This window comes from Alsobacter sp. SYSU BS001988 (assembly GCF_054796215.1).
This window is the reverse complement of sequence record NZ_JBTAMK010000018.1, coordinates 1-107,005: the sequence shown is the minus strand read 5'-3', so window position 1 is coordinate 107,005 and position 107,005 is coordinate 1. Positions and strand designations below refer to the sequence as shown.

The following is a 107,005-nucleotide window of genomic DNA, read 5'->3' as shown; positions in this document are numbered from 1 at the left end:
AGCGTCCCCCCTTGGCGATGCGTCTCGAAGGACGAGGGGCTCCAGGGCGCACGGCCGTTGCAACCTCCTGGAGCCCTCGTCCTTCGAGACGCGATGCTGCGCATGGCTCCTCAGGATGAGGGGGTGGTGGGCCGGGAAGGAGGGTGACGCCGTTCTCCTCTCCCGCCCGCCGCCGTCATCCCCGGCGGCGCGCAGCGCCGGGAAGGGGATCCAGAGAGGGTTAGCGAGGGGCGCCTCTCGCCCAACCTTTCTGGATCCCCTTCCCGCGCCTGCGGCGCGCCGGGGATGACGGGGTGGTTTCATGCTCGCTCCCTCATCCTGAGGAGCATCGCCCCTCGGCGATGCGTCTCGAAGGACGAGGGCTCCAGGGCGCGCGATCGTTGCAGCCTCCTGGGGAGGGCGGGGCTGGACGGTGGGGAAGGGCCGCCGCCGGCTCCCTCGCCCCGGAACGGGGAGAGGGCCGGGGCGAGGGGCCGGGAGGCCGGACGCGTGGTCGCAGGGGCGGAACGGGGCCGGGCAGGGGGCCGTTGGGCGGCGCAATCGCCGCAACGCCAGGGAGGTCGCGATGGAGAAGGCGCAGCCGGAGGTCGAGGAGGAATTCCGCCGGGTGGTCAACATGGCCCCGGCCGAGCTGGAGCGCTGGCTCAAGAGCGAACCTTCGCGCGAGGTCGGCTGGGCCGACGGCCACCCCAAGGCGAAGCCGGGCGGGCCGGAATCGGTCGGCCACCATTCGGGCCGCCGCATCGTGGAGATCCTGCGCACCCGCGGCCGACCTCGACGACGACGACCGCGCCCATATGCGCAAGGTGGTGGGCTACGTCCACCGCCACCTCGCCCAGCGCCCCGCCGGCGACGTCTCCGGCACGCGCTGGCGCTACTCGCTGATGAACTGGGGCCACGACCCCCTGAAGGACTGACGCGCTCCGGAGAGGCGTAAGGGCCCGGGTTCGTCCTTCTTAAGGCTGGTTGGATCAGGAGGCGGTGCTGCTCAACCGATTGCATTATGTCACGGACTCGGAGTCACCTCAGTCTCCGATGATTTTTTGCCTTCCAAGAAACGGAAGAACTTTTCAACAAATGGATTGGGGTGAGCTGCATCCTTTCCATCACCATCCATCTTTTCCGCCGGATTAAAGGAAAGTTGCGCGAATGAATAAGCGGCTAATTCTTGCTTGTGATCGGGAGACTGACGTTGAAAGCCTTCTACCGATGTTGCAATCGAGTATTTGTATGCATAGTGCTCACGTAGGCGAAATAATCTATCATATCGTCTGCCAGTGGTTCGGACTAGCCAGATTCCCGGAATAAGTATCAGAAATCGTGTTGCGATCGACAACGCCACTTCCAAATCAGGACGCTTTGAATGGATATCGATCACTGCGTTATACGCTTTCAGGCCGATATGTTCCAATAGGGTAGGCGGGATTACGTGAGCAAGAATTGGAATGCCTAAGACAGTTAGAACAACAATGCTGGCATAGAAAGATAATTCCGCCTTGATGAGCTCTTTGGAAATTTCACGTTCCCGGATACTAAACGCACCTGCAAGACCAGCATTCGTCGCGCCCGAAAGCATGTCAGATGCAGCTTTATTAATCCGATCAATTTCAGCTATTTGTTTTGAATATTTATCAGATTGTGTTTTTAAATTCTTTTCGATTTCGCTGACGATCTTCGTGCGTTCTGAGAAAAAATTATCGAATGATTCCACTCTCGGAGAAATAGATTCAATTCTAATTTGTAGTTGCTCGAGTTGAGTTAATATTTCTTTCGAACGGGCGGACGCTTGGCTGATATCGTTAAGAGATGCGGTTGCGCTCTCTGTGAAGCTATCGATCCGCGATTTTTGATCAGCAATGCGTTTTGCTTCGGACTCTGAATACAAGGTGGCTGACTTAAGCCGTTCTCCGCTTGAAACTATATCGGAGAGTGCATCTGTAGCTTGCGCCCTCAGTCGTTCGAGGGTGACCAAGCTTTGCGCAGCGCGTCGTCCGAGATCGTCTATTTCGGACGGAGATGGACGGACCTCTATGTATTGCGCTGCCGAATTAATGATGAGTGCATCTAAGTGGCGCGAAAAATTCTGAACGTGTCTCAGGAGTGTATAGTTCGTCCCATTTTTTCCCTGGAAAGCTATATGGGATATATGATTGAAATGATGGATACCCTGGCTTTCAGTTGTAAACTGTAACACTACTTGTAATTCAGCCTCTGCGCTGGCAAGCTGCGTGTCGATTCGTTCTTTTGCGAAGCCTACGTCGAGAATAGGCGCTTTTTGTAATCGCTGAAGCACTGTAATTGAGTTCTGGCGTAGCTCGCTCCATGATGGCCCGAAATCCAAAGACTGGCCGGGATCAAAGTTAGGTGCCTGCTCCGAGCTGCTCAATAGAAAATCATTCAGTTCGTCGAGCTTTTGACGAACGGCGGCGGCCAGCAAAAATTGCTTGGCGAAACGAGTCTCGCTCAAATTTGTCTCCATGAAAACAGAAGGGCGGCTGGTAAAGCTCCAGCCGCCCTAATCCCCTCAGCTACATCCCGTCGTCCCGCCACACGTATCGCACTTCAAGCACGTCCCGTTCCGGACCAGCGTGAAGTTGCCGCACTCGCCGCAGGCGTCGCCCTGGTAGCCCTTCATCAGGGCTTCGGCGCGCTTGGAGGGGCCTTGCTCGCGGGGGGAGGGGGGCGCGAAGGCGAGGTTGCCGAGGCCGCCTTCGTCGATGACGCGTTCGACCTCCTGGGCGACGTCCTCCTTCAGGGCCTCCTGCTGCTTCAGCGCCGTGGCGCCCTGGGTGACGTAGCCGCCGGCCGAGGCCGTGGCGGGCGTGCTGCGGGGTTCGGCGGCGCCGCCCTGGATGGCCAGGAGGCTCGTCGACTTGCCGCGGATCAGGCCCTTGGAGACCACCCGCGAGGCGTGGCCGGCCGGGGCGCGGCCCTCGTCCTCGCCCTTGCCGAGCGCGTCGAACACGGTCGCCTCGGGCGGCACATGGGCGAGGTCGTGCCGGCCCAGATAGGAGATGGCGAGCTCGCGGAACACGTAGTCGAGCAGCGAGGTGGCGTTCTTGATGGCGTCGTTGCCCTGCACGAAGCCGGCCGGCTCGAAGCGCGTGAAGGTGAAGGCGTCGACATACTCCTCCAGCGGCACGCCATATTGCAGGCCGAGCGAGATCGCGATGGCGAAGTTGTTCATCAGGCTGCGGAAGGCGGCGCCCTCCTTGTGCATGTCGATGAAGATCTCGCCGAGGCGCCCGTCCTCGTACTCGCCGGTGCGCAGATAGACCTTGTGGCCGCCGACGCTGGCCTTCTGGGTGTAGCCCTTGCGCCGGTCGGGCAGCTTCTCGCGTTCGCGCATGCGCTCGATGCGCTCCACCACCCGCTCGACGATCTTCTCGGAGAGCGCCGCCGCCCGGGCCGAGGCCGGCTGGGCGATGAGGGCCTCCACCTCGTCCTCCTCGTCCTCGTCGGCGATGAGCTGCGAGTTCAGGGGCTGGGAGAGCTTGGAGCCGTCGCGGTAGAGGGCGTTCGCCTTGAGGGCGAGGCGCCAGGACAGCATGTAGGCGTTCTTGCAGTCCTCCACGGTGGCGTCGTTGGCCATGTTGATGGTCTTGGAGATGGCGCCCGAGATGAAGGGCTGCGCCGCCGCCATCATGCGGATGTGGCTCTCCACCGAGAGGTAGCGCTTGCCGATGCGCCCGCACGGATTGGCGCAGTCGAAGACCGGGTAGTGCTCACGCCTGAGATGCGGCGCCCCTTCCAGCGTCATCGCCCCGCAGACATGGATGTTCGCGCCCTCGATCTCACCCTTGGTGAAGCCGAGATAGGCGAGGAGCTCGAAGGAGGGGTCCGCCAACTTCTCGGCCGGAACCTTGAGGGTCCCCGCCAGGAAGTCCTCCCCGAGCGTCCACTTGTTGAAGACGAACTTGACGTCGAAGGCCGACGCCAGGTTCTTCTCCACCGCCGCGATCTTATCGTCGGTGAAGCCTTTCGCCTTCAGCGTGGTGTGGTTCACACCGGGCGCCTGGGCGAGGGAGGCGTGGCCGACCGCATAGGCCTCGATCTCGGCGATCTGCGCCTCCCCGTAGCCCAGCGTGCGCAGGGCTTCGGGGACGGCCTGGTTGATGATCTTGAAGTAGCCGCCGCCGGCGAGCTTCTTGAACTTCACGAGCGCGAAATCGGGCTCGATGCCGGTCGTGTCGCAGTCCATCACCAGCCCGATCGTGCCGGTGGGGGCGATGACGGTGGACTGCGCGTTGCGGAAGCCGTTCTTCTCGCCGAGCGCCAGCGCGTCGTCCCAGGCCTTGCGGGCGTGGTGGACGAGCCGCCCATCCGGGCAGGAGGCGTGGTCGAGCGGCACCGGGGCGATGCGCAGCCCCTCATAGCCGGAGGTCTCGCCATGGGCGGCGCGGCGATGGTTGCGGATGACGCGCAGCATGTGCTGGGCGTTGTCCTTGTAGCCCGGGAAGGGGCCGAGCTCGCCGGCCATCTCGGCCGAGGTCCTGTAGGCGACGCCGGTCATGATCGCGGTCAGCGCGCCGCAGATCGCCCGGCCCTGGGCCGAGTCGTAGGGGATGCCGGAGGTCATCAGCAGGCCGCCGATATTGGCGTAGCCGAGGCCCAGCGTCCGGTAGCGGTAGCTGAGCTCCGCGATCTCCTTGGACGGGAACTGCGCCATCATGACCGAGATCTCGAGCACGATGGTCCACAGGCGCGTGGCGTGCTCGTAGCTCTCCACGTCGAAGGAGCCGTCCGCCTTGCGGAACTGCAGCAGGTTGGCGGAGGCGAGGTTGCAGGCCGTGTCGTCCAGGAACATGTATTCCGAGCACGGGTTGGACGCGCGGATCTCGCCCGAGGCCGGGCAGGTGTGCCAGTCGTTGATGGTGGTGTGGAACTGGATGCCGGGATCCGCCGACGCCCAGGCGGCGTGGCCGATCTTCTCCCACAGGTCGCGCGCCTTCAGCGTCTTGATCGGCTTGCCGGTGATGCGCGCCTTCAGCCGCCAGTCGCCGTCGCTCTCCACCGCGCCGAGGAACTCGTCGGTGACGCGCACGGAGTTGTTGGAGTTCTGGCCCGAGACGGTGAGATAGGCCTCGCTGTCCCAGTCGGTGTCGTAGGTGTCGAAGGCGATCTCCGTATAGCCCTGGCGGGCGAACTGGATGACGCGCTTGATGTAGTTGTCCGGGATCATCGACCGGCGGGCGAGCTTGATCTCGCGCTTCAGGGCCGGGTTCTTCTCCGGGTCGAAGCAGGCGTCGTCGGGCCCGTCGCAATTGACGCAGGCCTTCATGATGGCCTTGAGGTGCTTCTGGCAGAGCTTGGAGCCGGTGACCAGGGCGGCGACCTTCTGCTCCTCCTTCACCTTCCAGTCGATATAGGCCTCGATGTCGGGATGGTCGGCGTCGACCACCACCATCTTGGCGGCGCGGCGCGTGGTGCCGCCCGACTTGATGGCGCCGGCGGCGCGGTCGCCGATCTTCAGGAAGCTCATGAGGCCGGAGGAGCGCCCGCCGCCGGCGAGCTTCTCGCCCTCGCCGCGCAGCGCCGAGAAGTTGGAGCCGGTGCCCGAGCCGTATTTGAAGAGGCGCGCCTCGCGCACCCACAGGTCCATGATGCCGCCCTCGTTGACGAGGTCGTCGGCGACCGACTGGATGAAGCAGGCGTGCGGCTGGGGATGCTCGTAGGCGGATTTCGAGCGGGTCAGCTTGCCGGTCTTGTGGTCGACATAGAAGTGGCCCTGGGCCGGGCCGTCGACGCCATAGGCCCAATGCAGGCCGGTGTTGAACCACTGCGGCGAGTTCGGGGCCACCATCTGCATGGCCAGCATGTAGCGGTGCTCGTCGAAGAAGGCCTGCGCGTCCTCCTCGGCGGTGAAGTAGCCGCCCTTCCAGCCCCAATAGGTCCAGCAGCCCGCGAGGCGGTCGAACACCTGCTGGGCGGTCATCTCCGAGCCGGTGCGCTCGGCCTCGGGCAGGGCGGCCAGCGCCGCCTCGTCGGGCACGGAGCGCCACAGCCAGGACGGGACGTCGTTCTCCTCGACCTTCTTCAGGCGGGTGGGGACGCCGGCCTTGCGGAAATATTTCTGGGCCAGCACGTCGGCCGCCACCTGGCTCCACTGGCGCGGAACCTCGATTCCCTCCAGCCGGAACACGACCGAGCCGTCCGGGTTGCGGATCTCGCTGGTGGCGGAGCGGAACGGAATGTCCGCGTAGGGCGACTGTCCGGTCTTGGTGTAGCGACGTTCGATCCGCATCGTGGTCCCCTATAGGGCGGACGCGCATGTCCGCCGAGCCGGTTCAATGTCCAGCCCCTGGCCATAATCTGTCTGCTGCCCCTGCGGGCCCGGACGGCTTCTTCAGGCCCTCCGTCGCCCTCGCGCCGCACCCGCCCCGCGGGAGACGGAAGCAGGGCGGCGCCAGCCTGCGGCGTCCCTGTCCCGCCCCGCCCGACGCCGCCCGGAAGGGGCCGCGACGGCTGTGCTGCACGGTCATGAAATTAGGGCGGCGCCCCTCCAGACGTCAAGGACTAGTGTATTCGCGAACCCGTACGCCCAAGATGTTGTGACGCGGGTGTGAAGAGTGGGGAGAATGCAACGGCGTTTCGTAAGCCTCGGATTCTTCTACAAGAATCGTTCGAGTTTGAATCGATTCACCCTGATCGCAGGGAAGCGGCGACGTCGCGGCGGGGGATGACGGCCCGACACGCCCGCGTTCACGCTTGACTCGGCGGGCGTTTGCGGAATGGAGGCGAAGACGTGGCGAAAGTGAGGCAGGCGCTCGCCTGCAAGCGGAATCGCCGGCGCGCGGGTCCAGGGTGCGCGCGTCCCGCGGTCCGGCCGAATCGGGAATCGCGGCGCCGCCCCCTCCTTGGACGCTTGGCGCACTGGACAGGACGGCGTTCGCCCGTATAGTCCGCGCCGAAACGCCTGGGGCCGCCCTGGATGGGCGGAGTCGAGGCCCTCCACAGGCCCGTGATCCACAAAGGCCCGCGATGAAGACCTTCCTGCTGCAATTCTTCACCTGGTGGAGCGGCCAGACGATCGGCACGCGCTTCCACACCTGGCGCTTCGGCGAACTGGTCGGCACGGACGAGTTCGGCAACACCTATTACCAGACGATCGGCGGCAAGGTGGATCCGCAGATCGGCGTCGTGCGCCGCTGGGTCATCTACAAGGACCGCACCGAGGCGACGCTGACGCCGCCGGGCTGGGTGGGCTGGCTGCGCAACACGTCGCCGCTGCCCCCGACCCAGGACGGCTATCAGCCGCGCGAGTGGGAGAAGCCGCACGTCCCCAACATGACCGGGACCCCCTTCGCCTACCGGCCGCAGGGGTCGATCCTGTCAACGGGCGAGCGCCCGGCCGCCACGGGCGACTACGAGGCGTGGTCGCCGACCGGCCAGCCCGCCGCCGCGCGCCCGACCGAGGGCGAGATCTCCCGCGGCTGAGCGCGCCCGCTCCCGTCTCCTGCGTCTTGAGGCGCCGCCCTTTTCGGGCGGCGTTTTCGCGCGCCCGGCGTTATGGTCGGGGCAGGAGGCGCCCGCCATGCGCGAACACCGCTACCGCACGACCACCGTCTGGACCGGCAGCCTCGGCGTCGGCACGACCGACTACCGCAGCTACAGCCGCGAGCATGTGGTGCGGGTGGTCGGCAAGCCGGACATCGCCGGATCGTCCGACCCGGCCTTCCGGGGCGATCCGGCCCGGCACAACCCCGAGGACCTGTTCGTCGCGTCGCTCTCGGCCTGCCACATGCTCTGGTACCTGCACCTCGCGGCGGTCTCGGACGTGGTCGTGACGGCCTATGAGGACGACGCGGAGGGCGTCCTCTCCGAGGGGCCCGACGGCGCGGGACGGTTCACCGCGGTGGTGCTGCGCCCCAGGGTCACGATCGCGCCCGAGAGCGACGCCGGGAAGGCGCGCGAGCTGCACGATCAGGCGCACCGCTTCTGCTTCATCGCCAATTCTGTGAGCTGCCCCGTCTCGTGCGAGCCCGAGATCGCGCAAGGCTGAGTGCATCTTTGATTGATAACAATCAGTGGTAGAATCCGCCAGAATCATCTGGTGGACGACGCCGTGCAGCCCAGCCCCACACCGCTTCAGGAGCGCCCGCCCGGGCGCCTCGACGTCGAGCGCCTCGTGGCCCTCGCCGATCGCGAGCAGGCGCAGGCCCGCTTCCCCATGGCCATCGCCCTCTACAGGCTGGCGCTGGAGGCCGACCCCCACCATCTCGGCGCGGCGTCGCGCCTGTCGCGCGCGCTGTTTTGCGCCGAGCGCTGGTCGGAAGCGTGGCCGGCCTACGAGGTGCGCTTCAGGCTGATGGCCGAGGCGCCCACCGTCACGCGCCGCGGCGCGGACGGGCGGCGCGAGCCGGTGCGCCGCTGGACGGGAGGACCGGCGCCGAGGAGCCTGCTCGTGCTGGCCGAGCAGGGGCTGGGCGACACGCTGCAATTCTGCCGCTTCCTGCCGCGGCTGGCGCAGGCCGGCGTCAAGGCCAGCCTGGTCGCGCCCGCCAGGCTGCTGCCGCTGCTGTCCAGTCTCGACGGGCCGGTGGAGCTGCGGCCGCTCGAGGCGGCCGGCTCGGTTCCCGGCATCGACGCCTGGGCCACGCTGCTCGACCTGCCGCGCGCGATGGGGCTGGCCCCGGCCGACTACGGCGCGCCCGCGCCCTATCTGCGCGCCGACCGGGCGCGCGTGGCGGCGTGGCGCGACCGCCTGGCCGCCGAACGCGCCAAGGGCGCGACGCTGCTGGTCGGGATCGCCTGGCGGGGCAACCGGTCCGCGCCGGGGGATGCGCGCCGCTCGGCGGCGCTGGAGGACTTCGCCCCGCTCGCCGCCGTCCCGGGGGCGCGGCTCGTCTGCCTGCAGAAGGACGCGGAGCCCGGGGAGATCGCCGGATGCTCCTTTCCGTCGTCGATCTTCCATCCCGGTCCGGACTTCGACGCCGGGGAGGGCGCCTTCGCGGACACGGCCGCCATTATGGCCAGCCTCGACCGCATCGTCTGCGTCGACACGGCCGTGGCGCATCTGGCGGGGGCGCTCGGGCGGCCGACCGACCTTCTGCTCCAGCCCGACTGGGCCGACTGGCGATGGCTGGGCCGGGCCCTCGACACGATCTGGTATCCGACCATGCGGCTGCGCCGGCGCGCCCGGGGGGAGACTTTCGCCGACGCCGCCGCGCAGGCGGCGGCCGACCTCGCCGGGAGCGCCGCGCCGGGCGCCGCCGCCCGCGGCGCGCTGACGGCGCCGCTCTCGGCCGGCGAGCTGCTGGACCGGATCTCGATCCTGGACCTCAAGGCCGAGCGCATCCCGGACGCCTCCAAGCGGGCGCATGTGCGCGCCGAGCGGTCGCAGCTGCTGGCGGTGAGGGACGCGGCCGGGCTCCCGGGGCGGGCGCTGGCGGCGCTCGAGGAGGAGCTGCGGCGGGTGAACGGCGAGCTCTGGGACGTGGAGGACCGGCTGAGGGCCTGCGAGGCGGGGGGCGACTTCGGCCCGCGCTTCGTGGCGCTGGCGCGGTCGGTCTATCTCGCCAATGACAGGCGGGCGGCGCTGAAGCGCGAGATCAGCCGTCGGGCCGGCTCGCCGATCCTGGAGGAGAAGTCCTACGGGTGAGGCTCCAGGCGCGCCCGCCCTTTCTCCGCCCTCATTGCCATGTTAATCACCCGGCCCGGATGACGACCGCGGCGCCGAGTCGCGGCGCGACAACGAACGCGTGCTGATGCTCTTGCTCCGAAACGCTTCTCCCGCCCGTGGGTCCCATTCCGTCGCGGCTCGCGCGGCTTGCGCGCTCATGGCGGCCTGCGCCGTGGCGGCCGCGCCAGGCCCGGCCCGCGCCGACAAGATCAAGAACCCGACCGCGATCTTCGCCGGGCTCGACAAAATCACGGGCAGAATCATATCCTTCGAGGCGGCCGTTGATGAAACGGTTCAATTCGGCGCGCTGCAGATCACGCCCCGCGTCTGCTATACGCGCCCGGCCACCGAGCCGCAGAACACGACGGCCTTCATCGAGGTGGACGAGGTCACGTTCAGCAACGAGGCGCGCCGGATCTTCGGCGGCTGGATCTTCGCCTCGAGCCCGGGGCTGCACGGCATCGAGCACCCCATCTACGACGTCTGGCTGACGACCTGCAAAGGCGGCAAGGACGTGATCCCGGACCCGGTGGATCCGGACAAGTTCGACCCGCTGAAGCCGACGCAGCCCGATCCGAAGGTGTCGCAGCAGCGCCGGCAGACGCCGCCGGCGGGCGTCACCGCCTCCGCGCCGAGGACGCAGCCGGGCGCTCCCTCCGGCGCCGTGCCGCCCGCGCCGGTGGCGGGCGGGCAGATCGGCGTCGCCGCGCCTCAGGGCGTGCCGGTGGCCCCGCGCCAGCCGACGCAGCGCTTCTTCCCGACGAACCAGCGGACGCTGACGGAACGCGACGGCGGCGGGAACCGCTGAGCGGCTTCGTCCCGCTCCGAGCGGGGCGTCCCGGGCGGGAGGATCACTCCGCCGCGACCGCGCCCTCCGCCACGGGGTCCTGCCGGGCCGGGAGCCCGGAGAGCAGGCCCAGCAGCGCCCGGTCGTGCAGCACGACCATGGCCTCCTTGGGATGCAGCCACTCCAGCGCGTCCTCGAGCGATTCCGCGTCCAGGAGCTTGGCCTCCGCGACGGCGCGCTCGCGGTCGATTTCGCCGCGCTTGCGGCGCGGGGCGGAGGGCAGCATCGTCTCGTGGCGCGAGCGGAACAGCGGATCGTCGTGCACGGCGCGGATGGCCGAGGCCTCGTCGATTCCGGAGGCGGCGAGCTCGGCCATCAGGGCGTTGGCGCGGGTCGCGATCGGCGGCGGCGAGCTCTCTTCGGGCGTCAGCAGGAGGCCCGCGCCTTTCAGCGCCAGGCCCATGGACAGCATGCCGGAGGCCGCCGAGATCGGGATCGCCAGCACCAGCCCGAGGATGGTGGGCGACATCCAGCCGAACAGGGACGGGGCGATCATGAAGGCGGAGACGCCGGTGACCACGCCCAGCAGCATCTGCAGGCGGTGGCGGCGCACGATGTCGCGGAACGGGATCGAGCCGTCGTCGCGCCGCTGCGGGTTCCAGCCCGTGTCGCGCCCGGCGATGATCTGGAACACCGCGCCCGACTGGATGACCATCAGGATCGGCGCCAGCAGGGCCGACATGATCACCTCGATCAGGGCCGAGACGACCAGCCGGAAGCCGCCGCCGCTGGCCCGGCGGATGGACCCGCGCACCAGCGCCAGGATCAGCCCGAACAGCTTCGGGGCCAGCAGGATCGCCATGGTGATGCCGAAGAGCTGCAGCGCGCGCTCGGCGTCGAAGCGGGGCCAGGCCGGGAAAAGCGAGAACTCCTTGGTGAAATATTCCGGCCGCACATAGCGCGTCTGCAGCACCAGCACGATGCCGACCATGAGCTGCATCAGCCAGAGCGGCGAGGCGAGATACGAGAAGATGCCGGTCGCGAAATGCTGGCGCGTCGGCCAGGTGAGGCCGGCGGCGCCGATCACGCGCGAGTGCTGCAGGTTGCCCTGGCACCAGCGCCGGTCGCGCGTGGCGAGGTCGATCAGCGACGGCGGGCTCTCCTCGTAGCTGCCGTCCAGCTCGGGCAGCATGTAGACGGTCCAGCCGGCGCGGCGGATCAGGGCCGCCTCGACGAAGTCATGGCTGAGGATGTGCCCGCCGAAGGGCGGCTTGCCGGAGAGATGCGGCAGCCCGCAGTGATCCGCGAAGGCCTTCGTGCGGATGATCGCGTTGTGGCCCCAGTAGTTGCCCTCGCGGCCCGACCACACGGCGAGGCCGGTGGCGATCACCGGGCCGTAGATCTTGGCCGCGAATTGCTGCAGCCGCGCGAACAGCGTGTTGCGGTTGATGATCAGCGGCAGCGACTGGACGATGCCGGCGTCGGGATCGGCCTCCATGGCGGCGGCCAGGCGCGTGATGCAGGCGCCCGTCATCAGGCTGTCGGCGTCCAGCACCAGCATGTGCTCATAGGCGCCGCCCCAGCGGGTGACGAAGTCCTCGATGTTGCCGGCCTTGCGGCCGACGTTCTTCTGCCGGTGGCGGTAGAAGAACCGCGCCTGCGGGCCGAGGCGCTCGCGCAGCGCCCAGAAGGCGCGCTCTTCGGCGATCCAGGCGTCCGGCTGGGTGCTGTCGGACAGGATGAAGAAGTCGAAATGCTGGATGAGGCCGGTGGCGGCGATCTCCTCGTACATCGCCTGGAGCGAGGCGAAGACGCGGGCCGTGGCCTCGTTGTAGACCGGCATCACCACGACGGTGCGGGCCTTGAGGCTGTCGGGGACCGGCGGCGGCCGGCGCCCGCGCAGCAGCGCCAGGAAGCCCACGATGGCGCTGGTGAAGGCCAGGGCGATCCAGGAGAAATTGACCGTGAACAGGGCGACGAGCGCCCACTGCAGCGCCGTGACGCCGGAGACCGAGACGACCCGGTACATCTCCATCGCGCCCCAGGCGGTCAGGCCGATGGACGCCGCGAAGACGAAGATGCGGGCCAGCCAGGGCTTGGAGCGCCGCACGACCGGCTTGCGCACGTCCTTGCGCGACCAGGCCTTGAGCGACTGGACCGGCATCGCCAGCGGCGTCTCGGGCGGCAGCGGGGGCAGGGGCGCGGACAGGGTCGCGCCGACGGGCGCGGGCTGCGCCTCGAGGTCTCGGGCGCCGTGCTCTCGCGAGGTCTTTGCGGCGTCTAGGGTGTCCAACGATACAGCCATGTCTCGCTCAGCGCCTTGCCGCCTGCCTCCAGCACGAGGCGCAGCTCGCACGCGGTCTCGTTTCCGGGCTCCAGTTCGAAACCCACTCGGTAGAGCCTGCGTTCCGGGTAGGGCCAGAGCCTCAGATTGGACACCGTCCCGGTCGCCGAGGACAGCATCGCCTTGAGCTCCAGCACGGTCTGCGTCTGCTTCAGCATTTCGCCGGTGAAGTCCACCGCGAAGCGCCGCGCCGTCGCCGTCCGCCCCTTGCCGACCCGCGTCGCCGTCACGGTCGCCAGTGGCGTCCGCTCCGGGGGCTGCCAGCACCAGAACTGCCGGTAGGCGACGGAGACGTCCCCGCCCGGCTGAAGCGGCTGTTTGGGCCGCCAGTATGTCAGAACGTTGTCGTTGATCTCCGATTCGGTCGGAATCTCGATCAGCTGCACCAGTCCGGGCGACCAGTCGCCGATCGGCTCGATCCAGAGGCTGGGGCGGCGCTCGAAGTTCTGGTCGTCGTCCTGGAAGGCGCTGCTGTCGCGGTCGCGCTGGATCAGGCCGAAGCCCTTCGGCGCGGGATCGACGAAGGCGGAGATCTGGAGCGTGTCGGGATTGGACAGCGGGCGCCAGACCCACTCGTCATTGCCGTTGTGGATCTGCAGGCCGCCGCTCTCATAGACGGCGGGCCGCACGTCGTCGACGTTGCGCCGGTCGTTCGACCCGAACAGGTAGGTCGAGGTCATGCCGGCCACGCCCCAGTTCTCGACGGGCGCGCGGGGAAAGAGGGTGAGTTCGGCGTCGATGATCGAGACGTCGCCGGTGCGCAGCGTGAAACGATAGGCGCCGGCGACGCTCTCCGAATCCAGCAGCGCGTGGATGACGAGGTTGTCCGTGCGGGCGGCCGGCTGCTCGATCCAGAAGGCGCGAAAGAGCGGGAACTCCTCGCCCTTGGGGTCGCCGGCCTTCAGGGTGAGGCCGCGCGCCATGACGCCCAGATTCTGGCCGCGCGCGGAGGAGCGGAAGAAGGTCGCTCCCTGGAAGATCGCGACCTCCCGCTGGCGCCCGTTCTGGCCGTCGCCGAAGACCCGGAACCCGGAAAAGCCGAGGTCGGGCAGCGTCGCGGGCACGTTCAGCTTGCCGTAGTCGAAGCGGCTGCGGTCATAGATGACGCGGCGCACCGCGCCGTCCTCGACGATGAAGAGCGAGACCGCGTTCTGGAAGGCGAAGCCGCGGTGGAGGGGCTCCACCGTGAAGCCGCGGCCCTCCATGTTCCACAGCGTGGCGCTGGGCTGGGCGCGGATGCCGATATACTGCTCGTAATTGAGGTTGGCGAAGGGGTCCGGCAGGTCGCTGGGCGGCGGCGTGTAGGCGCGCTTCGACAGGAGCCTCGCGAGGTCGACCAAGGTCGTCGGACTGAAGCGCTGGCCCTCGCCCAGCGTGCTCTGCAGCGCCTGCGCGGCGAAGTTCTGCGCCAAGGCTGGCCCGGCCGCCGCCAGCAGGCCTGCGCCGACGCCGAGCGTCAGGACGGAGCGCCTGTCGAACGGGCGCGCGGCCTTCGCGGGGGAGGTCGGAGGAATTTCGCTCGACATCGACGACAGGAACCCAATTAGCCTTTGGCGACGACGGCGCATGATGCTGGGCTGCGCCGCGCCCGTCGATCGGGCGCGCTTCTAGCACACTATAGAGGCAGGGCGATCCGTTTCGAAGATCGCGTGAAGGCGGAGCGTCATGCGATCAAAACATGCCGGGCCGCCGCAAGACCACCGATTTGTGTCCTTTGGCCCCGAGGCGGCGTCCGCCGGCGGTCAGGCTCCGGGCGAAAGCCGCGCGCCGTCGGCGCGGGCGACGTCGCAGGCGGCGCCCTTGGCCCGCCAGCGGCCGCAGAACTCGGCCGCCTTGGCGGCGTTCGCAAACGGACCGAGCGTCAGGATCTGCCGCTGCGGAGCGTTCGGCGACGGCCGCACGGAGGCGGAGAGCGATCCGATGTCGTCGGCGTGGGCCTGCTGGAGGATGCGCCACCGGCCCCACAGGGTCGCGGCCGCGGCGCTTTCGCCCAGCGCGATGGTGAAGGTCTCGGCGGACACGGCCTGCAGCGGCTCGGCCGGGGCCGCCGCCGCTGGCGCGGGCGCGGCCGGCTCGGACGGCGGCGCGGGCGCCGGGCGGGACGCCAGCGAGCCGGTCGCGACCACGTCGGGACGCGGCGAAGACGCGGAGAGGTCGGCGGCGGACGCCTGCCGGACCGGCGCGGGCTCGGTCCTGGCGGCGGGCCAGAGGCAGGGCGCGCAGAGGAGGATCGCCGAGACGGCGACGCCGGCCCAGGCGGCGGCCGACGCCGCCGCGGCGCGATCGGCCGGCGCCGTCGGCGGGACCGGAGCCGCAGCGCCGCCCGGAAGCGGGCTCCCGGGCGCCGCCTGCGCGAATGTGGGCTCGATACGCAACGGTTGGAGCATCGAAGGACCAGTGTCTCCGGACGGGAGTGGTGCGCCTCGCCGGCATGTGCGATTCATTGCGACTCTAGGTCGTCATCGTAAATGAAACCCCACCAGCCGATCCGGATCCTCCCATGAGCGACATCACCATCCCCCCTGCCGCCGCCGCGGCCTCGACGACGGACGGGCGGCCGAGCCCCGACCACGAAGCGGCCGGCGCGCTGAAGGATGAGCTGCTGGGCCCGGCGGTGACGCGGCGCGGCCTCGCCGTCATCCTGGCGGCGGGGGAGGGGACGCGGATGAAGTCGTCCCGGCCCAAGGTGCTGCACGCCGTGGCCGGGCTGAGCCTGCTCGGGCACGTGATCGCGGCCGTGCGGGCGGCCGACATGGACGCCATCGCGGTCGTGGTCGGGCCGGGGCGCGAGGACGTGGCCGAGGAGGCGCGCCGCCTCGCGCCGTCGGCCCGCATCTTCGTGCAGGCCGAGCGTCTCGGCACGGCCCACGCCGTGCTGGCCGCCCGGGAGGCGATCGCCGACGGCTTCGACGACATCGTGGCGCTCTTCGCCGACACCCCGCTGGTGCGGCCCGAGACGATCCGGCGGCTCCGCAACGCGGTCGGGGAGGGCGCCTCCGTGGCGGCGCTCGGCTTCGAGGCGCAGGACCCGACCGGCTACGGGCGCCTGCTGATCGAGGAAGGGTCGCTGCTGGCCATCCGCGAGCACAAGGACGCCACCGAGGAGGAGCGGGCCGTCCGGCTCTGCAACGCCGGCCTGATGGCGCTCGACGGGCGTCACGCGCTGGAGCTCCTGGACTCGGTGGGCGCCGACAACGCCCAGAAGGAGTATTACCTGCCCGACGTGGTGGGGGCGGCGCGCGAGAGGGGCTACGCCACCCAGGCGCTCATCGCCGGCGAGGACGAGGTGCGCGGCGTCAACGACCGCGTCCAGCTCGCCACCGCGGAGGCCCTGATGCAGGGCCGTTTGCGCGAGGCGGCGATGCGATCGGGCGTGACGATGATCGCGCCCGAGACGGTGTTCCTCAGCCACGACACGACCTTCGGGGCCGACACGGTGCTGGAGCCGAACCAGTGGTTCGGCCTCGGCGTCGAGATCGGCGCCCACGTCGTCATCCACGCCAATTGCCACATCGAGAAGGCGAAGGTCGGCGACCATGCGGAGATCGGCCCCTTCGCGCGGCTGCGGCCGGGCGCGGAGCTCGGCGCCAAGACCAAGGTGGGCAATTACGTCGAGGTGAAGAACGCGCGGCTCGGCGAGGGCGCGAAGGTCAACCATCTCAGCTATGTGGGCGACGCGGAGGTCGGGGCCGGGGCCAATATCGGGGCCGGGACGATCACCTGCAATTACGACGGCTTCCACAAGGCGAGGACCGTGATCGGCGAGAAGGCCTTCATCGGCTCCAACTCCGCCCTGGTCGCGCCGGTGACGGTCGGCGCCGGCGCCTTCGTGGGATCGGGCTCGGTGATCACCGACGACGTGCCGGAGGACGCGCTGGCGCTGGGCCGCGGCAGGCAGGTGGTCAAGGCGGGCTGGGGCAAGGCTTTCCGGGACGCCAACAAGAAGAATTGACGATAAATGCACGTTATGCGGGCTTACTGATGAAGGACGCGCGCAGATCGACCTTCGATCTGTTACTCTTGGTCATCCAATGTGATTTCGCGCGGTGACAAGCGCGATCTAATAAGCACTGAACGGGGCGCTCGCTCGTCGCGGATTAGGCTCTGGAGACCAAACCATGTGCGGGATCGTCGGCATCCTGGGAACGACACCGGTCGCATCGCTGATCGTGGACGGGCTGAAGCGCCTCGAATACCGGGGCTATGACTCAGCCGGCGTCGCCACCCTCGAACGCGGGCGGCTGGATCGCCGGCGTGCGGAAGGCAAGCTGCGCAACCTCGAGGCGCGCCTGCGCGAGCAGCCGCTGGACGGCCTGATCGGCATCGGCCACACGCGGTGGGCCACCCATGGACGGCCGAGCGAGCGGAACGCGCATCCGCACGCCACCGACAAGCTCGCCGTGGTCCATAACGGGATCATCGAGAACTTCCGCGAATTGCGCGAAACGCTCCAGGCCGACGGGCTGCGCTTCGAATCGGAGACCGACACCGAGGTGGTGGCGCAATACGTCACCCGCGAGATGCGCCGCACCAACGATCCGGTTGCGGCCGTCGCGGCGTCGCTGGCCCAGTTCCGCGGCGCCTTCGCGCTCGCCTTCCTGTTCGACGGCGAGGAAGACCTCATGATCGGCGCCCGGCGCGGCGCGCCGCTGGCCGTCGGCTGGGGCGACGGGGAGATGTATCTGGGCTCCGACGCCCTGGCGCTCGCGCCCTTCACCGACACCATCACCTATCTGGAGGACGGCGACTGGGTCGTGCTGCGCCATGGCGGCGCCGAGTTCCGGGACCAGAACAACGTCGTCGTCCAGCGCCCGAAGCAGAAGACCAGCGCCGGCGCCTTCCTGGTCGACAAGGGCGCCCACCGCCACTTCATGGCCAAGGAGATCCACGAGCAGCCGGAGGTCGTGGGGCGCACGCTCGCCCACTATATCGACATGGCGACCGGCCGCGTGCGCCTGCCCTTCGAGGTCCCGTTCGACTGGGCGGACCTCGACCGGCTGACGGTCTCGGCCTGCGGCACGGCCTATATCGCCGGGCTGGTGGCGAAGTACTGGTTCGAGCGCTTCGCGCGGCTGCCGGTGGAGATCGACGTCGCGTCGGAGTTCCGCTACCGGGAGGCGCCGCTGCCCCGCAAGGGCCTGGCGCTGTTCATCTCCCAGTCGGGCGAGACCGCCGACACGCTGGCGGGGCTGCGCTACGCCAAGGAGAACGGCCAGAAGATCCTGTCCGTCGTCAACGTGCCCACCTCCTCGATCGCCCGCGAGAGCGACGTGGTCGCCCCGACCCTGGCCGGTCCGGAGATCGGCGTGGCGTCCACCAAGGCGTTCACCTGCCAGCTCACCGTGCTGGCCTGCCTGGCGGTGGCGGCCGGGCTCGCGCGCGGGACCCTGTCGGAGAGCGAGGGCCTGCGCCTCGTGACCGAGCTCATCGCCGTCCCCGGCCTGATGGCGGAGACGCTGAAGCACGAGCATGAGGTCGAGCAGGTGGCGCGCGACCTCTCCAAGGTCAGCGACGTGCTCTATCTGGGCCGCGGCTCCAGCTTCCCGATGGCGCTGGAAGGCGCGCTGAAGCTGAAGGAGATCTCCTACATCCACGCCGAGGCCTATGCGGCGGGCGAGCTCAAGCACGGCCCCATCGCGCTGATCGACGAGACCATGCCGGTGATCGTCATCGCGCCGCGCGACGCGCTCTACGAGAAGACGGTCTCCAACATGCAGGAGGTGGCGGCGCGCGGCGGACGCATCGTGCTCATCTCGGACGCGCATGCGGCGGCCGAGTCGGGGCTGGACGGGCTGGAGAACGTGGTGATGCCGCCGATGGGAGCCGACTTCGCGCCCATCGTCTATGCGGTTCCGATCCAGCTGCTGGCCTACTGGGCGGCGGTGGCGCTGGGCAAGGACGTCGACCAGCCGCGCAATCTGGCAAAATCCGTCACCGTCGAATAAACCTGTTCGTCGGAGCGCGTCGCGGAACGCCTCTCGCACGCATGGCTCCGCCTGCGTGCGTCGCATTGTCCGTCGAGGGGTTCTGACGCATGAGCATCGAGCCGGTTGAGGCCCCGCAGGCTGGTCTGGCGGCGACTCCGTTCATCGCCCCGGTTCCCCCGCCGAAGCGGTCGGCGGGGCACCGGCTCCGGGCCTATTTCCTGACCGGCGTCGTCGTCGCGGGGCCGCTGGCGATCACCGCCTACATCACCTGGTGGGTGGTCAATCTGGTCGACGGCTGGGTGAAGCCCTTCATCCCGGCCCCCTATCTGCCGGAGACCTATCTGCAATACCCGATCCCCGGCTTCGGGATGATCGTCGCCTTTTTCGGCCTGACGGTGCTGGGCTTCCTGACGGCCAACCTGGTCGGCCGTTCGCTGCTGGACTTCGGCGAGACCCTGCTCGGGCGCATGCCGGTGGTGCGCGGGCTCTACAAGAGCGTGAAGCAGATCTTCGAGACGGTGTTCTCGCAGTCGGGCACGTCATTCCGCACGGTCGGGCTGGTGCAGTTTCCGGCCAAGGACATGTGGTCGATCGTGTTCCTGTCGACCCCGCCGCAGGGCGAGCTGCAGGAGCGCATGCCGGGCCAGCACGAGTATGTCGCCGTGTTCATGCCCTGCACGCCGAACCCGACGACCGGGTTCTTCTTCTACCTGCCGCGCCACGAGGTGATCGAGCTGTCGATCTCGGTCGACGAAGGCGCGAAGCTGATCATGTCGGCGGGGCTGATCCAGCCCGACGGCCAGCGCCGGCTCGCCAAGCTGGCCGAGCAGGCCCGGCAGCGGGACGAGGCCATGCGGCTCGTCCCCGCGGACGAGGACGGCGCCGCCGCATCCAAGGTCGAGGCGGCCGAGTAGGCCCGCTCCCGCGCTCGGCCGAGCCGCGTCAGATCGGGCGCTTCAGCTTGCAGGCGTCGATGTTGGCGAGAGCCTTGTCGCGGGTCGTGTCGTCGAAATAGCTCTTCTGGCGGAAGTTCTCGAACTCCACCTTGGTCATGCCGTCGACCGTCCTGGTCGAGTAGCAGCTGCACGGCGTGTGCACCGCCTCGCGGGTCGTGCCCATGAGCCTCGACTGGCTGATCAGGCAGCGATCGAACACCCACAGCTTCGCCGCATAGCGGTTCATGCTCCTCGTGGCGGGATCGGGCTGCGGCTCGGCGAAGTTCGAGGAGGAGCCGCCCGCCATGGCGGAGGATGCGACCAGGGAGAAGGCGAGGGCGAGGCGAGCGACGAGCATGAAGGAGAATCCCTGTGCAAGGTTTGTCTCGCACCCTTCGCAAGTGCACGCGTCACGTCAAGTCTTCACGACGCGCACGCGATTGTCGTGGAACGCGGCGCCGCCGAAGGGCGCCGGCGCGTCCGCGCCCGTGAGGTGGTTGATGCCCTTGCCGTCCGGATAGGCGCTGTCCGGCCAGATCGACTCGGCGATCAGGACGCCACGCCGGACCCCCTCGAACAGGCGCGCGGCGAGGCGCACCGAGCCGCGGTCGTTCTCCAGCGCCACCTCCTCGCCGTCGGCGACGCCGAGCGCGGCCGCGTCGGCCGGGTGGATCATCACCGTGGGGCGCTTCTCGTTGCTCAGCGAGGTCGGCGTCTCGTTGAAGCTCGTGTTGAGGAAATTGCGGGCCGGGCTGGTCGCCAGCCGGAACGGGTGTTCGGGCGTGGCCTCCTCGATCACCGCCCAGTGGTCCGGGAGGGCCGGCATGTCGGCGATGGGACCCATCGGCCCGTCATTGGAAAAGGGCACCTTGGGCCAGTCGGGCTTGAAGCGGAACTTGCGGTCCGGCCAGGCGAAGCCGTCCAGATAATGCGCCTGCTCGAAGGGGGGCTGGGCGTCGATCCACTTGCCCGCCTCGAGATCCTCCAGCGTCCCCCAGCCCGACTCGCGCAAGGTCCAGTCGATGATCTCGCGCGGCGTCATGTCGAAGCCGCGGTGGCGGGCCCCGACCCGCGCCGCGATGGCGGAGACGACCTCGTGGTTGGAGCGGCATTCGCCCGGCGGATCGACCAGCTTCCCGCCGAACATGATGTATTGGTGCCCGCCGCCCTGGTAGAGGTCGTCGTGCTCCATGAACATCGTGGCTGGCAGGACGACGTCGGCGAGCCGGGCCGTCTCGGTCATCACCTGCTCGTGGACGCAGACGAAGAGGTCCTCGCGGGCGAAGCCCTGCTTGACGAGGCCCTGCTCGGGCGCGACCGCGGCGGGGTTGGTGCTTTGCACGAAAAGCGCCTTGACGGGCGGCCCGCCCTTGAGGGCGTCCGGATCGCCGGTGAGGATGCGCCCGATCTTCGACTGGTCGAGCTTGCGGACGGACGGGTCATAGGCGTCGAGGCCCTCGATCAGGGACTTGCGCCAGTGATAGATCGCGCCGTTGTTGTGGAAGGCCCCGCCGCCCTCGTGCAGCCACGCGCCCGTGACGGCCGCGAGGCAGGACGCGGCGTGCATGTTCACCGCGCCGTTGCGCTGCCGGGAGAAGCCGTAGCCCAGACGGAAATAGGTCCGCGGCGTGCGGCCCACGAGATGCGCGAAGGCCTCGATCTCCTCGACGGGCAGGCCCGTGATGGCGGAGGCCCATTCGGGCGACCGCGTCCGCAGGTGGTCGCGCAGCTCCTCCGGCGCGTCGGTGTAGCGGCGCAGATAGTCCCAGTTCGCCAGCCCGTCGCGGAAGAGCACGTGCATCACCGCGCAGGCGAGCGCGCCGTCGGTTCCCGGCCGCAGGCAGAGCGCCATGTCAGCCTGCTTCATGGTGGCGTTCTGGTAGACGTCGACGACGACGATCTTCGCCCCGCGCTCCTTGCGGGCCCGGACCGCGTGGGTCATCACGTTGACCTGCGTGGACACCGCATTGGTGCCCCAGATGACGACGCAGTCGGACTTCCCCATCTCGCGCGGGTCCGGCCCCGCCAGCTTGCCCGTGCCGGCGATGTAGCCCGGCCAGGCGAGGTTGATGCAGATGGTGGAGTAGAAGCCCGAATAGCGCTTGGCGTGGGTGAGGCGCTTCACGCCGTCGCGCATCACCAGGCCCATGGTGCCGGCGTAGTGATAGGGCCAGACGGACTCGGCGCCGAACTCGCGCTCCGCCTTCAGGAAATTCTCGGCCACCACGTCGAGCGCCTCGTCCCAGGATGCGCGCCGGAACTGGCCGGACCCCTTGGGGCCGACGCGCAGAAGGGGGTGGGTGACGCGGTCAGGGTGGTGAACCCGTTCGGCGTAGCGGGCCACCTTGGCGCAGATCACGCCCGCCGTGTAGGCCTGGTCCGGCGCGCCATACACCCGGCCGACGCGCGCGCCGTCGATGATCTCGACCTCCAGCGCGCAGGCGGACGGACAGTCATGCGGGCAGACGGAGGGACGACGGGTGACGGTGACGGGTGCGTTCATGTCGGCGCCTGGCGATGCCGCCAGACGACATCACGCGGCCCGGCGAATGTCCATGATGATCCGCCAGGCGTCCTGCCGGCAGAGGTCGATGAGGGCGGTCCGGCGTTCGCCGTCGCCCAGGTGAGGCAGCGCCTCGTCGATCCGCTGCACCGCCTCGCCGGTGATCTGGTCGAGCACGACCAGGCTCGGGATCGTGCTCCAGGCCATCTCGCAGGCCAGGAAGCGCAGGTCGTGGACGAGCTTCTCCACGGGAGATTCGGTCGCTTGCGCCTCGGCCTGCGCCGTTCCCCTGAGCCGCTGCGCGGCCCGAAGCAGCAGGTCGCGCGCCACGGACGCCCAATCGAGGGACGCGCCGTCCCCCCGCCCGGCGTCAAGCCGCGTCAGCTCTCGCGTGGTGAGATCCAGTGCGGGCGGCATGGCGGGAACCCTGTTGTGGTTCCCGCCAGAAGATTTCCGACGATTGATTCTCTCAACCAACCGTCAGTTGCGAATTCGGTTGAAGTCAGCCGACGATCTCGTTCCCCGCGAAGAACTGCGCGATCTCGACGGCCGCGGTCTCCGGAGCGTCCGAGCCGTGGACCGAGTTCTCGCCCACCGACTTGGCGAAGAGCTTGCGGATGGTGCCGTCGGCGGCGTTGGCCGGGTTCGTCGCGCCCATCACTTCGCGGTACCGGGCGATGGCGTTGTCGCCCTCGAGCACCTGCACCACCACGGGGGCGGAGATCATGAAGTCGACGAGCTCGCCGAAGAAGGGCCGCTCCTTGTGGACGGCGTAGAAGGTCTCGGCCTGCTGGCGGGTCATCTGGATCCGCTTCTGGGCCACGATGCGCAGGCCGGCGGCCTCGATGACGGCGTTCACGGAACCCGTCAGATTGCGCTGCGTGGCGTCGGGCTTGATGATCGAAAAAGTGCGCTCGAGCGCCATGACGAAATGTCTCCTGATGGGTTGTCCGCCGGCTTGCGGCGGCGACGGCCGTGCGGCGCCCGGCTTATACAAGCGGCGGCGCGGGGCCACAAGGAGACGCGCGAGACCGCGACGCGCCGGGCGCGCCGCGGCCGGTTCCCGGTCAGTCCTCCAGGACTCGGTTGCGGAACAGGGCGCCGGCCGCAAGGCCGCCGAGGACGGGCGCGACGATGAAGAGCCACAGCTGCGCCATCGCTTGGCCGCCGACGAAGAGCGCCGGTCCGAAGGAGCGGGCCGGGTTCACCGAGAGGCCCGTGATGGCCACGAAGGGCAGGTGCAGGACCAGGAGCGTGACCCCGATGGCGAGCCCGGCGACCGGCGTCGCGCCGGCCTTCGAGGTGGCCCCGAGGATCACGACCGTGAACAGGAAGGTGGCCACGACCTCGCTGACGAAGGCCGAGAAGACGTTCCAGTCCGCTCCCCAGCCGTTCTGGCCGAGCCCGGCCTGGCCGACGTCGTAGCCGCCCTTGCGGCCCATCAGGATGACGACGAGGAGCCCCGCGCCGAGCACGGCCCCGATCACCTGCGCGGCGACGTAGCGCAGCGCGTCGCCGCCGGTCATGCGGCCGGCCGACCACACCGCCGCCGTGACGGCCGGGTTGATGTGGCATCCCGAGATCGGGCCGATGCCGTAGGCCATCGCCGTCACCGTGAAGCCGAACGCGATCGCGATGGGCAGGATGGCGAGCGGCCCGCTGGGAACGCCGCTGCTGAGCACCGTTCCGAGCCCGCTGACTGCGACGGCGCCGCAGCCGATCAACACGAGCGCGGCCGTGCCGAGTCCTTCCGCCAGATAACGTTTCATCTTTTCCCCTCCGCGGGCTTCGGGGTAGCATCCCGCTCGAAGCCAAGGTCCACGGTAGACCTGCGCCGTCCAATTGACAAAGGTCTTCAGATGAATTGCCCGCGCATCCGCTCCTTCGCCGGCTACAACGCCTGGGCCAACCGCCGCCTCTACGACGCGGCGGCGCGGCTCGACGATGCGGATTACCGCGCCGACAGGGGAGCGTTCTTCCGGTCCGTGCACGGAACACTGAACCATCTGCTGGCGGCGGATCGCATCTGGATGCGCCGCTTCACGGGCGAGGGCGATGCGCCGAAGCGGCTGGACGTCATCCTGCACGACCGGCTGGAGGATCTGAGGCGCGCGCGCGAGGCGGAGGACGCCCGGATCGTCGCCTTCGCGCAGGGACTGACCGAGGAGAGGCTCGCCGGGTCCATCCGCTACGCGCGCGTCACGACGGGCGAGGTCTTCGCCCAGCCGCTAGCGCCCGCGCTGGACCACTTCTTCAACCACCAGACGCACCATCGCGGGCAGGTCCACGCCCTCCTGACCGGCCTCGGCGCCGAGGCGCCCGAACTCGACCTGCTGTTCTACCACCGCGAGAGCGGCGAGGGAGCGTCGGTGAAGGTCGGGGACGTCAGGTCCTGAAAGAGGTCGCCCAGCTCGGCCTCGTCTAGCATCATGGGCGTGGGCCCATGCGAGATCCGCCGCACCGCGACGTCGATCGTGAGCGCCGTTCCACCCAGGAGCGCGACCATCGCGAGGATCATCGAAAACGCAGACCAGTGTCTGTGCCGCATCGTGCTCTGCCCCGAATCACCTTGCTTTTGCAAGGAGTTGACTGATGAACCCGCCGAAAGCCGGCAGGATCATGGCAACCTGGAGGCGCAATGATGCGTGTAGCGACTTCGGTCAATCCAGCAGGGGGCTGACGAGCGCGGGCTGCGGTTTTGCGCCAGCTACGCGCACGCGCTGGCCTTCGCGGCGGGCCCGGCCGCCGGCCGCGAGCGCCAGGCCGAACGGGTAGAGCGCGTGCTCGGCCTGGAGCACCCGCGCGCCGAGCGTATCGGCGCTGTCGTCGTCCAGGACCGGGACCGCGGCCTGCGCGATGATCGGGCCGGCGTCGAGCTCGGGGACGACGTAATGCACCGTGCAGCCATGGATCCGCACGCCTTCGGCGAGGGCGCGCTCATGCGTGCGCAGTCCCCGGAAGGCGGGCAGGAGGGAGGGGTGGATGTTGATCAGGCGGTCCTCCCAGCGGGCGATGAAGCCCGCGGTGAGGATGCGCATGAAGCCGGCGAGGCAGACGAATTCGACGCCATGCGCCTCGAGCTGCGCCTGCATGGCCGCCTCGAACCCGTCCCGGTCGGAATGCGACCGGTGGTCCACGACCGCTGTCGGGACGCCGGCCTGCGACGCTTTGTCCAGGCCGCCCGCGCCGGGACAGTTGGACAGGACGAGCGCGATCTCGGCCGGGAAGGACGGATCCCGCGCGGCCTGGATCAGCGCCTCCATGTTGGAGCCGCGGCCCGAGATCAGGATCGCGGTGCGCCGGCGCGTCATGGGTTCGGCAGGGCCAGGTCGAGCTGGCCCTTGTAGACGACGGCCTGGCCGTCCTTGCGCGGGGCGAGGCGGCCGAGGCGCACGGGCTCTTCCCCGGCCTGCGCGAAGGCGGCCGTCACGGCGTCGGCCTCGGCGGCCGCGGCGACCACCACCATGCCGATCCCGCAATTGAAGGTGCGCAGCATCTCCGCCTCGGTCACGCCGCCGACGGCGGCGAGCCACTTGAAGACCGGCGGCGCCGGCACGGCCGAAAGCTCCACCACGGCGGCGAGGCCCTCCGGCAGCACGCGCGGGATGTTGTCCGGGAAGCCGCCTCCGGTGATGTGGGCCAGCGCCTTGATCCCCGTGGTGCTTCTCAGCGCAGCCAGGATCGGCTTTACGTAAAGGCGCGTCGGCTCGAGAAGGGCCGCCCCGATGGCCTGCTCGGGCTCGAAGGGCGCCGGGGCCTCCCAGGGCAGGCCGCTCAGGTCGACGATGCGGCGGACGAGCGAGAAGCCGTTGGAGTGCAGGCCCGAGGAGCGCAGGCCGATGAGGACGTCGCCGTCGGCGATGTCGGGGCGGGGCAGCAGCGTCCCGCGCTCGGCGGCGCCCACCGCGAAGCCCGCGAGGTCGTAATCGCCTTCGTTGTAGAGGCCGGGCATCTCGGCCGTCTCGCCGCCGATCAGGGCGCAGCCGGCCTCCTTGCAGGCTTTCGCCACGCCGGCGATGACCTGCGCGCCGACATGCGGGGCGAGCTTGCCGGTGGCGAAATAGTCCAGGAAGAACAGCGGCTCGGCGCCCTGCACGACGAGGTCGTTGACGCTCATGGCGACGAGGTCGACCCCGATCGTGTCGTGCTTGCCGGTCTCGATGGCGATCTTGACCTTGGTGCCGACGCCGTCATTGGCGGCGACAAGCACCGGATCCTTGAAGCCGGCGGCCTTGAGGTCGAACAGGCCGCCGAAGCCGCCGATCACCGCGTCGGCGCCCGGGCGCGCGGTGGCGCGCACCAGCGGCTTGATCGCCTCGACCATGGCGTTCCCGGCGTCGATGTCGACGCCCGCTTGCGCGTAAGTCAGGCCGCCGCCCTTGTCGGTCGCCATGGAAATCCTCCGTCCTGCGGGCGGAGTAAGCCGACAGCGGCGGGCTGGCAAGGGGCGCGGCCTCGCTTGCCTGTGAGGACCGCCGCTCCCGCGCCGGCGAAAGCTCGCGAAAGGCGCCCCGGTCGCCTAAGCTTTGATCATGCGCGTCGTGAACATTCCGAATCTGATCACCATCGGCCGGTTCCTCCTGGTTCCGTTCGTGGTGGCGATGATCGGCCAGTCCGAATGGACCCTCGCCTTCGTCGCCTTCGCGATCGCGGGCGTCTCCGACGCGGTGGACGGCTACATCGCCCGGCGCTTCGACATGCGCTCCGAGCTGGGCGCCTATATGGACCCGCTCGCCGACAAGGCGCTGCTGGTCTGCATCTACGTGTCGCTGGCCGTCGTGGGCCAGCTGCCGGGGTGGCTCGCCATCGTGGTCGTGTCGCGCGACGTCATGATCCTGGGCGCGATCATCCTGTCCTGGGTGCTGGGCAAGCCCATCGCGATCAATCCGTCGCGGCTGTCCAAGGCCAACACCACGGCGCAGATCGCCTTCGCGGCGGTGATCCTGGGGTCGCTCAGCTACGGCTTCGACGAATCCCGGCTCGTCGAGGCCGGCATGGCGGTCGTGGCCTGCTTGACGATCGCATCGGCGGGCGCCTATCTCGCACGATGGCTGAAACACATGGCGTCGTGATCGCCCCCTATGACCGCACGGCCGTCCAGCCGGCGGATGCGCCCCCGGCCGCCCCCGAACGGCCGATGTCGCTGCAGCGGCAGGCGGCGTTCTGGCTGATCGCGCTCGGCGTCGCGGGCCTGGGCATCTACGTGTTCAGCGGCATCCTGCTGCCCTTCGTGGCGGGGCTGGCGCTCGCCTATTTCCTCGACCCGCTGGCCGACAGGCTGGAGCGGCTGGGCTGCAGCCGGCTCTGGGCGTCGGTGGCCATCCTCGGCCTGTTCGTCTTCGTCTTCGTGGTGGCGTTGCTCCTGCTCCTGCCGGTGCTGGCCAGCAATCTCGCCGACTTCGCCGAGAAGGTGCCGGGCTACGCGCAAAGGCTGCAGCAGCTCGTGGCCGAGCGCGGCCGGCCCCTGCTGGAGCGCTTCGGCGGGACCGTCGCGCCCGACCTTCAGAATTCGCTGGGCGATTTCATCGGCAAGGGCATCGCCTGGCTGGGCGACGTGCTGAAGTCGCTGTGGAACGGCAGCCAGACCCTGATCGGGCTCGTCTCGCTGCTCGTGGTGACGCCCGTGGTGGCCTTCTACCTGCTGGTGGACTGGGACCGCATGATCGAGAAGGTCGACAGCTGGGTTCCTCCCCGCCACAAGACGACGGTCCGCGGGCTGGCCCGCGAGATCAACGACGCGATCGGCGGCTTCATCCGCGGCCAGTCGCTGGTGTGCCTGCTGCTGGGCACCTGGTACGCGGTCGGCCTGCTCCTGTGCGGGCTGAATTTCGGCTTCCTGATCGGCATGCTGGCGGGGCTGATCTCGTTCATCCCCTATGTGGGGTCGCTCACCGGCCTCGTGCTGGCGGCCTCGGTCGCCATCGTGCAGTTCTGGCCCGACTGGGTGATGGTCGGCGCCGTGCTGGCGGTGTTCTTCACCGGGCAGTTCCTGGAGGGCAACGTGCTGTCGCCCAAGCTCGTGGGCGAGGCGGTGGGGCTGCACCCGGTGTGGCTGATGTTCGCGCTGTTCGCCTTCGGCACGCTGTTCGGGTTCGTGGGCCTGCTTCTGGCCGTGCCGCTGGCGGCGACGGCCGGGGTGCTGGCGCGGTTCGGCCTGCGGCAATATCTGGCGAGCCCGATCTACACCAGCGCCGCGGCGCCGCTGCGGCGCGACCCCGGGCCGGACGCCTGAGCGTGACCGAAAAGCCCCGCCAGCTCGCGCTGGACCTGCCCGTCGACGCCGGGCTCGACGCCGAGGACTTCCTCGTCAGCGCCTCGAACGAGGCGGCCTTCGACGTGCTCGACCGCTGGCCGGACTGGCCGGATCCCGTGCTCCTGCTGATCGGGCCGCCGGGCTCCGGCAAGAGCCACTGCGCCGCCATCTGGGCCAAGCGCAGCCACGCCTGGACGGTCGCCCGCGCCGCGCTGCGCCTGCCCGACGTGCCTCACCTGGCCTCGGCCGGCGCGCTGGTGATCGAGGACTGCGACGCCATGCAGGGGCAGGAGGACGCGCTGTTCCACCTCCTCAACATCGCCCGGGAGCGCAAGTCCTCGCTGCTGCTGACCGCCCGCACGCCGCCCTCCGACTGGGGGCTGGCGACGCCGGACCTGCTGTCCCGCCTGCGCCTGGCGCCCACGGCGACCTTGGGCGAACCCGACGACGCGCTGGTCCGCGCCGTGCTGGTGAAGATGTTCATCGAGCGCCAGCTCGTGGTCGACACCTCGGTGGTGGAGTATCTGGCGCTGCGGATCGACCGCTCGATCGCGGCCGCGCAGGCGGTGGTGGAGACGCTCGACCGGGAGGGGCTCGCCCGCGGTCGCCGCATCACGCGGCCGCTGGCGGCCGAGATCCTCAGGCTCCGGGACGGGGACGAGCCGGGCTGACGCGCGCCGCCCGCGCCTGGCCCGGTTGCCTGTCTTCGATTTGTCGTAGACCCTTGGGAGAAGCTGTTTGACGACCGCAAAGCTCAATCCCGGGAGACGGCGAGTGGCCTTGAAGGACGAGCAGACGACCGGTCCGGCCAAGGCCGACAGGAAGGCCGCCGCGAAGCCTGCTCCGGGGGAGGACGCCAAGCCCGCCAAGGCGGCGCGCCCCAGGGACGCCGCAGCCGCGAACAGCGGCGCCGTCGCCAGCCTCCGGGACGCCGCCCCCAAGGCGCCGGTCTCCGCCCAGGCCGAGCTCACGCCGATGCCGGCGGCGGTGGTTTCCGAGGCGAAGCCCTCGGCGGACCTGACGGCCTCGCCCGAGCGCTTCATCAACCGCGAATTGTCGTGGCTTCACTTCAACCGGCGGGTGCTGGAGGAGGCGTCGAACCTCAGTCATCCTCTCCTGGAGCAGCTGCGGTTCCTGTCGATCTCGGCCAACAATCTCGACGAGTTCTTCATGGTCCGGGTCGCCGGCCTGAAGGGCCAGTTCAAGTCCGGCATCGTGCAGCTCTCGCAGGACGGCCTGTCGCCGGCCGAGCAGCTCGCCCGCATCGGCGAGGCCGTCACCGTGCTGGCGAGCGACCAGCAGCGCCGCTGGCGCGAGCTGCGCCATGCGCTGTTCGAGGTGGGCATCGTGCTGGTGGACGGGCCGGAGGTGACCCGCAACGAGCTCGCCTGGCTGGAGGACTTCTTCCTGCACCACGTCTTCCCGGTGCTCACCCCGCTGGCCGTGGACCCGGCCCATCCCTTCCCGTTCATCCCCAATCTCGGATTCTCGCTGGCGCTGGAGCTGTTCCGGACCACGGACGGGCGTCTCCTGAACGCGCTGATCCGCGTGCCCAACAAGGTGGACCGGTTCATCCGCCTGCCGGACCTCGCCGAGACCGGCGCGGTGCGCTTCATCGCGGTGGAGCAGGCGATCTCGCTGTTCATCGGGAGGCTCTTCCCGGGCTACACGGTGCGCGGGCTCGGGGGCTTCCGGGTCATCCGCGACAGCGACATCGAGGTGGAGGAGGAGGCCGAGGACCTCGTGCGGGTGTTCGAGACGGCGCTGAAGCAGCGGCGGCGCGGATCGGTGATCCGCCTCGAGGTCGAGGAATCGATGCCGGAGAACCTGCGCCAGTTCGTCGCCAAGGAGTTCGACGTGCAGCCGGAGGAGCTGTTCTTCACCGAAGGCATGCTGGCGCTGAACGACCTGTCGCAGCTGGTCGGCCTCGACCGGCCGGACCTGAAATTCTCCCCCTACAATCCGCGCTTTCCCGAGCGCATCCGCGACCATGGCGGGGACTGCTACGCGGCGATCCGCCAGAAGGACATCATCGTCCACCACCCCTACGAGTCCTTCGACGTGGTGGTGCAGTTCCTCGCCCAGGCGGCCCGCGACCCGAACGTGGTCGCCATCAAGCAGACGCTCTACCGCACCTCCTCCGACAGCCCCATCGTGAAGGCGCTGGCGGAGGCGGCCGAGGCCGGCAAGAGCGTCACCGCGCTGGTCGAGCTCAAGGCGCGCTTCGACGAGGAGGCCAATATCCGCTGGGCGCGCGATCTGGAGCGGGCGGGCGTGCAGGTCGTGTTCGGCTTCATCGAGCTGAAGACCCACGCCAAGCTCTCGATGGTGGTGCGCCGCGAGGCGGGGCAGCTCGTCACCTATTGCCATGTGGGCACCGGCAACTACCACCCGATCACGGCGCGGGTCTACACGGACCTGTCCTTCTTCACGGCCGACCCGGTGATCGCCCGGGACGTGGCGCGGATCTTCAACTTCATCACGGGCTACGCAGAGCCGGCGGAGCTGGAGCGCATGGCGGTGTCGCCGCTGACGCTGAAGAAGAAGCTCCTGGCCCATATCGCGGAGGAGATCGCGCACGCCAAGGCCGGGCGGCCGGCGGCGATCTGGGGCAAGTGCAACGCGCTGGTGGACGCGCAGATCATCGACGCGCTCTACGAGGCCAGCAAGGCGGGCGTGCAGGTCGACTTCATCGTTCGCGGCATCTGCTGCCTGCGGCCGGGCGTGCCGGGCCTCTCCGAGAACATCCGGGTGAAGTCGATCGTGGGGCGCTTCCTGGAGCATTCGCGCATCTACGCCTTCGGCAACGGCCATGGGCTGCCCCACCCGAAGGCGCATCTCTACATCTCCTCGGCGGACCTGATGCAGCGCAACCTCGACCGCCGGGTGGAGGCGCTGGCTCCGATCCTGAACCCGACCGTGCACCAGCAGGTGCTGGACCAGATCATGCTCGCCAACTTCCTCGACAACGAGCAGAGCTGGCGCGTGCTGCCGGACGGGACGAGCCAGCGGGTCTCGCCCGCCGAGGGAGAGACGCCGTTCAACGCCCACCGCTATTTCATGACGAATCCGAGCCTTTCGGGCCGCGGCAAGTCGCTCAAGAGCTCGAGCCCCAAGAGCCTGGCCGCGCAGCGGATCCGCCTGGAATCCGTGCTGGCGGGCGCCGCCGACGTCTGACCATAGGGACCCCATGCCTGAACTCGCCCAAGGCCGCCTGAAACTCGGCGCGCCTGTCGCCATCGTGGACATCGGCTCCAACTCGGTGCGCCTCGTCGCCTATGAGGGGCTGACGCGCTCGCCCACGCCCATCTTCAACGAGAAGGTGCTGTGCGGGCTGGGGCGCAACGTGCTGACCACGGGGCGGCTCGCCCAGGACGCCATGGACAAGGCGCTCTCGGCCCTGGCGCGCTTTCGCGTGCTCTGCGAGACGATGCGGATCGAGGAGGTGAGGGTGCTGGCCACCGCGGCGGCCCGCGACGCCTCCAACGGCGCGGAGTTCCTGGCCCGGTGCGAGCAGGTCACCGGGCAACCGGTGGAGCTGATCTCGGGCAAGCGGGAGGCCAAGCTCTCGGCGCTGGGCATCGTGTCGGGCATCTGGAAGCCGGACGGCGTGGTCGGAGACCTCGGCGGCGGCTCGCTGGAGCTGATCGAGGTGAAGGGCCACCGGCTCGGCGGCGGCGTCACCCTGCCGCTTGGCGGGCTGGCGCTGCAGGACAGGTCCGGCGGGAGCATCAAGAAGGCGATCAAGCTGGTGCGCGACGCCTTCGAGGACCTGCCGCAGATCGAGGCCGCGCGGGGGAGGGCGTTCTATGCGGTCGGCGGCACGTGGCGCGCGCTCGCCCGCCTGCACATGAAGCAGCGCGGCTATCCCCTGCGCGTCATGCACAACTACGTCATCCCGGCCCGCGACGCGGCGGATTTCGCCCGCCTGGTGGAGCGGGTGGAAGCCGAGACGCTGGATTCGATCGAATCGATCTCCGCCGCGCGCCGCCCGCTGCTCGCCTACGGGGCGCTGGTGCTGGAGCAGATCATCAAGATGGCCAAGCCGTCCGAGGTGGTCGTCTCCGCCATGGGGGTGCGCGAGGGCCTGCTGTTCGAGCAGCTGGAGGAGGCGCAGCGCGCCGAAGACCCGCTCCTGGTCACGGCGCGCGAGCTGAACGTGCTGCGCTCGCGTTCGCCCCGGCACGGCGAGGAGCTCTGCGCCTGGACCGACCGGTTCATGGCGTCCAACAATCTCGACGAGACGGCGGACGACCGGCGGCTGCGGCATGCGGCCTGCCTGCTGGCCGACATCGGCTGGCGCGCGCATCCGGACTATCGGGGCGAGCAGTCGCTCAACATCATCGCGCATGCGGGCTTCGTGGGCATCGACCATCCCGGGCGCGCCTATGTGGCGCTGGCGGTGGCCTACCGGCATCTCGGATTGTCGGACGACCAGGTCAGCCCGCGCCTGCGCGAACTCGCCTCCACCCGGATGATCGACCGCGCCCGGATCCTCGGCGCGGCGATGCGGGTGGCCTATCTGGTGTCGGCCGCCATGCCGGGCGTGCTGCCCCGCACGCCGCTGGCGTGCTCGCAGGGGCGGCTCGAACTGGCGCTGCCGCCGGAGCTCGGCGCCCTCGCCAACGACCGGCTGTTCAACCGCCTGAAACAGCTGGCCCGCATCATCGGACGGACCCCCCATATCGCCATAGCATGAAGCGCGTCGGCCGCAGGCGGATGGGCGGCTGGTCCGGCGCCAGGAGCTGCGGAGCGCGGCGGCGGCGCAATCCGCGTTCCGGCCCGGCTCCCCGCTCCAGCGCGGCGAGGTCGAGCGGGGTGTCCTGGAAGCAGCCTCCGCACATGAACACGGGATGGCGGCGGATCCACGCGCCGCTGCGCGCCAGCTCCAGGCCACAGCGCCCGCATCGCAGCACGAATTCGCGGTCCGGGTCGGCGTCCAGAAGGCGCTGGGCGAGCCTGGCTCGCGACGCCGTCAGTTCGGCCTGGGGTTCCATGCTGCGCTCCCGCAGAGGTATCCACGCCGAAATTATACAACTATAGCGTTAACAGACGATAACGCCGCCGGCCCGGCGCTAACGGTCGACGCCCACGACCCGTCCGTTCTCGATGGCGAGAGCCAGCCGCCCCTGCTTGAGATTGAGCGCGCGGACGCCGAAGAGCTCACGGCGCCAGCCCGACAAGGCCGGGACCTTCGCCTCGTCGTCGGCCGCGATGGCCTCCAGGTCGTCGACGGTGGCGACGATCTTGGCGGCGACGCCCTCCTGCTCGCAGGTCATCTTCAGCAGGACCTTCAGCAGCTCCACCGTGGCCTGGTTGAAGTTGCGGCGCGAGCCGCGCTCCAGCGGCGGGAGCGTGCGCGGATCGCGCTCCAGCCCGCGCTCGACGGCGGCCACGATCTCCGCGCCCGAGCGGGAGCGCTCGAAACCGGACGGGATGGAGCGCAGATGGCCGAGCGCCTCGGGCGTTCGCGGCGCGGAGGTGGCGACGTCGATCAGGGCGTCGTCCTTGAGCACGCGGCTGCGCGGGACGTCGCGGGACTGGGCCTCGCGTTCGCGCCAGGCGGCGAGCTCGACCAGGATGGCCAGCTCCTTGGCCTTGCGGATGCGTCCGCGCAGGCGCTGCCAGGCGTCCTCCGGATGCGCCCGATAGGTGGCGGGCGACGTGAGGATCTCCATTTCGTTTTCCAGCCAATGGGTTCGGCCGGATTCTTCGAGCTTCGCGTGAAGGGCGGCGTAGACATCGCGCAGATGCGTGACGTCCGAGCGGGCGTAGACGAGCTGGGCCTCCGAGAGCGGGCGCTTGGACCAGTCGGTGAAGCGGGAGGACTTGTCGACCCGCGCCTTGGCGAGGTCATGCGCAAGCTGCTCGTAGGAGACGCTGTCGCCATAGCCGCAGACCATGGCGGCGATCTGGGTGTCGAACAGCGGCGTGGGGATGCATTCGCCCATGTTCCAGAGGATTTCGAGATCCTGCCGGCCGGAATGCACGACCTTGACGACGGCCTTGTCGCGCATCAGGTCGAGAAAGGGGGCGAGATCCAGGCCGGGCGCCAAGGGATCCACCAGCACCACGTCCTCGGGACTGGCGAGCTGGATCAGGCACAATTTCGGGTAATAGGTCGTCTCGCGCATGAACTCCGTGTCGAAGGTCACGAAGGGGTGGCGGGCGAGCCGCGCGCAGGCGGAGGCGAGGGCGTCGGTTGTGGTGATCAAAGGCATGGCTGGCCCTGATAGCGCAGCAAAGCCTGGGACGCCAGTGCGGGCCGGCCCGCTTCTTGACAAAGCAGGGGGCGTGTGGGTTTTTCCGGCCCACGTTTCCGGGCCGGAGCCCGGCCATGCAGACATGTCGCCGGCCATCGCGGCGATCGTTCAGGACGGTCCCATGCACCGCTATCGCACCCAGACCTGCGGCGCGCTCCGCGAGAGCGACGTCGGCCAGGAGGTCCGCCTCTCCGGATGGTGCCACCGCATCCGCGACCATGGCGGCCTGTTGTTCATCGACCTGCGCGACCATTACGGCATGACGCAATGCGTGGTCGACCCGGATTCGCCCGCCTTCAAGGACGCCGAGAAGCTGCGCGCCGAATGGGTGGTGAGGGTCGACGGCAAGGTGCGCAAGCGGCCGGCCGGGACGGAAAATCTCGACCTGCCGACGGGCGCGGTCGAGATCTTCGTCACCGAGATCGAGGTTCTGGGGCCGGCGGCGGAGCTGCCGCTGCAGGTCTTCGGCGACCAGCCCTATCCGGAGGAGACGCGGCTGCGCTACCGCTTCCTCGACCTGCGCCGGCAGGGCCTGCACGACAACATCATGAAGCGCGGGGCGATCATCGATTCGCTCCGCCGGCGCATGAAGGGGCAGGGCTTCTTCGAGTTCCAGACGCCGATCCTGACGGCGTCGTCGCCGGAAGGCGCGCGCGACTTCCTGGTGCCCTCGCGCCTGCATCCGGGCAAGTTCTACGCCCTGCCGCAGGCGCCCCAGCAATACAAGCAGCTGATCATGATGGCGGGCTTCGACCGCTACTTCCAGATCGCGCCCTGCTTCCGCGACGAGGACCCGCGCGCCGACCGCCTGCCGGGCGAGTTCTACCAGCTCGACCTGGAGATGAGCTTCGTCACCCAGGAGGACGTGTTCGCCGCGGTGGAGCCCGTGGTGGGCGGGGTGTTCTCCGAGTTCGGCGGCGGCAAGCCGGTGACCCCGAGCCCGTGGCCGCGCATCCCCTATGCGGACGCGATGCGCAAATACGGCTCCGACAAGCCCGACCTGCGCAACCCGCTCGAGATGCAGGACGTGTCCGAGCATTTCCGCGGCTCCAACTTCAAGGTCTTCGCGCGCATGCTCGAGGACCCGAAGAACCGCGTCTGGGCCATCCCGGGTCCGGGCGGCGGCAGCCGCGCCTTCTGCGACCGCATGAACAGCTGGGCGCAGGGCGAGGGCCAGCCGGGGCTGGGCTATGTGATGTGGCGCGAGGGCGCCGGCGCGGGGCCGATCGCCAACAATATCGGCCCGGAGCGCACGGCCGCCATCCAGGCGCAGCTCGGCCTCAAGGACGGCGACGCCGCCTTCTTCGTGGCCGGCGATCCCGACAAGTTCGTGAAGTTCGCCGGATCGGCCCGCAACAAGGTGGGCTTCGACCTCAACCTCGTGGACGAGAACCGCTACGAGCTGGCCTGGATCGTCGACTTCCCGATGTTCGAGTACAACGAGGACGAGAAGAAGGTCGACTTCTCGCACAACCCGTTCTCGATGCCGCAGGGCGGGCTGGAGGCGCTGCAGACGCAGGACCCGACCACCATCAAGGCGTTCCAGTACGACATCGCCTGCAACGGCTTCGAGATCGCGTCGGGCGGCATCCGCAACCACCGCCCCGAGGCGATGGTGAAGGCCTTCGAGATCGCCGGCTATGGCGAGGAGACCGTGGTGGAGCGCTTCGGCGGCATGTACCGGGCCTTCCAGTACGGCGCGCCGCCCCATGGCGGCATGGCGGCGGGCATCGACCGCATGGTGATGCTGCTCTGCGGCGCGCAGAACCTGCGCGAGGTGGCGCTGTTCCCGATGAACCAGCAGGCGCTCGACCTGCTGATGGGCGCGCCCAGCGAGGCGAGCCCCAAGCAGCTGCGCGAGCTGCACATCCGCCTGAACGTGCCGGAGAAGTGAGGCTCGGTCGGGTTCTCGCTCATGCCCCGATCCTTCCGTCGTCCTCGGCGGCGCGGAGCGCCGGGAAGGGGATCCAGGGGCGCCGGCGGCCAGGGATCGACACGGGACCGCGGCGGGCCCTGGATCCCCTTCCCCTCCGCGGCTTCGCCGCTCCGGCCGGGGATGACGGCCGACATACAGCGTGACGCCGAGCGGAAGCGGACGCGTGGGGGAGGGCGCCTGTGAACGCCGTCACCGCCGTCGTGGTCACGTATGACAGCGCGCGCGTGCTGCCGGCCTGCCTGGCGGCGCTGAAGCGCGAGGGCGTCGGCGTCGTCGTGGTGGACAACGCCAGCCGCGACGGGACGCCGGAGCTGGCCGAGCGCCTGGGCGCGCGGGTGATCCGAAACGCCCGCAACGAGGGCTTCGGACGGGCGATGAACATTGGCGTGCGCGCCGCGGCCACGCCCTTCTGCCTGCTCACCAACCCGGATCTCGTCTATGATGAGGGCGCGGTCGCGGCCCTGCTGGAGGCGGCGTCGCGCTGGCCCGACGCCGGGCTGCTGGCGCCGCGGATCATCGAGCCGGACGGGCGCTTCTTCTACCAGGCGACGTCCCTGCTCTCGCCCTTCCTGCAGAACCCGGGCGGCAGGCTCTCCCTGCCGGAGGGCGACTGCTGCACGCCGTTCCTGTCGGGGGCGTCCCTGCTGGTCCGCCGCGACGCCTTCCTGGACATCGGCGGCTTCGACGAGCAGCTTTTCCTCTTCTACGAGGACGACGACCTCTGCCGCCGCATGGCCGACGCGGGCCGCGCCCTGGTGCATGTCCACGGCGCCGTGGCCCGGCACGAGCGCGGCGGCTCGACGGCGCCCAGCCCCGGCCGCGTGTTTCGCGCCCGCTGGCACATGGCGTGGTCGCGCGCCTATGTGAGCCGCAAATACGGGCTGCCGGACCCGGCCAGGGCTACGCTGGCCGTGAACCTGCCCAAGGCGGCGCTCGGCGCCCTTGCGCTGCGGCGCGCCCTCGTGGAGCGTTACGGCGGCTCGGCGGCGGGAGCGCTCGGCTGGCTGCGCGGCGAGACGGCGCTGAAGCGCGAGGGGCTGGAATGATCGACTGGAGCGCATCCTTCGCGGGAGAAGGGCGCGGCGCAGGGGCTTGTCATGCGTAAGCTGATCGCGCGCTGGTCCAACCCCCACAATCTCACCCGCGTCCACCTCGCCAAGCAGGCGGCGAAGCGCGGCTGGACGATCGGGGACTACAGCTATGGCCGGGTGCGGGTGCGCGACTGGGGCGACGGGGCGGGCCTCACCATCGGGCCCTTCTGCTCCTTCGCCGACAACATCCAGATCTTCCTCGGCGGCAACCACCGCACCGACTGGGTGACCACCTACCCGTTCTCGGGCATGCGCGAGCTGTTCCCGGAGGCGCCCAAAGGCGCGGCCTATCACACGTCGCGCGGCGGCGTCGCGATCGGGGCCGACGTCTGGGTCGGGTCGGGCGCGACGATCATGTCCGGCGTGACGATCGGGCCCGGCGCGGTGGTGGCCGCCCGGGCGGTCGTGACCCGGGACGTCCCGCCCTACGGGATCGTGGGCGGCAATCCGGCCAAGCTGATCCGTCTGCGCTTCGAGGAGCCGGTGGTGGCCGAACTCCTGCGCACGCGGTGGTGGGAGCTCGACCGGGCCGCCCTGGCGATGCTGATCCCCGCGCTCCAGAGCGCCGACGCCGCGCAGGTCGTGGCGCTTTGCGATCGGATTCGGGCCGGGGAGGCCGCGAAACCTGCCGGCGCGGGCAGTCTTTCACCGGCGGAATAGGTGTTCGGCGTCACGGGGACGTGACCGGGGCAAGGCGCCGCGCTAGGGTCGACGTCGAAAGATGTCCGCCGGGCGCCCGAACGAACGCCCGTCCAAGGAGGAATGTCGCGCCAATGGCCTCGAACATGTCGACCATGTCGGACGATCTGCGCTCGGGCGCGCTCGTGTATCACCGCTTCCCCAAGCCGGGAAAGCTGGAGATCCAGGCCACGAAGCCGCTCGGCAACCAACGCGACCTGGCGCTCGCCTATTCGCCCGGCGTGGCCGCCCCCTGCGAGGCGATCGCGGCCGATCCGTCCCAGGCGGCGGAGCTGACGGCGCGCCAGAACCTGGTGGCCGTGGTGACGAACGGCACGGCGGTGCTCGGCCTCGGCGACATCGGCGCGCTCGCCTCCAAGCCCGTGATGGAGGGCAAGGCCGTCCTGTTCAAGAAGTTCGCCGGCATCGACGTGTTCGACATCGAGGTGGACGAAAAGGACGTGACCCGGCTGGTGAACGTGGTCGCGGCGCTGGAGCCGACCTTCGGCGGCATCAACCTGGAGGACATCAAGGCGCCCGAATGCTTCGAGGTCGAGGCGCAGCTGCGCGAGCGCATGGCCATCCCGGTGTTCCACGACGACCAGCACGGCACGGCCATCATCGTGGCGGCGGCGGTGCGCAACGCGCTCGACCTCGCCGGCAAGCAGCTCGCCGAGGTGAAGATCGTGACCTCCGGGGCCGGCGCGGCGGCGCTCGCCTGCCTGAACCTGCTCGTGTCCATGGGGGCGAAGCGGGAGAACATCTTCATCACCGACATCGAGGGCGTCGTCTATGAAGGGCGCGCCTCGCTGATGGACCGCTGGAAGTCGATCTTCGCGCAGAAGACCGACGCGCGCACGCTGGCCGAGGTGATCCCGGGCGCGGACGTGTTCCTCGGCCTTTCGGCCGGCGGCGTCCTGAAGGCCGCCATGGTCGCCCAGATGGCGCCGAACCCGCTGATCCTGGCGCTCGCCAATCCCAATCCGGAGATCGATCCCGCCGAGGCGAAGGCGGTCCGCCCCGACGCCATGATCTGCACCGGCCGGTCGGACTATCCCAACCAGGTCAACAACGTCCTGTGCTTCCCCTACATCTTCCGGGGCGCGCTGGACGTGCAGGCGACCACCATCAACGAGGCCATGAAGCAGGCCGCCGTCGAGGCCATCGCCCGGCTGGCGCGCGAGGCGCCGTCCGACGTCGTGGCGCGGGCCTATGGCGGCGAGGTCACCACCTTCGGGGCGGAATCGCTGATCCCGAGCCCGTTCGATCCGCGGCTCATCCTGCGCATCGCGCCCGCTGTCGCGCGCGCCGCCATGGAGAGCGGCGTCGCCAAGAAGCCCATCGAGGACTTCAAGGCGTATGACGAGAACCTGTCGCGCTTCGTGTTCCGCTCCGGCTTCGTCATGAAGCCGATCTTCACGGCGGCCAAGGAAGCCCCCAAGCGCGTCATCTACGCCGACGGCGAGGACGAGCGGGTGCTGCGCGCCGCGCAGGTGGCCATCGAGGAGGGGATCGCCACCCCCATCCTGGTGGGCCGGCCCGCCGTCATCGAGACGCGGTGCAAGCGCTACGGGCTGTCGCTGCGGCCCGGCCACGACGTCGAGGTCGTCAATCCCGAGGACGATCCGCGCTACCGCGACTACGTGGCCACCCTGGTCGAGGTGGCGGGACGGCGCGGCATCACGCCGGACGCGGCGCGCACGCTGGTGCGCACGTCGACGACCGTGATCGCCAGCGTGGCGGTGATCCGGGGCGACGCGGACGCGATGATCTGCGGGCTGGAGGGGCGCTTCCAGTCCAAGCTGCGCCTGATCCGGGACATCATCGGCATCGACGTCGGGGTGAAGGGCCTCTCGGCCATGACGCTGATGATCACCTCGAAGGGCCACTACTTCCTGGCCGACACCCATGTGCGGCCGGACCCGACCGCCGAGGAGATCGCCGAGACGGCGGTGCTGTGCGCCCAGCACGTGACGCGCTTCGGCATCGAGCCCAAGATCGCGCTGGTCTGCCACGCCGATTTCGGCGAGGCCGACACCCCTTCCGCCCGCAAGATGCGCCAGGCGCTGGACCTCATCCGCCAGCGCGCGCCGCAGCTCGAAGTGGACGGCGAGATGCAGGGCGATACGGCGCTCTCCGAGATGGTGCGCGAGCGCAAGCTGCCGCAATCCAACCTGAAGGGCGAGGCGAACATCCTGGTGTTCCCGAATCTCGACGCCGCCAACGCCGCCTACCAGTTCACCAAGATCCTGGCGGACGCGCTGCCCGTAGGCCCGATCATGATCGGGCCGGCGAGGCCCGCCCATGTGCTGACCACCTCGGTGACGGCGCGCGGCGTGGTCAACATGACGGCTTTGGCCGTCGTGGAGGCCCAGGCCCGGGCCGAGCGCAACCAGGCGGCGAAGGTCGCCGCCGAATAGGCGGGCTCCCGCCCGCCCGGGCCTATTCGGCCCTGGCGGTGAGATCGATCTGCTCGAGCAGGGCGGCGGGATCGCCCTGCGCCATGGCGAAGTCGGCGAAGCCGAGCCCGCCCGGATCATGCGCGGTCGCCGTCACGGTGAGCCGGCCGGGCTTCAGCAGGAACTTGGCGACGGCCGCGCCCAGCGCCTTGGCGTTGGGCGAGCCGCCCAGCATGGCCGGGATGCCGATCTGGGCCGCGCCGCCCAGCTCCTTGCGCAGCTGGTCCACGCTCTTCTTCTGCCGGCGCGCCTCGCGCTCCAGGAGCTTCTCGGCGAGGCCCTTGTTCTCCAGCGTGAAGCCGACCTGCTTCACGGTGGCGCCGAGAAGCGCCACCTGGGCGGTGGCGCTGTCGCCGGCGAACACGTCGCGCGAGACGTTGCCGAGCACGCCCTTCACGGCGAGGCTGCCCATGTTGACGCCCTGAAGGGCGATCTGCCCGATATTGAACTCGGCCGCGTTCTCGTTCCAGCGGCCCTCGAGCCCCATCGTGACGTCCAGGTCCTTGTAGCCCATCGCCAGGAGGTCGCGCAGGCCCTCCTCCTTGGTCCCGGGCGGGATCGCCATCGTCATGCGGTCCAGGCCGATCCGCAGGGCGGTCGGGACGCCCTTCACGGGCGCCTGGGCGGCCACTTCGAAGGTCTTGAATCCGACCCGGATGTTGGGGGCGGCGGGATCCGTCTCCCGGGCTTTCTTGTCCGGCACGTTGAGGTCGACGTCGCGGATCGCGAAGGTCCCGAGGTCCGGGATGAAGGCGCGCGGGTCGATGGCGGAGAGGTCGGCGTCGGGATCGCCGACGGTGGCCCGCAGGGCGTCGAGCGTCGTGCGGAACGACCACCCGGTCTGCGAGATCGACCCGATGCGGCCGTAGCCGTCAACGGCCGCGACGTCGAGCCCTTCCAGGCGCAGGTCGTTGGGCCGGCCCATCGCCGCGCCCGCATAGCCGAGGCGGGCGACCTTCACGGTCGCCTTGTCCTTGCTGGAGGCCGGGGAGGTCACGGTCAGGTTCACGGCCTCGGCCGACTCCACCGCGATCGCGTCCAGGATGTCGGTGAGGCCGCGGACGAAGCGGGCGCGCTCCTGCGGAGGCAGCTTGGCGACGTCGCCCTTGCCGGCGAACTCGGTGAGGAAGGGCAGCCAGGCCTCCTGGGTCGGCCGGCCGCGGACGTTCTTGAAGGCCAGCCGCCCGATCGTGAACTCGCCGCCCTTGGCCGACGAGCCCTTGACCGCGTCGACCGTGAAGCCGCCGTAGATGAGCTTCATCTCCGTGTCGCCGGGCTCGGCCTTGGCGCCGTAGATCCTGGCCACCAGCGCCGCGTCGATGTCGACGCCGGCCATCGGCCCGACGGTCCCGCTGACGGCGTCGTCGGTCCGGCGGGTTTCGAAAGAGCCGCCCGAGGCCGCCATGCTCTTGATCGCGCCCTTGCTGACGCCGACGAGCCGGATGTCGCGGTAGGTCACCGTGGAGGACTGATCCGCCATCTTGCCGGTGGTCACGAGCTCCGGAATCGAGATCTGTTCGGCGGTGATGCGGGCCAGCCGCTCGTAGAGCGGCGCCGCCGAGGAGGCGTCGAACAGCGCGGCGACCTCGTCGCGGGTCGAGGTCGCGCCCGTCAGCTCGATGCGCTTCATCACGTAGCTGGCGCCGCCCGTTTCGACCTTGACGTTCTCCAGCGTCACCGCATCCGCCGCGCGGGCGGGGCCGACGATGGCGAGGCCGCCCAGGGCCGTGGCCCGGCCGACCGAAACGCGCGTCCCGTCAGGCCCGCTCCAGGACAGCCCCGCGATGGCGATCCGCCCCGACCAGGGATCGACGTCGATCGCGGCCGCCTGCGCGGAGGCCGGAAGGGCGCGCGCGATGTCGGCGCGCATGACGCCCTGGGCGCCGAGATGGGCCGCGATGACGGCCAGGGACGCGCCCCCGGCCAGGGATTTCCATCGGGTCGCGCGCATCATCAAGTCTCCGGAATCGCGCCGCGGGGGGCGCGGCGATATGAAGAAGCGCGATCCTGTCCAAAGGCTCGCCCAAAAGCCAGCGGCGTCGCGTCGCGGCCTGCGTGTAATCTGGTCTGAGAGCAACCGAGCGACGCTCAGGCCGCCTCGGCGAAGCCCTGGCGGATCGCCTCGATGTCGGCCAGCGACGGCAGGCCCGCCTCGTTGCCGAGATGCTGGATCTTGAAGGTCGAGGCGGCGCGCGCGAAGGCGAAGTGCTCGGCCCAGGGCTGGTCCGGCCGGCGCAGATAGGACGCCACATAGGCGCCGTGAAACACGTCGCCGGCGCCGCTGGTGTCGATGATGGCGTCGGACGGCACGCACAGGGTCGGCTGGCGGCGGATCTCGCCCGTCTCGTCGTACCATAGCATGCCCTTCTCGCCCATGGTGACGCCGCCGATGCGAACGCCCTTCTGCTTCAGCAGGAGCAGGAGGTCCTGGGGCGACACGTCGAGCTGCTCGGCCAGGCGCTCGGCGCAGATCGCGACGTCGACGAAGGACAGGAGCTCATGCGTGTTGTCGCGCAGGCCGCCGCCGTCCAGCGAGGTCAGCACGCCGCGTTCGCGGCAGAGCTTGGCGTAGTGGATCGCCGCGTCGGACTGGTGGCCGTCCAGATGCAGCGCGCGGCAGCCGCCCATGTTCAGCATGGGGAAGGGGTGCAGGTAGTCGTCGTCGCGGCAGCGGATGATGGCGCGCTTGCCGTTGTTGGGCAGCACGAAGGAGAGCGAGCTCTCGCGCACCTTCCGGCCATGGACCGGGATGGCGTATTTGGCCGCCATGTCGAGGAACATGCGCCCGAGCCAGTCGTCCGCCAGCGAGGTCAGGAGGTCCGGCACGACGCCGAGCTTGGCGCAGCAGAACGCGGCCGTGACCGCGTTGCCGCCGAACGAGACGGCGTAGTCGCGCGCCACAGTCTTCTCGTCGCCGGTGGGCATGTGCTCGGCGAGGAAGGTGACGTCGATATAGGTCTGGCCGATGAAAAGGGCGTCCATGTCGATCTCCTGGACGCCATCTTCAGGATTGCGGATGCGCGGGCAAGTGCGGCAGGCCGGTCGCGGCCTCCGGCCCGGGGGGAGGGGGCTGCGAAATCGGGCCCCTGTGTTCCGGGCGACCCACCCGGATCCGGCGAAAGGGCGCGAGCCTCAGATCGAGAAGCTGGTTCCGCAACCGCAGGCGGCGGTCGCCTTGGGGTTCTGCACGCGGAACGATTGGCCCATGAGGTCGTCAACGAAATCGAGCGTCGAGCCCTCCAGGAAGGGCCGCGACACCGAATCAACCAGCACCGTCACGCCGTCGCGCCGGATCGCGACGTCGTCGGGCGTGATCGCGGTGTCGAAGGAGAAGTCGTACTGGAAGCCCGAACAGCCCCCGCCATTGACCGCGACGCGCAGCATGGCGCCTTCGGCCTCGGATTTCAGGATGGACTGGATCCGCCGCGCGGCGCGCTCGGTGACGGTGAGCGGTGCGGTTTCCACGTCGGGCATGGTCATGTAAGCGCCTCCGAGACGTCTGGCGGTTTGCACGCCCTGCTTTATATCGCAGAAGCGTAAGCAACGGGCCGCAAGCTTTCAGGACGGGATGTAGCGATCCCGGGGTCCGTCATCAATGGGAGGCGCCGGTGCCGCAGAGCCGCTTCGATCGATGGCGGGCGCCCTATGCGGCCGACCCGGCGCTCAGCCGCGGCCGGCTCACGCCCGAGGACGCCTCGCCCACCCGCAGCGAATTCCAGCGCGACCGCGACCGGGTGATCCACGCCAACGCCTTTCGGCGCCTGAAGCACAAGACGCAGGTCTTCGTCTTCCACGAGGGCGACCACTACCGCACCCGGCTGACCCACACCATCGAGGTGGCCCAGATCGCCCGGGCGCTGGCGCGGGCGCTCGGGCTCGACGAGGATTTGGCGGAGGCGCTGGCGCTGTCGCACGATCTCGGCCACACGCCCTTCGGCCATACCGGCGAGGAGGCCCTCGACGACTGCATGGCCGACCATGGCGGCTTCGACCATAACGCCCAGGCGCTGCGGATCGTGACCCGGCTGGAGAAGCGCTACGCCGAGTTCGACGGCCTGAACCTGACCTGGGAGACGCTCGAGGGCCTCGTCAAGCACAACGGCCCGCTGACGACGCCGAAAGGGCGGCCAACCGAGCGCTACCGCAAGCGGGGCGTCCCGGGCGCCATCCTGGACTATGCGGCGCGCCAGGACCTGTGGCTCGACACCCACGCCAGCGCGGAGGCGCAGGCCGCCGCCATCGCGGACGACATCGCCTATGACGCGCACGACATCGACGACGGCCTGCGCGCCGGGCTGTTCGCGCTGGAGGACCTGCGCTCCGTCCCGTTCCTGGCGGACCTGCTGGACGACATCGCCGGACGCTGGCCCGGGCTGGAGCGCAGCCGGGTCATCCACGAGCTCGGGCGGCGGATCATCACCCGGTTCGTGGAGGACGGCATCCGCGAAGGCGGGCGGCGCCTCGCGGCGCTGCAGCCGACCGACGCCGACGCCGTGCGGCGGGCGGGCCATGCGGCGATCGGCTTCTCCGGCGAGATGGCGGAGGCGGACCGGGCCATCAAGGGCTTCCTGTTCCCCCACATGTACCGCCATCCGAGCGTCGTCGCCGTGCGGGTCCAGGCCGACGCCGTGGTGCGCGACCTGTTCGGGCGCTTCACCCGCGACCCCGACGCGATGCCGGGGGAGTGGCGCGAGGGCCTGGCCGGCGCCGAGCCGTCGCGGATCGCCCGCCGGGTCGCCGACTACATCGCCGGCATGACGGACCGCTACGCCCTGGACGAGCATCGTCGGCTGTTCGACGTCACCCCCGATCTGCGCTGAGAGGGGCCGAATCGCCGAACCGGTGGTCAATCCGCGCCGCGATGTGATATTGGCGCGGCGTCGCGATGCAGGGCCGTCGCGCAGGTTTCACGAGGGTTTCGCCCCGGCGCAGAGATCGGCGCCGGGCGGCCCGCACCAGCCGAGCTGACATGAACATCTTCGACGACTTCCAGCGCCGGCTCGCGGCGATCATCGCCCGGCTCGGGGACCAGGGCGCCCTGCCGCAGGGCCTCGACACCGCCAAGGTCGTCGTCGAACCCCCGCGCGACCCCAGCCACGGCGACCTCGCCACCAACGCGGCGATGGCGCTGGCCAAGGAGGCCCGGAGCAATCCGCGCGCGCTGGCCCAGCTCATCAGCGCCGAACTCGCCCGCGAGCCCGGCGTCGCCAGCGCGGAGATCGCCGGCCCCGGCTTCATCAACATTCGCCTGGACGCCAGCGTCCACCATGACGTGGTCCGCGCAATCCTCAGGCTTGGCAAGCAGTTCGGCCGGCCGGCTCATCCGAAAAGCGAGCCTGTGAACGTCGAATATGTGTCGGCGAACCCGACCGGCCCGCTGCATGTGGGCCATGGCCGCGGCGCGGTGTTCGGCGACGCCTTGGCGAATCTGCTCGACTTCGCCGGCGCGGCGGTGACGCGCGAATACTACATCAACGACGCCGGGGCGCAGGTCGACGTGCTCGCCCGGTCGGCCTACCTGCGCTACCGCGAGGCGCTGGGCGAGGAGATCGGGACCATCCCGGAGGGGCTCTATCCGGGCGACTACCTGAAGCCGGTGGGCGAGGCTCTCGCGGCCCGGCACGGACGCGCGCTGCTCGATGCGCCCGAGGCCGAATGGCTCCCCGTCGTGCGCCAGACCGCGATCGACCTGATGATGGAGATGATCCGCGTCGACCTGGCGGCTCTCGACATCCGCCACGACGTGTTTTTCTCCGAGCGCTCGCTGGCCAGCGGCCCGGTCGACCAGATCAGGGCCACGATCGACGACATGCGGGCCCGCGGCCTCGTCTATGAGGGCCGGCTGCCGCCCCCCAAGGGCGCGCCGGTCGAGGACTGGGAAGACCGCGAGCAGACCTTGTTCCGGGCCACGGCCTTCGGCGACGACGTGGACCGGCCTCTGCTGAAGTCGGACGGCTCCTACACCTACTTCGCATCCGACATCGCCTATCACGCGTCGAAATTCGCGCGCGGCTTCCGGACCATGATCGATGTCTGGGGGGCCGACCACGGCGGCTACGTCAAGCGCATGAGCGCGGCCGTGAAGGCGGTGACGGGAGGCGAGGGCGAGCTCGACGTGAAGCTGTGCCAGCTCGTGCGGCTGCTGCGCCACGGCGAGCCGGTGAAGATGTCCAAGCGCTCAGGCGAGTTCGTGACGCTGCGCGACGTGATCGACGAGGTCGGCCGCGACCCGGTGCGCTTCATGATGCTGTATCGCAAAAACGACGCCACGCTGGATTTCGACCTCGCCAAGGTGATCGAGCAGTCGAAGGAGAACCCGGTCTTCTACGTGCAGTACGCGCACGCCCGCTGCCGCTCGGTGTTCAGGCAAGCGGAGCAGGTTTTCCCGGGTGCGTCAGAAGATCGCGGAGCGCTTCTGAATGCAGATGTCTCCCTGCTTAAGGACGAGGCCGAGCTAGACGTGATTCGCCGGCTTTCTCAGTTCCCAAGGATCGTGGAAGCTTCAGCTGCGGCGCATGAACCTCACCGGATCGCATTTTTTCTTTACGAACTGGCCAGCGACTTTCATGGACTCTGGAACAGGGGCAAAGAAGCGCCGCATTTACGTTTTGTTATCGAGACTGATCGAAATTCGTCCTATGCGAGGCTGGCGCTGGTCGACGTGGTGATGTCGGTCCTTGCAGCCGGTCTGGGCATCCTGGGGGTGACCGCGCCGGACGAAATGCGCTGAAAACGCGGGCTTGCGCACGGCATCCGTCATCGGACGGACTTGCTTTGCGCCAGAATGGACCACACCATTCGATGCGCCCGGGTTAGCGATGGGAATCGGTGGCGCCTGCGCCATCGGGCTGTGTGACAGCGGGTGTTTCATGAATGAATTGAACAGGCAGCGGCCCGTGATCGACCTCGACGAACTCGAGCGCCAGCTGCGCGAAGCGGCTGGCCATCGCGATTCGGCCAGGCCCTCGTCTGCTCACCATGCCCACGGCCACGCCCAGCGCGGCCATGGACAGCAGAACGACGATCCGCTGGCCGAACTGGCGCGCATCGTCGGGCAGGACGATCCCTTCAAGGCGCTCTGGTCCGATCGGGACGGCGGGCCTCGCGACGGCCACTCGGCCCGCGTGGAGCCGTCGATGTCCCTGCGCCGCCCCGCCGCCGAGCCCGCTCATGAGCAGAGGCCGACCGCGCAATCCTTCGAGGACCAGTTGTCCGCCTACGAGACGGACGTCGCGCCTCACGGGGCCTTGCCCTATCAGCTGCGCCAGCCCGCCGCCCACAGCGCCCAGGAGCGCGACTGGGACGCGGCGCCGACCCAGGCCGCCGCCTACGGCCAGTCCCCGCGCCCGACGCACGCCGCCTATGACGACCGTTACGCCCAGGCCGAGGCCGAGCCGGTCTATGAGCCGGAGGGCCAGCTTCCTCCGCATGACGAGGACTTCGCGGAGCCGCCGCGCCGGCGCCGGGGCCTCATGGCCGTCGGCGCGATCATGAGCGTGGCCGTGGCCGGCGCGGTCGGCCTCTACGCCTACAAGGGCGCGGGGCCGGGCGCGGCGAAGATGGCCGGCGCCCCGCCGCTGATCAAGGCCGAGGCGGGACCCTCCAAGGTTCAGCCGCAGAATCCCGGCGGCGTCGAGGTGCCCAACCAGGACCGGCAGGTCTACAACAAGTCGCAGGCGCCCGAGGACCTCAAGAGCGTCAAGGTTTCGGGCCGCGCCGAGCAGCCTCTGGACGTCGAGCAGATCACCCGGCGCGACCTGCCGATCGAGCCGCCGGCGCCCAGCGCCAGCGCATCCACCTCGACCGGCGCCGTCGCGGCGCTCAAGGCCCAGTCCGCCAATTCCGGGCTGCCGGCCCTCGGCGAGCCGCGCCGCGTCAAGACGGTCTCGGTGCGCCCGGACGGCACGATCATCGAAGGCGAGGCCGGACCGACCCGCGTGGCGTCGCTGGCCAGCGCGCCGCCGGTCGGCGTTCCCGCTCCGGCGGGGGCTTCGACCTCGACCCCGTCGGGCGCGACCCCGGCCCCGATGCCGATGCCGCGTCCCAAGCTGACCTCGCTGGCTCCGATGACCACGGGCTCGGCCCCGGCCAAGCCCGCCCGGCCGGCCGTCGAGGCCGAGACCACGACGGCGACGACCGCTCCGGCCCCCGCGGCCGCGGCCGCGCCCAAGCCCGCCCCGGCGGCGCGCCAGCAGGTCGCCTCCGCTCCGGCGACGGCCGCCGCGCCGCAGGCCGAGGCCGCCTCGGGCGGCGGGTTCGCCGTGCAGCTCGCCGCGCCGCAGAGCGAGACGGAGGCGCGCGACGTCATCGCCAAGCTGCAGAAGCGCTTCTCCGGCGAGCTGGCCGGGCTCAATCCCGCCGTGCGCAAGGCCGACGTGAACGGCAAGACCATCTACCGCGTCCGCGTCAGCGGCATGTCGCGCGACGAGGCGACGGCGCTGTGCGGCAAGCTCCAGGGCGCGGGCGGCCAGTGCTTCGTGGCCAAGAACTGATCCGCGACCGATCCGGCGAGTCATAGGCGGGGACAGCCAGTCTGTCCCCGTTTTGCCGTCTTGACCCCTTCGGGGCCGGCCGATAGCGCTAGTTGATGGCGATAAGAGCATTCATCGCGGGCTGTTCGGGCCCGGCGCTCACTCCCGAGGAGTTCGGCTTCTTCCGCGAAGCGAATCCGTGGGGACTGATCCTCTTTCGGCGAAACGTCGAAAGCCCCGAGCAGCTGATCCGGCTGACGTCCGACTTCCGCGACGCCGTGGGGCGCGCCGACGCGCCCGTGCTGATCGACCAGGAAGGCGGCCGCGTGCAGCGGATGGGGCCTCCGCAGTGGCGCGCCTACCCCGCCGCCCGGCGCCTCGGCGAACTGGCCGTCAACGATCCCCTGGTGCGCCGCGAGCTGACCCGGCTGGCGGCGCGGCTGATCGCCGACGATCTCCTCAAGGTCGGCGTCACGGTCGATTGCCTGCCGGTGCTCGACGTGCCCGTGCCGGGCGCGCACGGGATCATCGGCGACCGGGCCTATGCGCAGGACCCCGAGACGATCGCGGTGCTCGGGCGGGCCGCCGCCGACGGGCTGTTGGCCGGCGGCGTCCTGCCGGTCGTCAAGCACATGCCCGGGCACGGGCGCGCCCGCGCCGACAGCCACGAGGCGCTTCCCACGGTGGCCGCCTCGCGCGCCGAGCTGGAGGAGCGCGATTTCGCGCCGTTCCAGATCCTGGCCGACATGCCGATGGCGATGACGGCCCATGTGGTGTTCGAGGCCATCGACCCTGAGAACCCGGCGACCACGTCAGAGATCGTGTTCCGCGACGTCATCCGCGGCGCGATCGGCTTCGACGGACTGGTGATGAGCGACGACATCTCCATGAAGGCGCTCTCGGGATCGCTGGCCGAGCGGACCTTCGCGGCGCTGCGGGCGGGCTGCGACATGGCCCTGTACTGCCACGGCGTGCTGGCCGAGATGGAGGAGGTCGCCACGGCCGCCGTCGAGCTCGCCGGGGACGCGCGCCGGCGGGCGGAGGCCGCGCTGACGCGCATCCGGCATCGGCCCGAGCCGTTCGATCCTGTGGAAGCCTGGGCCCGGCTCGACGCCGCGCTTGCCCCCCAGGTCTGACGCGCCCAAGATTCGGGTCCATCGAGGCGATTCGCCCGTCCCGCACTGGGCGGATCAGGAGGATGAGTGGCCAAGCCGCACGAACAGCTCGACTTCGAAGACGCCGTCCGGGTCGACAAGGCCGACGCCGAACCGGCGCTGATCATCGACGTCGACGGGTTCGCGGGGCCGCTCGACCTGCTGCTCGAACTGGCGCGGCGCCAGAAGGTCGATCTCCACAAGATCTCCGTGCTGGCCCTGGCCGAGCAATATCTCGGCTTCATCGAGGAGGCGCGCCGCTTCCGGCTGGAGCTGGCGGCCGACTATCTGGTGATGGCGGCCTGGCTGGCCTATCTGAAATCGCGCCTGCTGCTGCCCGAGCCGCCCAAGGCGGACGAGCCGACGGCGGAGGATCTGGCCGATGCGCTCGCGCGCCGGCTGCAGCGGCTGGAGCTGATCCGCGCGGCGGCCCAGAAGCTCGTCGAGCGCACCAGGCTCGGCCGCGACGTCTTCGCCCGCGGCATGCCCGAACCCGTGGTGGTGACCCGGACGCCCGAGTGGGACGCCAGCCTCTACGACCTGCTCTCGGCCTATGCGCGCGAGCGGCAGAAGCAGGCGCTGTCGCATGTCAGCATGCCCAAGCGCCAGGTCTGGTCGCTGGCGGACGCGCGCGAGGCGCTGCAGCGGCTGGCCGGCGTGGCCATGGACTGGACGGCGCTGGACGAGTATCTCGCCAGCTACCTGACCACCCCGGAGCTGCGCGCCACCGTGCGGGCGTCCACCTTCGTGGCGGCGCTGGAGATGGTGCGCGAGGGGCTGCTGGAGCTGCAGCAGGATCGCGCCTTCGCGCCCATCTGGGTCAAGCAGCGCACGGCCGTCAGCCGCGCGGCGCGGGCCTGAGCCCATGAAGCGCGTCACCGTCGCCGGCCAGGACATCCAGGAGACCGCTGCGGCGCTCGACCTGGCGATCGAGACGGCCTTCGACGCCGTGGAGGAGGCGCGCAGCTTCGCCGAGGCCTGCAGGATCGCCGAAGCGCTTTTGTTCGCCTCCGCCGAGCCCCTGTCCACGGAAGCCATCGCGAGCCGGCTGCCGGGGTCAGCCCCGGCCGCTTCGGTTCTGCGCACGCTCGAGAAGGAATACGCCGCGCGGGGCGTCAACCTGGTGCGGCTCGCCGGAAAATGGGCCTTCAGGACGGCCGAGGACCTCGGCTACCTGCTGTCGCGCGAGGCCGTGGAGCCCCGCAAACTCAGCCGCGCCGCGCTGGAGACGCTCTCGATCATCGCCTATCACCAGCCGGTCACGCGCACCGAGATCGAGGACATCCGCGGCGTCTCGACGAGCCGCGGCACGCTCGACGTGCTGATCGAGGCCGGCTGGGTGAGGCTGCGCGGCCGCCGCAAGGCGCCGGGCCGGCCGGTGACCTACGGGACGACGGAGGCCTTCCTCGTCCATTTCGGGCTGAACAGGATCGACGACCTCCCGGGCCTCGACGAGCTGAAGGGCTCGGGATTCCTGGACGGGCGCCTGCCGCCGGGCTTCGGCGTCCCCACGCCGTCGGACGACCCCCATCTGCGCGACGACGAGGATCCGCTGGGCGACGACATCTTCGCCGAGCTCGCCGAAGAGGCGGCGAACCGCGTGGAGGAGCCGCTGCGGGACGAGGAGCGCGGCTGAGCGGGCTCCGCGTCGCTCGCGCATCGGGTTCTTGTTTTTGCCGCACCGGGAGCCTAGGTTCCGGGCGAGACGACAATGACGGGGGCCGGCGCGCCGGCTGAACCCGAACGGGAGTTCAAGCCATGGGCGGCGTGAGTATCTGGCACTGGATCATCGTGGGCATCGTGGTGATGCTGTTGTTCGGACGCGGCAAGGTGTCCGACCTGATGGGCGACGTGGCCAAGGGCATCAAGTCCTTCAAGAAGGGCCTGGCCGACGACGAGACCGAGACCACCACGGCCGCGACGCGGCCGGTCGAGCCCGCGCGTCCCCTGGAGGACCAGCGTCCCGCTCCCGTCCAGACCCCCGTGGGCGAGCGCAAGGTCGGCTGATCGCGAATGCGGCCCGGGAGCGCGGGGCGGCGCACCGGGGCGAGGCTGGCGGAATCCCCCAGCTTTTTTCGCCCCGCCGCCCTTCCGTCCGGATCGAAATTCCGCGCGCGTTGATATAAGGAGCATATCGCCGTCCCGGCTCCGGGGCGGGATATGTCTCGGCCGGGTGACCAGCACGCCATGTTCGATATCGGGTGGGGAGAGTTCGTCGTCGTCGGCGTGGTGGCGCTTGTCGTCATCGGGCCGAAGGAGCTCCCCGGCGTGCTGCGCACCGTGGGCCGGACCGTCGGCAAGGTGAAGCGTCTCGCCGGCGAGTTCCAGGGCCAGTTCCAGGACGCGATGCGGGAGATGGAGCTCGACGAGGCCCGCAAGACCGTCGAGGGCCTCAACACCGAAGTCTCCACCACGCTGAACACCGGGTTCAACCCGATCCAGACGATCCGGGACGAAATCAAGGGCGCGACGGAGACGCCGGCCACGGGCGCGGCTGCGCTGCCGGAGACGACGATCGACATCCCCGAGCCGCCTCCGGTCCCGGACCTGACGCCCGAGCAGATCCAGGCGGCCTTCGCGCCCGTGTCGCCTATCGGCGGCGACGTCGAGGCGGACCAGGCGCAAGAGACGCCCGCCAAGCCGAAGCGGCCGCGCAAGAAGGCGGTCGAGGCGCCCGCCGCCGACGAGGCCTCCGCGACCCTGTTCCCGCTCGCGACCGCCCCGGTCGCGCCAGAGGCGGTGGCCGAATCGGTCGAGGAGGCGCCCAAGCCCAGGCGGGCCAGCCGCTCGCGGCCCGTCGCCGCCGAGGCCGGGCCCGCCGAAGGGGAGGGCGCCAGGACGCCCAAGCGCCGCGCCGCCCGCAAGACGGCGGACGCCGAGAAGCCGACGACCGAGGACGAGGGTAGCGCCGGATGAGCCACGAGGACATCGAGGCCACGAAAGCGCCGCTGATTGAGCACCTCATCGAACTCAGGGCCCGCCTGATCAAGGCGCTGGTCTCGTTCGTGATCATGTTCGTGGTGTGCTTCGCCTTCGCCAAGCAGATCTACAACGTCCTGATCTACCCCTATGTGCTGGCGGCCGGCGACGTCTCGCAGGTGCGCCTCATCTACACCGCGCCGCTCGAATATCTGTTCACGCAGATCAAGCTGGCGGTGTTCGGCGCGAGCTTCTTCTCGTTCCCGGTTGTGGCGACGCAGATCTACAAATTCGTGGCGCCCGGCCTCTACAAGAATGAGCGCGACGCGTTCCGGCCTTATCTGGTAGCGACGCCGCTGCTGTTCGGCCTGGGCGCGGCGGTGGTGTTCTTCATCGCCATGCCGATCGTCATGCGCTTCTCCATCGGCCAGCAGCAGATCATCCCGGGCGAGGCCTCGATCGAGCTGCTGCCCAAGGTCAGCGAGTATCTGTCGCTGATCATGACGCTCATCTTCGCCTTCGGGATCAGCTTCCAGCTGCCGGTCGTGCTGACGCTGCTGGCGCGCGCGGGGTTCATCGATTCCGTCTTCCTGAAGGAGAAGCGGCGCTACGCGATCGTGCTCGTCTTCGTGCTCGCGGCCGTGCTGACGCCGCCGGACGTCATCAGCCAGCTGGCGCTTGCGGTCCCGACCCTGCTCCTCTACGAAGCCTCGATCATTGCGGTGAAAATGGCCGAGAAGAAGCGGGACGAGCAGGCTGCGGCCGGAAGCGCGACGTCCTGATCCTTCGCCTCGGTTCGCGGCGCACGCTTCGCGCCGCCGCGGCGCCGGGCAAGACAACGGACGGTCGGCATGTACGACATCAGGTGGATACGCGAGAACGCCAGCGCCTTCGACGCCGGGCTTGAAAGCCGCGGCGCGGCGCCGCTCTCGTCCGTCCTGCTGGCCATCGACGACCGCCGGCGCGCCGCCATCCAGCGCGCGCAGTCGTCCCAGGAACGCCGCAACGCCCTGTCGAAGGAGATCGGGCAGGCGATGGCCGCCAAGGACCTCGCCCGCGCCGAGGCGCTCAAGGCCGAGGTGGCGGCGCTCAAGGACGCGCTGGCGGCCGCGGAGGCCGAGGAGAAGGCGACGGTCGCCGAGCTCGACGCGGCGCTGGCCGCCATTCCGAACCTGCCGTCGCCGGACGCGCCGCTTGGGCGCGACGAGCACGACAATGTGGAGATGCGCAAGGTCGGCGCCCCGCGCACGGCCTCCTCGCTCGGCTTCGCGCCGAAGCAGCATTTCGAGGTGGGCGAGGGGCTCGGCCTGATGGATTTCGAGGCCGCCGCCCGGCTCTCCGGCGCGCGCTTCGTGGTCAACAAGGGCGGGCTCGCCCGCCTGGAACGGGCGCTCGGCCAGTTCATGCTGGACCTGCACACGGGCGAGCACGGCTACACGGAGGTGAACCCGCCGCTGCTGGTGCGCGACCACGCCTTTTTCGGCACCAACCAGCTGCCGAAATTCGAGGACGACCAGTTCTGGGCGGTGACCAGCGACATGATCGAGGGGCTCGACGCCGCGGCCGCCGGCGGATCGGTGAAGGAAGCGCTTCGGGCCGCCTTCCGGTCTTCGCGCTACGGCCTCATTCCCACGGCCGAAGTGCCGCTCACCAATCTCGTGCGCGAGCAGATCCTGGACGAAAGGGAGCTGCCTTTGCGCTTCACGGCGTGCACGCCCTGCTTCCGGGCCGAGGCGGGCGCGGCCGGCCGCGACACCCGCGGCATGATCCGCCAGCATCAGTTCACCAAGGTGGAGCTCGTCTCCGTCACGACGCCCGAGACGTCCAGGGACGAGCACGAGCGCATGACGGCCTGCGCCGAGGAGGTGCTGAAGCGCCTCGACCTCGCCTACAGGGTCGTGACGCTGTGCACCGGGGACATGGGCTTCGGCGCGCAGAAGACCTACGACATCGAGGTCTGGCTGCCCGGCCAGGACGCCTACCGGGAGATCTCGTCCTGCTCGGTGTGCGGCGAGTTCCAGGCCCGGCGCATGAACGCCCGATTCCGGCCGGCGGAAGGCAAGAACACCCGCTTCGTCCACACCCTGAACGGGTCGGGCGTCGCGGTCGGCCGCGCGCTCGTGGCCGTGCTGGAGACCTATCAGAACGCCGACGGCTCCGTCACGGTCCCGTCGGCTCTCGCGCCCTATATGGGCGGCGTGACGCGCATCGAGAAGGCGGCCTGACCCATGCGGATCCTGGTGACCAACGACGACGGCGTCCACGCCCCCGGCCTGAAGGTCTGCGAGGCGGTGGCGCGCGCGCTGTCGGACGACGTCTGGGTCGTCGCGCCGGAGACGGACCAGTCCGGCGTGGCCCATTCGCTGTCGCTGAACGACCCGCTGCGCCTGCGGCAGGTGGACGAGCGCCGCTTCGCCGTGAAGGGCACGCCCACCGACTGCGTCATCATGGGCGTTCGGCACATCCTGAAGGACCGCAAGCCCGACCTGGTGCTGTCGGGCGTCAACAAGGGCCAGAACGTCGCCGAGGACGTGACCTACTCGGGCACCGTGGCGGCCGCCATCGAGGCCACGATCCTGGGCATCCCGGCGGTGGCGTTGTCGCAGGCCTATGGGCCGAACGGGCGCGACAGCATCTCGTGGGAGGTCGGCGAGCGCCAGGCGCCGGCGATCATCCGCAAGGTGCTGGAGGCCGGCATCCCCAAGGGCGTGCTGGTCAACGTGAACTTCCCCCATTGCGAGCCCGGCGTGGAGCTGGAGGTCGTCACCGGCACGCAGGGCTGGCGCTCGCAGGAGCTGCTGCGCATCGAGGAGCGCGCCGACGGACGGGCGATCCCCTATTACTGGATCGGCTTCGTGCGCGGCAAATACGAGCTGGAGAACGGCTCCGACCTGCACGCGCTCGCGCACCGGAAGATCTCCGTGACGCCGCTGCGCATCGACCTCACCGACGAGCCCACGCTGACGCGCTACGCGCAGCTCTTCGGCCGCTGAGGCGGGCGGCCCCCCATGTCCGTCGCCGAGGGCCCCGTGGGGCGTGAACAGGACGGGCGTGGCCAGCCGCTGGAACACCATGGGGCCGAGGCCCGCATCGTGTTCCTGCTCGCGCTCCGGGCGAAGGGCCTGCGCGACACGCGGGTCCTGAGCGCCTTCGAGACCGTCCCGCGCAGCCGCTTCGTGCCGCAGCGCTTCATCGACCTCGCCATGACCGACGTGTCCCTGCCGATCGCCTGCGGTCAGTCGACGCTGGCGCCCTCGGTGATGGCCGAGATGATCATCGCGCTCGACGTGCGGCCCGAGCATCGGGTGCTGGAGGTGGGGACAGGCTCAGGCTACGGCGCCGCCATCCTGGGCAAGCTCGCCGGGGAGGTGGTCTCGGTCGAGCGGTACCGGTCGCTGGCCATCGAGGCGCAGGGGCGGCTCGACGCGCTGGGCGTCGGCAATGTCGTCGTCCGGCACGCGGACGGGCGGAACGGCTGGGACGCAGGCGCTCCCTATGACCGGATCCTGATCCACGCGGCCGTCTCCGAGATCCCGCCGGCGCTCGTGGCTCAACTGGCGCCCACCGGCCGCATCGTGGCGGTCGAGCGCTCGGCGTCCAGATCCTCGCTGGTGCGCTATGCGCGCGGGGCGACCATGGACGAACTCGCGCGGGTGGTGATCGGACCGCTCGCGCTGCCGGCGCTGATGGTGGGCGTCGCGCAGGCGCTGTGAGGCGCGGTCTCCTCTTCGGATGACTGTCGCGTTGCTTGGAGAGACGCGCCGCCCGGCGTCGTTATAGTGAATCAAAGAGGCGCAATCGCTCCGACCAGAACGCTTTCTTAACCCCAACAGCCCTTTAATCGTCATCACGGATTTCGACTTGTGGCTGTTCTGAGTGGGTTGTGTCATGCGTGTGCGTCCTGGTTCCGTCGCCGTGCGTTCGGTCCCCCGCCTGCTGGTTGTGTGCCTGGTGGGCGGCGCAGCGGCGGCCTGCAGTTCCGAAACGATGCGTTTCGCGGACAATCCCTTCCAGAATCCCTTCTCCAGCTCGGCGCGCCTCGATCCCGGCGCCACCGGCAGCGTAGGCCCGGCGCGGACCCAGGCTGACGGCCGCGCCAAGCAGGCGCAGTCCTTCCACGGGGTGGCTCCCGCCGGGCAGGTGTCGTCGGCGCCGCTTCCGGCTCCGGTCGCCTCCGCTCCGATCGCCTCGGCGCCCGCCGCCGCCCCCATGGCCGCCGCGCCGGTCAGGACGATGAACGCGGCGCCGGCCGGCCTTCCCGCCACGGGCGGCCCCAAGGGCTGGACTGCGCAGGGCGGCTCCACGGTGGCGCTGGGGCAGGGTGAGACGATCACCACCCTGTCGAACCGCTACGGCGTCCCCGAGGCGGCGATCCGCTCGGCCAACGGCATCGCGCCCGGCGCCCGGCCCGCGCCCGGGTCCCAGCTGGTCATCCCGGTCTACAACGCGGCGGGCGCCGCGGCCCCGGCCGCGCCGCACGTCGCCAGCGCGCCGGCTCCGTCCCGCGCCGCCGCGCCGTCCGCCCAGCCGGCGCCGGCTCCGCAGCCCCAGGCGGTCGCGGCCGCCCCGAAGGCGGCGCCCGGAAAGGCGCGCATGCAGCTCGTCCAGGGCGCCAAGGCGGCCCAGGCGAAGCAGGCCGCCGCCCAGGAGGACGCCGCGCCTGCGCCCGCCGCGCCGGCGCGCATCGCCGCCGCCAAGCCCGAGCGCAAGGTCGAGGCCGCCAAGGTCGAGCCCAAGGCCCTGGCGAAGCCGGAGCCGGCCAAGACCGTCGCCAAGGTCCCGGCGCCCGTCGCCGCCGCCAAGCCTGCGGTCGTGGCGGCCGCCCCGGCCCCGGCTCCGGCCGCCGCCGTCGTCAAGCCCGCTCCCGTCAAGCCGGCCAAGGCCGTCGAGGCGCCGGCCAAGGTCGCGGTCGCCGCTCCGGCCGCCGTGCAGGCGCCGGCCCCGGTCGCGGCTCCCGCTGCGGCGCCGGCCGCCAAGGCCGAGCCGGCCGAGACGGCCAGCATCGCTCCGGCGGGGCGCGGCGGCTCCGAGTTCCGCTGGCCCGCCCGCGGCCGCATCATCACCGGCTACAACAAGAGCGGCGGCAATGACGGCATCAACATCTCCCTGCCGGAGGGCACGCCCGTGAAGGCGGCCGAAGGCGGCGAGGTGGCCTATGCGGGCAACGAGCTGAAGGGCTACGGCAACCTCGTCCTGGTGCGCCACCCCGACGGCTGGGTCTCCGCCTACGCCCATAACGGCGAGCTGAAGGTGAAGCGCGGCGACAAGATCGCCCGCGGCCAGCTCCTCGCCCTGTCCGGGCAGTCCGGCAACGTCTCGTCCCCGCAGCTGCACTTCGAGCTGCGCAAGGGCTCGACCCCGGTCGATCCCATGCCCCATCTGGCCGGCAACTGACCGGCGTGGCCGGCAACTGACCGGCGTGGCCGGCAACTGACCGGCGTGGCCGGCAACTGACCGGCGTGGCCGGCAACTGACCGGCCACGATCCGAGACCACGGAAAGTCGATCAGCATCCGCGAGACACGTAGGCTGATCGGTCGTAGGCGGGCGGTGCGTCGGGCGCCGCCCGCTTTCGTTTGCAAGGGCCGGGGCCGGCCCGCCGAGCGCCTCAGAGCGTCTTGCCGAGGCGGCCCGCGAGGTCCTGGATGAACTGCCAGGCGGTGCGGCCCGAGCGGGAGGCCCGGGTGATCGACCACTCCAGCGCGTCATGGCGCATCGCCTCGGGATCGGCGACGTCCAGGCCGTAATGCTGGGCGTAGCCCTCCACCATGGCCAGGAACTCGTCCTGGCTGCATTTGTGGAAGCCGAGCCACAGGCCGAAGCGGTCGGACAGGGAGATCTTCTCCTCTATGGCCTCGCCGGGGTTGATGGCCGTCGAGCGCTCGTTCTCCATCATGTCGCGCGGCAGCAGATGGCGGCGGTTGGAGGTGGCGTAGAACACGACATTGTCGGGCCGGCCCTCGATGCCGCCCTCGAGCACGGCCTTCAGCGACTTGTAGGACGTGTCGTCGCCGTCGAAGGAGAGGTCGTCGCAGAACACGACGAAGCGGAACGGCGCCTCGCGCACCATCTCCATCAGCAGGGGCAGGCTGTCGATGTCCTCGCGATGGATCTCCACCAGCTTCAACGGCGTCCCGCCCTGGCCGGCCCTGTCGAGATTGACCTGCGCATGCGCGGCCTTGACCAGCGACGACTTGCCCATGCCGCGGGCGCCCCAGAGCAGGGCGTTGTTGGCGGGCAGCCCGCGGGCGAATCGGGCGGTGTTCTCCAAAAGCGTGTCGCGCGCCCGGTCGATGCCCTTCAGCAGCACCATGTCGACCCGGTTCACCTTCGGGACCGGCACAAGCCCGGCCGGAAGCGGCCTCCAGACAAAGGCGTCCGCGGCGGCGAAGTCCGGCCGCTCCGGCCGGGGAGGGGCCATGCGGTCCAGCGCTCCGGCGATGCGCGCCAGCAGGGCGGCCTGTTCGGCGGTGAAAACGGCGGTTTCCGGGCCGACGGACGCGGTCGGACGGGTATCGGGCATAGCGGGACGGGACATGGCTGGACAGAACCTGCAGGCTGGCGCAAGACGACGGCGCGCCCCTGTCTAATGAGGCGCGCGCATCGTGTCATCCCGCCATGAGGCGCCCGGGCGGGGCCGCTGGCGGGCCGCCCGTCGCGGCATTTGCTTTCCGCCGGCCCGTGGCTATAGTCCGCGCCACTTTTCCGGCTCCCCCCGCCGCACCGGCGGGACGTGGGGCCTTTTTCCCGTGCGGAGGTTCTCCCCGTGATCACGCCAGCATTCGCCCAGACCGCCGGAGCCACGGGTGGGATGGACATGGTCGTCCAGCTCGTCCCGTTCCTGCTGATCTTCGTGATCATGTATTTCCTGATCATCCGGCCCCAGCAGCGCCGGGCGAAGGAGCATCAGGATCTCATCAAGAACGTGCGCCGCGGCGACACGGTGGTGATGAACGGGGGACTGATCGGCCGCGTCACCAAGGCGAGCGATGATCCCGAAATGGAGATCGAGATCGCGGAAGGCGTGCGGGTTCGCGCCGTTCGTGCGATGATCGCCGAGGTTCGCGCCAAGGGCGAGCCCGTCAAGGCCGCCTGAGACCTCGCGCCCGCGGCGGCGAGGTCCGTCGCCCTTACCGGATTGGCGAGCGGCGCAGCCGGCGCAGCCCGTCGCCGCCCCTGACGCCTCAGGAAACGACCCGACACGATGCTACGCTTTTCACGATCGAAGACCATCGGCGTTCTGCTCATCGTCCTGTTCGGCGTGCTCTACGCCATGCCGAGCCTGCTTCCCGCGGACACGCGCAAGAGCATCGAGCAGTCGATCCCCTCGTTCCTGCCGCGCTGGATCATCCCGCACCAGGCGATCGTGCTGGGTCTCGACCTGCAGGGCGGGTCGCACGTTCTCCTCGAGGTGGATTCGCAGGCCGTCATGCGCGGCCAGGTCAACACGCTGCGCGACGACGTGCGCCGCCTCCTGCGCGAGGAGAAGATCGCGCTGGCCGGCGGCATCGGCGTGCAGGCGCGCGGTGTGACGGTCCGGGTCTCCGACCCGGCCGAGCGGGCGAGGCTGCTGCCGCGCCTGCGCGAGCTGGCGCAGCCGGCGGGCGGGATCTTCGGCCAGGGAGGCGGGCAGAGCTCCGTCGAGATCGTCGACCAGCCGGACGGCCTGATCACCATGACGGTCACCGAGGCCGGCGTGAGCGAACGGGTGCGCAAGGCCATCGACCAGGCCATCGAGGTTCTGCGCCGCCGCGTCGACGCGCTCGGCACGACCGAGCCGAACATCCAGCGCCAGGGCGTGGACCGCATCCTCGTCCAGGTGCCGGGACTGCAGGATCCGCGCAAGCTGAAGGAGATCCTGGGCACCACCGCGCAGCTCGAATTCAGGCTCGTGGCCGACCCCGGCGCCCCTCCGGGCGACGTCGAGCAGCTGCCTTCCCAGGAGGAGGGCGGCGCCATGATGCCGGTGGAGAAGCGCGTCATCGTGCAGGGCGAAGACCTGATCGACGCCCAGCCCGGCTTCGACCAGCGCACCGGCGAGCCGATCGTGAACTTCAAGTTCAACATCCGCGGGGCCCAGCGCTTCGGGCAGGTCACCACCGAGTCGGTCGGCCGGGCGCTGGCCATCGTGCTGGACAAGAAGGTGATCTCGGCGCCGCGCGTGCTGCAGCCGATCACCGGCGGGCAGGGCCAGATCTCGGGCCGTTTCACCGTCGAGGCGGCCAACAATCTCGCCATCCTGCTGCGCGCCGGCGCGCTGCCGGCGCCGCTGACCATCGTGGAGGAGCGGACCGTCGGCCCCGGCCTGGGACAGGACTCCATCGACGCCGGCAAGAAGGCCTCCTATGTGGCCACCGTGCTGGTCGTCGGCTTCATGTTCGTGACCTATGGGCTGTTCGGCCTCTTCGCCAACATCGCGCTGGCCGTCCACGTGATCCTGATCTTCGCGCTGATGTCGCTGATCGGCTCGACGCTGACGTTGCCCGGCATCGCCGGCATCGTGCTGACCATCGGGACGGCGGTCGATTCCAACGTGCTGATCTATGAGCGCATCCGCGAGGAGGCGAGGGGCGGCCGCTCCATGATTTCCTCGCTGGAGGCGGGCTTCCAGCGCGCCTTCGCGACCATCATCGATTCCAACGTGACGATGTTCATCGCCGCCGCGATCCTGTTCTTCCTGGGCTCCGGCCCGGTGAAGGGCTTCGCGGTGACGCTCATCCTCGGCATCGTGACGACCGTCGTCACGGCGGTGACGATGACCCGGATGATGATCGCCCTGTGGTATCGCTCGGCCAAGCCGAACAAGCTGCCGTTCTGACGCAGGAGAGAGACATGAGACTTCTGCGGATCATCCCGGACGACACCAAGTTCCCGTTCATGAGCTTCCGGCGGGTGAGCTTCCCGTTCTCGGCGCTCCTGTCGGTCGTCGCGGTGCTGTGCTTCTTCTTCGTGAGCATGAATTTCGGCATCGACTTCACCGGCGGCACCCTGATCGAGATGCAGGCGAAGTCCGGCAAGTCGGACATCGGGGCCGTGCGCGCCACCGCCAACGAGCTCAATGTGGGCGAAGTGGAGGTGCAGGAATTCGGCGAGCGCGGCGACGTGTCCATCCGCTTCGGGCTGCAGCCGGGCGCGAACCAGCAGGATCGCGAGCGGGCGCAGCAGTCCGCGCAGGAGCGCGTCCGCACCGCCTTCGAGAAGGACTACGACTTCCGGCGCGTCGAGGTGGTGGGGCCGCGCGTGTCGGGCGAACTCGTCCAGTCCGGCACGCTCGGCGTCGTGCTCTCCATCGTGGGCGTGCTGATCTATCTGTGGTTCCGGTTCGAGTGGCAGTTCGCCGTCGGGGCGGTAATCGCGACGCTGCACGACCTGGTGCTCACCATCGGCTTCTTCGCCATCACGCAGATCGAGTTCAACATGACCTCGATCGCCGCGATCCTGACCATCGTCGGCTATTCGCTGAACGACACGGTCGTGGTGTTCGACCGGATCCGCGAGCTGCTGCGGCGCTACAAGAAGATGCCCGTGGAGGACCTGCTCGACCTGTCGATCAACTCGACGCTGTCGCGCACCATCATGACCTCGGTCACGACCACGCTGGCGCTGCTGGCGCTGGTGCTGTTCGGCGGCCAGGTGATCTCGAGCTTCTCCTGGGCGATGATCTTCGGCGTCGTGATCGGCACCTATTCGTCGATCTTCATCGCCGCGCCGGTGCTGATCTATCTCGGCCTCAAGGTCGGGGCCGAGGCCCCGGCCGCCGCCGAGCCGGCGGGAAAGCCCGCGGCCAAGGCCGCCAACCGCGTGCGCGGGCCGGCGGAGCGGCCGGCGCAATGAGCGGCGGCGCCCGCTACGAAGGCTTCGTGCCGGGCCGCCATCTGCTCGACGCCTACGGCAATGGCGGGTTCCGCTTCGCCGACATGTCGCACCGCGGCTCGATCCTGGCGCTGCCCTCCGGCATCCGCGCCTGGGCGGTCACGGCGCCGTCCGAGCTGACGACCTCCGCCTTCGAGCCGGTCTTCGCCGAGGAGGCGCCGCCCGAAGTGCTGCTGATCGGCACCGGGCTCGACGTCGCCCCCCTTCCCGAGCGCCTGCGCTGGCGCTTCAAGGACGCCCGCATCCGCATCGACGTCATGCAGACCGGCGCGGCCGCCCGCACCTACAACATCATGCTGGCGGAGAACCGCAGCGTCGGCGCCGCCCTGATCGCGGTCCCCTGAGGTGGAGACCGGGCAGGGCGCCGCAGGGGTCGACGTCGTGGCGGACCTCGTGCGCGAGCACGACCGCGACCGTTATGTGGCGACCCTGTTCGCGCCGGAGGCGCATCGCCCGGCGCTGCTGGCGCTCTACGCCTTCAATGTCGAGGTGAGCCGCGTCCGCGAGGCGGTGTCCGAGCCGCTGCCCGGCGAAATGCGCCTGCAATACTGGCGCGACCTCCTGGCCGGCGACGCCATGGAGGCGAGCGGCCACCCCGTCGCAGCCGCGCTGGGAGCTGCGATCGCGCGCTACCGCCTGCCCCGCTCCGCGCTGCTGGACCTGATCGAGGCGCGCACCTTCGACCTCTATGACGATCCCATGCCGTCGGTGGGCGATCTGGAGGGCTATGCGGGGGAGACCTCTTCGGCGCTGATGCGGCTCGCGAGCCTGATCCTGGCTGACGGCCAGGACCCCGGCGGGGCGGACGCCGTGGGCCATGCGGGCGTCGCCTACGCCATCGTGGGCCTGCTGCGGGCGCTGCCCTGGACGACCGCCCGCGGGCAGGTGTTCCTTCCCGCCGACCTCATGGCGCGCCATGGCCTCACCCGCGCGATGGTGCTGGCCCGCGACGCCGGCGAGCCGCTGCGCGCCGTGCTGGCGGATCTTCGCGCGCTCGCCCGTCAGCATCTCCGCCAGGCCGAGGCTGCGGCGGACGCCGCCGCTCCCGCCGTGCGGGGCGCGATCGCGCCGGCGGCGCTGGTCGAGCCCTATCTGCGCAAGCTGGAGGCGGCCGGCGCGAATCCCTTCCAGACCCCGGCCGAGCTGTCGCCGCTGCGCCGCTTCCTGACGCTCTGGCTCGCCTCGCGCCGGGCCCGCTGAGGGCTACTCCGCGGCCCGAAGGGTCGCGCCGGGGTTTTCCGCCCAGCCGCGCATGTCGTTGAGCGCCCGCGTCGTCAGCGCGGTCTTGCGGGCGATGGCCTTGGCGGTTCCGCGCAGACGCTTGCCGTCCTCGCTCGTCGGCGCCTCGGCCAAGGGCGGGAACAGGCCGAAATTCACGTTCATCGGCTGGAAGGAAGGCGGGCCGTCGTCGATCGTCTCGATATGCCCGCCGGTGATGTGGTTGAGGAGCGCCCCCATCGCGGTGGTGGGCGGGGGAGGGGCGATCGGCGCGGCGAGCCGCTCGGCGGCCGCCATCCGGCCCGCCAGCAGGCCCATGGCGGCGCTTTCCACATAACCCTCGCAGCCTGTGATCTGGCCGGCGAACCGCAGCCGCGGCATGGCCCTGAGCCGCAGCTCAGGGTCCAGCGTCACGGGCGAGTTGAGATAGGTGTTGCGGTGCAGGCCGCCCAGGCGGGCGAACTCGGCGTTCTGCAGGCCCGGGATGGTGCGGAACAGGCGGACCTGCTCGGCGTGCTTCAGCTTGGTCTGGAAGCCGACCATGTTGTAGAGGGTGCCCAGGGCGTTGTCCTGGCGCAGCTGCACGATGGCGTAGGCCTTGGCGGCCGGCCCCTCGCGATGCGGATTGGTGAGCCCGAACGGCTTCATCGGGCCGTGCCGCAGCGTCTCGCGCCCGCGCTCCGCCATCACCTCGATGGGCAGGCAGCCGTCGAAATAGGGCGTGTTCGTCTCCCAGTCCTTGAAGCTGGTCTTCTCGCCGGCGATCAGGCCGTCGATGAAGGCTCCGTACTGCTCCTGCGTGAGGGGACAGTTGATGTAGTCGGCCCCGGTGCCGCCGGGGCCGGCCTTGTCGTAGCGCGACTGGAACCAGGCCGTCTCCATGTCGATGCTGTCGCGGTGGACGATCGGCGCGATGGCGTCGAAGAAGGCCAGCGAACTCTCGCCCGTGAGGCTCCTGATGGCCTCGGCCAGGGCCGGGGAGGTGAGCGGGCCGGTGGCGACGATCACCGAATCCCACTCCGCCGGCGGCAGGCCGTCGACCTCGCCGCGCTCCACCGTGATCAGCGGATGCGCCGTCAGGGCGGCCGTGACGGCGGCCGAGAAGCCGTCCCGGTCCACCGCCAGCGCGCCGCCGGCCGGGACCTGGTGGGCGTCGGCGCAGCGCATCACGAGCGAATCGAGGAGGCGCATCTCGGCGTGGAGCAGGCCGACCGCATTGGTCCGGGCGTCGTCCGAGCGGAAGGAGTTGGAGCAGACCAGCTCCGCCAAGCCGTCCGTCTTGTGGACCTCCGTCGGCCGGACGGGCCGCATCTCGTGCAGCACGACCGGGACGCCGGACCGGGCGATCTGCCAGGCCGACTCGGATCCGGCGAGGCCGCCGCCGACGACGTGGATGGGTGCGAGGGTGCTCATGCGCCGGAACCTAGGCGCCCGAGCCGGTTCGCGCAACGCCTCGCGGGGGCGCCCGACGCAAAACGCCCGCCGGGAGGGGCGGGCGTTGCGCTCGGGAGCGATCGGGGAGGGGATCGATCAAGCTCCCGAAGAGAGATCGTTCGCCGGAGGCTCAGGCCTTGACGGCGTGCTTCTTGGCGATGAAGCGAATGTCGCCGCGCGAGATGCCGAGATCGCTCAGGTCACGGTCGGTCAGCTGCGAGAGCTCACGGACGGTGTTGCGATAACGGGCCCAGTTGCGGAGACGCTTGGAGATGGTGTTGACGGTCAGCATGGCTTTGTTCCTGTGCAGTGCGGTAAGGCGCGGAGCAGTCAGGAGAAAGTATCGGTCCCGGCGGCTCGTCGCGTCAGCGATTTGCTGCACCGCATATACGTCTGGCCGCCATGCTCAGCCATGGGTGCTGCAACATGCCCGACCCTCTGTCAACGCATAGCGGAGAGAGGAATCGTTAAGAGATGCGCGACTGACGCATGGCATGAAAGTGGCGCTCTCGCCGCCTTTTCGGGCGCATGCTGGCGAAAGATTGCGCCATTCGGCCGACGTTCACGCGCCGCGTGCAGGAACGCGTGTGAAGCGCGATGGAACAGGGTTAGGAAAACCCTTCATCCAGGCCGCGCAACGCTGCGGCGGGCGAGCCCGGCCGCAGTTGCGCTCGAAGATCATGGTGAACGGAGTCCTGCGCAGTCGCCGGACGCCGCCGCGACAGGGCGCGCGGGGCGTTCCGGCGCCTCGCCGTCGCCGGCGGGGCCTACTCGGCCGCCTGCTTGGCGGCCTTCAGCGGCCGGCGCGCCAGGACCTCCTTGAGGAAGCGCCCGGTGTGGCTGGCCTTCGCCTTGACGATGTCCTCGGGCCGGCCCTGGGCCACGATCGTCCCGCCGCCGTCGCCGCCCTCGGGTCCGAGGTCGAGCACCCAGTCGGCGGTCTTCACCACTTCGAGATTGTGCTCGATCACCACGACGGTGTTGCCCTGCTCGACGAGCTCGTGCAGCACCTCCAGCAGCTTCGCCACGTCGTGGAAATGCAGGCCCGTGGTGGGCTCGTCGAGGATGTAGAGGGTGCGCCCGGTCGAGCGCCGCGACAGCTCCTTGGACAGCTTCACGCGCTGGGCCTCGCCGCCGGAGAGCGTCGTGGCCTGCTGGCCGACCTTGACGTAGTCGAGGCCGACGCGGGCCAGCGTCTCCATCTTCTCGCGGATCGACGGCACGGCCTTGAACAGCTCGCCCGCCTCCTCGACCGTCATGTCGAGCACGTCGGCGATGGACTTCTCGCGGTACTTCACCTCGAGCGTCTCGCGGTCGTAGCGCTTGCCCTTGCACACGTCGCAGGTGACGTAGACGTCGGGCAGGAAGTGCATCTCGATCTTGATGACGCCGTCGCCCTGGCAGGCCTCGCAGCGGCCGCCCTTGACGTTGAACGAGAAGCGCCCCGGCAGGTAGCCGCGCGCCTTGGCCTCGGGCAGGGCCGCGAACCATTCGCGGATCGGCGTGAACGCGCCCGTATAGGTGGCGGGGTTGGACCGCGGCGTCCGCCCGATCGGCGACTGGTCGATGTCGATGACCTTGTCGAGATGCTCGAGGCCCTCGATCGTGTCGAAGGGCGCGGGATGCTCCAGGGCCCCGTTCAGCCGCCGGGCGACGGCCTTGTAGAGCGTGTCGATGATCAGGGTGGACTTGCCGCCGCCCGAGACCCCCGTGACGCAGGTGAAGGACCCCAGCGGAATCTCGGCCGTGACGTTCTTGAGGTTGTTGCCGCGCGCGCCGGTGATCTTCAGCATGCGGCCCTTCTGGGGCTTGCGCCGCTTGGCCGGGACCGGAACGGACAGCTCGCCCTTCAGATAGCGCCCGGTGAGCGAGTTCTTGTCGGCGAGGATCTCCGCCGGCCGCCCCTGGCTGACGATTCGACCGCCGTGGATGCCGGCGCCCGGGCCGACATCGACCACGTAGTCGGCCTGCAGGATCGCGTCCTCGTCGTGCTCCACCACGATGACGCTGTTGCCGAGGTCGCGCAGGCGCTTGAGCGTCTGCAGCAGGCGCTCGTTGTCGCGCTGGTGCAGGCCGATGGAGGGCTCGTCCAGGACGTAGAGCACCCCCGTCAGGCCCGAGCCGATCTGGGAGGCGAGGCGGATGCGCTGGCTCTCGCCGCCCGAGAGCGTGCCGGAGGCGCGCGCCAGCGTCAGATATTCGAGGCCCACGTCGAGCAGGAAGGTCAGGCGCTCGCGGATCTCCTTCAGGATGCGCCCTGCGATCTCCGTCTGCTTGGGGTTGAGGGTCTCCGGCAGCGCGCCGAACCAGGCGTGCGCGTCCTTCACCGACAGGCGCGACACCTCGGCGATGTGCTGGCCCGCCAGCTTGACGGCCAGCGCCTCCGGCTTCAGGCGAAAGCCGCCGCAGGCCGCGCAGGGCGTCTCGGACATGAAGCGCGAGATCTCGTCGCGCGCCCAGTCGCTCTCCGTCTCCTTGTAGCGACGCTCCATGTTGCGCACGACGCCCTCGAAGGGCTTGCGCACCTCATAGGCCCGCAGCCCGTCGTTATAGGCGAAGCGGACGCTCTCCGAGCCGGTGCCGTACAGGATGACGTCGCGCGCCTTCTGCGGCAGGTCCTTCCATTTCGTCGTCAGCTTGAAGCCGTAATGGTCGGCCAGCGACGCCAGGGTCTGTCCGTAATAGGGCGAGGTCGACTTGGCCCAGGGCGCGATGGCGCCGCCGCGCAGCGTCAGGGTCTCGTCCGGCACGATCAGGACCGGGTCGACCGCCATCTCGTGGCCGATGCCGTCGCAGGTCGGGCAGGCGCCGAACGGGTTGTTGAACGAGAACAGCCGCGGCTCGATCTCGGGAATGGTGAAGCCGGAGACCGGGCAGGCGAATTTGGACGAGAACACCTGACGCCGGGGCTCGCCCTTCTCGTCCTTCTCGTCGGCGAACTCGACGACCGCGATGCCGTCGGCCAGGTCGAGGGCGGTCTCGAAGCTCTCGGCCAGCCGCGAGGCGATGTCGGGGCGAACCACCAGCCGATCCACCACGACGTCGATGTCGTGCTTGAACTTCTTGTCGAGCGCGGGGGCGTCGGCGATCTCGTGGAACTCGCCGTCGATCTTCACGCGCTGGAAGCCGCGCTTCAGGAACTCGGCCAGCTCCTTGCGGTACTCGCCCTTGCGGCCCCGCACCACGGGCGCGAGCAGATAGAGGCGCGTCTTCTCCGGCATGGCCAGGACGCGGTCGACCATCTGCGACACGGTCTGGCTCTCGATCGGCAGCCCGGTCGCCGGCGAGTAGGGGACGCCCACGCGCGCCCAGAGCAGGCGCATGTAGTCGTAGATCTCGGTCACGGTGCCGACCGTCGAGCGCGGATTCTTCGACGTCGTCTTCTGCTCGATGGAGATGGCCGGGGAGAGCCCGTCGATCTGGTCGACGTCGGGCTTCTGCATCATCTCCAGGAACTGGCGGGCGTAGGCCGACAGGCTCTCGACGTAGCGGCGCTGGCCCTCGGCGTAGATGGTGTCGAAGGCGAGCGACGACTTGCCCGAGCCCGACAGGCCCGTGAACACCACGAGCTCGTCGCGCGGGATGGTCAGGTCGACGTTCTTCAGATTGTGCTCGCGGGCGCCGCGGATCGCGATCACCCGCTGGTCGGCCCACCGCTGGGACGCGCCCCTGCCGGTCTCGGAGGCCTGTCCAGCTTTGGGGGCGCGATCAAAAAGTTCGTCGATGGCGGCCATACGGGGGCACCTGCATTGCACTGAAGGCGTGGGGGCCCACCCTGAGGAAGGCGACGCGCGACGGGATCGGATGTCTGAACGCCACATGTAGGGCTCAGGACGCCGCTGCGACAGGTCCGGCGAGATCCTGATGCGGCGACGAGTCCGGCCTTGATCGTCTAACCCGATCCTGATAGGAACACAACAGGAACAATCGATCGTGGCGATGTGGCAGGCGGTCCGGAACCTGCGGTGTGGATAACTCGGCCGATCCGGAGCGCCCTTCGCGCGGCGTCGGCCCGATGGTCTAAGGTCGCGCCAAACACATCGAGGAGATCCCCATGGCGGGCAGCGTCAACAAAGTCATCCTGGTCGGCAATCTGGGGCGCGATCCCGAGGTCCGGCGCATGAACAACGGCGAGCCGGTCGTCAATTTCAGCGTGGCCACGTCGGAAACCTGGCGCGACAAGGCCTCCGGGGAGCGCAAGGAGCGCACCGAGTGGCACAACGTCGTGATCTTCAACGAGAACCTCGCGAAGATCGCCGAGCAATATCTCAAGAAGGGCTCGAAGGTCTATCTCGAGGGCCAGCTGCAGAACCGCAAATACACCGACAAGACGGGAGCCGAGCGGACCGCGACCGAGGTCGTGCTGCAGCGGTTCCGGGGCGAACTCACCTTGCTGGACGGGCGCGGCCAGGGCGGAGGGATGAGCGACGACGAGGGCGGCTCTTCCGGCGGTTATGGCGGCGGCGGCCGGGGAGGGGATTTCGGACGCTCCTCGCCGATGGAGCGCCGTCCTGCGCCGGCGGGCGGCGGCGGGCGCTCCAACGATCTCGACGACGACATCCCGTTCTAAGGGACGCGTCCGCAAGGCTCGCCCGCCGGCTTGATCCTTGCGGGAGGCGTGTCATTCTGCCCGGAGGGCTCCGCTCTTTCCCCCGCGGGACCCTTCGGTCGAAGGCGCAGGTGAAGCGCCATGAACACTGGGGGAAGCGCCATGACGGACGCGAACGACGCGACCATCGCCGCCGCGACGACGCAGGACAGGCGGCCGGATCCCAAGGTTCGGGCGGCCACCGTGGGCGACATCGGCGAGGCGCTGGCCGAAGGCCTCCGGGACTTCCAGGCCGCGCCGCTCTATGGGCTCTTCTTCGGCGGGGTCTACGCGCTCGGCGGCGTCGCCATGGCGCTCGCCGCGACGGCCTGGGGCATGGCCTACCTCGTCTATCCGCTCGCGGCCGGCTTCGCCCTGATCGGGCCCTTCGTGGCCGTGGGCCTCTACGAGGTCTCCCGGAGGCGCGAAAAGGGGGAGCCGCTCGGCTGGGCGCCCGTGCTGGGCGTGGTCTTCGCGCAGAGCCGGCGCGAGCTCGGCTGGATGGCCTTCGTCACCCTCTTCATCTTCATGATGTGGATGTACCAGGTCCGTCTGCTGATCGCGCTGTTCTTCGGCTTTCAGTCCTTCACGCCGGACGAGTTGCTGCGGGTCCTGCTGACCACCCCCGAAGGCTGGCTCTTCCTCGGCGTCGGCCATCTCGTGGGCGCCATCCTGTCCGTGATCCTTTTTTCCGTGACGGTGGTGTCGTTCCCGCTCCTGCTCGACCGCGATGTGGACTTCATCACGGCCATGATCACCAGCGTGCGGGCCGTCACGATGAGCCCGGGCCCCATGCTGGGCTGGGCGGCGGTCGTCGTCGCGGTCCTGCTGGTGTCGTGCGCGCCGATGTTTCTCGGCCTCTTCGTCGCGCTTCCGATCCTGGGGCACACCACGTGGCGGCTCTATCGCAGGCTGATCGTGGAGGCTCCGCCGGCGTGAGAGCCGGCGGGTGACGCGCGTAGTCGGTTGCTTTAAGACGACGAGCTCAAGTCCACCATGCGTTGTGCAGGAGCGCGCCGAATGAGCCCCATCGATCTCGAAGCCATGCTTCAGGGCATCTCGCGCTGGGTTGCGATCGAGAGCCCGACGCGCGAGACGGCGGGCGTGAACCGCATGATCGACGCGGTGGCGCGAGACGTCGACGGAACCGCGATCGCGGTGGAGCGGATTCCCGGCAAGGATGGACTCGGCGACAGCCTGATCCTGCGGGCCGGACCGCAGAACGACCGTCCCGGCATCCTGGTGATGTCGCATGTGGACACGGTGCACCCGCTGGGTTCCATCGCCAGCGACCTGCCGATGCGCCGCGAAGGCGACAAGTTCTTCGGCCCGGGCGTCTACGACATGAAGGGCGGGGCGTATCTGGCGCTGGAGGCCTTTCGTCGCGTCGCGGCGTCGGGCGCGGCGACGCAGCCGCTGACCTTCCTCTTCACGCCCGACGAGGAGATCGGCTCGCCGACCACGCGCGGGCTGATCGAAGAGCTGGGCGCCAAGGCGTCCGCCGTGCTGGTGACGGAGCCCGCCCGGGACGGAGGCAAGATCGTCACCGGCCGCAAGGGAGTCGGGCGCTTCGACGTGCATGTCGAGGGGCGGCCCGCCCATTCCGGCTCGCGCCACGAGGATGGGCGCAGCGCCATCCGGGAGGCGGCCCGGCAGATCCTCGTGATCGAGGGCATGACCGACTACCCCCGCGGCGTGACCACCACGGTCGGCATGCTGGCCGGCGGGACGGCGGCCAACGTCATCCCCCAGCATGCCCGCTTCTCGGTGGACCTGCGCGTGGTCGAACCGCTGGACGGCGAGGTCTACAAGGCGAAGATCCTGGGCCTCAAGGCGGCGGATCCGGACATCCGGATCACGGTCGTGGGCGACATGAACCGCCCGCCCTACAAGAAGACGGCGGCCGTGGAGGGCCTGTTCCTGAAGGCGCGCGCCATCGCGGCCGAGATCGGGATCGACCTGCAGGACGTGCCGCTCACCGGCGGCGGCAGCGACGGCAATTTCACGGCCGCGCTGGGCGTCCCCACCTTGGACGGCCTCGGCGTGGACGGCGACGGCGCGCACACGCTGCACGAGCATGCGCTCGTGTCCTCCATCGTTCCGCGGACGCAGCTGATGGAGCGGCTGCTGACGTCGCTGCGCTGACCTCAGCCGGCCACGATCGCCCGCACGCCGTCGGCCACGAACTGGACGGCGAGCGCGGCCAGGATGACGCCAAGAAGGCGGGTCAGGACCACATTGCCGGTCACGCCGAGCCAGCCCGAGATCCGGCTCGCGGCGAAGAAGACGACGAGGCAGCTGAGGCAGACGCCGAGAATCACGGCCAGGAGCAGCAGCAGGCGGGTCGGGTCGCCCTGGGCCCGCCCCGCGAGCAGGATCGTGGCCGTGATCGCGCCGGGCCCGGCCATCAGCGGAATGGCGAGCGGAAAGGCCGCCACGTTGCGGATATGGTCGAGAGTGATGGCTTTCTCGGCCGCCTCGCCCTTGCGCTCGCCGCGGCCGCCGAAGACCATCTCGAAGGCGATCCAGAACAGCAGGAGGCCGCCCGCGATGCGGAAGGCGGGGAGGGTGATGCCGAGCGCGGTGAGAAGCTGGGCCCCGACGAGGCCCGAGGCGCCCATGATGAAGGCGGCGATCACGCAGGCGCGGACGCCGACCTGACGCCGCTCGGCGTCGCTCATGCCGCGCGTCACGCCCAGAAAAAGAGGCGCGAGGCCGGGCGGGTCGACGGTCACCAGCAGGGTGACGAGCGCAGAGGTGAGATAGTCCAGCAGCATGGGGCGAGCCTAAGCCGGACCGCGTCCGCGCGATACGCCCGAGAATGGGCCGGGATCGAACCCGCCTTCTGGCCGTTGCCCGCGCGCACATCGCCGCGCACGACCTTGGGGATCATCTAACGCCAACTCGCAACTTGAAATATATCAACCTATGGCGCAGGCTTTCTCGCGGACGGATTCGCGGCGAGAGCTCCCATGTTCCAGGCCATCTATAGCAGCGAACACCACCTGACGGTGGACAGCCGGGGTTACAGCCCCGAATTCAGGACGATCACGGAAGGCGCCCGGCGCCGCAACGAGGCTCGGCAGATCACGGGCTTCCTGATCTGCGCGTCATCCTGGTTCTGCCAGGTCCTGGAGGGTCCCGAGGGGCACGTCATGGAGCTGCTCGGTCGGATCGAGGACGACCCGCGCCACCATCGCATCCAGATCCTGCAGACCCGGTGGACGCGGGACCGCGAGTTCCCGTCATGGTCCATGGCCGGGATGACCCTGTGCCCCAACGCGATCGTGCTGCAGCTGATCCTTCTGGAGCGCCAGTTCAGCCGCAGGCACCCGCCGCGCGACAGGACCGCCAGCGAGCTCTTCGACCTGTGCCGGGCCTTGTCCGCCGCCGCCAGCCGCGAGGTCGCGCCGGCTTTCGTGTGAGGCGGGGCTCGTTCCGGGGCCATTTGCGCCTCGATCGGAGCCGCCCCGTCGTCAGCCCGACGGGCCGAAAAGGAGGGCCCCGGATCGCGCCCCGGAGCCGGATCTCGGCCGCAGCGTCGCCCGGTCCGCCCGCGGGGCGGCCGGCAGGCGTATAAGTCCTTGTTTTCTCGCTGATTCTTTGTCGATCAGCGTGCCCCCTGCGGGTGGCCTTCCGCGCCGGAATCGTTTAAGAGAAGGCACGCGAAAACACACACCCGGACAGCACATTGGCCGAAGACGAAAAGACCCCGCCCGCCGGGGGCGGCGAGGGACAGGACATTCGTCCCGTCTCCATCGCCGACGAGATGAAGCGCAGCTACCTCGATTACGCGATGAGCGTGATCGTCTCCCGCGCCTTGCCGGACGCCCGCGACGGCCTCAAGCCCGTTCATCGCCGCATCCTCTATTCGATGAACGAGAACGGCTACACGCCGGAGCGGCCCTACCGCAAATCGGCGCGCGTGGTCGGCGACGTGATCGGTAAGTACCACCCGCACGGCGACCAATCGATCTATGACGCGCTCGTGCGCATGGCGCAGAACTTCTCCATGCGCCTGCCCCTGGTCGACGGCCAGGGCAATTTCGGCTCGGTCGACGGCGACCCCGCGGCGGCGATGCGATACACCGAGGTGCGCCTCGCGCGGCCCGCGATGGGCCTGCTTGACGACCTCGACAAGGACACGGTCGACTTCCAGCCGAACTATGACGGTTCGGAGAAGGAGCCCACGGTCCTTCCGGCCCGCTACCCCAATCTGCTCGTCAACGGCGCCGGCGGCATCGCGGTCGGCATGGCGACGAACGTCCCGCCGCACAATCTCGGCGAGGTCATCGACGGCTGCATCGCCTACATCCAGGACCCGGCCATCACGGTCGAAGGCCTGATGGAGCACATCCTCGGGCCGGACTTCCCGACCGGCGGCTCGATCCTGGGCAAGGGCGGCATCCGCAACGCCTACCTGACCGGGCGCGGCTCGGTGATCATGCGGGCCAAGACGACGACCGAGCAGATCCGCAAGGATCGCGAGGCGATCATCGTCACGGAGATCCCGTACCAGATCAACAAGTCGACCCTGATCGAGAAGATCGCCGAACTCGTGCGCGAGAAGCGGGTGGAGGGCATCGCGGACCTGCGCGACGAGTCCGACCGCGACGGCATGCGCATCGTGATCGAGATCAAGCGCGACGCCATGGCGGACGTCGTCCTCAACCAGCTCTTCCGCTATACGGCGCTGCAGTCGAGCTTCGGCTGCAACATGGTGGCGCTGAATGGCGGGCGCCCCGAAACCCTCAACCTGCGCGACCTCATCGCCGCCTTCGTCGACTTCCGCGAGGAGGTGGTGAGCCGGCGCACGCGCTTCCTGCTCGGCAAGGCCCGCGACCGGGCCCATGTGCTGGTGGGACTCGCCATCGCGGTCGCCAATATCGACGAGGTGATCCAGACGATCCGCAGCTCGTCCGACGCCAACGCCGCCCGCGAGGCCCTGATGGGCCGCGACTGGCCGGCCAAGGACGTGGCCTCGCTGATCGCGCTGATCGACGACCCGCGCCACCGCGTGTCCGACCAGGACACCTACCGGCTCTCGGAGGCGCAGGCCCGCGCCATCCTGGACCTGCGCCTGCAGCGCCTCACGGCCCTGGGCCGGGACGAGATCGCGGACGAGCTGAACAAGCTGGCGGCCGAGATCTCCGACTATCTGGACATCCTGCGCTCGCGCGAGCGCATCATGGCCATCGTCTCGACGGAGCTCGCCGAGTTCAAGGCGGCCTTCGCCACGCCCCGCAGGACCATGCTGGTGGAGTGGGACTCCGACCTCGAGGACGAGGACCTGATCCAGCGCGAGGACATGGTCGTCACCGTGTCCCACGCCGGCTACATCAAGCGCGTGCCGCTCTCCACCTACCGGGCCCAGCGCCGCGGCGGCAAGGGCCGCTCAGGCATGCAGACCCGCGAGGAGGATTTCGTCTCGCGGCTCTTCGTGGCCTCGACCCACACGCCGGTGCTGTTCTTCTCGTCGCGCGGGCAGGTCTACAAGGAGAAGGTCTGGCGCCTGCCGCTCACCGCCCCGCAGGCCCGCGGCAAGGCGCTGGTGAACATGCTCCCCCTGCAGGGGCAGGAGCGCATCACCACCATCATGCCGCTGCCCGAGGACGAGGCCGCCTGGGACACGCTCGACGTCATGTTCGCGACCGCCTCCGGCGGCGTCCGGCGCAACAAGCTGTCGGACTTCGTGAACGTGAACCGCAACGGCAAGATCGCCATGAAGCTGGACGAGGGCGACCACATCGTCGACGTCCAGATCTGCTCGGCCGACGACGACGTGCTGCTGACCACGGCGCGCGGCCAGTGCATCCGCTTCTGCGTCGACGACGTGCGCGTGTTCAAGGGCCGCGACTCGACCGGCGTGCGCGGCATCGCGCTGGCCAAGGACGACACCGTCATCTCGCTGGCGATCCTGAAGCATGTCGAGGCTTCGGCCGAGGAGCGGGCGGCCTATCTCAAGATGCGCCGCGCCATCCAGGGCGAGAGCGTCGCCGACGAGGCGGCGACCGACGACGAGGAGACCGACGTGGTCGCGGCCCTGTCGCAGGAGCGCTACGCCGACCTGTCCGCCCGCGAGCAGGTCATCCTCACCCTTTCGCAGAACGGCTACGGCAAGCGCACCTCCGCCTATGAGGTCCGCGTCACCGGCCGCGGCGGCAAGGGGATCGTCGCCATGGTGGTGAACAGCCGAAACGGGCCCCTCGTGGCCTCGTTCCCGGTCGAGCATTCCGACCAGATCATGCTGGTGACGGATGGCGGCCAGCTGATCCGCTGCCCGGTCGACGGCATCCGCATCGCGGGGCGCGGCACGCAGGGCGTCATCGTGTTCAACACGGCCCAGGACGAGAAGGTCGTCTCGGTGGAGCGGATCTCCGACGAAGGCGACGACGCGCCCAACGGCAATGGCGATCTCGACGCCGATCCCGCCGGCGGCCCCCCGGAAGGCGGCATGCCGCCCGGCGGAACGGACGGCGACGCCGCCTGAATTCGGGCTGCCTCCGATGACCTGAAAGGCCGGCCTCGTCGCCGGCCTTTCTGCGTCGGGAGCTCGGCTGCGGCGGCGCGACGGGGAAAGTGCGCGGACCCGCCGGAACGCGGTTGCGCGGGGCCGGATGGGTGCTTATAAGCACGCCACGTCGGAGTGTAGCGCAGCCCGGTTAGCGCACTAGTCTGGGGGACTAGGGGTCGTGGGTTCGAATCCCGCCACTCCGACCATCTCATCGGTTGTTTTGAAAACGGGGCCTCGGCCCCGTTTTCCGTTTCCGGGCTCTGTGAGCCGCGCGGGACGATGTCCGCGGTTCATCATCCGGCGGGAATGCTCCATGATGTCTGACTGATTCTCGGGATGGACTTGGTAAGCCAACGTCAATCGGTCCTTGCTAGGACTGGTTGCACGATGATCCTGCCTTGGGCGACGAATGGCTTCTTCCGCACAGGACCTTGAGCGCACGGCCGACGCCTCGGGGCGAAGCGCGCCCGTGGTCGGCGCCGCCGGCGAACTGGGGTCCCGGGTGGCCGTGAACATGCGCGCCGCCGCCTTCGAGACCGGCGGGCAGCAGCGCATGACGCTCGAGATCATGAAGCGCCTGCCCGAGATCGGGCGGATCGCGCCCCGGCGGGCGCTGCGCGGCGTCAAGGGCCATGCATGGGAGCAGCTGATTCTGCCGCTCCTGGCGCAGGGCCGGCTCCTGTGGTCGCCGTCCGCCACCGGCCCGGCCGCCTACCCCAAGCAGATCGTGACTCTGCACGACGTGGCCTTCTTCGACATTCCGGAGTTCTTCGCCCCGTCCTTCCTGCGCGCCTACCAGACGCTCATCCCGATGCTGGTGCGCCGGGTGGCCCATGTCGTCACCGTGTCGGCCTTCTCGCGCCAGCGCATCATCGATCGGCTGGGCGTGCCGGAGGACAAGGTCAGCATCATCTATAACGGCGTGTCGCCGAGCTTCGGCCCGAGGGCGCCGTCCGAGATCGACGCCGTCAAGAAGGCCTTTGGCGTCGAGGGCCGCTATGTCCTGCTGCACGCGACCTCCGACCCGCGCAAGAATCTGGGCCGGGCGCTCCAGGCCTGGCGGGGCGTGGTCGACCGCGCCGCGCCCGACCTGGAGCTCGTGGTGTTCGGGCTCACGGGGCGCGCCCACGTGTTCGGCCAGCATGAGGACCTGTCGGCCACGCCCCGCGTCAGGCGGCTGGGCTATGTGGCGGACGAGGCCGTCCCGGCGCTGATCGCGGGCGCCGAGCTCTTCCTGTTCCCGTCGCTCTATGAGGGCTTCGGGCTGCCGATCATCGAGGCGATGCGCTGCGGCGCGCCCGTTCTGACGAGCGCCGCGACCTCGACCCAGGAGATCGCCGCGGACGCCGCGCTGTGCGTCGATCCCACATCGGCCGAAGCCATAGGCCGGGGCGTCCTGGCGCTGCTGGAGAACCCCGAGCTGCGCGCGCGCTTCGTGGAGCGCGGCTTTAGGCGCGCCGCGGATTTCGACTGGGACGACGCCGCGCGGGCCTATGGGCGGCTCTTCGAGCGGTTCGCCGGATGACTCTGGCGCCGCGATCGAGGCTGTCGCTGCTGGTGGTGGCCCGGGTGCTGGGCGGGGCGGCGGGAGCGCTGCCGCCCGTCTACGCCATCACGTTCCTGGATCGCGCCTCCTACGGGGCCGCCGCGGCGGATGTGGCGGCCGCCATGCTGCTATGCGGCCCGCTCGGCCAGTTCATCAACCAGGGCTATATGCGCGACGCCCTGGCGGCCGGCCGGGCCGGCCATTCCGGACCGCCGGCGGGCGCCTTCCTGGTGCACCTCTTCGCCACGCTCGTCGTCGTCGCCATGGCGATGGCCGCCGGGGCGGGGGTTCTGGCGGCGCCGGACGCCTGCCTGGTCGGAGGCATGTCGCTGTTCTACCTGGCCTCGCGCATCCAGGAGAGCCACCTCATCGCCGCCGGGCGGCAGCTCGGCGCCGTCGTGCTGGTGTTCATCCTGCCGCCGACGCTCACCTGCCTCTTCATGGCCGCGTTGCAGCTGTCCGGCATGGAGGATCATTTCTCGGTGGTGGCGATCGGGCAGCTCTTGGCCGCGCTGGTGAGCGTCGCGGCGGGCGCGATCCGCGATCCGGCCTATCTCGGGCGGCTGAAATTCCCGCGCGCGCCCCGCAGTCGCGACGAGTGGCGCAGCGAGGGATCGGCGATCGTCGTCTTCATCACCCACGGGGCGTTCCTGAGCGCCGCAGAGCAGGTGCCGGTCATCGCCCTGCGGCTGCTGGGCCATTCGGGCGTCATCCCGGGCTTCGAACTCGCGCGCAAGATCGCCTCCGTGCCCGGCGTGATCGTCCACGCGCTGTTCATGCAGACGGTTCCCCGCATGATCGACGCGGCCCATGACTGCGACTGGGCCGCCCTGAAGGCGATCATCCGGCGCTATACGGTCCGCCTCGCGACCTTGGGCCTGGTCTATGCGCTGGGCGCCGCGGCCGCGCTCGCGCTGCTGCAGCGGTTCGGGATCGCGGCGAACACGCTGCCGCTGGGCCTCGCCGCGCCCCTGCTGGCGGCTGCGGTCATCGGGGCCACGGCGGCCCCGTTCGGCGGCGCCAGCCTCGCCTTGCGGGGCGAGAAATGGTGGGTGGTCGGGGGAGGCCTCGGCCTCGCCGTCGAGTGCGCCGTCGCGTTCGGAGCGACGGCCGTCGCAGGGCCGAACGCGGTCGCCTGGGCGGTGCTGGGGCAGATCGTGATCCTGCACGCCGTGATCGTGACGGGCACGATCGCGGATCTGGCGCGCCTCCATGGAGCGCAGCGGTTCAGCCCGGGCGCGGAGGCGGTCGAGCCATGAGCGTCCAGGAGGCGGCGGCGCCGACGGCGGAACGCGAGGCCCGGGCCGAGCGGTTCCTGATGCTTTCGCAGCACGATTTCCGGACGCCGCGCTGGGCCAATGTCCACTTCATCGCCGCCGAACTCGCCAAGCGCGGCGAATGCCGGTTCTTCTCGCACGGCTTCAGCGTCCTCTCGGCGATCAAGGGCGATCCCCGCACGCCCATCGCGGCGTCCGCGAACAGGATCGAGAGGCGCGACGGCGTCGAATGCTATCTGTGGAAGACCCCGCTGCACCCGGTGCATCTGGACGCGCCGGCGCTGCGGCCGATCGAGCGGCTGGCCTTCGCGGCCTACCGGGCGTTTCCCTCGCCGGTGCTGGCGCGATGGATCCGCGAGGCGACGACCATCGTCATCGAGTCCGGCCTGTCGCCGCTCTTCATCGCGCTGTGCCGCAAGGCCAATCCCTCCGCCCGGCTCATCTATCTGTGCTCCGACGACCTCGCGACGATCGGCTGTTCGCCGGTCCTCATCGAGGCGCTCAGGGCGAGCGAGCCGATGCTCGACGACATCGTCATCCCGTCCCGGGCGCTGGCGCCTAGTTTCGAGCGCGGCGACCTCCTGCGGAACGTGCCGCATGGGATCGACCCGTCCATCGCGCGGGATGCGGATCCGTCGCCCTACGAGCCCGGGCTGCACGCCGTCTCGGTCGGGTCGATGCTCTTCGACCGAACCTTCTTCGAGATCGCCGCGCCGGCCTTTCCGGCGGTGACGTTCCACGTGATCGGGGCGGGCGCGTCCGCGCAGGGGCTGTCCGGCCCCAATCTGCGGGTCTATCCCGAGATGGAGTATCGCCGCACGCTGCCCTTCGTGAAGCACGCCGCCTTCGGCGTCGCGCCCTATTCGCAGGCGCGCTTCCCGGCCTATCTGGTCGACACCTCCATGAAGCTCATGCAGTTCGCCTATTTCGGCACGCCCGCGGTCTGCCCGCATGCGGCCGCAGGCGGCAGGGCGGGACGGTTCGGCTATGTCCAGGGCGACAGGGCATCGATCCTGGCGGCGGTCGAAAACGCGCTGGCGGCGCCGAGGCTCCCCGGCGGCTCGGTGCTGACCTGGGCCGAAGCCACCGACCGGATGCTCGATCCGGCGGCCTACGCCGACACGAGGGTCTGACCGGGAGGGACCTGGGCGACGCTGTCGCGGGCCGGGGCCCGCTTCAGGCGGTTCGACATGATGGCCAGGCCCCACACCATCCCGAACAGCCACCAGAAATGGCGCCAGTGGTCGGTGTCGATCTGAAAGCCCTGCACGATCTGCGGGAAAAGGCAGCACCACAGGCCGATGGCGTCCTTCTGCCAGGGGGAACGCTGGAAGACGAGCCGCCATCCCATGACGCAGGTGAGCGCGATCAGCGCGAAATACGAGATCCCGCCCAGCCAGCCATAGGAGCTGAAGGCGTAGATGTAGACGTTATGGGGGTTCTCGGTGAACTTCTTGTCGAATTGGAGCGGCCCGAACCCGTTCGGCAACTCCAGCAGCAGCGGGATCGAGCGCCGCTGGTTGCCGAAGCGGCCGGTCTCGCCGGCGTCATAGGACTTGATGAGCTGGGCGCGGTCTTCCAGCATGGTGCTGATCACCGGCGAGGTCAGGGCCGCCGCGCCGACGAAGACCAGACCCGCCGCGCCCAGCATGGTGACCACGGCGATGCGCCGGCGCTCGCGCCATGAGCGGGAGACCGCCAGGTTGAGGCCGATCACCATCACGAGCCCGAAGGCGAGCACGCCCCAGGCGCCCCGGGAGAACGAGAGCAGCACCGCAAAGCAGAGGAAGCCGAACACGGCGAGGCCGGTCCAGAACCAGCGGATCGAGCCGTTCACGATGCGGTTGAAGAGGATCGTCGCCGCGACGCCGATGAACGGGCCGAACACGTTCGGGTCCTTGAACATGCCGGACGCGCGCGATCCGTCGAAGGACGTGAACGCCGCGCTGAGGCCCGCGACGTTGAAATAGCCGAGGGTTCCGGTGACGCCCGCCACCACGGCGGCGAGAATGTGGGCGTTGAGAATCGCCTGGATGCGCCGGCTGGTGTTCTCCACCATCAGCATCATGAACAGGATGGTCACGCAGGCGAGATAGACCGAGATCGCCGTGAATGTGATCGCCTTCGCGTCATGCATCACCTCCATCAGCGACAGCACTCCGCCGAGATTGAACAGGGTGAGCAGGACCAGGAGAGGGATCGACTCGGCGGGCAGCCGCACCCCCCCGAACAGAAAGGTCAGGAGCGCGACGACGAACACGGCCTCGAAGGGCGAGGGCTCGATGAAGGCCACGCAGCCGGAAAAGAGCAGGAGGGCCAGGACCGCGTTCTGGATCGCGGGGATCGAGATCGATTTGCGTCGCGCGGAGCCGTCGGCGGAGGTCAGGCCCGCGGCGCTCAATAGGCGTTCTCGGTCTTGGCCAGCGCGAAGGGCGTAATGGCCAGGATGTAGAGGTCGAAGAACACCGACCAGTTTTCGATATAGTAGAGGTCGTGCTCGACGCGCTTCTGGATCTTCTCCAGCGTGTCCGTCTCGCCGCGCCAGCCGCAGACCTGCGCCCATCCGGTGATGCCCGGCTTCACGCGGTGACGCGCGAAATAGCCGTCGATCAAATCGTCATAGCGACGGTGCTCGGCGCTGGCGTTCACCGCATGCGGGCGCGGACCCACCAGAGACAGATCGCCCTTGAGGACGACGTTGATGAGCTGGGGGAGCTCGTCCAGCGAGGTCTTGCGGATGAAGCGGCCCACCCTGGTGACGCGCGGATCGTTGCGGGTCGCCAGCCTGGAGGCCGTCGGGTCCGACTGGTCGACATACATCGACCGGAACTTGAAGACCTCGATGAGCTCGTTGTTGAACCCGTAGCGCCGCTGCCGAAAGAAGGCGGGGCCGCGCGAGTCGAGCCTCACCGCCAGCGCGGTCGCCAGCATCACCGGCGACAGGAGGACGAGGAGGGTGGTTCCGACGATCTTGTCGAAGAGCCACTTGAAGACCACGTCCCAATCGGCGATCGGGCGGTCGGTGACGGCGAGCACCGGGACGGAGCCGATATAGGAATAGGACCGCGGGCGCAGGCGCAGCTTGCTCTGGTGGGCCGACAGGCGGATGTCCACCGGCAGCACCCACAGCTTGCGCAGCATCTGCAGGATGCGGTCCTCCGCGGTGATCGGCACCGTGAAGATGACGAGGTCGAGCTGCGCCTTGCGGACGAAGTCGACGAGGTCGTCGGTGCTGCCGAGCTTGGGATAGCCGCCGACGCTTTCGGGGGACCTCACCTCGTCGCGGTCGTCGAACACGCCCAGCACGCGCACCTCGGAATCGGTCTCCGCGTCGAGCGCGCGCAGGAGGCTTTCGGCCGCCGGTCCGCCGCCCACGATCGCGGTTCGCCGGTCGAGCTGGCCGCGCCGGACCATGCGGCGCACGACGCCGCCCACGCCGATGCGGAACAGCACGAGGGCGACGAGCCCCACCACGAACCACTCGGCGAACCAGACGCGCGACACGAGTTCGCTCAGCTTGGCGACGAAGGAGGTGGCGAGCGCGAGCGCGCACACGCCGCTCCAGGCCAGCATCAGGCGGATGAACTGGTTGAGCGGCGACCGGATGGCGCTCAGCTCATAGGCCCGCACGGCCTGGAACGCGATCACGGCGGCGGTGGACGACCCGAGGATCAGGACCGAGTAGACCAGGTCGGGCATGACGCCTCGCCTGAGGTACAGGTAATGGGCCAGGACGCCGGTCGCGACGAGCAGGAGGAACTCGGCCAGGCCGACCACGCCCGCCACGACCGTGGCCGAGTAGGACCTGGGCCGGGGTTCGGCGGCGATCTTTTCGGCCAGGGCGCTCAGCGAGGGGCGGGGGGGCGCTCCGAACGAGGGCGCCACGCCGGCGTCCAGGCGCAGAAGGTCGTCGAAACCGATCTTGGCCATCACTCTCCTCAGGCGCGACGTCCGCGATCCTTGGAAAAACTGGCGCAAGGATACGTAAACGGCTTCACCGAAGAGTTAATTCAGCGCCGAATCGCCTTGCGGTAGGCGGTCTCGACGGCGCTCGCCATGCGGTCGATCGCAAAGCGGCCGGCGACGTGAGCGGCGAGGGCGCGCGCCTCCTCGGCCCTCTCGTCCTGCCGCTTGAGCAGGACCGCCGCCAGAGCGGCCGCCAATCGTTGCGGAGAGTCGGCGGGAACGAGCCGATCGGAGAACGGTCCCAGGATTTCGGGCACGCCGCCGACCGCGGTCGCCACCAGGGGGCGCTGGGCGGCGGCGGCTTCGATCACCACATAGGGCAACGATTCGGCCCGGGACGGGACCGCCATGACCCGGCCGAGCGCGAAGGCCTGGCGGGCCGGCATGGGCGGCTTGAACTCGACGCCCCGCAGGCCGAACTGGCGCGCCAGCGCGCGGAAGTCCGCCTCGTCCGGCCCTGCGCCGACGATCACGGCCGACGGCTCCCAGGGGAGCATGTCGCGCAGCAGCGACAGGGCCTCCAGCAGGGTGTCGACGCCCTTGAGGCGCCGGAGCTCGCCCAGATAGAGGATGTCGGCCGCCTCGGGCGCGTCCATCACGGGCTCGAATTCGTGGGCCGCGAGCCCGTTGTGGATGACCACGGCGGCATGGGGAGCGTCGCCGAGCATCGATTCGAAGCGGCTGGCGACATAGTCGCTCTCGAAGGTGAACACGGACGTGCGCCGCGCCAGGGCGCGCTCGATGACGCCGTAGAGCCGGCCCGCGGGAGTGGCCTGGCCGTAATGGGCGCTGCCGCCATGCGGGGTGTAGATCCTGGCGGGCCCGGGGCCCCAGGGTCGGGCCGGCGCGAGGCGCCCGTAGAAGCCGCCCTTGGCGCCGTGCCCATGCACCACGTCGGGGCGGGCCCGCAGCAAGGCGCGCGAGACACTGGCGAGAGCCGTGGCGTCGAAGGGGCTCGGCTCCCGGGGCATGCCGATCCGGGCGACGCCCAGCGTCAACCGGGACGCGACGGCCGACAGCGCGGCCGCGGCCCGCTCGCCGCCGTTGGAGTCGCAGATCAGGCCGACGTCGTGCCCCGCGTCGGCCTGGGCGCAGGCGAGGTCGAGAACGTGACGAAAGAGCCCGCCGGTGGGAGCGCGGAAGACATGGACGATGCGCAGAGGCTGGCCTGACGGCATCGCTCCTAGAACCACCGCTCGCGCACCACCACGGTGTCGCCTGGCCTGACCGGGACCGTCACCGGCACCGTGGCGGTGACGAGGCGCCCGTTGATCTGGCGGGTGATCTCGGCCTGGGTGCGCAGGGCGCGGGGCGAGAAGCCGCCCGCGATGGCGACCGCCGTCTGCACCGTCATGGCGTTGACGTAGGGGTACTGGCCGGCGGTCGTGACCTCGCCGAGGATGAAGAAGGGGCGGTACTGCTCCACCTCCACGGACACCCGGGGCTCGCGAAGGAAGCCGGCGCGCAGCTTCTGCTCGATCGCGCGCTCCAGCTGGGCCGTCGTCTGGCCGCCGGCGCCGACCGGGCCGATGAGCGGGAGCGAGACGCGGCCGGAGCCGTCGACCGCGTAGCTGTTGGACAGGTTGTCCTGGCCGAAAACGATGATCCTCAGGCGGTCGCCGCTGGCGAGGGTGTAGGGCGCGTCGAGTTGCGCCGAAAAGCCCGGCGGCGCGTAGACCTGCGGCGCGCAGCCGGCCAGCGCGGCGGCGCCGAGAATGCAGAGGAAGCGACGACGCGACATTCACGACTCTCGGAGGGATGGTCCATCGATGCAGATGTTGTGGGCCGTCATGGTTAACAAAAGCTGATCAGGCGATAGTCTTGACTTAACGTTATTGAAACCTTGCCCGTTCACCATTCCGTCCAGTGTTCGTGTCGTAAAGGATGACGTGATGGCGTACGCCGGGCAGGCCCCCGCCGGTGGCGGCGATATCGACATGGGCCAGTTGTGGCGCGCGTTGAAGCGGCGAAGCGCGTGGATCCTGATCCCGGTTCTGATCGCCTTCGGGGCGAGCTCGTTCTTCGTCAACACGGCCACGTCGCGCTATACGGCGGACGCCCGCATCCTGCTCCAGACCGGCGACAGCTATTACACGCGGCCGGGCAATGGCGGCGAGCGGGACGCCACGATCGACGAGCGCGAGGTGGCGAGCCAAGCCTTGCTGATCACGTCGCGGGATCTCGCCAAGCGGGCGATCGAGCGGCTGCAGCTGCGCGGCAATCCGGAATTCGATCGGGGCGCGACGGTGCTGGGCTCGGCCTCCCGGCTGCTCGCCTATATCGGCGTGGTCCGCCCCAGCGAGAACGAACAGCTCATCGACACCTTCCTGGAGCGGGTCACGGCCTTTCCGGCGGGACTGTCGCGCGTGCTGACGGTCGAGTTCACCTCGAAGGATCCTGAGCTCGCCGCGCGCGGCGCCAACGCGATCGCGGAGATCTATCTGGAGCTGCAGGAGGAGGCCAAGCAGAAGGTGGCCCGCTCGGCCAGCGCCTGGCTGAACGGCGCCATCGACCCGCTGCGCCAGAAAGTCGCCGACGCCGAGGCCAAGGTGGAGGCGTTCCGCGCCAAGACCGGCCTGCTGGTCTCCACCAACAACGCGACCATCCAGCAGCAGCAGCTGGCCGAGCTGAACACGCAGCTGAATACGGTGAGGGTGGCCCAGGCGGACGCCGAGGCCAAGGCGAAGCTGCTGCGCGAGGCGATCGCGTCCAACCGCACGCTCGAAGTCTCTGACGTCGCCAATAACGAACTCGTGCGCAAGCTGGTGGGGGAGCGGACCACCCTGAAGGCGCAGCTGGCGATGGAGTCCCGCTCGCTGCTGCCCGGGCATCCGCGCATCAAGGAGCTTGCGGCCCAGTTGGCGAATTTCGACGGCCAGATCGCCGCCGCCACCGAGAAGGCCGTCCGGACGCTGGAGAACGACGCCAAGATCGCGGCGGGCCGCGTCGAGAGCCTGACGGCCACGCTGAACGGCTACAAGCAGCAGAGCATCACGGCGAGCGAGAACGACGTCCAGCTGCGCTCCCTAGAGCGCGAGGCGCGGTCCCAGCGCGAGCAGCTCGAGGCGATGCTGACGCGCTACCGCGAAGCGACCGCCCGCGACGTCAAGGACGCCGTGCCGCCGGATGCGCGCATCGTCCAGCGCGCCGACCCGCCGGTCGTACCGAGCTTCCCCAAGAAGCTGCCGACCATCATCATCGTGACGCTGGCGACCTTCCTGGTCTCGACCATGTGCATCGTGAGCTCCGAACTGATGTCCGGCCGCGCCATCATGAACGATCCCGCGGCGCCCGCGGCCTCGCCCGCCATGGCGGCGCCCGCCGCCGTCCTGCCCGCCCTGGCGCGCGTCGGCGAGCCCCCGGTCGACTGGATGAGCGAAGCGCCGGCGCGACGGACGGAGAGCCCCGCCCCGGAACCCGTCCTGCGTGAGGCCGATCCCGAGCCGATCCCTGCGCCGAAGGCTGCTTCGGCGCAGGGCGTGCGCCCGTCCGCGCTGGCCGACCGCATCCGCGAGATGGCGGCCGGCGGCCCGGTCCGCTGCGTCGTCGCTTCGGCCGGCCGGCAGCCCAGCCGCGACGTCGCCTTCGCGCTCGGCCGGATCCTGGCGCGGACCCACCGCGTCGTGCTGGTCGACGCCGAGAGCGCGGGCGGGCATGACGGCGCCGGCTTCTGCGAACTCGTGGCGGGCCGCGCCTCGTTCATGCAGGTGATCCATCGCGATCCGGGGTCCCGGCTGCATCTCGTGTCCGCCGGGGACGGCGCTCTCGAGGACGCGCCTGACCGGGCGCAGGGTATCGGCCTTGCTTTGGGCGCGCTCGGCCAGACCTATGACGTCGTGCTGGTCGCCGGCCCGTCGATCACGGCAGGGTCGGAGCGCCGCGAGCCGATGCTCGAACTCCTCGCCCATGCGGATCTGTGCGCCGCGGTGGTGAGCGGCGAGCTGGATGCGTCGGCCGCGTCCGAGTTCGTCGCCGAGATCGGCCGCAGGGGCCTGCCCGTGGTGCAGATCGTCCATCAACGCCTGGAGGGCGTCGCCGCCTGAGGTCAGGAGGCGCGGCCGCCGCCCACGAGCCTGAACGCGACGCGGCGCACGGTGCGAAGCACCCGGTCGTCGCGCTTCATGGCGCCCTTCAGGCGTCCCATCCCGATCAGCCCCAGCGCCACCGCGCGGCCGAGGGCGCTGACCGGCACGACGCTCTCGAAGCGCGATTCGCGTTCGGGACAGGTATGGCGCTTGTAGCCGTCGTCGCCCATGCCGAGGTCGAAGCTCCGCATGCCGCGGCGCAGCGCCAGGCGGGCGAGCTCCAGGGCGATGAGTTCGCCGGGGCTCGACCGCATGATCGCCGGGTCCGTCTCGAAGGAGATGAAGGTGCCGCTCAGGCGCCGTCCGTCGCAGCAGCCGCCGAAGGCCGCCGCGACCATGTCGCCGCACCACAGGGCGTGGATCTCCAGCGCCGGCCGGCCCTGATCCAGCCCGGCGAGAGCCGCCCGCCTCAGGAAGGCCTGCGTGGACGTGCAGGCGAAGGGGTTGACGATGCCCTGCGCGCGGAAGCGCTCGGCCTTCTGCCGGAAGAAGGCGCAGAGAACGCGGTCGACCTCGGCCTCGGTCTCGGCGCGCCGGAAGGCGACGCCGCCCAGCTCGTCCAGCCAGCGCAGCTTCTTGGCCAACTTCTTGCGGCTGTCCTTGCCGAGCAGGCGACGGGTGAGGGCCTCGTCGCTTTCCTCGTCCCGCAGGGTGAGCGCATGCGCGTCTTCGGCGGGGTGGCGTCCGGGCCCGCCCGCCAGGGGATTGGGCATGCCGCTCCAGGCGCCGGGCTGGGCGCGCAGGTGGAAGACGTCGACCTTGCCGAGGCCTTCCCTGGCGATCTCGTCGGCCATGGCGTTCAGGATGGCCGCGGCGGGCGTATGGCCGAGCTGTTCGGCGAAGCCCTGCCGGAACACGCCCATATTGGCGTTGCAGTGCTTGCCGCCGGCGAAGCGCGCCACGAGGGCGGGGCCCTGGCGCTCCAGAACGAGGGGAAACAGGGCCGCGGGCCGGCCGTTCGAATCGTGGAGCACGACGATCGCGGTCTGCAGACGGTTCATCATGGCGACCGTCGCGTACCAGGCGGACAGCCAGTCATAGCGCTGGTAGGGGGTGCACGCCCCTTCCGCCTCGAGCGCGCGCCACAGCGCCTCGGCGTCTTCAGCCGATCGGAAGACGGTGATGTCGCTCCAGCTGATCATCGGATATGCAAGGGCGACCGACATCGTGTTCCCGGCGTTTTGACGGGGTCACGGTGGTCGCCAAGGACCATCACGTCAACAGAATGCTTAAACCAGGATTAACGTCGCAGCCCCAAGTTGAACGGCCTGCGCCGACTTAACCGACGGTGTTGGACATGGGGCTGAAGCATCGTCTCTACAGCGCGGCTTTCGCGGGTCTGGCGGCGGCCGGAGCGCCGCGCTGGGCCGGGAGCGGCCTGCGGGGGCTCGGCGGGATCCTGATGCTTCATCATGTCCGGCCATGGGTGGAGCGTGACTTCGCGCCCAACCGCCTGCTGGAGGTGACGCCCGAATTCCTGGACATGGCGCTGACGCGCGCCAGGGCGGCCGGCTATCGCTTCGTTCCGCTGGACGAGGCCGTGGACGCCGTGGAGGCGGGGCGCGTGGACCAGCGCGTCCTCGCGCTGACGTTCGACGACGGCTACCGCGACAATCTGGAGCATGCGCTGCCGGTCCTGCGCGCCCATGGCGCGCCCGCGACCATCTTCGTGACGCCGGGCTTCGTGGAGCGGAGCGCCGAACTGTGGTGGCTGGACCTGGAGGACGCCATCGCGCGCGCGGCCCGCGCGAGGGCGCCGATCGGGGGGGAGAGGCTCGACCTGCCGGCGTCCACCTCGGCCGAGAAATCGGCCGCCTTCGAGACGATCTACTGGCGCCTGCGCGCCCGGCCCGAGCCGGAGCTGCGCGCCGTCATCGCCGGCCTGGCGCGCGAGCAGGGGGTCGACAGCCGCGCGACCGCCGAGCGCCTGTGCCTCGACTGGGACGGCGTCAGGCGGCTCGCGGCCGATCCCCTCATCGACATCGGCGCCCACACGCTCACGCATCCGATGCTGGCCAAGCACGACGCCGAGACGGCCCGGCGGGAGATGGCGGAGTCGAAGTCCATCCTGGAGAAGGAGCTCGGCGCGCCGGTGCGGCATCTCGCCTATCCGGTGGGCGATCCGAGCTCCGCCGGGCCGCGCGAATTCGCGCTGGCCCGGGAGCTGGGCTTCCGCAGCGCGGTGACGACCCGGCGAGGCATGCTCTTCCCCGAGCATGCGCGGCATCTCACGGCGCTGCCGCGGATCTCGCTGAACGGTTTCTTCCAGGACCCCCGCCAGTTCGACGTGCTCTTGTCGGGGGCGCCGTTCTGGCTCTGGAACAGGGGCCGGCGCGTCGACGCCGCATGAGGCTCACGCGTCTTCGGGATCGGGCCGCTCCATCCAGCGGATGAGCGGCATGATCGGCAGGATCCAACCGAGCCCCACCACGACGTAGAACAGGGCCTGCGCCAGCTTGCCTGCGTCCTGGATCGCGCCCTGCGCCACCGTCATCGCCGCCAGGGCGTAGACGCAGACGAAGACCAGCATGGTCACGGCGCCGATGAGTTTTCGCGTGCGTCGGCGCATCAGGATCGATCCGTTCCAAGGCGCGGCGGGGAGGGCGACGCGGCGGTCGCAAGGGCCGGGGCGCGCCTGCGGCGACGCGACCGTTGTGGGCCGGGGCCGGTGGGACTATGTGTCCCGCTGCCCTGACGATCAACCCCGACGCACGGCGCATTTCGCCGCGGCGCGGCGAACCGGATTGACGGACCACACCCATGTCTCTTTCCGCCGCCGAGCAGGATGTCGAGCGCGCGAGCCGCCTGGCGCGTTCCGAGACGGTCGGCCGCGGCCTGGCGGCGGTGCGGGGCTGGCTCTATCTCATCGCCGCGCTGGTGTTCGTCATGGTGCTGGTGGGAGGCGCGACGCGCCTCACCGGCTCGGGCCTGTCGATCACGGAATGGAAGCCGGTGTCCGGCGCCATCCCGCCGCTGACGGAGCAGGCCTGGACGGCGGAATTCGACAAGTACCGCCAGATCTCCCAGTACGAGCTCGTCAACAAGGGCATGACCCTGTCCGAGTTCAAGGAGATCTTCTGGTGGGAGTGGTCGCACCGGCAGCTCGGCCGGGCGATCGGGCTGGTGTTCGGCCTCGGCTTCATCGGGTTCCTGGCGACGGGCGTGCTGCGCGGGCGCCTCGCCCTGACGGTCCTGGCGCTCGGGCTCCTGGGCGGTCTGCAGGGAGCGATCGGCTGGATCATGGTGGCGTCCGGCCTGAAGCCCGGGATGACCGCGGTCGCGCCGGTCAAGCTGATGCTGCACCTCACCACGGCGAGCGTCATCCTGGCGGGACTGCTGGCCGTGGCGGCGGGCCTCGGCCGCTCCACGCCCGAACCTACCACGCCCCGGGTGCGCGGCCTTGCGACCGCGACGCTCGCGGCGGTGCTGTTCCAGATCGCGCTCGGCGCGCTGGTGGCGGGCTCCAAGGCGGGGCTGACCTACAACACGTGGCCGCTGATGGACGGGCGGTTCGTGCCCCATCTGTCCGGCCTGTTCATCATCTCGCCCTGGGTCGAGAACCTCGTCGACAACCCGCTGACGGTGCAGTTCAACCACCGCATGATGGCCTATGCGCTGGTCGCGATCGCGGTGGCGCAGGCCTGGACGGCGCGCCGGAGCCTGCCGGGATCCTCGGCCGCGCGCCGCACCGGCGCGATCGCGTCGCTCGCTGTGGCGCAGGCGGCCCTCGGCGTGGCGACCCTGCTGGCGATCACGCCGCTGTCGCTCGGCCTCGCCCACCAGGCCTTCGCCATGCTGGTGCTCAGCATGGCGGCGGTGCATTGGCGGCTGACGCGCAGCGCGCGCCTGCCGGCCTGACCGCGAGGGCCGCCGCGAGCCTCAGCTCGCCGCGAGCGCCTCGTCGAGGTCGGCGATGATGTCCTCGACGTCCTCGATGCCGATCGAGAGCCGCACCACCTCGGGGCCCGCGCCCGCCTGGGTCTGCTGGTCGGCCGTCAGCTGGCGATGGGTGGTGGAGGCCGGGTGGATCACCAGCGAGCGCGTGTCGCCGATATTGGCCAGATGCGAGAACAGCTTGAGGTTCGACACCAGGGCCACGCCGGCGTCATAGCCGCCCTTGAGGCCGAAGGTGAACACCGCGCCGGCCCCCTTGGGCGAATAGCGCTTCGCGAGCGCGCCATACTTGTCGCCCTCCAGGCCCGGATAGCTGACCCACGCCACCTTGGGGTGGCGCTGCAGGTGTTGGGCGACCTTGAGCGTGTTGTCGCAATGGCGCTGCATGCGCAGCGGCAAGGTCTCGATGCCGGTCAGGATCATGAAGGCGTTGAAGGGCGACAGGGCCGGGCCGAGGTCGCGCAGGCCGAGCACCCGGCAGGCGATGGCGAAGCCGAAATTGCCGAAGGTCTCGCCCAGCACCATGCCGCCATATTCGGGGCGCGGCTGCGACAGCATCGGATAGCGGCCCGACTTCATCCAGTCGAACTTGCCGCCGTCGACGATCAGGCCGCCGATGGAGTTGCCGTGGCCGCCCAGGAACTTGGTGGCCGAATGCACGATGATGTCCGCGCCGTGCTCGAAGGGGCGGATCAGGTAGGGCGTCGCCATCGTGTTGTCGACGATCAGCGGCACGCCCGCCTTGTGGGCGATGTCGGCGATGGCCTGGATGTCGACGATGACGCCGCCCGGATTGGCGATGGATTCGATGAAGATCGCCTTGGTCTTGTCCGTGACGGCGGCCTCGAAGCTCGAGAGGTCGTCCGGATCGGCCCATTTCACCCGCCAGTCGAAGTTCTTGTAGGAGTGATTGAACTGGTTGATGGAGCCGCCATAGAGCTTTTTCGACGCGATGAATTCGTCGCCCGGCTGCATCAGGGTGTGCATCACCAGGAATTCGGCCGCGTGGCCGGACGCGACCGCGAGCGCGGCCGTGCCGCCCTCGAGCGCCGCGACGCGCTCCTCCAGCACCGCGCAGGTGGGATTGCCGATGCGCGAATAGATGTTGCCGAAGGCCTGCAGGCCGAACAGCGACGCCGCATGGTCGACGTCGTCGAACACGAAGGACGTGGTCTGGTAGATGGGCGTGGCGCGCGCGCCCGTCGCCGGATCCGGCGCCGCGCCGGCGTGGATCGCAAGAGTGGCGAAGCCGGGAGCCTTGGGCTCGGTCATGGACGTGTCCTCATGCAGGAGCGCGGGCGAGCCCGCGACGTTCGTGGAACGGGAAATGCTGTTCTTTTTATCGAACGGCGGGCGGTGCGTCAACGCACGGACGGTTGCAGAACCTCAGCGCCGCGCCCCGAACGGGTTCACGCCGGGCGGCCCCAGCGTGCGCTTCTGGAACCCCTTTTCGGCCATCACGGCGCGCTTCGAGGACAGGATGCGCGAGTTGATGCCGTTCCAGCCGATCTCGCCGGAGAGCCGGCCGAACTCGATCTTGGGGCAGCGGTTCATGATCACGGTGACGCCCTTGGCCTCGGCGCGGGCGGCGGCCTCGTCGTTGCGCACCGAGAGCTGCATCCAGATCACCTTGGGAAGGGGATCCAGCGCCAGCGCCTCGTCGGTGATCGGCCCCGCGGCTTCCGAGTTGCGGAAGATCTCAACCATGTCGACCGGGCCTGGGATGTCGGCCAGGGAGCCGTAGACCTGCTGGCCGAGGACCGTCTGGCCCGCCAGGCCGGGATTGACCGGGATGAGCCGGTAGCCGCGCTCGATCAGGTACTTCGTCACGATCCAGCTCGGCCGCGCGGGATTGGCCGAGAAACCGACCAGCGCGATGGACTTGACGGTGTGGAGGACGCCCCGGATGAGGTCGTCGGGATAGCTGTCGTGGTTCATGACGGTGTCCTACACGCGATCCGCCCCGGAGCGGAAGGGACTCACTCCCACCGCGGCTCGCGCTTGGCCAGAAAGGCGCCGATTCCCTCTTCCGCATCGCGGGCGAGCATGTTCTCCACCATCACGCGGGACGCATGCGAATAGGCGTCCGCGAGGCCCATCTCCAGCTGCTCGTAGAAGGCGCGCTTGCCGATGGCGAGAACCGGGCCGGACTTCGATGCGATCGTCCGGGCGAAGTCCCGCGCGCCCTCCAGCGCCCGGCCCTTCGGGACGACGCGGTTGACGAGGCCCATGCGCAGGGCGTCCTCGGCCGGAACGGCCTCGCCGGTCAGCAGCAGCTCCATCGCGTGCTTGCGGGACAGGTTCCGGGACAGGGCCACCATCGGGGTGGAGCAGAACAGCCCGATATGGACGCCGGGGGTGCAGAAGCGGGCCTCCTCGCCGGCGACCGCGAGGTCGCAGGATGCCACGAGCTGGCACCCGGCGGCGGTCGCGAGCGTCTCGACGGCCGCGATGACCGGCTGGGGCAGGCGGACGATCCTTTGCATCAGGGCCGAGCAGCGGCCGAGCACGTCTTCATAATAGGCGCGGCCGCGATCGGCGTCGGCCCGGCGCGCGGTCATCTCCTTCAGGTCGTGACCGGAGGAGAAGCATGGCCCCGCCGACGCGGCGACGATCACCGCCTTGACGGAAGGCTGCCGGGCGATGGCGTCGAGCTCGACCGTCAGGGCGTCGATCAGGCCTTCGGACAGGGCGTTGCGCGCATGGGGGCGGTTGAGCGTCAGCACCGCCGTTCCGCCGTCGTCGGCCCTGAGCAGGACAGGCTCTCGTTCCGTGGAGGACAGCGTCGCGCTCATCTGCATGGGTTCCGTTTGCGTCGTTGCGCTGCGTTATCGGCATGATATGCGAAACGCCGCCGAGGGGAACGGCGGCGGCGAGAAGGGCAGGGGCGCATGAATGACACGGCTGCGACGGCGGTGATGACGGTTCGCGAGCTCGAGACGTTTCTGGAGCGCGAGTTCCCGGAGATGTACTCCCACGGACGCATCTGGCATGTGCTCGCCATCCCGCATCACGGGGCCCGGCTGCGCATGGACTATCACCCGAGCCAGCTTCGGCCCGGCGGGACGATCTCGGGGCCCGCGATGATGACGCTGGCCGATTTCGCCCTTTATGCGGCGGTCCTGGGCGCCATCGGCCCGGTCGGCCTCGCGGTGACGACCAATCTCTCCATCAACTTCCTGCGCAAGCCGGAGCCCCGGGCGCTGCTGGCCGAGTGCCGGCTGCTCAAACTCGGCAAGCGGCTGGCGGTGGGCGAGGTCACGATCACGTCGGAGGGGTCGGAGGAGCCGGTCGCGCATGTGACGGGCACCTATTCCATTCCGCCGCGTTGATATTTTCGCGGTGCTATTTTACCGCATATCCTAGGTCTTTGTTTCGGCTTCGTTTTTTTGGAAAGTCCGCTGGAATCCTGCATTGACGCGCGAGGGCGCCTGCTGTAGACGACGGCCATCGCACGGGCGGCCTTGGGGTCGCCCGCGTTTCATTCCCGCGCAGGCGACGTCGTCGGCGCGCCCATGATCGGAACTAGTCCCATGAAGACCTATTCGGCCAAGCCCGCCGAGGTCGACAAGAAGTGGGTGCTGATCGACGCGAAAGGCCTCGTGGTGGGTCGTCTCGCGTCTCTCGTGGCCATGCGGCTGCGCGGCAAGCACAAGGCGAGCTATACGCCCCACGTCGACTGCGGCGACAACATCATCGTCATCAACGCCGACAAGGTGGTCCTGACCGGCCGCAAGCGCGAGCAGAAGGTCTATTACCACCACACCGGCTATCCGGGCGGCATCAAGGAGCGGACTGCGAAGTTCATCCTGGAAGGCCGTTTCCCCGAGCGCGTCGTCGAGAAGGCCGTGGAGCGCATGCTTCCGCGCGGGCCGCTCGGCCGCAAGCAGCTCGGCAACCTGCGCGTCTACAAGGGCGCCGAGCACCCGCATGTCGCCCAGGAGCCCACGGCTCTCGACGTCGCGGCCCTGAACCGCAAGAATTCGAGGAGCGCCTGATCATGGCCGAAACCCTCCAGTCCCTCCAGGACCTCAAGGGCGCGGTCGAGACCGCCGCTCCCGAGGCTCCCAAGCACGTCCAGAAGATCGACTCGCTCGGCCGCGCCTACGCGACCGGCAAGCGCAAGGACGCGGTCGCCCGCGTCTGGATCAAGCCCGGCGCCGGCAAGGTGACGGTCAATGACCGCGACATCGGCGTGTATTTCGCCCGTCCGGTCCTGCGCATGATCCTGCAGCAGCCGCTGCTCGTCGCCAACCGCGTCGACCAGTACGACATCAACGTCACGGTCGCCGGCGGCGGCCTCTCCGGCCAGGCCGGCGCGGTCCGTCACGGCCTCGCCAAGGCGCTCACCTATTACGAGCCGGAGCTTCGCTCGATCCTCAAGAAGGTCGGCTTCCTGACCCGCGACTCCCGCGTCGTCGAGCGCAAGAAGTACGGCCGCAAGAAGGCTCGCCGGAGCTTCCAGTTCTCCAAGCGCTAAGGCGCCGGACATACGCGCTGCGGCGCGCGGGGAAGGGCGGCTTCGGCCGCCCTTTCGCGTTTTCAGGGCTTGGTCAGCTCACGTCGATCCAGGCCGACAGGCCCGTGTCGAGCCGCTCCAGCACGGTCGAGCCGATCAGCCACTTGCCCTTGTTGTCGGCCACGAAGGCGATCCGGGCGGTCTGGCCTTCCGGGACGATGACGGTGTCCAGCCAGTAGGGCTCCCACCCGTCGTCCAGGGGATGGAGCAGGCGGAAGCTGTGCCCATGCACATGCATCACCTGCGGGTAGGGCGTCCGGTTCACCAGGGCCAGGACCACGGTCGCGCCCCGCTTCACCGATAAAAGCGGCTTTCCGGGCGACTTGTCGCCGGCCGCCAGCCCGCCCTGGCCGTTGATGGTCCAGATCCGGTTCGGATCGCCCGCATAGGCCGCGGCCTTGCCGTCGGGTCCGGGCTTCGCGCCCCCTTCGATCACCACGTCGGCGCGCTGCGCCTTCTGCAGCGGGATGGCGGGGGGCAGGAGCGGGTTGTCGCCCAGGGGCGCCATCGGCGGCGGCGGGGGGCGGCGGGCGCTCATGGGCTCGCCCTCCACCTTGACCTCGACGAGCGGCAGGCCCTGTCCGATCACGGCCATTACCGAACCGCCCGACCCGGCGTCGCCGGCCTCGAACATCACGTCGTAGCGGGATCCCGGCGCGAAGGGCAGGGTGGAGCGCAGCGGCTCGAAGCTGTCGGTGGGCTGGCCGTCCGTGGCGATGACGAAGGCCTTCACCCCCTCGAAGCGGATTCGCATCAGCCGCGCGTTGCACAGGTTGGCGAGCCGCAGGCGGACGCGCGCGCCGGGCGCGACGGAAATCCGCTCCGGCGCCCTGGCTCCGTTCACCGTCAGGAGGTTTCCGAGCCGGCCGACGCTGGCGCGGTCCTCGGCCGCGCCGAACGGCTCCAGCTGATGCTGGTCGGAGAGGCGCCAGTCATCGACGGCGATCACCCGGTCGAGATCGACCGCAGGGGCTGCCGGGTCCTCCACGACCACCACCCCGGCGAGGCCCCGCTCGGTGAGTTCGGCCGTGAAGCCGGGCGCCAGGGGCCTGTAGATGAAAGTCCCGGCGTCGTGCGGCGTGAACCGGATCTCGGCGCTCGACCCCGGGGCGACCGGCTCCTGCGTGAGGCCCGCGACCCCGTCCATGTCGTTGACGATGCGCATGCCGTGCCAGTGCAGGGTCAGCGGCCGGGTCGTGCTGTTGACCAGCTTCGCCCGGAACGCCTCGCCCTTGCGCAGACGCAGTTCCGGCCCCGGCGCCTTGCCGCCGAAGCCGAAGATGTCTGTGGGCTGGCCGGCCTGGAAGTCGACCACGCCCGGCTTGGCCTCCAGCAGCACGGTCGGCATCCCGTCGGCGGCGGCCGAGGTCTGCGCCGCGCCGCTCGTCTGGGCTCGCGCCGTCCCGGGCCAGAGCGGTCCCGCGGCGGCGAGGGCCGCGCCCGCCAGCAGCGTGCGACGGGACAAGGCGGGGTTCGGGGCTGGTCTCGGAGGCTTTTCAGACATGGGGGGCGTTTGAGTCCGTCTCGGTCGCGACGCGTCACGCAGTTGTGCCACGGCTGGGCCGGGAGCGCGAGATGATCGCAGGGCGGCGCTCGCGTCGCGAGGCCGGCCGGCGCGGCTTTTTTCGCTGGCATGCTGCGCCGCGCATGCTATAGAGCCGCACCCGTGGGGCATGCGCTCCGCGGTGGGGCGCGGTCGCCCACATGCGGGCGTGGCGGAACTGGTAGACGCGCTGGATTTAGGTTCCAGTGACGCAAGTCGTGTGGGTTCGAGTCCCTCCGCCCGCACCAGGCCGCCGCCGAACGCGCTTCTTAGCGCGGTGAGGCGCCCGAATGGGTCGACCCGGGTCATTGATCCGGGCACGTCCCGAGCCCCGCGTTCCTTGCTCCATTCACGCTCGAAGGCACGTCACGCTATGCAGGTCACGGAAACACTGTCGGAGGGGTTGAAGCGCGAGTTCACCGTCGTTCTTCCGGCGAAGGATCTCGAGGAACGCCTCACCAACGAGCTCGTCGGGCTCAAGGACAAGGTGCGCATCAACGGCTTCCGCCCCGGCAAGGTGCCGGTGGGCCACCTGCGCCGGGTCTATGGCCGGTCGGTGATGGCCGACGTGCTGCAGAACCTCGTCAACGAGACGAACCGCAAGATCGTCGAGGACCAGGGCCTGAAGCTCGCCCTCGAGCCCCAGATCGTGTTCCCCGAGAACCAGGCCGAGGTCGAGGCCGCCATGGAGGCCAAGGGCGACCTGTCCTACAAGGTCGCTCTCGAGGTGCTGCCGAAATTCGAGATCGCCGACTTCTCCGGCCTTCAGGTCACCCGTGAGACCTTCGACGTTCCGGACGCCGAGCTCGCCGAGGCTCTCGACCGCCTCGCCCAGCAGAACCGCCAGTATTCCTCCAAGGGCGAGGGCGCGAAGGCCGAGACCGGCGACCGCGTCATCGTCGACTTCGTCGGATCGATCGACGGGGAGGAGTTCGAGGGCGGCAAGGGGACCGACATCCCCGTCGACATCGGCTCCAACGGCTTCATTCCCGGCTTCGAGGAGCAGCTCGTCGGCGCGGCCGCCGGAGAGCAGCGGACCGTGGTGGCGACCTTCCCGGCCGAATACGGCGCGGCGCACCTGGCCGGCAAGCAGGCCTCCTTCGCGGTCACCGTCAAGGACGTGCAGGCCCCGGCCGAGGTGACGCTGGACGACGAGTTCGCCAAGCAGTTCGGCATGGACAGCCTGGACGCGCTGAAGACCGCCCTCAAGGAGGCGATCTCGCGCGACTACACGGCCGTGTCGCGCCGCAAGCTGAAGCGCCAGCTGCTCGACGCGCTCGACGGGCAGTACACCTTCGACCTGCCGCCCAGCCTGACCGCCCAGGAATTCGAGAACATCTGGCGCCAGGTCGAGGCCGACATGCAGCAGGCCGGCAAGACCTTCGCGGACGAGGAGACGACCGAGGAGGAGGCCCGCGCCGAGTACCAGAAGATCGCCGAGCGGCGCGTGCGCCTCGGCCTCGTGCTGGCCGAGATCGGCGAGGCCGCCAAGGTCCAGGTGACCGACGACGAGGTTTCGGCCGCGCTGGTCGAGCGCGCCCGGCAGTTCCCCGGCCAGGAGAAGATGGTCTGGGAGTTCTATCGCAAGAACCCGCAGGCTCTGGCCGAGATCCGCGCGCCGATCTTCGAGGAGAAGGTGATCGATCACATCCTGGAGACCGCGACCGTCACGGACAAGAAGGTCTCCAAGGAAGAGCTGATGACGGAAGACGAGGACGGCGACAAGGCCGCCGCCCCGACGACCGCCAAGCCCAAGGCGAAGGCCCGGGCCAAGAAGAAGGCGGAGCCGGCGGCCGAGACGGCCGAGGCGCCGACCGACTCGGCCGAGTGAACGCTCGACCCATCGTCTCGCAGGCGGCCTCAGGGCCGCCTGTTTTCGTTGGCCCGCGAGGAGCGGCGGGCGCGTCGAAGGGTCTGTTCAGGACGCTGGGCCGTACCCCTTTGCGCGGCTGGCCCGGATCACTATGTTGAGCGTCGTGGCGGTTCGCCGCGACCCTGCCTGTTTCACTCCATCCTAGAATGAGCACGACAATGCGCGATCCGATCGAAGTCTATAACAACATGCTCGTGCCCATGGTCGTGGAGCAGTCGAACCGCGGTGAGCGCGCTTTCGACATCTACTCGCGCCTCCTGCGCGAACGCGTGATCTTCCTGACCGGCCCGGTCGAGGACAACATGGCCTCCCTGGTGGTGGCGCAGCTGCTGTTCCTCGAGTCCGAGAACCCGAAGAAGGAGATCTCGATCTACATCAACTCTCCGGGCGGCATCGTCACGTCGGGCCTGGCGATCTATGACACCATGCAGTTCATCCGGCCGCCCGTGTCGACCCTGTGCATCGGCCAGGCGGCGTCCATGGGCTCGCTGCTGCTGGCGGCGGGCGAGACCGGCATGCGCTTCGCGCTGCCTAACGCGCGCATCATGGTCCACCAGCCCTCCGGCGGCTACCAGGGCCAGGTCACCGACATCCTGATCCACGCCCGTGAGGTCGAGAGCCTGAAGCGCAGGCTCAACGAGATCTACGAGAAGCACACGGGCAAGGACTACAAGGCCATCGAGGAGGCCCTCGAGCGGGACAATTTCATGACCGCCGACGGCGCCAAGACCTTCGGCATCGTCGACCAGGTCATGGAGAAGCGCCCGGTCGAGCCGTCCTGATCGGGGAGTTCTGGCGTCGGCGTGTGCGACATTGCGACCTCTCGCGAGAAATCGTCACATTCCCGACACAAGCCCCCTGGATTCGGTAAGGCGCTGAGAGCTGGCGAAAGCGCGCCATCCTCCCGTAAGATACGGGAACGTTGGGGCTTGTACGCCTGTTTCATCCCTACAGCCCATCCCCATGAGGGATACAGCCTATTGATCCCCAACCGGCGCCATGTTTGCATCGGGCAGACATGGTCCCGAATCCGTCATGGTTTCGGTGTCAGTCGGGGATCAGTCCCTGGGGACAGGGTGCGAGGAACTACCGTTTCTTCACCTGCGCCCCATAACCTGATCGAGCGAGTCGCGCGGCTGCCGTCCGGCTCTCGATCGAGTGGAGGTTCGCCATGAGCAAAGTCGGCAGCGGTGATTCCAAGAGCACGCTGTACTGCTCGTTCTGCGGCAAGAGCCAGCACGAGGTCCGCAAACTCATCGCGGGTCCGACGGTGTTCATCTGCGACGAGTGTGTCGAGCTGTGCATGGACATCATCCGCGAGGAGAACAAGTCCTCGCTGGTGAAGTCGCGCGACGGGGTTCCGACCCCCAAGGAGATCCGCAAGGTCCTGGACGATTACGTCATCGGCCAGGATCACGCCAAGAAGGTGCTCTCCGTCGCCGTGCACAACCACTACAAGCGGTTGAACCACGCCACGAAGCACAATGACGTCGAGCTGGCCAAGTCCAACATCCTGCTCTGCGGCCCCACCGGGTCGGGCAAGACGCTGCTCGCCCAGACGCTGGCCCGCATCCTCGACGTGCCGTTCACGATGGCCGACGCCACGACGCTGACCGAAGCCGGTTACGTCGGCGAGGACGTCGAGAACATCATCCTCAAGCTGCTCCAGGCATCCGACTACAATGTCGAGCGGGCGCAGCGCGGCATCGTCTATATCGACGAGATCGACAAGATCTCCCGCAAGTCCGACAACCCCTCGATCACGAGGGACGTCTCGGGCGAGGGCGTGCAGCAGGCCCTGCTGAAGATCATGGAAGGCACCGTCGCCTCCGTGCCTCCGCAGGGCGGCCGCAAGCACCCGCAGCAGGAGTTCCTGCAGGTGGACACGACCAACATCCTGTTCATCTGCGGCGGCGCCTTCGCGGGGCTGGAGCGGATCATCTCGGCGCGCGGCAAGGGCACGTCGATCGGCTTCGGCGCCAAGGTGGAAGCTCCGGACGACCGCCGCACCGGCGCGATCTTCCGCGAGGTCGAGCCCGAGGACCTGCTGAAGTTCGGCCTCATCCCCGAGTTCGTCGGCCGCCTCCCGGTGATCGCGACGCTCGAGGACCTGGACGAGCCGGCGCTCAAGAAGATCCTCACCGAGCCGAAGAACGCCCTGGTGAAGCAGTATGGCCGCCTGTTCGAGATGGAGGACGTCGAGCTCACCTTCGCGGACGAGGCCGTGTCGCTGATCGCCAAGAAGGCGATCGAGCGCAAGACCGGCGCCCGCGGGCTGCGCTCCATCATGGAGGGCATCCTGCTGGAGACCATGTACGACCTGCCGAGCCTCGAAGGCTGCGAGCAGGTGGTGATCGGTCCCGAGGTCATCGAAGGCAAGGCCCGCCCGCTCTATATCTACTCGGACAAGTCCAACGAGCAGGCCGCCTCCAGCGCCTGATCCACCCTGCGGCGTCCGGCGGGCTGACCCGCGCCGGACGCCTGCGGCCCGAGGGCCGAAAACCTTGAAGTGGGGTGGTCGCCTGACCATCTTAACGTCAACACAACAGCCGGTTCGCTCATTCAACAGGGGAGGCCAAATCTCCGGCCCTTCCCTGGAGGAACCGGGTGCGTCAGCGCCGGAACGCAGCCGACCGCGGCCCGACGCTTCTCGTTCGCCGGGTTGCCCGCCGGGAGCCCTCGCGAGCGCACCAGAAAGGATTCTCCGTTCATGACGACATCCAGACAGCGTCCGCAGATCGAGCCGGGTTCGGTCGATACCTTCCCCGTGCTGCCGCTGCGCGACATCGTCGTCTTCCCCCACATGATCGTTCCGCTCTTCGTCGGCCGCGAGAAGTCCATCAAGGCTCTCGAGGAGGTGGTGAAGAGCGAGAAGCTCATTCTGCTGGCGACGCAGAAGAACGCCGCCGACGACGATCCCGCCACCGGGGCGATCCACTCCATCGGCACGCTCGCCAGCGTGCTGCAGCTGCTGAAGCTGCCCGACGGCACCGTGAAGGTGCTCGTCGAGGGCGTCGGCCGCGCGAAGGTCCGCGACTATGTCCGGACCGAGGACTATTACGAGGCCGAGGCGGAGTCGCTCGCCGACCAGATCCCGAACAAGATCGAGGCCGAGGCGCTCGCGCGCTCCGTCGTCTCCGAGTTCGAGAGCTATGTGAAGCTCAACAAGAAGGTCTCGCCCGAGGTCGTGGCGGCCGTCGGCCAGATCGACGACTACTCCAAGCTCGCCGACACCATTGCGTCGCACCTGGCCGTGAAGATCACGGACAAGCAGGACGTGCTGGAGATCACCGAGGTCTCCAAGCGGCTCGAGAAGGTCCTCGGCTTCATGGAGAGCGAGATCTCCGTGCTGCAGGTGGAGAAGCGCATCCGCTCGCGCGTCAAGCGCCAGATGGAGAAGACCCAGCGCGAGTACTACCTCAACGAGCAGATGAAGGCGATCCAGAAGGAGCTCGGCGACGAGGACGGCAAGGACGAGCTCGCCGAACTCGAGGAGCGGATCGAGAAGACCAAGCTGACGAAGGAAGCCCGCGACAAGGCGCAGGCGGAGATGAAGAAGCTCCGCCAGATGTCGCCGATGTCGGCGGAGGCCACCGTCGTCCGCAACTATCTCGACTGGATGCTGTCGCTGCCCTGGGGCAAGCGCTCGAAGGTCAAGAAGGACCTTGCCAGCGCCGAGCAGCTGCTCGACGCCGAGCATTACGGCCTCGACAAGGTCAAGGAGCGGATCATCGAGTATCTCGCGGTGCAGAGCCGCGCGAATAAGCTGACCGGTCCGATCCTGTGCCTCGTCGGTCCTCCCGGCGTCGGCAAGACCTCGCTCGGCAAGTCCATCGCCAAGGCGACGGGCCGTGAGTTCGTGCGGATGTCGCTGGGCGGCGTGCGGGACGAGGCCGAGATCCGGGGCCATCGCCGGACCTATATCGGCTCGATGCCGGGCAAGATCATCCAGTCGCTGCGCAAGGCGAAGACCCAGAACCCGCTCTTCCTGCTCGACGAGATCGACAAGATGGGCATGGACTTCCGGGGCGATCCGTCTTCCGCGCTGCTGGAGGTGCTCGACCCTGAGCAGAACAACTCGTTCAACGACCATTACCTCGAGGTCGACTACGACCTGTCGAACGTGATGTTCGTGACGACGGCGAACACGCTCAACATCCCGCCTCCGCTGCTCGACCGCATGGAGGTGATCAGGATCGCCGGCTACACCGAAGAGGAGAAGCTGGAGATCTCCAAGCGCCACCTGATCCCCGAGGCCGTGAAGAAGCACGGCCTGACGGAGAACGAGTGGGCGATCGACGACGAAGGCCTCCTGCTGCTGATCCGCCGTTACACGCGGGAAGCGGGCGTCCGCAACCTGACCCGTGAGCTCCAGAACCTCGCCCGCAAGGCGGTGAAGGAGATCATGATGTCGAAGAAGAAGAAGGTGGTCGTCACCGCCGCGAACCTGCCTGACTATCTCGGCGTTCCGAAGTTCCGCTACGGCGAGACCGAGGACGAGGATCAGGTCGGCGTCGTGACGGGGCTCGCCTGGACGGAGGTCGGCGGCGAGTTGCTGACGATCGAAGGCGTGATGATGCCCGGCCGCGGCAAGATGACCGTGACGGGCAACCTCAAGGAGGTCATGAAGGAGTCGATCTCGGCGGCCGCGTCCTATGTGCGGTCGCGCGCGGTGGACTTCGGCCTGGAGCCTCCGCTGTTCGATCGCCGCGACATACACGTCCACGTCCCGGAGGGAGCGACCCCGAAGGACGGACCGTCGGCGGGCATCGGCATGGCCACGGCCATCGTCTCCGTGCTGACCGGCATTCCGGTTCGCAGGGACATCGCGATGACGGGCGAGGTGACGCTGCGCGGCCGGGTGCTGCCGATCGGCGGCCTCAAGGAGAAGCTCCTCGCGGCGCTGCGCGGCGGCGTCAAGAAGGTGCTGATCCCCGAGGAGAACGCGAAGGACCTGGTGGACATCCCCGCCAGCGTCAAGAACGGCCTGGAGATCGTGCCGGTGGCGCGCATGGACGAGGTGATCCGCCACGCCCTCGTGCGTCAGCCTCAGGCGATCAAATGGGAAGAGGATCTCTCGGCGCCCCGCCCCAAGGCGGCCGGCGAGGAAGAGACTCTCGGTATGGTCGCGCACTGACGACTGACGCTTTGCAACGCGTCAATTGAAAATAGAAGGCCCCCGGCGACAGTCGGGGGCCTTTTTATGGGCGAAACCCTAGAGTTTTCCTGGGATTCAGCCCGGCACGCCTTGCGCCGGACCCGTCAAACTGAAAAAACCGCTCAGGCGTCGTTCGATTCGACGCACCGACTGAATTCAGAGGAGACTACCGATGAACAAGGGCGATCTCGTCGCCGCCGTCGCGGAGCAGGCGGACCTCAACAAGAACCAGGCCGCTGCGGCGGTGGACGCCGTGCTCGACGCGATCACATCCTCGCTGAAGAGCGGCGATGAGGTTCGCCTGGTCGGCTTCGGCACCTTCCTGGTGACGGATCGCCCCGCCGGCGAGGCGCGCAACCCGCGCACCGGCGAGACCATCAAGACCAAGGCCTCCAAGGCCCCGAAGTTCAAGGCGGGCGCCGGCCTCAAGTCGGCCCTCAACGCCTGAGCCCAGCGCTCCCGCAGCGACGGAGTTGGAACGGGTCGGCCCAGCGCCGGCCCGTTTCGCCATGATCACCCCCACGCGGGAGGCGGCGCGATCTTGCGCCTGGGGGTCGAAATCGCCATAAGAGGCGCACCATGCCGCGCCTGCGGCGAGGGCGGTTAGCTCAGTTGGTAGAGCATCTCGTTTACACCGAGAGGGTCGGCGGTTCGAGCCCGTCACCGCCCACCAACATTTGCCTGAATCAGCTGGATATTCTCGATCATCGCGATTCGTCGCAGGTTGGGGTGGTTAAGTGGGGGTCCCTGTGGGGGTCCATTTGTTGGGCCAGGTATCTCGCCTGGAGCGTTGGTTTCGCCGTCTGGCAGCTGAATCCCGCTCCGTCCCTCGACACTCAACAAAGAAGGATCTGGATGCCTGGACGGTGCAGAGGACCATCCGCTGCGGTTAGGCTGAGTGGCGGTCATGAGACGCTCGCAACGATGGAGGCGAAGTTGCGTTCTATTCCCGCACAGGTCGGCCTTCAAAGCCCCATGAGCCTCACGGCAACCGTCCTGCGGATCGCAACCGTCATGACCCTACGGAGCGCGACGCTCGCCGGGGCGAGCGAGCTGACCCGGTAGGTCATTCCCCGGAAATCCGCGTAATTGCCGCCTTGCGCCCCGGAACAGGTCCGCCTCTCTACCCGCAGGAAAGTTGCTGCGCGCCATGCTGCTGCGGGCGTTCTAAGCGATCCGCTCCGAGCGGCAGCTCACAAACCGGCTGGAGTAGCCTCTGCTGTTCCGCAGGTTCGTTGGGCTTCGACAAACCGGCCGGGATCCGTTCGACCGCCATAATCGGGGGCCAGTTTCTGGAGTGCGCTGTCGCCGATCGATTTTCGAACGCCCTTTGGGCAGAGCCACGGGTGACGCAGCTCTTCAACGCCCCGAAACTGGCTATTACGTCACGGAATTCTAGGCGGAACGTGAGACAGGTGTGTCGCCCCATAATGGCCCTCTATACCCAGCGACACACCTGTCCCATTGGGAGCTGGATGGCATTGGGAGCGCAGTAGCAGCGCTCGACATCGCGCATTGCCCCAGCTCCGGAGCTGGCGTCGCTTCGCGACAGGGGCATTCGACAAAAGCACGGACGAAAAATCTGGTTGCCACAAGCCCCGCAGGCGCGAAGCGCTGAGGACGTGGGGAACTTGGGTTTGAGCGGCGACGCCTACGTCTGCCGCCGCCAAGGTCTGCCGTCGCCGCGAGGCCGAAGTTATCGGACCGCGTCTATGCCCCTCATCACGGCATGGCGGGCCGCCGCGCCCAGCCCCAAACTAGGACCGCCAGCGGCTGAGACGGTCTCCGCGTGTAGAAGTAGCCGACCCACAGCGTCGGCCAGCCCAGCCCCTCGGTTGTCGCTGGAAACGGCGTTCCGTTGACCAGGTCCGCACGCAAGGTGCTACTCGCATTCAGAACCAGAGTGCGGCCTGACCGTGGGCGTCCATATGCTCTGGTCCACGCAGGCCGATGCGCCGGTGGCGGCGTCAGTCCACGGCCACTCGTCTCCCGAACGTGGTCCCTCGTGGGCGGCTTTGCCCAAGCCGCGCCAATTGCGTTCTCAAGCTTTGTGAGACGAAGGCGAATACGTCGGCGAAGGTCGTGTCCCACGGAGTGGTGTAGCTGGCCTGGCTGGCACAGCGTCCTCGGGCAGAGCCGAGTCTGTCAGGCTGCCGCCACGGGCAGGATGACGGTG

General features: G+C 69.3%; 86 protein-coding genes, 3 tRNA genes and 1 pseudogene. 58 read left to right on the top strand and 32 right to left on the bottom strand.

All coding sequences use genetic code 11. From position 1 onward, the window contains the following. Positions 1-565: 565 nt before the first annotated feature. A pseudogene (locus ACYVO7_RS22880) lies at positions 566-917 on the top strand (DUF3140 domain-containing protein). Between the two features lie 89 nt (positions 918-1,006). Here ACYVO7_RS22880 and ACYVO7_RS22875 read toward each other — a convergent pair. Together ACYVO7_RS22875 and ACYVO7_RS22870 are read right to left on the bottom strand one after the other, a co-directional pair. After that, complete coding sequence (locus tag ACYVO7_RS22875) at positions 1,007-2,467, bottom strand: hypothetical protein (RefSeq protein WP_460452079.1); 1,461 nt, start codon at positions 2,465-2,467, stop codon at positions 1,007-1,009. Positions 2,468-2,524: 57 nt separating this feature from the next. Continuing rightward, a complete protein-coding gene (locus ACYVO7_RS22870; RefSeq protein WP_460452078.1) occupies positions 2,525-6,244 on the bottom strand; it encodes a vitamin B12-dependent ribonucleotide reductase in 3,720 nt (1,239 codons plus the stop codon). A gap of 737 nt (positions 6,245-6,981) precedes the next feature. Here ACYVO7_RS22870 and ACYVO7_RS22865 point away from each other — a divergent pair. The 4 genes from ACYVO7_RS22865 (at position 6,982) to ACYVO7_RS22850 (ending at position 10,430) form a co-directional block, all read left to right on the top strand. Next, complete coding sequence (locus tag ACYVO7_RS22865) at positions 6,982-7,437, top strand: NADH:ubiquinone oxidoreductase subunit NDUFA12 (RefSeq protein WP_460452077.1); 456 nt, start codon at positions 6,982-6,984, stop codon at positions 7,435-7,437. Between the two features lie 97 nt (positions 7,438-7,534). Beyond that, positions 7,535-8,002, top strand: coding sequence for an OsmC family protein (locus ACYVO7_RS22860; protein ID WP_460452076.1), 468 nt, complete (start codon positions 7,535-7,537; stop codon positions 8,000-8,002). Between the two features lie 51 nt (positions 8,003-8,053). Further along, positions 8,054-9,601: a tetratricopeptide repeat protein gene (locus ACYVO7_RS22855; RefSeq protein WP_460452075.1), complete on the top strand. Its 1,548-nt coding sequence runs from the start codon at positions 8,054-8,056 to the stop codon at positions 9,599-9,601. A 178-nt stretch (positions 9,602-9,779) separates the two neighbouring features. Further along, the gene (locus ACYVO7_RS22850; RefSeq protein ID WP_460452074.1) at positions 9,780-10,430 is read left to right on the top strand and encodes a DUF2155 domain-containing protein; all 651 of its coding nucleotides are present in this window, start codon (positions 9,780-9,782) and stop codon (positions 10,428-10,430) included. Between the two features lie 43 nt (positions 10,431-10,473). Here the strand turns inward: ACYVO7_RS22850 and mdoH are convergent, their stop codons facing one another. The 3 genes from mdoH to ACYVO7_RS22835 form a co-directional block, all read right to left on the bottom strand. Then, positions 10,474-12,714, bottom strand: a complete 2,241-nt coding sequence (gene mdoH / locus ACYVO7_RS22845) for a glucans biosynthesis glucosyltransferase MdoH (RefSeq protein ID WP_460452073.1) — start codon at positions 12,712-12,714, stop codon at positions 10,474-10,476. After that, the gene (locus ACYVO7_RS22840) at positions 12,690-14,279 is read right to left on the bottom strand and encodes an OpgD/OpgG family glucan biosynthesis protein (RefSeq protein ID WP_460452072.1); all 1,590 of its coding nucleotides are present in this window, start codon (positions 14,277-14,279) and stop codon (positions 12,690-12,692) included. The genes mdoH and ACYVO7_RS22840 overlap by 25 nt, the downstream gene beginning before the upstream one ends. Before the next feature lie 216 nt (positions 14,280-14,495). Next, a complete protein-coding gene (locus ACYVO7_RS22835) occupies positions 14,496-15,140 on the bottom strand; it encodes a hypothetical protein (RefSeq protein WP_460452071.1) in 645 nt (214 codons plus the stop codon). Between the two features lie 113 nt (positions 15,141-15,253). Here ACYVO7_RS22835 and glmU point away from each other — a divergent pair, with 113 nt between their 5' ends. The 3 genes from glmU (at position 15,254) to ACYVO7_RS22820 (ending at position 19,594) form a co-directional block, all read left to right on the top strand. Continuing rightward, positions 15,254-16,705, top strand: a complete 1,452-nt coding sequence (glmU, locus tag ACYVO7_RS22830) for a bifunctional UDP-N-acetylglucosamine diphosphorylase/glucosamine-1-phosphate N-acetyltransferase GlmU (protein ID WP_460452070.1) — start codon at positions 15,254-15,256, stop codon at positions 16,703-16,705. Between the two features lie 166 nt (positions 16,706-16,871). Continuing rightward, complete coding sequence (glmS, locus tag ACYVO7_RS22825) at positions 16,872-18,698, top strand: glutamine--fructose-6-phosphate transaminase (isomerizing) (protein ID WP_460452069.1); 1,827 nt, start codon at positions 16,872-16,874, stop codon at positions 18,696-18,698. Positions 18,699-18,787: 89 nt separating this feature from the next. Further along, complete coding sequence (locus tag ACYVO7_RS22820) at positions 18,788-19,594, top strand: DUF502 domain-containing protein (RefSeq protein WP_460452068.1); 807 nt, start codon at positions 18,788-18,790, stop codon at positions 19,592-19,594. Positions 19,595-19,622: 28 nt separating this feature from the next. On the opposite strand, the gene ACYVO7_RS22815 is transcribed toward ACYVO7_RS22820, so the two are convergent. The 5 genes from ACYVO7_RS22815 to ACYVO7_RS22795 all read right to left on the bottom strand — a co-directional run bounded on the left by ACYVO7_RS22815 (position 19,623) and on the right by ACYVO7_RS22795 (position 23,887). Further along, positions 19,623-19,973 carry a hypothetical protein gene (locus ACYVO7_RS22815; RefSeq protein WP_460452067.1) on the bottom strand — a complete coding sequence of 117 codons (351 nt, stop codon included), beginning with the start codon at positions 19,971-19,973 and terminating at the stop codon, positions 19,623-19,625. A 57-nt stretch (positions 19,974-20,030) separates the two neighbouring features. Then, the gene (locus ACYVO7_RS22810) at positions 20,031-22,118 is read right to left on the bottom strand and encodes a molybdopterin-containing oxidoreductase family protein (RefSeq protein ID WP_460452066.1); all 2,088 of its coding nucleotides are present in this window, start codon (positions 22,116-22,118) and stop codon (positions 20,031-20,033) included. 30 nt (positions 22,119-22,148) lie between these two features. Further along, on the bottom strand, positions 22,149-22,535 hold the full coding sequence (locus tag ACYVO7_RS22805; protein WP_460452065.1) for a hypothetical protein: 387 nt from the start codon (positions 22,533-22,535) through the stop codon (positions 22,149-22,151). An 85-nt stretch (positions 22,536-22,620) separates the two neighbouring features. Further along, positions 22,621-23,043: a nucleoside-diphosphate kinase gene (ndk, locus tag ACYVO7_RS22800; protein WP_460452064.1), complete on the bottom strand. Its 423-nt coding sequence runs from the start codon at positions 23,041-23,043 to the stop codon at positions 22,621-22,623. A gap of 142 nt (positions 23,044-23,185) precedes the next feature. After that, complete coding sequence (locus tag ACYVO7_RS22795; RefSeq protein WP_460452063.1) at positions 23,186-23,887, bottom strand: aquaporin; 702 nt, start codon at positions 23,885-23,887, stop codon at positions 23,186-23,188. Positions 23,888-23,977: 90 nt separating this feature from the next. Between ACYVO7_RS22795 and ACYVO7_RS22790 the strand changes: the two genes are divergently transcribed. Then, positions 23,978-24,514 carry a DinB family protein gene (locus ACYVO7_RS22790; protein ID WP_460452062.1) on the top strand — a complete coding sequence of 179 codons (537 nt, stop codon included), beginning with the start codon at positions 23,978-23,980 and terminating at the stop codon, positions 24,512-24,514. A gap of 264 nt (positions 24,515-24,778) precedes the next feature. Here ACYVO7_RS22790 and purN read toward each other — a convergent pair whose 3' ends face one another. Together purN and purM are read right to left on the bottom strand one after the other, a co-directional pair. Beyond that, positions 24,779-25,429, bottom strand: coding sequence for a phosphoribosylglycinamide formyltransferase (gene purN, locus ACYVO7_RS22785; RefSeq protein WP_460452061.1), 651 nt, complete (start codon positions 25,427-25,429; stop codon positions 24,779-24,781). Then, positions 25,426-26,511: a phosphoribosylformylglycinamidine cyclo-ligase gene (gene purM / locus ACYVO7_RS22780; RefSeq protein ID WP_460452060.1), complete on the bottom strand. Its 1,086-nt coding sequence runs from the start codon at positions 26,509-26,511 to the stop codon at positions 25,426-25,428. Before purM ends, purN begins: the two co-directional genes overlap by 4 nt. A 139-nt stretch (positions 26,512-26,650) precedes the next feature. Here purM and ACYVO7_RS22775 point away from each other — a divergent pair, with 139 nt between their 5' ends. The 5 genes from ACYVO7_RS22775 (at position 26,651) to ppx (ending at position 33,070) form a co-directional block, all read left to right on the top strand. Continuing rightward, entirely contained in the window at positions 26,651-27,190 is a 540-nt protein-coding gene (locus ACYVO7_RS22775; protein ID WP_460452059.1) for a CDP-alcohol phosphatidyltransferase family protein, read from the top strand. After that, positions 27,166-28,350, top strand: coding sequence for an AI-2E family transporter (locus ACYVO7_RS22770; protein ID WP_460452058.1), 1,185 nt, complete (start codon positions 27,166-27,168; stop codon positions 28,348-28,350). The genes ACYVO7_RS22775 and ACYVO7_RS22770 overlap by 25 nt, the downstream gene beginning before the upstream one ends. A gap of 2 nt (positions 28,351-28,352) precedes the next feature. Beyond that, positions 28,353-29,042 carry an HdaA/DnaA family protein gene (locus ACYVO7_RS22765; RefSeq protein WP_460452057.1) on the top strand — a complete coding sequence of 230 codons (690 nt, stop codon included), beginning with the start codon at positions 28,353-28,355 and terminating at the stop codon, positions 29,040-29,042. Positions 29,043-29,346: 304 nt separating this feature from the next. Continuing rightward, positions 29,347-31,548: an RNA degradosome polyphosphate kinase gene (locus ACYVO7_RS22760; RefSeq protein WP_460452082.1), complete on the top strand. Its 2,202-nt coding sequence runs from the start codon at positions 29,347-29,349 to the stop codon at positions 31,546-31,548. A gap of 13 nt (positions 31,549-31,561) precedes the next feature. Next, complete coding sequence (ppx, locus tag ACYVO7_RS22755; protein ID WP_460452056.1) at positions 31,562-33,070, top strand: exopolyphosphatase; 1,509 nt, start codon at positions 31,562-31,564, stop codon at positions 33,068-33,070. Here the strand turns inward: ppx and ACYVO7_RS22750 are convergent. Both ACYVO7_RS22750 and rnd read right to left on the bottom strand, forming a co-directional pair. Next, complete coding sequence (locus ACYVO7_RS22750) at positions 33,036-33,368, bottom strand: hypothetical protein (RefSeq protein ID WP_460452055.1); 333 nt, start codon at positions 33,366-33,368, stop codon at positions 33,036-33,038. The genes ppx and ACYVO7_RS22750 overlap by 35 nt on opposite strands. 78 nt (positions 33,369-33,446) lie before the next feature. Then, a complete protein-coding gene (gene rnd / locus ACYVO7_RS22745) occupies positions 33,447-34,592 on the bottom strand; it encodes a ribonuclease D (RefSeq protein WP_460452054.1) in 1,146 nt (381 codons plus the stop codon). Positions 34,593-34,755: 163 nt separating this feature from the next. Between rnd and aspS the strand changes: the two genes are divergently transcribed. The 4 genes from aspS to ACYVO7_RS22725 all read left to right on the top strand — a co-directional run bounded on the left by aspS (position 34,756) and on the right by ACYVO7_RS22725 (position 40,759). After that, positions 34,756-36,528: an aspartate--tRNA ligase gene (gene aspS / locus ACYVO7_RS22740; RefSeq protein ID WP_460452053.1), complete on the top strand. Its 1,773-nt coding sequence runs from the start codon at positions 34,756-34,758 to the stop codon at positions 36,526-36,528. Between the two features lie 221 nt (positions 36,529-36,749). Further along, positions 36,750-37,616, top strand: a complete 867-nt coding sequence (locus ACYVO7_RS22735; protein WP_460452052.1) for a glycosyltransferase family 2 protein — start codon at positions 36,750-36,752, stop codon at positions 37,614-37,616. A 51-nt stretch (positions 37,617-37,667) separates the two neighbouring features. Further along, positions 37,668-38,321 carry a CatB-related O-acetyltransferase gene (locus tag ACYVO7_RS22730; RefSeq protein ID WP_460452051.1) on the top strand — a complete coding sequence of 218 codons (654 nt, stop codon included), beginning with the start codon at positions 37,668-37,670 and terminating at the stop codon, positions 38,319-38,321. Between the two features lie 113 nt (positions 38,322-38,434). Next, on the top strand, positions 38,435-40,759 hold the full coding sequence (locus ACYVO7_RS22725) for an NADP-dependent malic enzyme (RefSeq protein ID WP_460452050.1): 2,325 nt from the start codon (positions 38,435-38,437) through the stop codon (positions 40,757-40,759). Positions 40,760-40,781: 22 nt separating this feature from the next. On the opposite strand, the gene ACYVO7_RS22720 is transcribed toward ACYVO7_RS22725, so the two are convergent. The 3 genes from ACYVO7_RS22720 to erpA form a co-directional block, all read right to left on the bottom strand. Continuing rightward, positions 40,782-42,749 (bottom strand): hypothetical protein, encoded by a 1,968-nt coding sequence (locus tag ACYVO7_RS22720; RefSeq protein ID WP_460452049.1) that lies wholly within the window; start codon positions 42,747-42,749, stop codon positions 40,782-40,784. 137 nt (positions 42,750-42,886) lie between these two features. Next, positions 42,887-43,780, bottom strand: coding sequence for a sugar kinase (locus ACYVO7_RS22715; RefSeq protein ID WP_460452048.1), 894 nt, complete (start codon positions 43,778-43,780; stop codon positions 42,887-42,889). Between the two features lie 150 nt (positions 43,781-43,930). Beyond that, positions 43,931-44,272, bottom strand: coding sequence for an iron-sulfur cluster insertion protein ErpA (gene erpA / locus ACYVO7_RS22710; RefSeq protein ID WP_460452081.1), 342 nt, complete (start codon positions 44,270-44,272; stop codon positions 43,931-43,933). A gap of 134 nt (positions 44,273-44,406) precedes the next feature. On the opposite strand from erpA, the gene ACYVO7_RS22705 reads away from it, so the two are divergent. From ACYVO7_RS22705 to ACYVO7_RS22645, 13 genes are all read left to right on the top strand, one after another. Next, positions 44,407-45,618, top strand: coding sequence for a deoxyguanosinetriphosphate triphosphohydrolase (locus ACYVO7_RS22705; RefSeq protein ID WP_460452047.1), 1,212 nt, complete (start codon positions 44,407-44,409; stop codon positions 45,616-45,618). A gap of 149 nt (positions 45,619-45,767) precedes the next feature. Beyond that, on the top strand, positions 45,768-47,528 hold the full coding sequence (gene argS, locus ACYVO7_RS22700; RefSeq protein WP_460452046.1) for an arginine--tRNA ligase: 1,761 nt from the start codon (positions 45,768-45,770) through the stop codon (positions 47,526-47,528). Positions 47,529-47,667: 139 nt separating this feature from the next. Then, complete coding sequence (locus tag ACYVO7_RS22695; RefSeq protein ID WP_460452045.1) at positions 47,668-49,290, top strand: SPOR domain-containing protein; 1,623 nt, start codon at positions 47,668-47,670, stop codon at positions 49,288-49,290. A gap of 95 nt (positions 49,291-49,385) precedes the next feature. After that, positions 49,386-50,405, top strand: coding sequence for a beta-N-acetylhexosaminidase (nagZ, locus tag ACYVO7_RS22690; protein WP_460452044.1), 1,020 nt, complete (start codon positions 49,386-49,388; stop codon positions 50,403-50,405). Between the two features lie 66 nt (positions 50,406-50,471). Continuing rightward, the gene (locus ACYVO7_RS22685; protein ID WP_460452043.1) at positions 50,472-51,284 is read left to right on the top strand and encodes a segregation and condensation protein A; all 813 of its coding nucleotides are present in this window, start codon (positions 50,472-50,474) and stop codon (positions 51,282-51,284) included. A 4-nt stretch (positions 51,285-51,288) separates the two neighbouring features. Next, positions 51,289-52,059, top strand: coding sequence for an SMC-Scp complex subunit ScpB (gene scpB, locus ACYVO7_RS22680; RefSeq protein ID WP_460452042.1), 771 nt, complete (start codon positions 51,289-51,291; stop codon positions 52,057-52,059). Between the two features lie 122 nt (positions 52,060-52,181). Continuing rightward, a complete protein-coding gene (locus ACYVO7_RS22675) occupies positions 52,182-52,430 on the top strand; it encodes a twin-arginine translocase TatA/TatE family subunit (protein WP_460452041.1) in 249 nt (82 codons plus the stop codon). Between the two features lie 180 nt (positions 52,431-52,610). Continuing rightward, positions 52,611-53,339 carry a Sec-independent protein translocase protein TatB gene (tatB, locus tag ACYVO7_RS22670; RefSeq protein ID WP_460452040.1) on the top strand — a complete coding sequence of 243 codons (729 nt, stop codon included), beginning with the start codon at positions 52,611-52,613 and terminating at the stop codon, positions 53,337-53,339. Continuing rightward, positions 53,336-54,124: a twin-arginine translocase subunit TatC gene (gene tatC, locus ACYVO7_RS22665; protein WP_460452039.1), complete on the top strand. Its 789-nt coding sequence runs from the start codon at positions 53,336-53,338 to the stop codon at positions 54,122-54,124. Before tatB ends, tatC begins: the two co-directional genes overlap by 4 nt. A gap of 69 nt (positions 54,125-54,193) precedes the next feature. Then, on the top strand, positions 54,194-55,567 hold the full coding sequence (serS, locus tag ACYVO7_RS22660) for a serine--tRNA ligase (RefSeq protein WP_460452038.1): 1,374 nt from the start codon (positions 54,194-54,196) through the stop codon (positions 55,565-55,567). 3 nt (positions 55,568-55,570) lie between these two features. Continuing rightward, complete coding sequence (gene surE, locus ACYVO7_RS22655; protein WP_406858355.1) at positions 55,571-56,335, top strand: 5'/3'-nucleotidase SurE; 765 nt, start codon at positions 55,571-55,573, stop codon at positions 56,333-56,335. Positions 56,336-56,350: 15 nt separating this feature from the next. Beyond that, positions 56,351-57,055, top strand: a complete 705-nt coding sequence (locus tag ACYVO7_RS22650; protein ID WP_460452037.1) for a protein-L-isoaspartate(D-aspartate) O-methyltransferase — start codon at positions 56,351-56,353, stop codon at positions 57,053-57,055. Positions 57,056-57,329: 274 nt separating this feature from the next. Next, complete coding sequence (locus ACYVO7_RS22645; RefSeq protein WP_460452036.1) at positions 57,330-58,736, top strand: peptidoglycan DD-metalloendopeptidase family protein; 1,407 nt, start codon at positions 57,330-57,332, stop codon at positions 58,734-58,736. A 213-nt stretch (positions 58,737-58,949) separates the two neighbouring features. Here ACYVO7_RS22645 and ACYVO7_RS22640 read toward each other — a convergent pair whose 3' ends face one another. After that, positions 58,950-59,864: an ATP-binding protein gene (locus tag ACYVO7_RS22640; RefSeq protein WP_460452080.1), complete on the bottom strand. Its 915-nt coding sequence runs from the start codon at positions 59,862-59,864 to the stop codon at positions 58,950-58,952. A gap of 243 nt (positions 59,865-60,107) precedes the next feature. Between ACYVO7_RS22640 and yajC the strand changes: the two genes are divergently transcribed. The 5 genes from yajC (at position 60,108) to ACYVO7_RS22615 (ending at position 64,414) form a co-directional block, all read left to right on the top strand. Beyond that, positions 60,108-60,437: a preprotein translocase subunit YajC gene (gene yajC / locus ACYVO7_RS22635; protein WP_460452035.1), complete on the top strand. Its 330-nt coding sequence runs from the start codon at positions 60,108-60,110 to the stop codon at positions 60,435-60,437. Between the two features lie 108 nt (positions 60,438-60,545). Next, positions 60,546-62,159 (top strand): protein translocase subunit SecD, encoded by a 1,614-nt coding sequence (secD, locus tag ACYVO7_RS22630; protein WP_460452034.1) that lies wholly within the window; start codon positions 60,546-60,548, stop codon positions 62,157-62,159. Positions 62,160-62,173: 14 nt separating this feature from the next. After that, on the top strand, positions 62,174-63,175 hold the full coding sequence (gene secF / locus ACYVO7_RS22625; RefSeq protein ID WP_460452033.1) for a protein translocase subunit SecF: 1,002 nt from the start codon (positions 62,174-62,176) through the stop codon (positions 63,173-63,175). Continuing rightward, a complete protein-coding gene (locus ACYVO7_RS22620) occupies positions 63,172-63,558 on the top strand; it encodes an Mth938-like domain-containing protein (RefSeq protein WP_460452032.1) in 387 nt (128 codons plus the stop codon). Before secF ends, ACYVO7_RS22620 begins: the two co-directional genes overlap by 4 nt. A gap of 1 nt (position 63,559) precedes the next feature. Further along, a complete protein-coding gene (locus ACYVO7_RS22615; RefSeq protein ID WP_460452031.1) occupies positions 63,560-64,414 on the top strand; it encodes a phytoene/squalene synthase family protein in 855 nt (284 codons plus the stop codon). A 3-nt stretch (positions 64,415-64,417) separates the two neighbouring features. Here ACYVO7_RS22615 and trmFO read toward each other — a convergent pair whose 3' ends face one another. From trmFO to uvrA, 3 genes are all read right to left on the bottom strand, one after another. Continuing rightward, positions 64,418-65,845 carry a methylenetetrahydrofolate--tRNA-(uracil(54)-C(5))-methyltransferase (FADH(2)-oxidizing) TrmFO gene (gene trmFO / locus ACYVO7_RS22610; protein WP_460452030.1) on the bottom strand — a complete coding sequence of 476 codons (1,428 nt, stop codon included), beginning with the start codon at positions 65,843-65,845 and terminating at the stop codon, positions 64,418-64,420. 151 nt (positions 65,846-65,996) lie between these two features. Continuing rightward, positions 65,997-66,158, bottom strand: a complete 162-nt coding sequence (locus ACYVO7_RS22605) for a DUF1127 domain-containing protein (protein ID WP_406858345.1) — start codon at positions 66,156-66,158, stop codon at positions 65,997-65,999. A 475-nt stretch (positions 66,159-66,633) separates the two neighbouring features. Next, on the bottom strand, positions 66,634-69,600 hold the full coding sequence (uvrA, locus tag ACYVO7_RS22600; RefSeq protein WP_460452029.1) for an excinuclease ABC subunit UvrA: 2,967 nt from the start codon (positions 69,598-69,600) through the stop codon (positions 66,634-66,636). Positions 69,601-69,920: 320 nt separating this feature from the next. On the opposite strand from uvrA, the gene ssb reads away from it, so the two are divergent. From ssb to ACYVO7_RS22585, 3 genes are all read left to right on the top strand, one after another. Then, positions 69,921-70,436, top strand: coding sequence for a single-stranded DNA-binding protein (gene ssb, locus ACYVO7_RS22595; RefSeq protein WP_460452028.1), 516 nt, complete (start codon positions 69,921-69,923; stop codon positions 70,434-70,436). Between the two features lie 141 nt (positions 70,437-70,577). Beyond that, positions 70,578-71,393: a DUF2189 domain-containing protein gene (locus tag ACYVO7_RS22590; protein WP_460452027.1), complete on the top strand. Its 816-nt coding sequence runs from the start codon at positions 70,578-70,580 to the stop codon at positions 71,391-71,393. Between the two features lie 81 nt (positions 71,394-71,474). Then, positions 71,475-72,599: a M20 family metallopeptidase gene (locus ACYVO7_RS22585; protein ID WP_460452026.1), complete on the top strand. Its 1,125-nt coding sequence runs from the start codon at positions 71,475-71,477 to the stop codon at positions 72,597-72,599. Positions 72,600-72,601: 2 nt separating this feature from the next. On the opposite strand, the gene ACYVO7_RS22580 is transcribed toward ACYVO7_RS22585, so the two are convergent. After that, positions 72,602-73,231 (bottom strand): MarC family protein, encoded by a 630-nt coding sequence (locus ACYVO7_RS22580; RefSeq protein WP_460452025.1) that lies wholly within the window; start codon positions 73,229-73,231, stop codon positions 72,602-72,604. Between the two features lie 195 nt (positions 73,232-73,426). Between ACYVO7_RS22580 and ACYVO7_RS22575 the strand changes: the two genes are divergently transcribed. The 6 genes from ACYVO7_RS22575 to ACYVO7_RS22550 all read left to right on the top strand — a co-directional run bounded on the left by ACYVO7_RS22575 (position 73,427) and on the right by ACYVO7_RS22550 (position 80,924). Further along, entirely contained in the window at positions 73,427-73,879 is a 453-nt protein-coding gene (locus ACYVO7_RS22575) for a BLUF domain-containing protein (protein ID WP_460452024.1), read from the top strand. Between the two features lie 266 nt (positions 73,880-74,145). Continuing rightward, a complete protein-coding gene (gene gyrA, locus ACYVO7_RS22570; protein WP_460452023.1) occupies positions 74,146-76,944 on the top strand; it encodes a DNA gyrase subunit A in 2,799 nt (932 codons plus the stop codon). Positions 76,945-77,096: 152 nt separating this feature from the next. Continuing rightward, positions 77,097-77,174: transfer RNA gene (locus ACYVO7_RS22565), tRNA-Pro, on the top strand. A gap of 203 nt (positions 77,175-77,377) precedes the next feature. Beyond that, positions 77,378-78,493 (top strand): glycosyltransferase family 4 protein, encoded by a 1,116-nt coding sequence (locus ACYVO7_RS22560; RefSeq protein ID WP_460452022.1) that lies wholly within the window; start codon positions 77,378-77,380, stop codon positions 78,491-78,493. After that, positions 78,490-79,773, top strand: a complete 1,284-nt coding sequence (locus tag ACYVO7_RS22555; RefSeq protein ID WP_460452021.1) for a hypothetical protein — start codon at positions 78,490-78,492, stop codon at positions 79,771-79,773. The genes ACYVO7_RS22560 and ACYVO7_RS22555 overlap by 4 nt, the downstream gene beginning before the upstream one ends. Next, positions 79,770-80,924 (top strand): GumK N-terminal domain-containing glycosyltransferase, encoded by a 1,155-nt coding sequence (locus ACYVO7_RS22550; protein WP_460452020.1) that lies wholly within the window; start codon positions 79,770-79,772, stop codon positions 80,922-80,924. Before ACYVO7_RS22555 ends, ACYVO7_RS22550 begins: the two co-directional genes overlap by 4 nt. Here ACYVO7_RS22550 and ACYVO7_RS22545 read toward each other — a convergent pair. The 4 genes from ACYVO7_RS22545 to ACYVO7_RS22530 form a co-directional block, all read right to left on the bottom strand. Beyond that, positions 80,903-82,192: an O-antigen ligase family protein gene (locus ACYVO7_RS22545; protein ID WP_460452019.1), complete on the bottom strand. Its 1,290-nt coding sequence runs from the start codon at positions 82,190-82,192 to the stop codon at positions 80,903-80,905. The genes ACYVO7_RS22550 and ACYVO7_RS22545 overlap by 22 nt on opposite strands. Continuing rightward, positions 82,189-83,721 (bottom strand): undecaprenyl-phosphate glucose phosphotransferase, encoded by a 1,533-nt coding sequence (locus ACYVO7_RS22540; protein WP_460452018.1) that lies wholly within the window; start codon positions 83,719-83,721, stop codon positions 82,189-82,191. Before ACYVO7_RS22540 ends, ACYVO7_RS22545 begins: the two co-directional genes overlap by 4 nt. 80 nt (positions 83,722-83,801) lie before the next feature. After that, positions 83,802-84,935, bottom strand: a complete 1,134-nt coding sequence (locus ACYVO7_RS22535) for a glycosyltransferase (RefSeq protein ID WP_460452017.1) — start codon at positions 84,933-84,935, stop codon at positions 83,802-83,804. A gap of 5 nt (positions 84,936-84,940) precedes the next feature. Beyond that, positions 84,941-85,498, bottom strand: coding sequence for a polysaccharide biosynthesis/export family protein (locus ACYVO7_RS22530; RefSeq protein WP_406858331.1), 558 nt, complete (start codon positions 85,496-85,498; stop codon positions 84,941-84,943). A 151-nt stretch (positions 85,499-85,649) separates the two neighbouring features. Here ACYVO7_RS22530 and ACYVO7_RS22525 point away from each other — a divergent pair, with 151 nt between their 5' ends. Next, positions 85,650-87,800 carry a GumC family protein gene (locus ACYVO7_RS22525; RefSeq protein WP_460452016.1) on the top strand — a complete coding sequence of 717 codons (2,151 nt, stop codon included), beginning with the start codon at positions 85,650-85,652 and terminating at the stop codon, positions 87,798-87,800. Between the two features lie 2 nt (positions 87,801-87,802). Here ACYVO7_RS22525 and ACYVO7_RS22520 read toward each other — a convergent pair whose 3' ends face one another. Beyond that, positions 87,803-88,984, bottom strand: a complete 1,182-nt coding sequence (locus ACYVO7_RS22520; RefSeq protein WP_460452015.1) for a GNAT family N-acetyltransferase — start codon at positions 88,982-88,984, stop codon at positions 87,803-87,805. Between the two features lie 146 nt (positions 88,985-89,130). Between ACYVO7_RS22520 and ACYVO7_RS22515 the strand changes: the two genes are divergently transcribed. Continuing rightward, positions 89,131-90,192, top strand: coding sequence for a polysaccharide deacetylase family protein (locus tag ACYVO7_RS22515; RefSeq protein ID WP_460452014.1), 1,062 nt, complete (start codon positions 89,131-89,133; stop codon positions 90,190-90,192). 3 nt (positions 90,193-90,195) lie between these two features. Here the strand turns inward: ACYVO7_RS22515 and ACYVO7_RS22510 are convergent, their stop codons facing one another. After that, positions 90,196-90,411: a DUF2842 domain-containing protein gene (locus tag ACYVO7_RS22510; RefSeq protein ID WP_460452013.1), complete on the bottom strand. Its 216-nt coding sequence runs from the start codon at positions 90,409-90,411 to the stop codon at positions 90,196-90,198. Positions 90,412-90,602: 191 nt separating this feature from the next. Between ACYVO7_RS22510 and ACYVO7_RS22505 the strand changes: the two genes are divergently transcribed. Then, entirely contained in the window at positions 90,603-91,700 is a 1,098-nt protein-coding gene (locus tag ACYVO7_RS22505) for a COX15/CtaA family protein (RefSeq protein ID WP_460452012.1), read from the top strand. A 21-nt stretch (positions 91,701-91,721) separates the two neighbouring features. On the opposite strand, the gene ACYVO7_RS22500 is transcribed toward ACYVO7_RS22505, so the two are convergent. The 3 genes from ACYVO7_RS22500 to ACYVO7_RS22490 form a co-directional block, all read right to left on the bottom strand. Further along, on the bottom strand, positions 91,722-93,008 hold the full coding sequence (locus ACYVO7_RS22500; RefSeq protein ID WP_460452011.1) for an O-acetylhomoserine aminocarboxypropyltransferase: 1,287 nt from the start codon (positions 93,006-93,008) through the stop codon (positions 91,722-91,724). Between the two features lie 114 nt (positions 93,009-93,122). Then, positions 93,123-93,674, bottom strand: a complete 552-nt coding sequence (locus ACYVO7_RS22495) for a CoA-binding protein (protein ID WP_460452010.1) — start codon at positions 93,672-93,674, stop codon at positions 93,123-93,125. Between the two features lie 41 nt (positions 93,675-93,715). Then, positions 93,716-94,537 (bottom strand): enoyl-CoA hydratase, encoded by an 822-nt coding sequence (locus tag ACYVO7_RS22490; RefSeq protein ID WP_460452009.1) that lies wholly within the window; start codon positions 94,535-94,537, stop codon positions 93,716-93,718. 90 nt (positions 94,538-94,627) lie between these two features. On the opposite strand from ACYVO7_RS22490, the gene ACYVO7_RS22485 reads away from it, so the two are divergent. The 3 genes from ACYVO7_RS22485 (at position 94,628) to rpsI (ending at position 96,216) form a co-directional block, all read left to right on the top strand. Next, positions 94,628-95,068 carry a PaaI family thioesterase gene (locus ACYVO7_RS22485; protein ID WP_460452008.1) on the top strand — a complete coding sequence of 147 codons (441 nt, stop codon included), beginning with the start codon at positions 94,628-94,630 and terminating at the stop codon, positions 95,066-95,068. Positions 95,069-95,269: 201 nt separating this feature from the next. Further along, positions 95,270-95,734, top strand: coding sequence for a 50S ribosomal protein L13 (gene rplM / locus ACYVO7_RS22480; protein WP_460452007.1), 465 nt, complete (start codon positions 95,270-95,272; stop codon positions 95,732-95,734). A gap of 2 nt (positions 95,735-95,736) precedes the next feature. Further along, on the top strand, positions 95,737-96,216 hold the full coding sequence (rpsI, locus tag ACYVO7_RS22475; RefSeq protein WP_406858320.1) for a 30S ribosomal protein S9: 480 nt from the start codon (positions 95,737-95,739) through the stop codon (positions 96,214-96,216). Between the two features lie 73 nt (positions 96,217-96,289). On the opposite strand, the gene ACYVO7_RS22470 is transcribed toward rpsI, so the two are convergent. After that, on the bottom strand, positions 96,290-97,720 hold the full coding sequence (locus tag ACYVO7_RS22470; RefSeq protein WP_460452006.1) for a multicopper oxidase family protein: 1,431 nt from the start codon (positions 97,718-97,720) through the stop codon (positions 96,290-96,292). Between the two features lie 241 nt (positions 97,721-97,961). Here ACYVO7_RS22470 and ACYVO7_RS22465 point away from each other — a divergent pair. The 7 genes from ACYVO7_RS22465 to ACYVO7_RS22435 all read left to right on the top strand — a co-directional run bounded on the left by ACYVO7_RS22465 (position 97,962) and on the right by ACYVO7_RS22435 (position 105,502). After that, positions 97,962-98,046: transfer RNA gene (locus tag ACYVO7_RS22465), tRNA-Leu, on the top strand. Between the two features lie 125 nt (positions 98,047-98,171). Continuing rightward, a complete protein-coding gene (tig, locus tag ACYVO7_RS22460) occupies positions 98,172-99,629 on the top strand; it encodes a trigger factor (RefSeq protein ID WP_460452005.1) in 1,458 nt (485 codons plus the stop codon). Positions 99,630-99,829: 200 nt separating this feature from the next. Further along, positions 99,830-100,453 carry an ATP-dependent Clp protease proteolytic subunit gene (locus ACYVO7_RS22455; protein WP_460452004.1) on the top strand — a complete coding sequence of 208 codons (624 nt, stop codon included), beginning with the start codon at positions 99,830-99,832 and terminating at the stop codon, positions 100,451-100,453. A 389-nt stretch (positions 100,454-100,842) separates the two neighbouring features. After that, positions 100,843-102,111 (top strand): ATP-dependent Clp protease ATP-binding subunit ClpX, encoded by a 1,269-nt coding sequence (gene clpX, locus ACYVO7_RS22450; protein ID WP_406858316.1) that lies wholly within the window; start codon positions 100,843-100,845, stop codon positions 102,109-102,111. Between the two features lie 270 nt (positions 102,112-102,381). Further along, positions 102,382-104,808, top strand: a complete 2,427-nt coding sequence (gene lon / locus ACYVO7_RS22445) for an endopeptidase La (protein ID WP_460452003.1) — start codon at positions 102,382-102,384, stop codon at positions 104,806-104,808. A 193-nt stretch (positions 104,809-105,001) separates the two neighbouring features. Continuing rightward, complete coding sequence (locus tag ACYVO7_RS22440) at positions 105,002-105,277, top strand: HU family DNA-binding protein (RefSeq protein WP_406858314.1); 276 nt, start codon at positions 105,002-105,004, stop codon at positions 105,275-105,277. Positions 105,278-105,426: 149 nt separating this feature from the next. Further along, positions 105,427-105,502, top strand: a tRNA-Val gene (locus ACYVO7_RS22435). The last annotated feature ends 1,503 nt before the right edge of the window (positions 105,503-107,005 follow it).

Coding starts and splice junctions, on each gene's coding strand:
- ACYVO7_RS22770 (WP_460452058.1), top strand. CDS start 27,166: ATGGCTGAAACACATGGCGTCGTGATCGCCCCCTATGACCGCACGGCC.
- ACYVO7_RS22540 (WP_460452018.1), bottom strand. CDS start 83,721: ATGGCCAAGATCGGTTTCGACGACCTTCTGCGCCTGGACGCCGGCGTG.
- ACYVO7_RS22585 (WP_460452026.1), top strand. CDS start 71,475: ATGAGCCCCATCGATCTCGAAGCCATGCTTCAGGGCATCTCGCGCTGG.
- ppx (WP_460452056.1), top strand. CDS start 31,562: ATGCCTGAACTCGCCCAAGGCCGCCTGAAACTCGGCGCGCCTGTCGCC.
- ssb (WP_460452028.1), top strand. CDS start 69,921: ATGGCGGGCAGCGTCAACAAAGTCATCCTGGTCGGCAATCTGGGGCGC.
- ACYVO7_RS22520 (WP_460452015.1), bottom strand. CDS start 88,984: ATGATCAGCTGGAGCGACATCACCGTCTTCCGATCGGCTGAAGACGCC.
- ACYVO7_RS22750 (WP_460452055.1), bottom strand. CDS start 33,368: ATGGAACCCCAGGCCGAACTGACGGCGTCGCGAGCCAGGCTCGCCCAG.
- ACYVO7_RS22530 (WP_406858331.1), bottom strand. CDS start 85,498: ATGTCGCGTCGTCGCTTCCTCTGCATTCTCGGCGCCGCCGCGCTGGCC.
- tig (WP_460452005.1), top strand. CDS start 98,172: ATGCAGGTCACGGAAACACTGTCGGAGGGGTTGAAGCGCGAGTTCACC.
- secF (WP_460452033.1), top strand. CDS start 62,174: ATGAGACTTCTGCGGATCATCCCGGACGACACCAAGTTCCCGTTCATG.
- ACYVO7_RS22820 (WP_460452068.1), top strand. CDS start 18,788: ATGAGCATCGAGCCGGTTGAGGCCCCGCAGGCTGGTCTGGCGGCGACT.
- ACYVO7_RS22505 (WP_460452012.1), top strand. CDS start 90,603: ATGTCTCTTTCCGCCGCCGAGCAGGATGTCGAGCGCGCGAGCCGCCTG.
- aspS (WP_460452053.1), top strand. CDS start 34,756: ATGCACCGCTATCGCACCCAGACCTGCGGCGCGCTCCGCGAGAGCGAC.
- ACYVO7_RS22695 (WP_460452045.1), top strand. CDS start 47,668: ATGAATGAATTGAACAGGCAGCGGCCCGTGATCGACCTCGACGAACTC.
- ACYVO7_RS22725 (WP_460452050.1), top strand. CDS start 38,435: ATGGCCTCGAACATGTCGACCATGTCGGACGATCTGCGCTCGGGCGCG.
- tatB (WP_460452040.1), top strand. CDS start 52,611: ATGTTCGATATCGGGTGGGGAGAGTTCGTCGTCGTCGGCGTGGTGGCG.
- glmS (WP_460452069.1), top strand. CDS start 16,872: ATGTGCGGGATCGTCGGCATCCTGGGAACGACACCGGTCGCATCGCTG.
- lon (WP_460452003.1), top strand. CDS start 102,382: ATGACGACATCCAGACAGCGTCCGCAGATCGAGCCGGGTTCGGTCGAT.
- mdoH (WP_460452073.1), bottom strand. CDS start 12,714: ATGGCTGTATCGTTGGACACCCTAGACGCCGCAAAGACCTCGCGAGAG.
- ACYVO7_RS22810 (WP_460452066.1), bottom strand. CDS start 22,118: ATGAACGCACCCGTCACCGTCACCCGTCGTCCCTCCGTCTGCCCGCAT.
- ACYVO7_RS22650 (WP_460452037.1), top strand. CDS start 56,351: ATGTCCGTCGCCGAGGGCCCCGTGGGGCGTGAACAGGACGGGCGTGGC.
- ACYVO7_RS22605 (WP_406858345.1), bottom strand. CDS start 66,158: ATGCTGACCGTCAACACCATCTCCAAGCGTCTCCGCAACTGGGCCCGT.
- ACYVO7_RS22865 (WP_460452077.1), top strand. CDS start 6,982: ATGAAGACCTTCCTGCTGCAATTCTTCACCTGGTGGAGCGGCCAGACG.
- nagZ (WP_460452044.1), top strand. CDS start 49,386: ATGGCGATAAGAGCATTCATCGCGGGCTGTTCGGGCCCGGCGCTCACT.
- ACYVO7_RS22500 (WP_460452011.1), bottom strand. CDS start 93,008: ATGACCGAGCCCAAGGCTCCCGGCTTCGCCACTCTTGCGATCCACGCC.
- ACYVO7_RS22860 (WP_460452076.1), top strand. CDS start 7,535: ATGCGCGAACACCGCTACCGCACGACCACCGTCTGGACCGGCAGCCTC.
- ACYVO7_RS22760 (WP_460452082.1), top strand. CDS start 29,347: ATGCCGGCGGCGGTGGTTTCCGAGGCGAAGCCCTCGGCGGACCTGACG.
- ACYVO7_RS22495 (WP_460452010.1), bottom strand. CDS start 93,674: ATGAACCACGACAGCTATCCCGACGACCTCATCCGGGGCGTCCTCCAC.
- clpX (WP_406858316.1), top strand. CDS start 100,843: ATGAGCAAAGTCGGCAGCGGTGATTCCAAGAGCACGCTGTACTGCTCG.
- rplM (WP_460452007.1), top strand. CDS start 95,270: ATGAAGACCTATTCGGCCAAGCCCGCCGAGGTCGACAAGAAGTGGGTG.
- ACYVO7_RS22555 (WP_460452021.1), top strand. CDS start 78,490: ATGACTCTGGCGCCGCGATCGAGGCTGTCGCTGCTGGTGGTGGCCCGG.
- rpsI (WP_406858320.1), top strand. CDS start 95,737: ATGGCCGAAACCCTCCAGTCCCTCCAGGACCTCAAGGGCGCGGTCGAG.
- ACYVO7_RS22790 (WP_460452062.1), top strand. CDS start 23,978: ATGAATTGCCCGCGCATCCGCTCCTTCGCCGGCTACAACGCCTGGGCC.
- ACYVO7_RS22720 (WP_460452049.1), bottom strand. CDS start 42,749: ATGCGCGCGACCCGATGGAAATCCCTGGCCGGGGGCGCGTCCCTGGCC.
- ACYVO7_RS22850 (WP_460452074.1), top strand. CDS start 9,780: ATGGCGGCCTGCGCCGTGGCGGCCGCGCCAGGCCCGGCCCGCGCCGAC.
- ACYVO7_RS22560 (WP_460452022.1), top strand. CDS start 77,378: ATGGCTTCTTCCGCACAGGACCTTGAGCGCACGGCCGACGCCTCGGGG.
- ACYVO7_RS22645 (WP_460452036.1), top strand. CDS start 57,330: ATGCGTTTCGCGGACAATCCCTTCCAGAATCCCTTCTCCAGCTCGGCG.
- trmFO (WP_460452030.1), bottom strand. CDS start 65,845: ATGAGCACCCTCGCACCCATCCACGTCGTCGGCGGCGGCCTCGCCGGA.
- serS (WP_460452038.1), top strand. CDS start 54,194: ATGTACGACATCAGGTGGATACGCGAGAACGCCAGCGCCTTCGACGCC.
- secD (WP_460452034.1), top strand. CDS start 60,546: ATGCTACGCTTTTCACGATCGAAGACCATCGGCGTTCTGCTCATCGTC.
- ACYVO7_RS22675 (WP_460452041.1), top strand. CDS start 52,182: ATGGGCGGCGTGAGTATCTGGCACTGGATCATCGTGGGCATCGTGGTG.
- ACYVO7_RS22715 (WP_460452048.1), bottom strand. CDS start 43,780: ATGGACGCCCTTTTCATCGGCCAGACCTATATCGACGTCACCTTCCTC.
- ACYVO7_RS22580 (WP_460452025.1), bottom strand. CDS start 73,231: ATGCTGCTGGACTATCTCACCTCTGCGCTCGTCACCCTGCTGGTGACC.
- ACYVO7_RS22870 (WP_460452078.1), bottom strand. CDS start 6,244: ATGCGGATCGAACGTCGCTACACCAAGACCGGACAGTCGCCCTACGCG.
- ACYVO7_RS22815 (WP_460452067.1), bottom strand. CDS start 19,973: ATGCTCGTCGCTCGCCTCGCCCTCGCCTTCTCCCTGGTCGCATCCTCC.
- ACYVO7_RS22525 (WP_460452016.1), top strand. CDS start 85,650: ATGGCGTACGCCGGGCAGGCCCCCGCCGGTGGCGGCGATATCGACATG.
- ndk (WP_460452064.1), bottom strand. CDS start 23,043: ATGGCGCTCGAGCGCACTTTTTCGATCATCAAGCCCGACGCCACGCAG.
- ACYVO7_RS22775 (WP_460452059.1), top strand. CDS start 26,651: ATGCGCGTCGTGAACATTCCGAATCTGATCACCATCGGCCGGTTCCTC.
- uvrA (WP_460452029.1), bottom strand. CDS start 69,600: ATGGCCGCCATCGACGAACTTTTTGATCGCGCCCCCAAAGCTGGACAG.
- ACYVO7_RS22795 (WP_460452063.1), bottom strand. CDS start 23,887: ATGAAACGTTATCTGGCGGAAGGACTCGGCACGGCCGCGCTCGTGTTG.
- ACYVO7_RS22550 (WP_460452020.1), top strand. CDS start 79,770: ATGAGCGTCCAGGAGGCGGCGGCGCCGACGGCGGAACGCGAGGCCCGG.
- scpB (WP_460452042.1), top strand. CDS start 51,289: ATGAAGCGCGTCACCGTCGCCGGCCAGGACATCCAGGAGACCGCTGCG.
- ACYVO7_RS22620 (WP_460452032.1), top strand. CDS start 63,172: ATGAGCGGCGGCGCCCGCTACGAAGGCTTCGTGCCGGGCCGCCATCTG.
- ACYVO7_RS22485 (WP_460452008.1), top strand. CDS start 94,628: ATGAATGACACGGCTGCGACGGCGGTGATGACGGTTCGCGAGCTCGAG.
- argS (WP_460452046.1), top strand. CDS start 45,768: ATGAACATCTTCGACGACTTCCAGCGCCGGCTCGCGGCGATCATCGCC.
- tatC (WP_460452039.1), top strand. CDS start 53,336: ATGAGCCACGAGGACATCGAGGCCACGAAAGCGCCGCTGATTGAGCAC.
- ACYVO7_RS22575 (WP_460452024.1), top strand. CDS start 73,427: ATGTTCCAGGCCATCTATAGCAGCGAACACCACCTGACGGTGGACAGC.
- rnd (WP_460452054.1), bottom strand. CDS start 34,592: ATGCCTTTGATCACCACAACCGACGCCCTCGCCTCCGCCTGCGCGCGG.
- ACYVO7_RS22590 (WP_460452027.1), top strand. CDS start 70,578: ATGACGGACGCGAACGACGCGACCATCGCCGCCGCGACGACGCAGGAC.
- ACYVO7_RS22510 (WP_460452013.1), bottom strand. CDS start 90,411: ATGCGCCGACGCACGCGAAAACTCATCGGCGCCGTGACCATGCTGGTC.
- ACYVO7_RS22640 (WP_460452080.1), bottom strand. CDS start 59,864: ATGCCCGATACCCGTCCGACCGCGTCCGTCGGCCCGGAAACCGCCGTT.
- ACYVO7_RS22835 (WP_460452071.1), bottom strand. CDS start 15,140: ATGCTCCAACCGTTGCGTATCGAGCCCACATTCGCGCAGGCGGCGCCC.
- ACYVO7_RS22455 (WP_460452004.1), top strand. CDS start 99,830: ATGCGCGATCCGATCGAAGTCTATAACAACATGCTCGTGCCCATGGTC.
- purN (WP_460452061.1), bottom strand. CDS start 25,429: ATGACGCGCCGGCGCACCGCGATCCTGATCTCGGGCCGCGGCTCCAAC.
- erpA (WP_460452081.1), bottom strand. CDS start 44,272: ATGCCCGACGTGGAAACCGCACCGCTCACCGTCACCGAGCGCGCCGCG.
- glmU (WP_460452070.1), top strand. CDS start 15,254: ATGAGCGACATCACCATCCCCCCTGCCGCCGCCGCGGCCTCGACGACG.
- ACYVO7_RS22730 (WP_460452051.1), top strand. CDS start 37,668: ATGCGTAAGCTGATCGCGCGCTGGTCCAACCCCCACAATCTCACCCGC.
- ACYVO7_RS22440 (WP_406858314.1), top strand. CDS start 105,002: ATGAACAAGGGCGATCTCGTCGCCGCCGTCGCGGAGCAGGCGGACCTC.
- purM (WP_460452060.1), bottom strand. CDS start 26,511: ATGGCGACCGACAAGGGCGGCGGCCTGACTTACGCGCAAGCGGGCGTC.
- ACYVO7_RS22840 (WP_460452072.1), bottom strand. CDS start 14,279: ATGTCGAGCGAAATTCCTCCGACCTCCCCCGCGAAGGCCGCGCGCCCG.
- ACYVO7_RS22535 (WP_460452017.1), bottom strand. CDS start 84,935: ATGCCGTCAGGCCAGCCTCTGCGCATCGTCCATGTCTTCCGCGCTCCC.
- ACYVO7_RS22805 (WP_460452065.1), bottom strand. CDS start 22,535: ATGCCGCCCGCACTGGATCTCACCACGCGAGAGCTGACGCGGCTTGAC.
- ACYVO7_RS22490 (WP_460452009.1), bottom strand. CDS start 94,537: ATGCAGATGAGCGCGACGCTGTCCTCCACGGAACGAGAGCCTGTCCTG.
- surE (WP_406858355.1), top strand. CDS start 55,571: ATGCGGATCCTGGTGACCAACGACGACGGCGTCCACGCCCCCGGCCTG.